Consider the following 114,126-nt stretch of genomic DNA (forward strand, 5'->3'; position numbering starts at 1 on the left):
TTCTTTTGCAGCCTATTACGACCAGGGGCCCGACGCGGCCCCGATCATTCGCATCGCCGCGCAAGTGGAACTAAGCCGATCCAAAGAATCGGAACCACTGGCAGTCACGCGCATCGTCCTTGATAGGTCAGCAAGTGCAAATAGCGTTTCGAGTATCGTCGAAGCCTTTGATCGCGCGAGCCTTGAAATGGCCGACGAAATCGCGAGTTGGACGGCTGCGGCGATCAACTAGCGTGAAGCCAATGGAAACTTAGTCGGGACAACGGCCCAGCCCAAGATGAAGCGGGAATGTTATGGGTGGCTCCCCTTCAGGGAGGGGCGGCAGCCGTACACAAATAGATCGGCAGCTTGCCTCATTCGGGCTGAAGAGGTTTCATTGTGACTGGTCACTCCCACTCCAAGAGCGGCCCGACGAAAAGGTGACAAAATGACGCTGGAGATAAACTGCTCCGCAGCAAAATTCGCGTCTGACACCCTGATTTCTCCCCTCTCCTCGGCTTTGCGCAAGACCTCTGCCACCAATCTCGTCGTGCGTCCTACCCCGAATTCGTAAAGGTTTCGCGCTAAAGCGGGAAAACGTGCAGCCTCAGCCATTACAACGCGTTCCAACGCGACATGAATGTCGGTAAGCATCCAGGACAGCAGTTCATCGGACAGCTCTTCAAGCTCGAGCCGAACGTCGCCATGTTCGGGAACGTGCTGTTCGAGGAAGGAGAGCCGATCCTCGATTTCCATGAGTATTGCCGCTTCGAAAAGCAGCTGTTTGTTCCCGTAACGGGCGTACAACGTGCGCTTGGAGATGCCTGCTTTTGCAGCAATCCGTTCAGCCGTTGAACGACCGAATCCGTCGGCAAAGAAGACATCGCGGGCGACACGGAGAATTTTCCTCGAAAGTGCTTGCGAGGCTTGTCGAGTGGGCCTCCCTGTCCGTCCGGAGCCTGGTTTTTTGGTTTTCTGGGTCGACGTCATGCCTCATCTTGGCCATACCTTGACCGCGCTGCAAGCGTAGAGCGCTTTGCCTTGGACAGCGCGACCCCGAGATTGCCCGGGCTTATGCAAGACCCACGAAGCCCGCTGAAATTATCCCGCCCGAAAGGATCGCTGCCATTCGCACGGAATGGACGCAGTGTGATCTCATCTAGGCGAGTTGGTTACGATACGCTTCGCGTAAGGCCTTTTTGTCGATCTTTCCCGTTGCAGTGAGCGGTACTGTCGCGAACAGGATGTCGTCCGGCAGCCACCAACGAACAACCTTCGTCTCCAGATGCGCGCGAATTGCGTCGGCTGTGACGGCTTGACCTTCATGCGTTTCGATCACGAGAAGGGGGCGCTCTTCCCATTTTGGATGATATACGCCAACGACCGCCGCGACCCGGACGCCGGGGTACCCAACCGCCGCATTCTCGATATCAATCGAGCTGATCCATTCGCCCCCGGACTTGATCACATCTTTCGCGCGGTCGGTCAGCCGGAGAAAGCCGAAGCGATCGATCGTACCGATGTCCCCGGTGTCGAACCAGCCATCGCTCCCGGCACCCTCAATATCGGGGAAATAGCGATCGACGACCCACGGTCCGCGGACCTGGAGCGCACCCGCCTGCTCACCGTCCCAGGGGAGCGGCGTGCCATCGCCGTCGATAATGCGCAGTTCGATGCCAAATTGCATGCGACCCTGCTTCGTCAGCAGGAGGTCGTTCGCGAAATCCTCGCCTTCGGCCATCAGGAGCGGGGAGGGCGTCGAAATCACGCCGAGCGGATTGGTTTCGGTCATGCCCCAGAGCTGCAGCACAGTGACACCATATTTGGCTCGGAATGTCTCGGCCATCGCCCGGGGGACGGCTGAGCCACCAATAACGAGGCGCTTGAGATTGCCGACCCCCGTCCCCGTGGTGTCGAGATGAGCGAGGTACATGGTCCAGATCGTGGGCACACCGCCCGAAAAGGTGACGCCCTCTTCGTTGATCAGATCGGCGAGACTGGCACCGTCCATCCTGTCGCAAGGAAGCACTAGCTTGCAGCCGTTAATCGCTGCCGTGAACGGAAGTCCCCATGCCGTCGCATGATACATGGACGAGCAGGGCATGATGACATCAAAAGCGCTGAACCCGAAGGCACTGCTCAGACCGGCCGCCATCCCGTGGAGAACGATTGATCGGTGGCTGTATAGGACGCCCTTGGGGTCGCCCGTCGTCCCCGAAGTGTAGCAAAGAAATGCGGCTGCCTTTTCATCGAAGCTCGGCCAGGTGAGGGCCCCGTCCTCGCGTGCCAGCAACGCTTCATAGTTCAACGCTTCAGCAACATCTGGCGCGGTCGCTCCGCGATCCGCGAGAAGGACATAACGCTCGATACCTGGAAGGAGAGGGCGCAGCCGTGCGACGAGCTCGGCTAGATTGGGCTCGAAGAAGAGAATGCGGCTGCCTGCATGAGCGATAGTAAAGGCGATTTGCTCGTCGCTGAGACGCGGGTTGGCAGTGTGCAATACAGCGCCCATGCCCGGCGCCGCATAGAAGAGTTCGAGGTGGCGGTGCGTGTTCCAGGCGAGCGACGAGACGCGGTCACCCGTTGCAATCCCGAGGACACCAAGAGCCTGCGCAGCCTGACGCGCACGCTGGTCGCAGCGGTGCCAGTCATACCGCCAAACCGGCTCATCGACAGCCTTCGAGACGATCTCCCTCTCGCCGTGCGCGCGCGCGGCATATTCCAATATTCCGCTGATCAGCAGCGGCGCGTCCTGCATCAATCCCCGTAACATGCTGCATCCTTCTTCGCCCCACTGCGGCGTCGCGTGCAAGATTCCGCCCCTCGGGTATGATTGCCGCGCGGGCTGTCAATGACCGTCATCATTTTGGTCCAGCGGCAAACTCCACGTGCCGCGTTTCCATTCGGCCAGCAATTCTCAATGATCATATTGCGGCGGCACGGCCTAGGTTCGATCGGCCCCGACATGTTTTCGGCCGCGTTTCAAATTATTCACTCGCTGGTTTCAGCAACAGCGACAGGAACCGCCAATCGGACCAATCACCTTTTTTCCCCGCCGCTAAGGCGGCAATGTCGAGTTTCGCCTGCCTCACGATCGTAAGCCGAAGCGACGGAATGATATAGAGGCGTTGATCGCCCGCGCCGGCGGCGACGACCATATCCGCCGGTAGTTCGGCGGCATGACTGGTGATATCGGTGGACCGAGTAACAATATCGACAGCCGGCGTGCTACGGGGTAGCCACCAAGTGAGACCGTAGGCAGGATTGACCTGGCTACCCTGGAACATCTCGCCGAATGTCGCTTCGTCGACAAGTGGCCTGCCTTCGAGCTTTCCGCCCCCGCGGACGAACTCGCCGATCTTCGCCCACTCGGATGCGGCCAGCACTAGGCCCTGCGGCATGAGCGGTGCGCCATCGGGGCCGCTGCGCCAATCGCCGACCGTTACGCCTAGCGGCATTAGAATGCGACGCTCGATATAATGGCGAGGGTTGCCGTCCTCGCCTTTGGCGACGAGCTTTCGGCGCATGATTTCGCCGACGACTTGCATCGGAGCAGGGCCATACTGGAATTTCCCGCCCGGTGCCGCCGCGAGCGGTGCCTTGACCGAGTCCAAATACCCTTGGGGTCTCCCGACGGTTGAGGCCTGACCACCTGTCATCGACAGCAGTTGGCGAAGCGTGATCTGTTCCTTTTCGGCGTCGCCCTTCCACTCAGCGAGCGTCTCTGATGCCCGCTCGTCGAGCGTCAAAAGCCCGTCCTGTACGGCCGCCGCCGCCATCAGCCCGACAAGACTCTTGGTGCCCGACCAGAGTTCCTGCGGTGTCGCAATATCTGCAGAACGGCATCGAACCTCGCCATCCTCAAGGATCAGCAGCGCCACGCCAGAGTTTGCCTCGGAATAGGCGATCGCCGCGGCACAGCCGGGAAGAGGAGCGGGTTCGCCTGCCGTGGCCGGCTGTGCCGCAACGGCTGCTGCGAAAAAGAGGATGGTGCGCTTCAAGTTCCGACTCCCATTTTCTGGTGCTTGTCATTCTCGATATTATCGATAATAATTTCATTCGCAATCATCGATTGCTCGCGTGCACTGTCCGATTAGGATGGTGCCGGTAGCAGGGAAAGCCGAACGGAGAGAAATGGGCGCGACGAAGACCGAAGACGACAGTGCACCGACTCAAGACCGCGTCATTGCGCGTCTCTTGACTGACGACATCGTCGAATGGCGCATCCAGCCGGGATCGTGGCTGCGCGAGCGCGAAATCGCCGCGCGCTTCGGGGTGAGCCATGCGCCCGTGCGCGAAGCATTCCGTCATCTTGCGCGGATCGGTCTCGTGAAGGTGGTCCCGTGGCGCGGAACCTATGTGATCGATATCGACGAGCATGCCGCGAACGAGGTCTATGAGCTGTGGAAATCCCTGTTCGGTGTAGTTTGCCGCCTGGCTGCGGTCGAGATGACGGATCGCGACGGGCGCGAACTGATGCACCGTCTGGTCGAATATAAGGATGTCACCCAGCGCACCGAAAATACGTTCGAGCATATCAAAGTCTCGAACCGCATCGGCCGCTTCATCGCCAAGCGGAGCAATGCGCCGCTCGCGCTGGAGCTCCTCGACCGGGTCGCGCTGCTCGCGCGCTGGCAGCACAATGTCTATACCGACAGCTATATCGAGACGCATGGCAATGACGCCGCGAAGCGATCGGCCATCCTCTACGACGCGCTTTGCCGCCATATCGTCACGCGCGATGGCGATGCCGCCGATGCGGTGGCGCGCGATCTGATCGGCGTTACTCAGAATAGTTTCGGGCGCGCACTCGAGGAATATAAGGCCCGGCACGCAAAGACTAAGCCCAGCCGCCGCCGCGCAAAAGTGACATGAGCCGCCTCCCGACCGACCGCCGCACGTTGCTTAAGGCGGGCCTCGCGGCGCCGATCGCATTGCAGGTTAACTCCGCTGCCGCTGTATCTCGGGATTTGACCATGTTCGGCTCCGAACGCCTCTTCACCGACGTCCAAAGCTATACCGAGGCCGGCAACAAGCAGTCGGGCGGCGAGGGCGATCGTTGGACCGCCGACTGGACAGCGAAGCGGCTGTCCAGTGCCGGATTCGAAGTCGAACGCCAGACGTTTGACGTGCCTTGGTTCGAGGCCTCGCGCTGCGACCTCAGGCTCGGCGACATCACGATACCGCTCGTCGCACAACCGCTCGCCATCGAAACCGGCGAGGCTGGACTCGCTGCGCCGCTGCGCCTCGCAGAAATTCCTGAACGCCTCGACGGCGCGATCGCCGTAGTGCGCCTGCCTTTCCGCCGCTGGTCGAGCCTCGTAGATCGTGCAGCGCGCGAGCCGCTCGCCGATGCGCTTGCGCGCGGTGCGAGCGGGGTCATTCTCATTACGACCGGGCCGACGGGCGAGGCCTTGCTCCTCAATGTCCCGGCCGGTCATCCCGTATCGGAAAAGCCACTTGCCTTGCTCGCGCCGCGACTCGCCGCCCCGGTGATTGAAGCCGCGCGCCACGGTGCCGCGGCGAAATTAGCGCTGCGCGGGCGCGGTGGGGCTCGGGCAGCTCAGAATATAATCGGGCGACTCGTTCGCTCCGGCCGCCCTTGGCTCGTCGTCTCGACGCCGCGTTCAGGCTGGACCGATTGCGCCGGCGAGCGGGGGCCGGGCATCGCGATGTGGCTCGCGCTCGCCGACTGGATGCCCCGAGCGTTTCCCCAGCACAGCCTGCTCTTTCTGTGCAACAGCGGGCATGAATATGAGAATCTCGGTGCGAGCCATATCGCCGACAAGTTTGGTCCAGCCCCCAGCGAGACGGCTTTCTGGTTGCATCTCGGCGCCAATGCCGCAGCACGTGACTATCAGGAAATGCCGGGGCGCTTGCTGCCGCTGCCGAGTGCCGATCCCTATCGTTTTCTCATGACATCGCCCGAATTCGTTGCGCGTGCGCGCGAGATATTCAAAGGCCAGCCAGGGTTGGAAATGGCCTATCCTTCGGCGGAAGGCACAGCGGGCGAACTCTCGGAAGTGATAAAGGCCGGCTACACACGTCATGCTGGCATCTTTGGCGCACACCGTCATCACCACGCTGTGACCGACGATTTATCTACCGTCACACCTGACCCGCTTGCCGCTACGGCGCGGGGCGTCCGCGACCTGCTGAGCGCCGTCGTCTCCTAAACCCGTGACCCACCTGCAATGACATTGCGCTTTCCGGCTTGACTCGCTCGCGTTTTCTGCACAAAATTATCGATAATAATTGCGATAACAAAATGGGGAGAGTGACCATGGGACGCAGGGCGAACCTTCTTTTCTGCACGGCCGCAATTTGGGTAGCCGTCGCTCCGCCTGCTTTCGCGCAAGACAGACCGCCCGAAGCTCTTCCGGACGCGGCGGAAGCGAACGATGACGGCGCGATCGTCGTGACGGCGCGGCGCCGCGAGGAGCGGCTCGCCGACGTTCCTACAGCCGCTTCTGTCATCGATATCACCTCACTCACCGATCGCGGCGGCGCAAGCGGCAGCGGCGAATTGCTAGCAGACCAGCCGAGCGTCAGGTTCAACAATCTCAGCTCATCGATCACTTCCGAGATTTCGATCCGCGCCTCGTCGACCGCGCGCGCGACCAATGGCGATCCCAGCGTCGGCCTGTATCGCAACGGTGCCTATATCGCCGGTGGTCCCGTGGGCGGGCGAAACTTCACCCGCCTCGATCTCCTCGATATCGGCCGGGTCGAGGTGCTGCGGGGGACACAGGGCGCACTCTATGGCCGCAACGCGGTCGGCGGCGCGATCAATATCATTTCGGCCGAGCCCGAATTCGATCTCTCAGGCTGGGCGAGTGCGCGCTACGGCTTCGAGAATAACAGCTTCCAGACGCAAGGCGCGATCAATGTTCCGCTTGCCGAAGGTCTTGCGATCCGTCTCAGCGGCGATCTCGTCGAGCAGGACAAGGGCTTCTTCTACAATCCGGACAACGACGTCTATTTCGACCAACAGAAGGGTCATGGTCTGCGCGGCCAGATCCGTCTCAAACGCGGACCCGTCGACGCGATCATCATGGCCGAGACCCAGCGGCTGATGACCCCGGCGGTTCATTATCAGATTTCCATCCCCGCCGGCACGCCAGGCTTCCCGGGGGGATATACCCAGGATCGCTTCCGCTATCCCTGGAACACGGCGCCCCGTGCCAGCCAGGATGTCGATGGACTGCAGGCGATTATCCGCGTGGACTTGGGCGGCGCCGACCTCACCTCGACAACATCCTTTCGCACGCGCCACTCGGAATATGACCTTGACAATGACGCGGTGAGCCCGGCCGAACTTGCGCGCGCGCGCGCTGCAGGTCAGATCGGGGCGCTAACCCCGCTCGACCCGAGCGGCGCCTCCTATGTCGTCGACACCACCGACAATTTCTCGCAGGACATCCATGTGACGGGCGCGAGCGACCGTCTGACCTGGCTCGTGGGCGCCGAGATGCTGCTGCTCGACAGCGATTTCTCCGTGACGACGACGCGCACGCCGACGCTTGCCAATCCTTCTCCGGGCAACATCGCCCCCGCCCGGCTCCATTTCGAAAGCTATGCGGCTTATGGTTCGCTCGGTTTCGATATCACCGACAGCCTCAACTTGACCGGCGAGCTCCGCTATACACGCGACAGCCGGAGCATCAGCGCGCGGCTCTATGATCTCGCGACAGGCCTGCCAACAGGCGGGTCATCGCGGATTATCGACGACAACATCAGCGCCGACAATCTCTCCTACAATGCGACGCTTTCGTACAAACTTACTCCAAATATTCTCGCCTATGGCAAGGTCGGCAGCAGCTACCGCGCCGGCGGTTTCAACACGCGCCTGTCCGATCCCCGCGCTCCGAGCCCGGTACAGGTACTGTTCGGCAACGAAAGCAGCACCTCCTATGAGGTCGGCATCAAGGGCAGCCCGGTGCGGCGCGGCTATTTCGCAATCGCGGGATATTATACCGAGCTCAAGGATCTGATCGCGCAGGTCGACGATGGATGCGCGCTGACAAACGCGGCCTGCCCGGTCGCCGCGGTCGCCTATCTCACTAATGCCGGTAATGCGAAGAGCTGGGGTATCGAGGCAGAATATAGCCACGGATTCGACCTTGGAGAAGGCGACGGCCGCCTCGCGCTCAGCGGCTCGCGGCAGGGCGGCAAGGTCAAGACGGGCCGATACGACGGTCTCGATCTCGCGCAGGTTCCCGACTGGCTCGCCTCGGCGAACCTCAATCTTCGCTATCCGGTCACCGGCGACGTTGCCTTGACGAGCAATGTGCTTGTCAGCGGACAATGGGGTGGCAAGCAGGAGCTGACCGCAACGTCGGTCGACCTCGACAATTATGTCCTCGTCAATCTTCGCATCGGCGTCGACTTCGGAAAGGTCAATGTGAGCGCCTTCGCGAACAACCTCTTCGACAAGCTCTACTATGTTGCCCAGGCGCCGACGATCAACCGTTACAGCCAACCCCGGGTGCTAGGCGTCGAGGGCCGCATTTCTTTCTAGGGGATATGCTTGCCCGCGGCCTGCGGCCGCCAGCCGAGACGAAAGGGACGGCGAAATGCGGCAATGGGTCATGGCAGCATGTGCTGGAGCCGCGACGCTGCTCGCTTCAGCATCCGCCGCGGCGGCGGTTGCCCCTCCGCAAGCGACGCTGGCGCAGGGGCGACTAACGGGCGCTGCAGAGGCAGGAGTCGAGCGTTTTTTCGATATTCCCTTCGCTGCGCCTCCCGTAGGCGCGCTCCGCTGGCGCGCGCCGCAGGCTCCGCCGCGCTGGGCGGGTATTCGCAATGCCGCGAAGTTCGGACCCGCTTGCCCGCAGATGGTGCGGCCTGCGCTCGTCGCCGGTGGAGTAGCGGATGATCAATCCGAAGACTGCCTACAGCTCAATATCTGGCGCCCGGCCGGCGCGCGGAAACTTCCCGTCATGGTCTGGATCCATGGCGGTGCGCATGTCATCGGGTCGGGTACGTTCCCGGCTTTCGACGGTACAGCCTTCGCAAGGCAAGGGGTCATTCTTGTCACGATCAACTACCGGCTCGGCGCACTCGGCTATTTTGCCCACCCGGCTCTGAGCGCAGCCAAGCCGCGTCGCGAGGCGCTCGCCAATTATGGCCTCATGGACCAGATGGCCGCCCTTCGCTGGGTCCAGAAAAATATCGCAGCCTTTGGTGGCGATCCGGGGAAGGTCACTTTGTTCGGCGAGTCCGCGGGGGCAATCGGCGTGACGACGATCCTCGCCCACTCCGAAGCCAAGGGCCTGTTCGCGCGCGCCATCGTACAGTCGGGCGTCGGCCTACTCGACCCGCGCCCGCTTATCGAGCAGGAAGCGCTAGGCACGGCATTGGCGGCTCGCGCCGGCGCGCCGCCTTCGGCGACGATCGACGCGCTCCGGGCGCTTTCGGCCGACGCGCTCGTCGCGGCCGGCGATGTCCGGACGCCGGGCGCGATGGTCGGCCCCATTCTCGACGGCGAGCTGGTGCGCGAAGCGCCATGGCGCGTTTTTGCGCGCAGTGAGCCGATCGACGTGCCGCTCCTCGTCGGCGCTAACAGCAACGAAGCCAGCGTAATCCTCGCCATGGGCGTGCCGCCGGCGGCCGCGCTCACCTATCTCGGGCCCGACCAGGCGGCGGGCCGCGCCGCCTATGGCACCGGGCTCGCCGATGACGAACTGGCCCGCCAAATACTGGGCGACGCCTGGTTCGTCGCACCGTCGCGATGGCTCGCGGCGCGGACGTCCGCCGGCGCGCCGTCCTACCTCTATCATTTCGACTATGTTGCAGCAGCGCGCCGCGATCGGGCGAAGGGCGCCGGGCATGGCTCCGAAATTCCCTATATTTTCGGGACGCTGGGCTATTTCGCTTCGCTCGCCGGCCCCGTCGACGACGAGGATCGCCGCTTCGGCGAAGGCGTGTCCGCCTGCTGGGTCGCTTTCGCGAAGAATGGCGTACCCGACTGCGCGCTGGTGCCTGACTGGCCCCGGTACCAGCCGACTGACGACCGTCTCGCACATCTCGCGCCCCGGTCAGCCGTCGTCGCCGGTTTTCGCAAGGCGCAACTCGACCACCTGCTGAAAATCCATTTCGCGGCAGGCCAACCCAGGCCTTAGCCCGCTTGGCCAAACAGGCCCACCGTTTCGAAACGTGCAACGAAGCTGGGAGAGATAAAATGTCTGGACGACGGAAATCGATATGGCTTGCCGCCGGCGCCGCATTGGTCGGCGTAGCGGTTTTTGCGGCGCAAAGTGGCTTCGGGAGCAGCGACGGCGGCGAAACGCGTCCGATGGTCCAACTGCCACCCGCGCCGTCCGCCGCCAAGGCGACGGCATCCGCTGCGTCGGCGCTCGCGACCGCAAGCCTCACAACGACCGTCGGCGGTTACACCTATGACTGGACAGCGCTGAAGGCCGCGATCGTCGCTGACACCGAAGTCGCTAGTGGCTATTTCATTGTCGGGAACGCGTCCGATCCCACTTATCTTTTCGAATTCGACAAGGGCAGTTTTGGCATCGACCGGGTGACACCGCTCGCCTCGGCTTCCAAATGGTTTGCTGGCGCGCTCGGCATGCGCATGGTGCAGGCGGGCATTGCCACGCTCGACGATCCGATGCGGCCACCACTCGCCTTCTGGACGACGAGCGGAACGAAGAAGGATGTCAAACTCAAGCATACGCTGTCGATGACATCGGGCTTTAATGCGAGCCCGCTCGTCGGCGGCTGCCAGCTTCTCCCGACTTTTGGTCTCTATAACTGCGCCAAGAGCATCCACGACCTGCGCTACGACATCCTGCGCCCGGGCAATGCGCCTGGTGCTCAATATAGCTACGGTCCTCACGGCATTCAGGTCGCAGGGGCGTATTTGGAGGCCAAGGATACAAGCATAGAACCAGGAACGTCGCCAGCACGCGAGCGGAACTTCCACGAACTGTTTGCGCAGCACGTCACCATCCCGCTCGGGATGTCAAGCACCACGTGGTACGATCCCCACCCCCCCGCGACCGTCCCAACCAATCCGTGGGTGGCCGGCGGCGCCTTCTCCACGCCGCGCGACTATGCGAAACTGCTGCGCGCGTTCCTCGGCGGCAGCTTCATCACCAACATGACGGCCTTCACGCAGCCGCGCACGATCGGACTGCCGCGTGTTTTCGTTCCGGCGAGCACAGTGAACTGGGAATATGCGCTCGGCTCCTTCGTCGAATGCGACACGCCCTCGGCGTGCGCGACGTCGAAGATCAACTCTTCGCCCGGCGCCTATGGCTGGACCGGCTGGATCGATCGCGAGACCGGCTATTATGCCCTGATCGCGACCGAAATATCGAGCGGAGGCGACCGCAAGGGCGTCGAGCTCGAGCAGGTCATGCAGGATCTGATCGAGGATGCGATTGCGAACCGCACTCCGGCGCCCTGACCTGATCGGCAAAACTTCGCCTATGGTGCCTGGGCCAGGCCGCGCCGTGAGGTAGCGGTCTGGCTCAACGGAGGGGGCTGGACACCGCGTGGTTGTGCTGACAGCCGGCTTTCGAAGGGCATGAAGGACCGCTTTCTCGATCATGGAGCGGTTCAATACGAACGCGAGTAGAGCAAGTAGAACCGAAGGCGGACCATCTCGCCCTGCGCATCTTGCTCGAGCGTTCGGCGCGACGCATGACAGCGCCAAACGCGGTGCCGCAACTATGCCCTAAGACTTAGTTCCGCTCGATAACTCGCCGCAGCCGATCAGCGATGATCAAAAGGTCGCCGAGGCAGGACCGCACCAGCACGATGGCTGCGAGAAGTGCCACGACTCTTGCGCGATGGTCAGGCGACGTAAGCACCTCTACCACTCGCTATCAAGGTTCCGTCTGCAGACACAATCCGCGTCCCGGCTATGCTTATCTGCCGACCCAGTTTGACCGGCCTGCCGATCGCCCGCATCAGCCCTGGCAAGGCCGGTCGGTGAAAATCGACGTGCAAGTTTGCCGTAGCCCGCGCAGACCCTCCCATGGCAATGACCGTGTAAAGGCCGGTAAGATCGATCAGCGCCGATAAAATGCCACCATGCGCTGCGCCGACCGTCGGATTTGAGATTATTTCGTCTCGCCAGGGCATTGAGATCACCAACTCGTCGGTGCCGACCTCGGCGATCCTGAGCCCGAGCCAGCGGTGGAAAGGCGCAAGCAACAGCAGCTCCCCCAGTTCCTCAAGCCCAGGGGCGACCCGTGGGGCGTTCATGACTTCATCTCCATTTCATGGGTGCTGAGCAAAAACTCCACAATTGACTTGCCAAACGCGTCATTCTCGTCGCCCACCACCATATGGGTCGCATTCGCGATGTCGCTATATGCCATATGCGGGACCAATCTTCGGAAATGCTTGACGGCTTCCAGCGAAACTAGGTCGCTCGACCCACCGCGGATCAGATGCACAGGCAAGGCTAAACTGGCAGCGGCGGCGCTCAGTTCGCTGCGGCCATTGTCGCTTGAGACACCGCCTTGCCGCGTAACTCCTTCGATGAAGGTCGGGTCCCAATGCCAATAGAAGCGCCCATCGTCCTTGCGGCGCAGATAGTGGGCGAGCCCAGGCGAGGCCTTCCGGCTAGGCCGATGGGGCAGATAGTCGGAAATGACCTCAGCGGCCTCCTCCACCGACGCAAACCCTTCGCGCGCATGGGCCGCCATGAAACCGACCACGCGGGCAACGCCGCTCGGTTCCATCTGCGGCGTGACGTCGACCAAGGTAAGCGATCCAAAACTCCCCGGTGCGCGGTTTCCCTCCGCAATGATCCCAGCCAGCCCCCCAAGCGATGCGCCGATCATCGCCGGCTTTCTTCGCATCGCCGCAGCGATCTCAACGAGATCGGCCGCGAAATCGGAAATGTCATAAGCCCCATCACTGGCCCAAGCGCTCTCGCCGTGCCCGCGCATATCGACGGCGATCGTCCGAAAACCGTGGCTCGCGAGTTGACGGGTCACCGACTTCCACGCCCGGCGGGTCTGGCCGCCGCCGTGCGCCAAAATCACCGGAAAGCCCAGTTCCGGTCCATCGATCGACGCCGCGATTGCATGGCCCGCTTTTCCCGCAAGCGTGATCGTCCGATCATACATTCAGGCATCATACTGTATCATATCTTACAGTAAAGCATGTTCATATGCCGATAGTGGCTTTACAGTTTCAGCCGATGGTCGACTTTCGCAGCACCAGCGATGCTTCTCTCGGGAAAAGTCTTCTGACGGACTCAGACGAGTTTGTCTTTGTCATCGAAGAAGTGCCACGCAAACTTCGCCGCTTGTTCGACGCCTCAATGGCGCGCTTCGGATTGACCCGAACCCAGTGGCGCGCGCTCGTCTATATTTATCGGACCCCGGGCATTACCCAGACCGATCTCGCCAAATGCTCGAACTGGAGCGTGCCAGCGTTGGCCATGTTGTCGACCAGCTGGAAAGAATGACGCTCGCGGAACGGCGCGCTGCCAAGGGCGACCGGCGCGTCTGGGAGCTTCATCTCTTACCCCGAGCGATCGAAATCCTGCCCCAGCTGCGCGCCGAAGCCGACATGATCTACGCGCGGCTGCTCCATATGATTTCACCGAGTGAAATACGCGCGGTCCGCGCATTGCTGACGAAAATGTCAGGCAATCTCGAAAGCGGATCGGAAGACATGCCTCCTCGATAGAAGCATTGAAAGATTTGAAATAGCCGACGCCATTCATCGTCAGCAAGCCGATTTCCCCAATTGGCGCCGCTCGCGTTTGCGGCGGCGCACCGCCGCCGTTCTGCCCCCTCTGCACCAAATCGCCAGCACTGACGACTAACGAATTGCGAATATGGCGGCAGGGACGTGGTTCATAACATACGGAATGTCGGCGCCAGTATCGCGAGCGGATCGTTTCTCTGTGACGGCATGATTGTCGCGCCCTGCTCCATGCGCACCCTTGCGGCGATCGCCAATGGGCTCTCCGACAATCTGATCACCCGAGCTGCCGACGTCATGCTCAAGGAGCGTCGTCCATTAACGCTCATGGTGCGAGAGACGCCCCTGAACCTTGCCCATCTTCGAAACATGGCAGCCTGTACCGAAATGGGGGCGATAATTTTCCCACCCGTCCCGGCGTTCTACGCTCGGCCATCGTCGATCGACGAAATCGGGTCCTCGACCAGTTCGGCATCCATCGGGCCGCCGATCGCCGATGGACCGGACTGAAGGGCGCAGAAGTGATGCCTCTGGCGCAGGCGGATAAATCGGAAAGGACAATTTGATGGCGGCAGTGCTGATGCGCCGGGAGCTATTGGGCGCCGGGGTTTTTTGCGCGGGTCTGGTTGGAGCCTCCCGCTTCCGGTCAGGAAGTGCGGCGGACGAAGAGGCCGTTCTCGTCGTCAGCCAGCCAAGGGTTGAGGAAAGCGAGCGTTTTGCCGCGTCCCTCATATCGTCTTCGAAAAAGTCTCTCGCGCTGGATGTCGGAAGCGGGCTGGATGAGTTGCTTGGCGACTGGCCCCGCGGCGCGCAGGTGATTGCAGGCCTGACCTCCGACCCCGCTGCAATGATTGCGGCCCAGTTGCTCATCGAGAGTGGAGCGGAGCCTTTGCTTCGATGGGAACATTCCTATGAGGCGGGCCGCTGGACACACCGCATCGGCGCCGCCCCCGGCTTGGGCGCGCTCCCGCAATATACTTGGCCCGCCGTCGTTGCGCAGAAAGTTCGCGATGAGCTGGACGGCCACAAATCATCACCGCGCCGGGCCGCGTGCATTTCGGGGGAATGTGCACTCGCCTCGAATAGCCCCGGCCTACTTGTGACCTGGGCCTTTCGGCTTGCCGGAGAAACGCGGTGAGGCCGCCGCTGCCCGAGGGAATTGCGGCGGCCGACTTTTCACGGGCCCTCGATGAACTCGCAGGCGTCGTCGGCAAAACCTGGGTTTTCGTCGACGAGCTTCCGCTGTCGACTTACCGCGACGCGTATTCGCCGCTTGCCGATGGCACTCTGCTTCCTTCTGCCGCCGTCGCTCCGGAAAGCGTCGAACAGGTGCAGCGGATCCTTGCCATCGCCAACAGCTTCCGATTGCCGATCTGGACCATCGGGACTGGACGGAACTTCGCATATGGCGGGCCGGCACCCCGCAAATCCGGATATCTTGTCCTCGATCTGAAACGGATGAACCGGATCATCGAAGTCAACGAAAAATATGGATATGCGCTGGTCGAGCCGGGCGTTTCCTACATGCAGCTTTATCGCCACCTGCAGCGGATCGGCAGCAAATTGTGGATCGATCCGGCAGCGCCCGCCTGGGGCGGCGTCATGGGGAACGCGCGCGAGCATGGCGCCGGCTACACGCCCTATGGCGATCACTTCATTATGCAATGCGGGATGGAAGTTGCCGGCCTCCATGAACTCCTTCGACCAGGTGTAATACAGGCTCTGGGCGATCCCTTCCTTGCGGCACAGCTCGGCAATGCTGTCCTCGCCGCGCAAGCCTTCCAGCACGATCCGGATCTTGTCTTCGGCCGAGAAGTGCCGACGTGTCGCACGCCGGATGTCCTTCACCACCCGCTCCGCGGGAGCCTTGGGCGGCGATTTTTTTAAGGAGGATTTGGGCTTCATCTTCGTTCCTTCGTCACTACGACGAAGCCCAAATCCTCCTTAAACCACAACCTCAAATCTGTGCCATTGGCCCTGACGGCGGACACCGATGTGTGATTCTGCCAGCCCGCGCGCGCGGGCAGGAGATTTGGAAGCGATCGCCTCAATGATTTCATCATGTTCACGTGCGGTATCGGCCATGAAATGATTGAAACCACCGGCTTGGTTGATGAAGAAATCAGACATGTCAAAATTGCTGTTCTGCCGCGCGTCGAGAAAGGGCGACTGAGCCATATCGTGGATGAGCTGATGGAAGGCACGGTTGAGTTCGCAATAAATTACCGCGCTGCGCGGCTCGTCAAAGTCGATCGTGAGAATACGTGCTTGCAGCGCGCGCAAATCGCGCGTTTGCGAATCGGTCCGACGCGCTGCCGCCAGTTCCGTCAGCAGTCCCTCGAGCCTTTCAAACATGATATAGAAATCTGCGATCTGGTCATAGCTTGGATTTATCACCTCGCAACCGACCTGCGGAATTATGCGAACAAATCCTTCCGAACTCAAACGGTTGAGCGCGGCCATGATCGGCTGGCGGCTCGCTCCGGTATCGCTCACAAGATCCTTGACCGACAGCCGCTGGCCAAAATTATATTGCGCGCCAACCATTCGGCTAACGAGAAGATCGTAAATTTCATCCTTCTTGTTCACTCGAATTGTCTCCAACTTTGGCGCTGCTACGCACGCCGCGAATATCCCCCTTGATTCAGCAAGAACGCAAGAGTCAGTCGTTGGCGAACGGATCCGGCTGCAAGAGCTGTTCGCAACGGAAATCGACAGATTCACTCTGCATATTTTGTTCGGCGCAATCGATCGTGGACAGCAAGTCTTTTTATAAGCGCTTACCATGCGCGATCACGCGCCATATTCGCCAAACGAATGATCGCCGCCAGATGATCGTTCCAACTCTTCATTGCTTCGCGCTTCTCGTCCTTCCAGTCGTGGCGCTGGTAGATACCGGCGACGCCCGCGCGGGAACCTCCGACGTGATTGAGCACAGCTTCGGTCACTTCAAATCGAACGCCTAGCCGTTGAAACCCGGTTGCAAGAGTTCGTCTCAAGTCATGCAGTCGCCAGTCCGGTAACGGTTCGCGGCCGTCTTGCGACATAAGCAGGTCGAGCTTGATCTTGCCTTTGCTATATCCGGTGAACCTTCCGCCCCTGGAGGTCGTGAACATCCTGCCGCTACGCGGCCAGATAGCCGACCCGGCAACCTCGTCGAGGATCGCAACTGCAAGTTCGTTGAGCGGAATTCGGTTGGGCTCGCCATTCTTTGCCCGTTCGCCGGGCAGGGTCCATAGGAGATCTTTACGGTTGAGTTCCTCCCAACGCAGCGACGAAACCTCCTCTCGTCGCTGACCGGTGACGATCAGAAGGCGGATGATGGGTCCGAAACAGGAATGCGTGTTTGGCGCCGCCATCCAGATGCGGCCAAGCTCCTCGTCTGAAAGCCAGCGATCGCGAGGTTTGACCGGGGGCGGGGTTTCCATGCCTTCCATCGGACTCCGATCGATATCTCCCCGGCTGACGGCCCAGCGCAAAAGGCGGCGCAAAACAGCGAAGACGTTACGGATATTTGCGATCTGCGCGCGCGGCATGCGGTCGAAGACGGCAACGATGTCGATTCGCGTAAGATTGGGAAGGGGCTTTGATCCCAAGACCGGCTTTACATGCAGCTCGAGGCTGCGCTTGACGAGGCGCCTCCAGCCTTCTCCAACGCAGGCCTCAGCGAAGCGATCAGAGTAATTATCGAAGGCTAGATCGACCGACTCTCGCCGTCGTTGCCGCTCTGCTTCGCCTGGATCGATTCCCTGGGCGATCAGAATAGCCAGTCGCTCCGCTTCGGCTCTGGCGGTGGCTGGCGTCCATGGCGAGCCATGGCTGCCTATCGTGTAGCGACGCGTCTTAGATTCGCGACCGCCCATTCGGAATTGCAACACGTAAGACACGGCGCCAGCTTTGGTTCGCTTTGCGCCAAAACCCTTTATGCTATCATCCCAAAGAATGTCATGTTGCCCGCTCGAAATGAGAGCATCGACCGACCGTTTTGTGATCTTTCCGCTTGCCATAAATTGGTCTCCCAATACGGCGTTTCCAGCAATCACCCGGCAATCACCGTGGCGGAAATTGCCGCGTAATTGGGGAAAAGATAGCATAGGGAGTGGCTATAAAAAACTAGCCTTTTCAACCCTATAGCACTCCTATATACGCCTCCAGCGAAAATACATAGCTCCGGTGATGGGCCCCTGCCTTCGCAGGGGCACAGCTGCCTACTTCCGGTCCAGCCCGATGCTCTCCAGCGTCGCGCCGCTGCACTTGTCGGCTTCCTTGCTCTGGCCGTCGCCCGACAGCGCGCCGATCGCGAGGAAGCCCGCGACCACCGCGACCAGGAACGCGCCGGTCACCCAGATCAGATATTTGTCGATGAACGCCTTGATCGGCGCGCCGAACAGCTGGAACAGGATTCCGACGAGCATGAAGGAAAAGGCCCGGCTGGCGAGGCTCGCCCACAGGAAGGTCCAGAAACTCATGTGGATGAAGCCGGCGGTGATCGTCAGCAGCTTGAACGGGATCGGCGTCGCGCCCTTGATCAGGATGATCTCGGCGCCGAATTCGCGCAGGTAACAGGCGGCCGGCGGGAAGGCGTCGGTCAGCCCGAGCACGCCGAGCAGCCACAGCCCGACGCTTTCATAAAGGAAGAAACCGATCCCATAGCCGAGCACCCCGCCCGCGACCGACGCAAGCGTGCAGATGATCGCATAGCGCACCGCCTTTTTGGGGTTCGCAAGGCACATCAGCCCAAGCAGCGGGTGCGGCGGGATCGGAAAGAAGCTCGCTTCGACGAAGGACACCAGCGCCAGCCAGAACTCGGCGTGCGGATGCGCGGATTTCTCCATGGTCCAGTTATAAAGGTTCTGGATCATGGACTTGTTACGCGGTTTGGCGGTCATGCTGGTCCTTCGGTGCGCGAGGTGCGCCGCGACTCTATGCCGTTCGGTTCGACCGAAGTCGAGCCGGTCAGTGGCGGAAGTGGCGCATCCCGGTGAACACCATCGCAAGCCCCGCTTTGTTCGCCGCCGCGATCACCTCGTCGTCGCGGATCGAGCCGCCCGGCTGGATCACGCAGGTCGCGCCCGCCTCGACCGCCGCGAGCAGCCCGTCGGCGAAGGGGAAGAAGGCGTCGCTGGCGACGGCGCTGCCGACGGTGCGCGGGCTGGCCCAGCCATGCGTTTCAGCGGCTTCGCGCGCCTTCACCGCGGCGATACGCGCGCTGTCGCGGCGGTTCATCTGCCCCGCACCGATGCCCGCGGTCGACCCGCCCTTGGCATAGACGATCGCGTTCGACTTCACATGCTTGGCGATCGTCCACGCGAACAGCGCGTCGGCCAGCTCGTCCTCGGTGGGCGCGCGGTCGGTGACGACCTTGAGGTCGGCGCGCGTGATCCGGCCATTGTCGCGGCTCTGCGCGAGCCAGCCGCCGGCAATCGTCTTCATCATCAGCCCGCCGCGCGCCGGATCGGGCAGCTCGCCCGTCAGCAGCAGGCGGAGATTCTTCTTCTTCGCAAACACCGCGCGCGCATCGGCGTCGGCGTCGGGCGCGCACACGACCTCGGTGAAGATGCCGCTGATCGCCTCGGCGGTCGGCCCGTCGAGCGGCCGGTTGACCGCGATGATGCCGCCGAACGCCGACACATCGTCGCATTTCAGCGCCGCGTCATAAGCTTCGGCGATCGTCGCGGCGGTTGCGACGCCGCACGGGTTGGCGTGCTTGACGATGACGCACGTCGGATCGGCCTCGCGGAATTCGGCGACGAGTTCGAGCGCGGCGTCGGCGTCGTTGATATTGTTATAGCTGAGCTCCTTGCCCTGCACCTGCTCGGCCTGCGCGATACCGCGCGCCGCGGGGCCTGCGGGCAGGTAAAGCGCCGCCTTCTGGTGCGGGTTCTCGCCATAACGCAGCTCGGTCGCGAGCTTCGCGGTCAGCGGCAGCGTGTCGGGGAAGAGCTTGCCCTGATCGGCAAAGGCGAACCAGCTCGCGATCATCCCGTCATAGGTCGCGGTGTGCGCAAACGCCGTCGCGGCAAGGCGCTTGCGCAAGGCGAGCGTCGTCGCGCCGCCGTTGGCATCCATCTCGGCAATGACCGCGGCATAATCTTCGGGCTCGGTGACGATGTTCACGAAGGCGTGGTTCTTCGCCGACGAGCGCACCATCGCGGGGCCGCCGATGTCGATATTCTCGATGATCTCGTCGCGCGCCGCGCCCTTCGCGACGGTTGCGGCGAAGGGGTAGAGGTTGACGACCACCAGATCGATCGCGCCGATGCCATGTTCCTCCATCGACGCGACATGCGCCGCATCGTCACGGACGGCGAGAATGCCGCCATGAACCGTCGGATGGAGCGTCTTGACGCGGCCGTCCATCATTTCGGGAAAGCCGGTGAGGTCGGAGACGTCGAGGACGGTATGCCCCGCCTCGCGCAGCGCCTTCGCGGTGCCGCCGGTCGAAACCAGCTCGACCCCGTGGCGGACGAGCGCGGCAGCAAGCTCGGCGAGCCCCGCCTTGTCGCTGACGGACAGGAGGGCGCGGCGGACGGGAATCAGGTCGGTCATGGGAAGGGCGGCCTTTGAGGATGGGAAAGACGCGGCCCCCCTAGGCGGGTGCGCCCGCTATCGCAAGCCGCGTTGGCGCAGAAAAGCACCGTATCCCCGCGAAGGCGGGGGCCCATCTCCCGTGGGTTCAAGGCAGCGCCTGCGGAAGATGGGCACCCGCCGTCGCGGGTGCACACGGCTTATCGGGTCACTCGGGGCTTACAATCCCAGCGCCGCGGCGATCCGGTCCCAGCGCACCAGTTTGAAGTTCTGCGCCTTGGGCGCGTTGTCGCCGTCCTGCGCAAGGAAGATGCCGTCCGGATAGTCGGGCCCGAAATTGCCCGCGACCGCTTCGATCCCGTCGGTCTCGCTCGTAGCGCCGAACGCGCCCGCCGCGACCGCAAAACGTCCGACATACTCCACGCCGGGCAGGCGGAAGACCGCATAGCTATTGTCGCCCTGGCTCGACGCGATCAGGTAGCGCTGTCCCTTGTGGTCGATCGTCGCAAGGCCTTCGACGTCGGCGACGAGGCGCTGGTTGTCGACCGGCGCGACGAGGCGCGCGGTCGCGGTGTTGCCGTTCGGGACGAGCTGCCAGATTCCCGCATCCTCCTCGCCGACATAGAGCGTGTCGCCGTCGAAGACGCAGCCTTCGGACTGCGTCGGAATCCTATATTCCCACTGGACGGCAAAGTTCGGCGTCGCGCCGTCGACCGTCAGCGCGCCGACACGCACCGTGCCGTCCTTGACGATCAGCGCCGCGGTGATCGGCGCGCCCGGCGCGGTCTTCTTGAGGCAAAGGCCATAGGCTTCGCCCGTGCCCGCCGCCGCGCGCCCGAGCGCGACGATCGCGGGCTTGTCGGCGTCGAGGCGGAATACTGCGAGATGCGCGTTCACTCCGTCGTTGCGATCGCTCGCGACGATGATGTTGCCCGCAACGTCGACATTGTTGACCAGGCCCGCCTTGGTGAAGGCGATATCCTTGCCGGCAAGGTCATAGACGTGCAGCCCCGCCTTCTTGTCGGTCGCGACGATCAGCGCGCGGTTCGGATTGGCGGGATCGACCCAGATCGCCGGATCGTCGGCAGCATCGGCGCGTCCGGTCCCGACGGGTTCGGTTTCGCCGCTCGCGGTCACCTGAACGGGCGGCAGGCCGAAGAATATGGGTTCCTTTGCCGCGCATCCCGCAAGCGTCGATGCAAAAACGAGCGAAGTCAGCAGCTTCCATTTTCCGTTTGCGGCCATGTCGATTTCCCCTGTTTTCGATTGCGTATCGCGCAGCTGGCGCGCCCCGTTCCAGCAAAGACGTCCGGCGTCAATCCCACAATATTTCCGTCACTTAACTGTCATCAAAGCGTCATGTCCGTCGCCGCAAACTGTCACACGTCCCCCCTAGAGGCCCGGCAACCAACAAGGGGGTACGACAAGATGATTCGACGTTTCAGCCTGCATAACGCCGCCGCGCTCGCCATCGCCACGGCGCTGGTCGCCGTCCCCGCCGCCGCGCAGGACGTCGCGCCGATCGTCGACGAAAGCGGCGACGGCACGATCACCTCGGCGCGCGACATCGTCGTCCTCGGCAGCGTGGGATATCGCAACCGTAGCGAAGACCAGGCCGAACCCGTCATCAGCTACGACAGCGAATATTTCCAGCGCTTCGAACCGCTGACCGCGGGCGACGCGCTGAAGCGCGTGCCGTCGGTCACCTTCCTGTCGGACGTCATCGAAAGCGACGGCGCGCGCCTCCGCGGCCTGCCTCCCGGCTATACCCAGATCCTGATCAACGGCGAGAAAGTCCCCGGATCGAACGCCGACCGCAGCTTCTTCCTCGACCGCATCCCCGCCGAGCTGATCGACCGCGTCGAGATCGTCCGCTCATCGTCGGCGCGCCGCACCGGCGACGCGGTCGCGGGCACGCTCAACATCAAGCTACGCGACGGTTATGAACTCGACGGCGGTTATCTGCGCGCGGGCGGCCTCTATTATGACGACAAGGAACTCGAACCCAGCATCGGCGGCGTGTTCGGCGGCGCGCTCGGCCCGGGCCGCTTCCTCATCGGCGGCAATTTCCAGGGCCGCCACAACCCCAAAAAGAAATATTCGCTGCGCTACAGCGATTCGCCCGAGAATAATCCGAACTTCGCGACCGACGACTTCGACAATCGCGAAGACCAGACCGATACGCGCGACGGCAAGGATTATTCGTTCAACGCGACCTACGACATCAAGGGCGACACGACCGATTTCTCGTTGAGCGGTTTTTACGTCCACACCGATCGCACCGAGACCGAGCGCAGCTTCGAATATAATCACCCGACGAACATCAACGGTCCGGTCCGCGCGACGCCGCCGGGCAATCTGACCGTCGACAACGCCAATGTCGCGAAGATCAATCAGGATAATTACAGCGTCAACGGCAAGCTCGCGCACCGCTGGTCGGCGGGCGAGACGAGCCTGAAGATCGGTTACGCCTGGTTCGACGAAGACCGGTTCGAAACCGAATATGAGGTCGAATTCGACCGCGCGCTGCCGCGCTTCACCGGCGACCAGACGCGCACCGGCATCACCGACAAGGAATTTTCGGTTCGGCTGGAACATGAGTTTGAGCTGGGCGAGAATACCAAGCTGCTCTTCGGTGGCCTGTGGCAGGACAAGGACCGCGACACCTCGATCACCGAAGCGCCGCGCGACCGCTACAACCTGACCGCCGCCAATCGTCAGGGTTACGACCAGTTTTCACGCAATCCGACCGAGTTCGTTCGTACCTTCGGCGCCTTCGTGCCCGCCGTCGGCGGGATCAACACGATCGAGGAAAAGCGCCTCGACGGCTTCGTGCTGATCGAGGGCGATATGCCCGGCGTGAAGTGGGAAGCGGGCGTGCGTTACGAAACGACCGACCTGACCATCGACGACCTGACCCCGCCCGGGACGCGCATCGACAATGACTATGAAAAGCTGCTCCCCTCGGCATCGGTGAAGATCGACGTCGGCGCGCGCGGCCGCGTCACCGCCTCGGTCGCCCGCACCAGCCGGCGCCCCGAATTCAATTTCCTCTCGCCCGCGACGCTCGAGGAAGAACTCGGCGACAACGACCTGCTCGGCAATCCGCTGCTCGATCCCGAAACCGCGTGGGGCTTCGACCTCGGGTATGAGCACCGCCTCGGCCGTTCGGGCATCGCGGGGATCAATGTCTTCTACCGCAAGGTCGAGGACCTGATCGAGCTGACCAACACCGGACCGATCGTCGGCCGTCCGGGCGCCTTCACCTACCAGCCGCAGAATATCGGCGACGGCAAGGTGTGGGGCGTCGAGTTCGACCTGTCGACCGACCTTGGTTTCATTGGCCTGCCCGACACCGGCGTGTTCGGCAATGTCTCGTGGCTCGACAGCAAGATCGTCGACGAATTCGGCGAGCGCCGCTTCAACGGCCAGAGCAAATATGTCTACAACTTCGGCGCGATCCAGGACATTCCGTCGATCGGCGCCGCGTTCGGCGCGACCTATCGCAAGCAGGGCGGTGCCTTCGACCGCACCGTCGGCGAGGAGGTTTTCACCAGCTATGGCGCCGATCTCGAAATCTTCGTCGAAAAGCGGTTCGGCAAGAGCTTCACGATCCGCGCGGTGGGCTCGAACCTGCTGAATGGCGCGAAGCGCGAGACGTTCAACAAATTCACGACGATCGCCGACCAGAAGGACCGCAGCTTCGACGAATATGAACTCGAAAGCGAAAAGGCCGGTCCGGTCTTCCAGCTGATGGCGCGCTACGCCTTTTAAGAGGGTTCCGACAGCCGACGCTCAGTCCCTTGGGCGTCGGCTGCTGGAAATATATGCGTTGCGTGTCGCCATTGGGGTGGTGAGCGGACGCTCTCTCGCCCTCATTCGTCATCCCGGACTTGATCCGGGATCCATAGCGGCGCTGAAGTCATGGACCCCGGGTCAAGTCCGGGGTGACGAAGAATGAGACGGCCGCAACCGGTCTAAAGCGGGCACCTATCCGATATGCTTGAAAATCCAGCCGATGCTCGCGCCGCCCGCGGGCGCGGTGCCGGTGACGACGATCTGTTCGGTCGGGTGCGGCCGGCCTTCGCCGTCGACCCACAGGCTCGGTTCGATGTCGAGCCCGCCTTCGGACGTGCGAAACTGCCACAGCGGGCCGCCGTTGATGCGGAGCAGCGCGCCGAGCTTGTCGGCGGTCAGGCTCGCCGAGATATGCGGGCCGAGGTGGAAGCGTAGCGTGAACCCCTTGTCGCCCTTGCGCCGCGTGCGCGGGGCGGGAAGCAGCATATCCTCGCCGCGCAGCTCGCGCCCGTTGGGCGAGAGGATCAGCAGGCGGCGGTGGATCAGGCCATGGCGCCGCGCATAGCCGTCGTGGCTCATCTCGACCCGGCTGCCCTGCGGCGTCTCGCGCCGGTCGAGTTCGACCTCGGTCACGCCCTTGCCGAGCGAGCCATTGGGCAGGATCGCGGTCGAATTGCTGTCGCCGAGCGTCAGCGTCGAATGCGCCGCGGTCGTGCGCAGCCCGCGTGCGAGGTCGGCGGGGATCGTCGCGCCGGTCAGCGCCGCGCCGCCGCAATTGACGACGATGCGCTCGTCGCCGTCGCTTAGTTCAAAGGCGAGGGTCGAGGCGCAGCCCGCCTCGGTCACGCGGGCGATGGGCGGCGGCGCCGCGTCGGCGAGCAGCACGACCTTGTTCGCGACGAGCCGCTGGTACCCCCAGTCGCGCGCCTGCTTGAGCGGGCGCGTGCGGATGCCGCTCGCCGCGACGATCGCCTGGATCGTGGCGGCCGACGTCGCGCCGCTACCCTGCCAGCTCCCCATCCCGCCGTCGCTGTGGGTCAGGCCGAGCAGCGCGGGCACCGTGCGCGCGAGCACTTCCTGCACGAACGGCGGCACCTCCATGCGGCGCATGTCGTATATTTTCGCGAGCATCGACAGCGCCATGATCGCGTCGAGCTGCGCCTGCGGCGAGCGCGAGATATTGCCGCCGTCGGCGTAGAAACTCGTCTCCAGCACCTTGCGCAGGCCCGCCTCGCCGAACACCTGCCGCGGTTCGCCGCCGGGCATCAGCAGCGACGCGGCGACGATCCCGACCCACGCGACCATCTGGCCGGTGCCCGGCCGCGTCTTGTCGGCGACGCGGTCGAGGTGGCGCGCCGCGCGCGCGAGATGGTTGAGCACCGCCGAACGATAGACAAGGTCGCTCGACGACAGGATGAGCGGCGCGTGGCACGCCCAGAACAATATGCGCCAGGCGGTATTGTCGGCCTTCCACGCGGGTTCGCTCACCGTCTCGCCATGCGTGCCGAGCCAGTGGCGCACGACCGCTTCGGCGATCGGGGCGCCGTCGGCGCGCGAACCGGTCGCGGCGAGGTCGCGCAGCCAGGCGAAGCTGTGCAGATAGTCGGCAAAGGCTGGCGCCACCGCGAGTGAGGCGAAGTCGAGCTCGCCGAGCGGCAGCTTCAATCCGCGGTGGAGGAAATGTCCGGCGCGGATCGCGGTGCCCGCGCGCGCGTCGCCCGGCACGGGATCGGTCGGCACGCCGAGCAGCTTGAGCGGGAAGCGTCCCTTCAGGCGGAAGGCGTGGAGCGGGGTGCGCCAGGTCAGCCGCGTGATCGCATTGGCGACGCGGTCGCCGAGCGAAAGCCCCTTGTCGGCGGGAAGGCGGATCAGCCTTTTGCCGGGCTCGATCGTGTCGTCGATCGGCGCGGCCTCGTCACCGGAGTCGAGCGGTGTGTCGGCGGGGGCAGATGTCAATGGCCTCCCCTTCATCGATCAGGCCCCGCGCAAACGCCGGATATTGTCGGCATAAGCGTCGGGTCCGCCCTTGAAGGTCGCGGTGCCCGCGACGAGCACGTCGGCCCCCGCATCGATCGCCAGCGGCGCCGTGCCCGCGTCGATGCCGCCGTCGACCTCCAGCCGGATGTCGCGGCCCGATTTCTCGATCATCTTCCGCACCGCCTCGATCTTGCGGAGCTGGCTCGAAATGAAGCTCTGCCCGCCGAAGCCGGGGTTCACACTCATGATCAGCACCAGGTCGATGTCGTCGATCAGATAGTCGAGCATCTTTGCCGGGGTCGCGGGATTGAGCGACACGCCCGCCTGCTTGCCGAGCGACTTGATGTGCTGGACGGTGCGGTGGATGTGCGGCCCGGCCTCGGGATGGACGGTGATGATATCGGCGCCCGCCTCAGCGAAGGCGTCGAGGAAATGATCGACGGGCGAGATCATCAGATGGACGTCGAAGGGCAAGGTCGAGTGCGGGCGCAGCGCCTTCACCACCATCGGGCCGATCGTGAGGTTCGGGACATAATGGCCGTCCATCACGTCGATATGGACCCAGTCGGCGCCAGCGGCCTCGATCGCGCGCACCTCTTCGCCAAGGCGCGCGAAATCGGCGCTGAGGATCGAGGGGGCAATACGGACGGGAGCGGTGGCGGCGGTCATAGAGACCGGCCTTAACCATCTAGTGAGTCGGGGGCAAGCGGAGCAGGGCCGCTATCGACAGCTATCCCCAAATAATGTCGCGCGGACCTATCGCCAGCGCCACCCGCCCTCGGTCTTGGCGCGATAGATCGGCATCGGGGCCAGCCCCGCCAGCACGACCGCGATCGTCATCGCCACCGGCCGGCCCTGCAGCACCGTCGCCAGCCCCGTGATCATCGCAATATGGAGCGCGAGGAAGAACCAGCCCTCCCAGACCATCGGCAGGCCGGTGCCATAGCCGCGGCGCTTGGCGCGAAACCAGGGCCCCTTGCGCATGAACAGGTGCAGCATGATCAGCTTTCCTCTTTCGGGGGCCGCCCGCGCTTGGGCGCTTCGGATTGCCCGACATTCACGCCCCGCCGCCCAAGCGCCTCGCGAAGCAATATCTCGATCTCGGCATTGGCGCTGCGCAGCTCGGCCGCCGCCAGCCGCTCGATCGCCGCGTAGAGCGCGGGATCGAGGCGGAGGGCAAAGGCCTTCTTGGACTGCACAGCCATCGTCCGGCCTCAGTAGAGCGAGCCGGTGTTGACGACGGGCTGCGTATCGCGTTCGCCGCACAGGACGACCATCAGGTTCGACACCATCGCCGCCTTGCGCTCGTCGTCGAGGTTGACGACATTCTTCTCGGACAGGTGCTGGAGCGCCATTTCGACCATCGTCACCGCGCCTTCGACCAGCTTCTTGCGCGCCGCGATCACCGCTTCGGCCTGCTGGCGGCGCAGCATCGCGCCCGCGATTTCCTGTGCATAGGCGAGGTGCGTCAGGCCGCATTCGTCGACGGTGATCCCCGCGACTTCGAGCCGTTCGATCAGCGCCTTGCGCAGTTCGACCCCGACCTCGTCATGATTGCCGCGCAGCGTGACTTCCTGATGCTCGATATCGTCATAAGGGTAGCGCGAGCCGATCGAGCGCACCGCGGCCTCGATCTGCGCCATCACGAATTCCTTGTAATCGTCGACGTCGAACAGCGCCTGCGCGGTGTCGGTGACGCGCCATACGACCTGCGCCGCCATCTCGATCGGATTGCCGCGCAGGTCGTTGACCTTGATCTTGTCCGAAATCACGTTGTTCGCGCGCACCGCGATCTTCTTGCGCGTCAGCCACGGCAGGACCCAGCGCAGCCCCTCTTCGCGGTCGGTGCCCTTATACGCGCCGAACAGCTGGATCGCCGCCGCCTCGTTCGGGTTGATCAGGTAGAAGCCGCAAAGGATCAGCAGGCCGACGATCGCCGAGGCGACGACGACGATCCATTTCCACGCGACCATATATTCGGCGTTGGCGTTGGTGATCCCCGCCCACGCCGCGAGCCCGAGCAGCAGCAACCAGATGAAGAGCATCAGATAACCGCTCTGCGTGGCGGCGCGCGTCTCGCGACTGCGGTTCAGCGCCGGTGTCCCTGTCTCGACCATGTTTCCCTCCGAATCACTCGATATAATGATGATATCATATTTATATCGAATTGAGCCGCGGTCAATCGGGATTTCGGCGAACCCGGCCGGTGACGGTTTTGGGGTGGTGAGCTGTCACACCCAATATTCGTCATCCCCGCGAAAGCGGGGACCCAGAGCGTGCGTAGGCTGACCCCACACTGGGTTCCCGCTTCCGCGGGAATGACGAAGTTATAAGAACCGAAACGGCCGCAACCGGTCGGTAGCCGCCGCTTGACGCCGCTCAGGACGGAGAAACAGGTCTTCACGGCACGCGGCACCGCCACATCGCGCCCGCCGACGCCCGTCATCCCCGCCCCGTCGGCGCTTCGTAGAACAGCTGTTGACATCGCCCCCGCGCTTGCAAAATTCCCCCATCGACCGGTTTTCCGGCTCAAATTTCGAAGGGGCATCTTCATGAAAGTCTTTCCGTTGCTGGGCGCCGCGACGCTCGCGCTCGCCGCCGCTGTCACCGCCGACGCCCAAACCCCCGCGAAACCCGCGGGCGCCGCCGCGCAGGTGCCGCCGATCGCGTACAAGGAACGCATCCTCGCCAACGGCCTGCGCGTCCTTTCGCTGCAGGATAATTCGACCCCCAATGTCATGGTGTCGGTCTGGTACGACGTCGGGTCGAAGCACGATCCCGAAAAGCGCTCGGGTTTCGCGCACCTGTTCGAACATATCCTCAGCCGCAAGACCGTGAACATGCCGTACAACATGATCAACCGGCTGACCGAGGATGTCGGCGGGGTGCGCAACGCCTCGACCAGCTTCGACCGCACCAACTATTACGAAACCGTCCCCGCGCAATATCTCGAAACGATGCTGTGGACGCACGCCGAGCGCATGGCACGCCCCGTCGTCGACAAGGAGGTGTTCGAGACCGAACGCAATGTCGTGAAAGAGGAACTGCGCCTGCGCGTCCTCGCGCCGCCCTACGGCCGCCTCTTCTTCTTTGCCCTCAGTGAAAACACCTTCGACGTGCTGCCGCACCGCCGCCCGGTGATCGGCACGATCGCCGACCTCGACGCCGCGACGCTCGATGACGCGCGCGCATTCCATGAGGCTTTCTACGGCCCCGACACCGCGACGCTGATCGTGGCGGGCAATTTCGACGAGGCGCGGCTCCAGTCGCTCGTCGACAATTATTTCGGCGCGATCCCCAAGCGCGCGAAGCCGATCCCGCTCGCGATTCCCGGCACCGAACCGCCGATGGCGCCGCGCCGCGTCAATGCGACCGGCCCCAATGTCCCGCTGCCCGCGGTCGGTGCGATCTACAAGGTGCCCGGCGCCGGCCACCCCGACACCGCCGCGCTCGAGGTGATGAACGCGATCCTGTCGAGCGGCGAGAATTCGCGGCTGCACAAGGCGCTCGTACGCACCGGCATGGCGAGCCAGATCGACGCGAGCGTCGATTTCACCGAGGAAGCGGGCGGCCTCACCCCCTTCGCGATTCTCAGCGACGGGCAGGATCCCGAGAAAGTCGCCGCCGCGCTCGATACGGTGCTGACGGGCATCGCATCGGCCGAAGTCTCCGACGCCGAACTCACCGAGGCGAAGACCGAGCTGCTCGCCTCGACGCTCGAGGAACGCGAGACCTTCTCGGGCCGCGCCTTCGAACTCGGCGAGGCGCTCGTCCTCACCGGCGATCCCGCCGCCGCGAACAAGCGCCTCGACGCGATCGCCGCCGTGACCAAGGCCGATGTCGCGCGCGTCGCGAAGCAATATCTCGACCCCAAGGCGCGCGTCGAATTGCGCTACGCCGCGGGCGACGGCGACCCCAAAAGCTGGGCGAACCCCAAGCCAATGCCCGTTTTCCCGAGCGTCCCCGCCGCAACCGGCACGCCCAACGAGCTTGCCGCCGAGGGTGCGCGGCAAGCGCCCCCCGCACCGGCCGCCGCGCCCGCGGTCACCCCGCCGAAAATCGCCGAAAGCCGCCTTTCCAACGGCATCCGCGTCGTCGCGGTCAAGACCGGCAGCGTCCCGCTCGCGACGCTCAGCGTCGTGATCGGCGGCGGCGCGTCGACCGATCCGAAGGGCCGCGCCGGCGTCGCCACCATGGCCGCCGACCTCGCCGCCAAGGGTACCGCCACCCGCTCGGCCGAAGACATCGCCGCCGCGCTCGAAAGCCTCGGCGCGTCGATCAACGCGGGCGCCAGCCCCGACGGCAGCATCTTTTCGGTCACCGCGCCCGCGGCGAACCTCGATGCAGTCGGCACTATCCTCGCCGACGTGATCCGCAACGCCAGCTACCCGCAGGCCGAATTCGACCTCGAACGCAAGCGCATGACCGACGGCCTCCGCGTCGCGCTCAACAATCCCGGCGCGATCGCCGCGATGGTCGCGCAGCCGTTGCTCTACGGCACCGCCCCCTATGGCGGGCAAGCCGGCGGCACGATGAAAAGCCTCGCCGCGATCACCCGCGACGACCTCGTCGCCTATCGCCGCGCCTGGTGGCATCCCGCGAACATGTCGGTCGTCGTCACCGGCGGGATCGAACCCGCCGCGGGCGCCGCGCTCGCAAAGCGCCTGTTCGGCGACTGGAAGCCCGAAGGCCGCGCCCCCGCCCTTCCCAAATCGCGCGCGGGCGCCGCGCTGCCGCCGCGCACGATCGTCGTCGACCTCCCCGGCGCGGGGCAGGCGGCGGTGCTCGCCGCGGTGCGCGGGGTCAGCCGCGCCGACGCCAACTACCCCTCGCTCCTCCTCGCCAATTCGGTGCTCGGCGTCGGCTCGAACGGGCGCCTCTTCAACGAGGTGCGCAGCAAGCGCGCGCTGAGCTACGGCGCGTACAGCTCGATGCCCGCGCGCGCCGACACCGCGCTTTTGAGCGCCAGCGCGCAGACGAAGAACGAAACCGCGACCGAGGTCGCCGAAATCTTCCTGAACGAGTTCAAGCGCCTCGGCGCCGAACCGATCACCGCCGACGCGCTCGCCAAGCGCCGCGCTTTCCTCGAGGGCGCCTATGGCCGCCAGCAGGAAACCGGCGGCGGATATGGCGCGATCGTCGCGGGGCTGATCCTCCAGGGGCTCCAACCCGCCGACGCGCTCGATTACGCCGCGCGGCTCGCCGCGGTGACGCCCGAGGCCGCGAACGCGATCGCGGCGAAGAATGTCACGCCCGAAAATGCATCGCTGATCGTCGTCGGCGACTCCGCCAAGTTCATCGACAAGCTCCGTGCGCTCCGCCCCGACCTCGTCGTCATCCCGGCCGACAAGCTCGATCTGGAGGCGCCGACCCTGGGGGCGACGCCCTAAAAACCGGCAGCGGCACCGGCCCGCTCCCCCGCCCGGCCTCCCCTAGGCTACTATCGTTGGGGAGGCCGGGCGGGGGAGCGGGCCGGTGCCGAATTTCAAACTTTAAGACGCGGTAGCCCGTCCATGATCGCGGTGAGCGCGAGGGCATTCTCGCGCTCCATCGCGCTGTGCCCGGCGTTGGTGACGACATAGGTCGCGGGCTCCGACCCCGCATCGCGCAGCGCCGCGACCAGCCGCGACGCCTGCGTCAGCGGACACACCTCGTCGAAACGCCCGTGCACGATATGGATCGGGATGCCGGCAAGCGTCGCAATATTATCGAAGAAATGTCCCGCGGGGATGAACAGCGCGTTCGCGAAATAATGCGCCTCGATCTGCGCAAAGCTCAACGCGAAATCGGCCTCGCCGAACTTGCCCGTATCGGCGGTCTCGGGAATCATGTTCGAGATCACGCCCTCCCACAACGACCAGGTCAGCGCGGCCTTGAGCTGGCGCTCCTTCTCGGCGTCGTTGGCAGGCACCATGTCGAAAATCGCCTTGTACGATTTCATCACGTCGCCGCGCTCGGCCGGCGTCAGCACCGACAACAGCTCGGCCCATTCATCGGGATATTTCATATAGGCGCCGGGTTCGGTCAGCCCGTACGGATCCTCACCCCATGTCGCGGCATTGCCCTGATAGAGGTAAAGCAGATCCTCGGGCGCGCCGAGGAAGATGCCGCGCAGGATCAGGCTTGCGGTATGTTCGGGGTGCGCGATGGCATAGGCCATCGCGAGCGTGCTCCCCCAACTCCCCCCGAACACGTGCATCGGCCCGCCGATTTCCAGCTCCTCGCGCAATTTCTCGATATCGCCGATCAGGTCGGCGGTCGTATTCTTGGCGAGCGCGACCGCAGGGCCCGCCGACGCCACCGTCGGCTCGCTCTTCCCGCACCCGCGCTGGTCGAACAGGATGACGCGATAGCGCTTCGGATCGAAAAAGCGTGCCATGACCGGCGCGCACGCCCCGCCCGGCCCACCGTGCAGGAACATCACCGGCTCACCGTCGGGATTGCCATATTCCTCCCAGTAAATGCGATGCGCCGGGTCGCGATCGACTTCAAGCCAGCCGAAGTTCAGGCACGGCGGCTGCGGATAGACCCAGTCGTCACCGATCTTGCTCGAAGCCTGCAACCGCGAAAAATCCATGTCCATGCACCCTTGTCGATGATTCCGTTGCCACGGGCCTAAACGGTCGCGGCGCTATGTCCACCGTCTCGCGGGCTGCGGGGAACTTATCGCGCGAGCCATCGTTCAAAAAACACCCCTGATCGCGGGACGGATGACGCGCCCCCAAAGCGGCGCATGGCTGAAATTCCGGGGTTGGGCACGCGCGCATGGAAAGCGATTTCCATGGGCATCAAAAAGGAGTGGTCTCATGCGTTTCCAACCCATTTTGCTCGGTGCGCTCGGCGCACTGGCGCTCTCCGCCTGTTCGCAAAAGGAAAATGTCGCGATGGCACCGCCCCCGCCGCCGGGTGCGGTGCCGGGAAGCGTTGCCGCCGACCGCGACGGCGACGGCATCATCGACGGCTATTATACCGCCGACGGCATCTATCATCCGAACTATGTGCCGCCGCCGCCCCCGCCGCCGCCCGCCCCGTCGCGGTTGGGAGAACGCGGCTGATTACGTTGTTTCGGGGGACGCAGCGCCGCTGCGCCCCCCTTTTCCTGATCGGACTGGCGCTCGGCACGCCCCTCGCCCCGCCCGTCCTCGCGGCGCCCGCAGCACAGGGGGCGGCGATCCCGCTCGCCGGCGCAATCCGCGAAGAAGCCGGCGGCGACGTCAAACGCTTCTACGCCGCACGCAATTTCAAGCCGCTCTGGCTCCGCGCGGGCAAGCTCGGGCCCGAGGCGGTAACGCTGCTCGGCTATCTTTCGACTGCGTCGCGCGACGGTCTCAAATCTTCATCCTACGACCTTGAAAAGCTCGAAGCGCTGATCGCCCGCGCCCGCGGCGGCGCCCCGCAGGACCTTGCGCGCGCCGAAGTCGCGCTCTCGACCGCCTTCGCGCGCTATGTCCGCGACATGCGCAGCCCCGGAGCCGCGAAGATGGACTATGCCGACAAGTCGCTTCGCCCCAGGAAGGCCGACCCCGAAACGGTGCTTCGCGCCGCCGCCTTCCCCAAGGATTTCGGCGCCTATATGAAAAACATGGGTTGGATGAGCGAACATTATGTCCGCCTCCGCACCCTGATGGGCCGCGCTTTGGCGCAGGGGACCTCGAAGGACGCGATGGCGCGCCTTCGCCTCAACCTCGACCGCGCGCGCCTCCTGCCCGGCCCCTATACGCACCATATCGTCGTCGACGCCTCGTCGGGGCAGCTCTACTATTATGACGCAGGCAAGCGCGCGGGGTCGATGAAGGTCGTCGTCGGCGCCCCCGAAACGCAGACCCCGATGCTCGCGGGCAAGCTCCAATGGGCGATCCTCAACCCCTATTGGAACGTCCCCGACTATCTCGCCCAAAAAAGCATCGCCCCCAAGGTTCTCGCCGGGCGCAGCCTCGCCTCGCTGCGCATGGAGGCGCTCTCCGACTGGGGTCCCAACCCGCGCAAGCTCGACGCCTCCGAAATCGACTGGCCCGCGGTCGCCGCGGGCGACGAGGTGCTGCGCCTCCGCGAACTGCCCGGCGGCGCCAATTCGATGGGCCGCGTCAAATTCCTCTTCCCCAATGACGAGGGCATCTACCTTCACGACACCCCCGAACGCGCACTGCTCAAAAAAACCGACCGCCATTTTTCGAACGGCTGCATCCGCCTCGAGAATGCGGCCGTGCTTGGCCAGTGGCTGCTCCACCGCTCGATCGTGACCAAATCGAAAGCCCCCGAACAGGCGGTCGCGCTGCCCGTCGAGGTCCCCGTCTACCTCACCTATATCACCGCGATCACGACCGATCGCGGCCTCGCCTTCCGCGACGATGTCTACGGCCGCGACAGCTGAGGGGCTGCCGGGCGGTTGACCCGCTCCGGCGAAACGTACAGACCTGCCTCCTCACTGAAAAAGGGGCGAATCTTCATGCGCAAACTGGCCATCCTCGGTGCGAGCCTGCTCGCGCTCTCCGCGCAACCGGGTTTCGCGCAGGAAGACCCGGCGGCTACCGCACCCGCCGCGGAAACCGCCGCGCCCGTGTCCGCCGCCGCCGTCGGCAGCGCGCGCAAGGGCCCCGAGCGCCGCCTCACCGGCGCCGACCTCTTCGACATCTCGATCGCCTCCGATCCGCAGATCAGCCCCGACGGCCGCCACATCGCCTATGTCCGCCGCTCGAACGACATCATGACGGACCGCGCGGTCAGCTCGATCTGGCTGATCGACACCGCGACGGGCGAGGAAACCCCCGTCGCAGGCCGCAGCGGCGGCGCCTTTTCGCCGCGCTGGTCGCCCGACGGAAAGCGCCTCGCCTTCGCCTCGACCGAAGGCGGCAGCGCGCAGCTCTGGGTTCGCTGGATGAACGGCGGCGAAGCGGTGCGCCTCACCGGCCTGCCCACCAGCCCGTCGAGCCTGGCCTGGTCCCCCGACGGCCGCTCGATCGCCTATACGATGCTCGTCAAGGACGACGGCCCCAGCTTCGGCTCGGCACCGAAAAACAAGCCCGAGGGCGCGAAATGGGCCGACCCGCTCGAGGTCCACGACCTCCTCGCCTATCGCGCCGACGGCGAAGGCTATCTCGAATCCGGCTTCGAAAAGATTTTCGTCGTCCCCGCGACGGGCGGCTCGCCGCGGCAGCTCACCTTCGGCCCCTATCATGACGGCGGTCCCTTGAGCTGGTCGCGCGACGGCCGCACCCTCTATTTCAGCGCGAACCGCAAACCCGATTGGGAGAAGGACCCGGTCGAGAGCGAAATCCATGCACTCGACGTGGCGAGCGGCGCGGTCACCGCGCTGACCGACCGCAACGGCCCCGACACCAACCCGCTCGTCTCGCCCGACGGCGGCAAGATCGCCTATCTCGGCTTCGACGACAAATTGCGCGCCTATGAGAATACCCAGCTCTACGTCATGAACCGCGACGGATCGGGCAAGCGCGGCCTGACGGCCAATTGGGATTATGGCATCGACGCGATCCAGTGGGCCGCCGACGGCAAGTCACTCTATGCGCAGTACGACGATCATGGCGAAACCAAGGTCGCGCGCATCGGGCTCGACGGCGCGGTGCGCACCGCCGCGACCGGCCTTTCGGGCGGCGGGCTCGACCGGCCTTATACGGGCGGCAGCTTCACCGTGTCCGACGGCGGCGCGATCGCTTTCACCGGCGGCACCGCGACCCGCCCGGCCGAGGTCCAGCTCAATCGCGGCGGCACCGCGCGCATCCTCACCGACCTCAACCGCAGCTTGCGCGAAGTGAAGTCGCTCGGCGAGGTCCGCAAGATCACCGTGGCATCGAGCCACGACGGCAAGACGATCGAGGGCTGGCTGACCCTCCCGCCCGGCTACCGCGACGGCCAGCGCGTGCCGCTGATCCTCGAAATCCATGGCGGCCCCTTCGCGGCCTATGGCGGCCATTTCTCGACCGACAACCAGCTCTACGCCGCGGGCGGCTATGCCGTGCTCTCGGCGAACCCGCGCGGCTCGACCAGCTATGGCGCCGCCTTCGCGAACGAGATCGACAAGCAATATCCCGGCAATGATTATTTCGACCTCATCAGCATCGTCGACCGCGCGATCGAGCTTGGTGTCGCCGATCCCGACGCGCTCTTCGTCACCGGCGGCTCGGGCGGCGGCGTGCTCACCAGCTGGATCGTCGGCAAGACGAACCGCTTCAAGGCGGCGGTCACGCAAAAACCGGTGATCAACTGGACAACGCAGGCGCTCACCGCCGACGGCCCCGGCTTCTTCGGCCCCTATTGGCTCGGCGCCGAGCCGTGGGAAAAGCCCGAACTTTTCTGGTCGCGCTCGCCGCTTTCGCTCGTCGGCAATGTCGAAACCCCGACGCTCGTCATCGTCGGTGCCGAGGATTATCGCACGCCGGTCAGCGAATCCGAACAATATTACACCGCGCTCCGCCTCCGCGGCGTGCCCAGCGCGCTGATCAAGGTGCCCGGCGCCAGCCACGGCAGCATCGCCGCGCGCCCCTCGCAATCGGCCGCGAAGGCCTCGGCGATCCTTGCCTGGTTCGAAAAATACAAGAAAGGCTGGACCCGCCCGGCGGGGGATATGGCGGCAAAATAGGCGAGCCGCCCGCCGCGTCGCCTTAGGGGCGGGAAGCGGGCGTTTTATATATCATCCCGGCGAAGGCCGGCAAAATTTGCACCCAGCCGCCAACCACCCTACATTGGCGGCGCAATCGATCGCATCGGAGTATCTCGTCATGGACAACAACCTGCCCGCAACGCCCCACTGCCTTGCCGCCAGGAAAGTCCATATCCATGCCTTCGATCACCATCTCCAACCTCGGCTGGTCCACGCCTGACGGCCGCGCCGTCCTCTCGGGCCTCGACCTCAACTTCCAGTCCGAACGTGCCGGCATCGTCGGCCGCAACGGCGTCGGCAAGTCGACGCTGCTGCGCCTGCTGACCGGCGAGCTCACGCCCGCGACGGGCAGCATCGCGATCGACGGCAGCATCGCGATGCTGCGCCAGACCGTACAGGTCGCGGCGCACGAAAGCATCGCCGACCTGTTCGGCGCGCGCGCCGGCCTCGCGTTGCTGCGCAAGGCCGAGGCGGGCGCAGCGACGATCGAGGAAATCGGCGACGCCGACTGGACGCTCGAGGCGCGGATCGACGAGGCGCTCGCGGGCGTTGGCCTGCCGCTTCCCGCCGACACCCCGCTTGCCCAGCTCTCGGGCGGCCAGCGTACGCGCGCCGCGCTCGCCGGCGCGATGTTCGCCGCGCCCGATTTCCTGTTGCTCGACGAACCCACCAACAATCTCGACCGCGAAGGGCGCGAAGCCGTGCGCGACCTGCTCGCGGACTGGCGCGGCGGCGCGATCGTGGTCAGCCACGACCGCGAATTGCTCGACGAAATGGACGCGATCGTCGAGCTCACCAGCCTCGGCGGCGCGCGCTATGGCGGCGGCTGGAGCGCCTATCAGGCGCGCAAGGAAATCGAGCACGCGGCGCGCGAAGCCGAACTCGCGGGCGCCGAAAAGGAGCTCGGGCGCGTGCGGCGCCAGGCGCAGGTCACCGCCGAGCGGCAGGCGCGCCGCGACGCAGGCGGGCGGCGCAAGGCCGCGCGCGGCGACGAGCCCGCCATCCTGCTCGGGACGCTGAAGGGGCGTGCCGAGGAAAGCGGCGGCGCGAACCGGCGCCTCGCCGAACGCCAGCGCGCCGAAGCCGAGCAGGCGCGCGAGGCCGCGCGCAGCCGGATCGAGGTCGTCGACCCGCTCGCGATTGCGCTGCCGTCGACCGGCCTGCCTGCATCGCGCACGGTCCTTCAGCTCGACCGGGTGAGCGCCGGCTATGCCCCCGATCAGCCGATCATCGAACATCTGTCGCTCACCCTCACCGGCCCCGAACGCGTGGCGATCACCGGCCCTAACGGCTCGGGCAAGTCGACGCTGCTGGCGCTGATTGCCGGGACGCTCGCGCCCTGGTCGGGCACGGTCCGCGTCGGCGTTCCCTTCGCGCTGTTCGACCAGCGTGTCAGCCTGCTCGATCCGGCGCTGTCGATCGCGGGCAATTTCCTCGCCCTCAATCCGGGGACGACGAACAACCAGTGCCGCGCCGCGCTCGCGCGCTTCCGCTTCCGCGCCGACGCCGCCGACCGCACCGTCGGAACCTTGAGCGGCGGCCAGATGCTCCGCGCCGGCCTCGCCTGCGTCCTCGGCGCACCGCAGCCGCCGCAGCTTTTGATCCTCGACGAGCCCGGCAACCATCTCGATATCGAGTCTTTGACCGCGGTCGAAACCGGCCTCGCCGCCTATGATGGCGCGCTGCTCGTCGTCAGCCACGACACGGCGTTTCTGGGCGCGATCGGGATCAGTCGTCAGATCGGATTGGGCAGCGCCACAAAGGACGAGGCCTAGGATATTCGTGCGGACGCGCCATCTTTCGGCGCACCGGCTAACCTTCTTTTAACCAGCTGATCCCAACAATCGCACATGCCAATTTTCGGACATTTTCTATCCTCCGCACCCGACACCGACAAACGTCACACCGTGCGTCGAAAGCTCAGTCTTCTTACTTCGGGCATTGGGCATGACGGCACCGGTATCGATGTCCAGATCCACAATATCTCGGGAACAGGCCTGCTACTCGAAAGCGACGTCAAGCTGGCGGCCGGTGACAAGATCGAAATCGAGCTTCCGCATGCCGGCGACATAACGGCCCTCGTCATCTGGGCCAGCGGACGGCTTTTCGGTTGCCAGTTCGAAGGCCCTGTATCGCCGGCAACGTTGAGCGCGGTCGAACTCAAGAGCGCCGTCGACTCCGCGCCCGATGTCGACGAGGGATACACGCCCTCGGCGATCGACGAGGCCTTCGGAGCCCGTCTGCAGCAGCTCCGCACCGGCGCGGGACTCAATCAGGCCGAGATCGCCGAGCGGATGGATGTCAGCGCGGCGTCGGTCTCGAGCTGGGAAAAGGGCCGGGCGCGCCCCAAGCATGATCGCATCGAGAAGCTCGCCGCCATTCTCGGCGTCGAGACCTCCGACCTGCTCCAAGACGATCCGCCGGACGGGCCGCCGGACGGGTTGCGGGAACTGGTCGAGCGCAGCCGCGAGCAGATCGCGCGTGCCATGGGCATCGGCGTCGACCAGGTGCGGATCGTCGTCGAGCTCTAGCGAAGAGTCTTCGCCGCCATCACGCGCGCGATCAGCCGCTCTTCCTTCGCGATCCACGGCGCCATGCTCGGCCGCGACAGGATCGCGTCGCTCCATGCCGCAATCTTCGGATGCACCGCCGCGTCGATGCACGCGCCGCAATGGCGGAAATTCATCAATGGTGAGGCGACCGCGAGGTCGGCGAGCGTCAGCCGGTCGCCGACGAGGAAGCCCGACGCCGGGATCGCGCTTTCGAGATAGGCAAGCAGCTTCGGCAGTTCCTCGCCCTCCGCCTGCGCCGCCGCCGCAAGGTCGCCTTCCCGGCCGAGGAATTTCGGTGCGACGATGCGGTTGAAGAACATCTTGCCGCTGCACGCCGCGAACACCGTATCGCCGAATTCTTCCCACCAGATCACCCGCCCGCGCTCCTGCGGGTCGGCGGGGATCAGCGCGGGTTCGGGATATTTCGCCTCCAGATACTGGATGATCGCGCTCGAATCGGCGAGCAGGAAGCCATCATCGTCCATCGCCGGCATCTTGCCGAGGGGCGACGCCGCCTGAAACCCCGGGTCGGGGTCGCCGATCCCGACGCCCTTCAGTTCGAAATCGATTCCCTTTTCACCCAGATATCCCAGCAATTTCCGAACGAACGGCGACACCAGCGAGCCATAGATAATCATCGCGCATCCTCCCTTTGACCGGTGCAGCATAAGCGAAAGGTTGCGCATCGCAACCCGTCCAGCACCGCCGCGCCACCATGTGCGAAATGGGCTTGCCATCGACCGCGCACCATGGAACATCCGGCGCTGGAGGGGGGCGCTGCTACGGCAGCCATCAGGCAGGATAAATAATGCGCCCTTCGTCATGGGCTGATCGGCTGTTGTCGCTGCTGGTCCGTTTCGTCGGGCTGGTAATCCTGCTTGCAACGATTGCGGCCGCCGCCGCCAGCTTCCTTTACAACCAGTCCGACGAGGAGGACCAGGCCGCGCAAGTCGCGGCGCAGGTCAACATGCGGCTACGCGATCATGTCGCGGTGCTCGAAGGCGTGCGCGCCCTCTACCAGTCGGACAGCGCCGCGAGCGGCCCCGGCATCCGCGCCTATCTGGGCGCGCTCCAGCCGCAGGTCCGTGCGCCGGGGATGGAAGGGGTCGGCATCGCCGCGGCAATGCGCGCCGCCACCCCCGCCGCGCTCGAAGCCAAGCTCCGCGAGAATTATGGCGAGGACATCAAGGTCTGGCCGACGACCGACCAGCCGATCGGCTTCGCGGTCGTCCTCGTCGAACCCTATACACCGCGCCGCCACGTCGCGCTGGGGTTCGATATGTACAGCGAACCGGTGCGCCGCGAGGCGATGCGCCGCGCCTGGCAAACCGGCCAGCCGGCGGCCAGCGGGATCGTCCAGCTCGCACAGGAACGCGCGGCGAAGGTCAAGCAGCCGGGCTTCCTGATCTACCTCCCCGTCTATGCGCGGGCTCCCGCCGGAGCTGGCCCCGGCGACGTCGTCACGGCCGACGGTGTGCGCCCGATCGAAGCCTTTGTTTATGCGCCGTTCCGCACCCGCGACATGATGAACGCCGTCCTCGGGTCGCAGCTAAAGGGGGTCGACGGGCTCGAAATCTATGCCGGCGAAGGGCCGTCGGCGCCGCTCGTCTTTCGCAAGGGCAAGGTCGGCTGGGACGCGCACGAGCAGAAATTGCGCGTCGCCGACCGCATCTGGACGATGCGTATTTCCTACGGCCGGTTCCTCGAACGCCTCGGCCGTCCCCTCGGCATCTTCATCTTCGGCGTCGCGCTCGCCCTGCTCGCGACGCAGCTCCACCGCGTCCAGCGGCGGCGCCTCACTGCCTTCCAGGCACTCGCCGCCCAGAAGGCGCGCCATGCCGAGGATCGCGAGCTGATGATCGGCGAGATGGCGCACCGGATGAAAAATGCCTTCGCGCGCATCGGTGCGCTCGCGCGCATCACGCTGCGCGAATCTCAAAGTCTCGAAGAGTTCGAGACAAAATTCGACGGCCGGATGCGCGCGCTGTCTGACGCCAAGCAGATGCTCGTCACCGGCGCCGTCGACAGCGTCGAACTCGGCCGGATCGTCCACCGCGAGCTTGAACTCGCGGGACGGTCGCCCGACCAGCTCGCCGCGGTCTCCGGTCCCGAGGTCCGCCTCGACGACGAGGGCGCGCAGGCGCTCTCGCTCGCGGTGCACGAATTTGTCACCAACAGCATCAAATATGGCGCGCTCGCCGGCGAGGGCGATCTCGCGGTCAGCTGGCGCCGCATCGGCGACGACATCGAGCTCAGCTGGGTCGAAAGCAATCTTCGCGAAACGCCGCACATCGACGCCGAAAGCTTCGGGACCCAGTTCATCCGTACGTTGATCGAGCGCCAATTGAAGGGCAGCTGGCAGCGCACAGCGATTGACAACAGCCTCGCCATCGTCATTCGCTGGCCGGACAATGGCACCCCCGACTGATCATCGCTGGCAGATCTGGATCGACCGCGGCGGCACCTTCACCGATGTCGTCGCGCGAAGCCCTGACGGTACCGTCGTCACGACCAAATATCTCAGCGAAGATCCTGCGCGCCCCGGCGATGCGGCGGTCAATGCGATCCGCGATCTCACCGGCGCAGGGGACGGCGCATTACCCCCGCTCGCGATCCGCATGGGTTCGACCGTCGCGACCAACGCGCTGCTCGAACGCAAGGGTGAACCGACCCTGCTCGCGATCACCCAGGGTTTCGGCGACGCGCTCACCATCGGCTACCAGGACCGCCCCGAGCTGTTCGCGCGTAAACTGGACCGCATCCCGCCGCCGCACGCCGCGGTCGCCGAAATCGTCGAGCGCATCGGCCCCGATGGCGATATCCTGACACCGCTCGATGAGAACGCCGCGCGCGCATCGCTGCAAGCCGCCCGCGACCGCGGCATCACCGCCATCGCGATCGTCCTGATGCACGGCTATCGCTACCCGGCGCACGAGCTGCGCCTCGCCGACATCGCGCGCGAAACGGGCTTCACCCAAATCTCGACCAGCCATGACGTCAGCGCGCTGATCAAGCTGGTCGGCCGCGGCGATACGACGCTCGCCGACGCTTACCTGTCGCCGGTGCTGCGCCACTATGTCGACCAGTTCGTCGGACAACTCGGTGAGGGCATCGACCCCCAGTTCATGAAAAGCTCGGGCGGCCTCGCGTCCGCCGCTGCCTTCCACGGCCGCGACGCCATCCTTTCGGGCCCCGCGGGCGGCATCGTCGGCATGGTGGGCAGCGCCGCGCCCTTGGGCAAGTCCCGCCTGATCGGCTTCGACATGGGCGGCACCTCGACCGACGTCAGCCACTACGCCGGCCGCCTCGAACGCGATAACGAGACGGTCGTCGCGGGCACGCGCATCCGCGCCCCGATGCTGCGCATCCACACGGTCGCGGCAGGGGGCGGGTCGATCTGCCGCTGGGACGGCGCGCGCCTCACCGTCGGCCCCGAAAGCGCGGGCGCCAACCCCGGCCCCGCCGCCTATGGCCGCGGCGGCCCGCTCACCGTCACCGATTGCAACGTCCTGCTCGGCAAGATCCAGCCCGATCATTTCCCCCGGCTCTTCGGCCCCGCAGGCGACCAGCCGCTCGACCGCGATGTCGTCGTGCAGAAGTTCGCCGCGATGGCGGCCGAGATAGGGACCATCACGCCCGAAGCGCTCGCCGAAGGCCTGCTCAGAATCGCGGTCCAGCAGATGGCGAATGCTATCAAACGTATCACCATCGCGCGCGGCCACGATGTATCGCAGGGCTACAGCCTCACCGGCTTCGGCGGCGCCGCGGGCCAGCATGTCTGTCTCGTGGCCGACGCGCTCGGCATCGACGAAATCCTGCTCCACCCGCTTGCGGGCGTACTCTCGGCCTATGGCATGGGCCTCGCGCGCCCCTCGGCGATCCGCGAGCGCACGCTGGGCGCAAAGCTCGACGAGGATTGCGCGGCGATGCTCGCGGACGCCGAAACCGAACTGTCGGAACAGGCCCGCGCCGACCTTGCGACCGGCGCCGAAACCGCCCGCGAAACGCTGCTCTTCGTCCGCCTCACCGACAGCGACAATGCGATTGAGCTCCCGCTCGCCCCGCCCGCCGAAATCGCAGAGGCCTTCGCCGCCGCATTCCGCCAGCGCTTCGGCTATGCCCCGCATAGCAACCTCGTCGTCGATCGCATCCGTGTCGAGCTCACCGAAACGGGCGGCGCGCCCGCAACGCTGCCCGCGCCAGTGGCGACGGCGGAAACCGCCCCCGAGACCGTGACCGCCTGGCTCGCCGGCGCGGCGCACGACGTTCCGCTCCACCAGCGCGGCGCCCTCGCCCCCGGCCGCACCCTTGCCGGCCCCGCGATCATCATCGACGCGCTTTCGACGACCATCGTCGAACCCGGCTGGAACGCCGCGGTCCAGAGCGAGGGCAGCTTGCTCCTCACCCGCACCCGCGCCGCCGAAACGCCCGCCGCCGAGACGGAAGACCTCGCCGCCCCCGACCCGATCCGCCTCGAAATCTTCAACAGCCTGTTCATGGCGATCGCCGAGGAAATGGGCGGCGCGCTCCAGCACAGCGCCTCGTCGATCAACATCCGCGAGCGGCTCGATTTCTCGTGCGCGATCTTCGACGGCGAGGGCCGCCTCGTCGCGAACGCGCCGCACATGCCCGTCCACCTCGGCTCGATGGGCGAGAGCGTGCGCACGATCCTCCGCCAACGGTCCGGGGCGGACGGCCGACCTGCCGACGGCCGCGGCATCCGGCGCGGCGACGCCTACGCCCTCAACGCCCCCTATGACGGCGGCACCCACCTGCCCGACATCACCGTTATCATGCCGGTGTTTGTCGCCAAAGAAGAGGGGGACGGCGACGCCCCCAGCTTCTTCGTCGCCGCGCGCGGCCACCACGCCGACCTCGGCGGCATCGCGCCCGGATCGATGCCCCCCGACAGCAAGAGCATCGCCGACGAAGGCATTCTCTTCGACAATGTCCTGATCGTCGACGACGGCCATTTCCGCGACGCCGCCGTCGCCGCGCACCTCGTCGACAGCCCATGGCCCGCGCGCAACCCCGCGCTCAACATCGCCGACCTCAAGGCGCAGGTCGCCGCCTGCCAGCGCGGCGCCAGCGCGCTCGCCGACCTTTCCGCCGCACACGGCGCAAAAACCGTCGCCGCCTATATGAAGCACGGACAGGCCCAGGCCGAAGCCGCGGTGCGACAGCTCATCGCGCGCCTCGACGACGGCGCCTTCCGCTATGCGATGGACAATGGCGCCGAGGTTGCCGTCGCCGTGAGAGTCGACCGGACGGCGCGCCATGTCACGATCGACTTCACCGGATCGTCGGCGACGCTCCCCGACAATTTCAACGCGCCGATGCCCGTCGTCCGCGCCGCGGCCCTCTATGTTCTGCGCACGATGCTCGACGACCCGATCCCGATGAACGAGGGCTGCCTCGCGCCCGTCACGCTGATCGTCCCCGACGATTCGATGCTCAGCCCGCGCTATCCCGCCGCGGTCGTCGCGGGCAATGTCGAGACGAGCCAGGTCATCACCGACGCGCTGTTCGCCGCCTTCGGCGCGATGGCCCCCGCGCAGGGAACGATGAACAATTTCACCTTCGGCAATGACGCTTACCAATATTATGAGACGATCGCGGGCGGCTCGGGCGCGGGTCCGGGCTTCAACGGCACCAGCGTCATCCAGACGCATATGACCAACAGCCGGATGACCGACCCCGAAGTCATGGAAACACGCTTCCCCGTGATCGTCGAGGAATTTTCGGTCCGCAAAGGCTCGGGCGGCGCGGGCCGCTGGCACGGCGGCGACGGCGCCACCCGCCGCATCCGCTTTCGCGAGCCGATGGCGGCGAACATCCTCGCGAACCGCCGCCGGATCGCGCCAAAGGGTCTCGCGGGCGGCGAAGACGCCGCACCGGGTCACAACCGGGTCGAACGCACCGACGGCCGCGTCGAGATACTGGCCGCCACCGGGAGCGCCGACCTCGCGGCGGGCGACGCCTTCGTGATCGAAACGCCCGGCGGCGGCGGATACGGGAAACCAGGGGAGAGGTAATTTGGCGACAGCGCGGTCTACCCCACGCGGGGATGACGGGACGAACGGATACCCATCATGCTCGTGCTGATCGGTATCCTCATCATCATCGCGGGCTTCCTGCTCCGCTTTAATCCGCTGCTCGTCATCATGGCTTCGGCGCTCGCGACCGGGCTCGCCGCGGGGCTCGACATCGCCGCGATCATCGCCGCCTTTGGCAAGGCATTCAACGACACGCGCTACGTCTCGATCATCTGGATCGTCCTCCCCGTCATCGGTCTGCTCGAAGCCTATGGGCTGCAGCAACATGCGCGCAGCCTCATCGGCCGGATGAAGGGCGCAACGCTCGGCCGCCTGCTCACCGGCTACCTCCTGCTCCGCCAGGCAATGGCTGCCGTCGGGCTGACCTCGGTTGCGGGCCATGCCCAGACCGTCCGCCCGCTCGTCGCGCCGATGACCGAAGCGGCGGCCGAGGCACAGAATGAGGCGCTCACGGACGACCAGCGCGAGGAAGTGAAAGCCTTCTCCGCCGCGACCGACAATGTCGGCCTCTTCTTCGGCGAAGATATCTTTCTCGCGATCGGCTCGATCCTGCTGATGAAGGGCCTGCTCGAAGGCTATGGCTACGTAATCGAACCGCTGCACTTCTCGCTCTGGGCGATCCCGACCGCGATCGCGGCCTTCCTCATCCACGGTTTCCGTCTCCGCCGCCTCGAGAAACGCATGGCGCAAAAGACCTTGGCGCAGGAGGCGGGCGCATGATCACGCTCGGCTTCGTCTATGTTCTCACGGGCCTCACTTTCGCACTCTTCGCCGCGCTCGGCGTCGCCGACCGCAGCAACCCGAAACGTTTTGGCAACGCCGCCTTCTGGGCGCTGCTCGCGCTCTCGATGCTCGGCGGCGACTGGCTCGGCGACTTCGGCAATGGCCTGCTCGTCCTCGCGCTCGTCGCAATCGCGGGCACCGGCCAGATCGGCCGCGCGCCGGGCGGCGATATTCCCGCCGATATTCAAGCCGAACGCGCCGCGCGCCACGGCCCCTTCCTCCTCCTCGTCGCGCTGATCATCCCCGCGGTTGCGCTCGCGGGCACCTTCCTCTTCAAATGGATCCCCGGCCTCGCCGATCCGAAGCAGGCGACGCTCATCTCGCTCGCGCTCGGCGTGCTCATCGCGCTCGGCGTCGGCATGGCGCGCCTCAAGCCCCCCCTCGTGCTCCCCGCGCAGCAGGGCCGCCGCCTGCTCGATGCCGTCGGCTGGGCCGCAATCCTGCCGCAGATGCTCGCGAGCCTCGGCGCGGTCTTTGCACTCGCCGGCGTCGGCGAAGTCGTCGGCGACCTGATCGGCACCGCGATCCCGCACGGCAGCCTGTTCGGCGCAGTGCTCGCCTACGGGCTCGGCATGGCCTTTTTCACCATGGTGATGGGCAATGCCTTCGCCGCCTTCCCGGTCATGCTCGCGGCGGTCGGCATGCCATTGCTCATCATGCAATATGAAGGCGACCCCGCGGTCGTCGCGGCGATCGGTATGCTCGCAGGCTTCTGCGGCACGCTGATGACCCCGATGGCGGCGAACTTCAATCTCGTCCCCGCCGCCCTGCTCGAACTCAAAAATCCCTATGGGGTGATCAAGGCGCAGATCGGCACCGCGTTGCCCTTGCTCGCGGTGAACATCGTCTTCATCTGGCTTTTCGCCTTCTGAATATCCTCCCTGCGGCGAAGCCGTGGGGAGGGGGGACCGCTCGCGAAGCGAGTGGTGGCGGGGCCACAACAGGCGCACCAAAGCCCCTCCGTCAGCGCTCCGCGCTGCCACCTCCCCATCGCTACGCGACAGGGAGGATCATCTTGGTTAGGACGATAATCATGAATCTCACCCCCGACCATGCCACCCGCTTCGCGACCGCCACCCTCTCGCATCTCGGCCGCGAATATCCGTACAAGATGGACCTCGTCCTCAACGGCCCCGAGGACGCCAGGCCCCCGCGCGAACATCACCCGATCTTCCACGGCAGCTTCGACTGGCACAGCTGCGTCCATGGCTGGTGGCAGATCCTCCGCCTCGCGCGCCGCTTTCCCGATCTCCCCATCGCCGTCGACATCCGCGCTCGCGCCGATGCCATGCTCGTCCCCGAAAAGGTCGCGGGCGAACTCGCCTTCCTCGACCGGCCCTACGCAGCGGCCTTCGAGCGTCCCTATGGCTGGGCGTGGCTCCTCGCGCTCCACGCCGAGGCGGCGCGCCACGACGCACCATGGGCGGCCGCCCTCGAACCGCTCGCCGCCGCTTTCGCCGAGCGCTTCCACGCCTTCTTGCCCAAGCTCACCTACCCCTTGCGCGTCGGCACCCATTTCAACATAGCTTTCGCCCTCCTCCTCGCGCGCCACTGGGCCGAAAGCCGCGACCCCGCACTCGTCACGTTGATCGATGTCCGCGCGCGCGACTGGTTCGCGAACGACCGCGACTGTCAGGCATGGGAGCCCGGCGGCGACGAATTCCTGTCCTCGGCACTTACCGAAGCCCATCTGATGGCCGTCGTCCTCGGCGGCGATTTCGCCGGCTGGTTCGACGCCTTCCTGCCGCGCACCGCGCACGAACAGCCCGCGACGCTCTTCACCCCCGCCACGGTTTCCGACCGCAGCGACGGCAAGATCGCGCATCTCGACGGCCTCAATCTCAGCCGCGCGTGGAGCTGGCGCAGGGTCGCCGCCGCGCTCGGCCCGGCCCACCGCGTCGCCCCGGTTGCAGAAGCCGCCGCGCAGCGCCATCTCGCCGCCGCGCTCCCGCACGTCACCGGCGACTATATGGGCGAGCACTGGCTCGCGAGCTTCGCCTTGCTGGCTTTAGATGATCTCTGATGACACCATCCTCCTTCGTCACCCCGGACTTGATCCGGGGTCCATAGCTCCGGCGCTGCAATGGATGCCGGATCAAGTCCGGCATGACGAAGAAAGGAAATGCTGGCCGCACGCCGATTGACAAGCCCCGCCCTCGCGGCGAGAGACGGCGCAAGGGGGGAGAGAGGCCAAGGTGAACGGAAAGATGCTGCGTCCCACATCGTTCGACGTTGCCGAGCGCGCCGGCGTGTCGCAATCGACCGTGTCGCGTGCGCTCAGGAACAGCCCCGGCGTCAACGCCGAAACGCGCGCGCGTGTCTCTGCCGCGGCGCGCGAACTGGGCTATGTCGTCGATCGCCACGCCTCGTCGCTTCGTCTCAAGAGCAGCGAGACGATCGCGCTCGTCACCATCTGCCGCCCCGGCGAGGATCGCAGCGCGATCAACCCCTTCTATTTCGCGTTGCTCGGCAGCATCGCCGCAGCGACCTCGGCGCGCGGTTTCAACCTGCTCGTCTCGTTCCAGGAAAATCCCGACAATTTCCGCGCCGATTTCGTCGCATCGGGGCTCGCCGACGCGATGATCGTCATCGGCACGACCAGCAACCGCGAAGCGTGGAAATATTTCGCCGATGCGCAGGCGTCGGGCCTCGATTTCGTTTGCTGGGGCAGCCCCGGCAGCCCCTTCCACTGGATGCGCAGCGAAAATGACATCGGCGGGCAGCTCGCCGCCGAACATTTCGTGAAGAGCGGCCGCCGCCACATCGCCTTTGTCGGGCCGCAGCAATCGCCGCAGCGCCAGTTCGACGAGCGCCGCGACGGCTTCACCGCCGCCCTCGCCGCGCACGGGCTCACCCCCGTCGTCGCCGAGCCGCCCGCCGCCGCCGACCGCCACGCGCAGGGCGTCGCCGCAGTGCAGGCGCTGCTCGCTGCGCACCCCGAAACCGACGCGATCTTCGCCGCCTCCGACATGCTCGCCTTGGGCGTGCTTCAGGGCCTCAAGGACGCGGGGCGTCGCGTTCCGCAGGACGTCGCGCTGATCGGCTTCGACGGCATCCGCGCCGGCACGCTTGCCGATCCCGCGCTCACCACGCTCGAACCCGACCTCGACGCCGCGGGCGAGGCGCTCGTCGCGATGGCGCTCGAGGATGACGAGCGCACGCGCAGCGGCACGCGAATTCCCGTCCACCTCGTGGTACGCGGCACGGCCTGAAGCCCGGTTTTCGACGCGTTACCGTGACTTAACTCCCCGAAAAGTAACAAGTCGTTATCTATGCACTGCTACCCGTGCGGGTGGGGGCAGAAAGCGGTAGTGTGAACGGTCAATTTTTCATTTCGCTGCTCAACCCGGGCATCGGCCTGCTCTTCGCCATCGCCTTTTTCCTGCTGTGGCTGAACCGCCGCGAACGCTATGTCGCCTATGCGGCGGGCGCCTACACCGCCTCGGCGCTCGCTTTCCTGATCCAGGACGTCGGCCCCGTGCTGCCGATGGAATTGCAGCGGCTGCCCGCCAATCTCGGCTTCCTCGCGACCGGGGTGCTGTTCGCTGCGGCGATCATCAAACGCTACGCCCTGCCCGTGCCTTGGCGCACGATGGGCGTAACGGTCGCGGTGTCGATCACCGTCTTCCTCTGGTTCCTGCTCGGCCAGCCGGACATCGCCGCGCGCATCCTGTCGATCAGCATCGGCGCAGGCATCATCGCGGCGATGGTCGTCCGCGCGCTGTGGCCGATCGACAAACCCTATCTCATCGATCGCGTGCTCTTCTGGGTCGCCGCGCTCTCGGCGCTGAACCTCATCATCCGTCCCATCGTGCTGCTCTCGCTTGTCGGCGGCTTCGATAATTATGTCGGTTTCCAGCAGTCGGTCTACTGGACCACGGTCCAGTTCAGCCAGGCGATGGTCTCGATCGTCGCGGCGATCAGCCTGATGGTCGCGGTCGCGATCGACCAGATCAGCGAGCTGCGCCGGCAGGTCGACGACGACAATCTGTCGGGCCTGCTCAACCGCCGCGGGTTCGAGGCGCAGGCCGGCGCCGCGCTCCGCCGCTGCATCGACGAGGATCGCCCCGTCGCGCTGATGATCGCCGACCTCGACCATTTCAAGTCGATCAACGACAATCACGGCCACGCGGTCGGCGACGCGATCATTGCCGCCTTCGGCGCGCACGTCCGCCTGATCGGCCCCCCGGGAATGATCGCGGGGCGCATCGGCGGCGAGGAATTCGCGCTGCTCGTCCCCGGCGCGGGGATCGAGGCCGCACGCCAGCTCGCCGAAGCGGTTCGCAAGGGACTCGCCGCGGCCTGTGCCGACCGCATCCCGGCGAGGCTCTGCCCGACGACGAGCATCGGGATCGCGATCGGCGCCCCCGGCACCAGCCTCTCGGCGCTGATGGCCGACGCCGATCAGGCGCTCTACGAGGCAAAGCGAACGGGGCGCAACCGCGTACGCGCCTTCACCCCCAAGGCGATCCGCCTCGCCGCAAACGGCCGCTGATCTTTTAAAGTCAAATATAACAATGGACTGACAGAAAAAAGTATCGACCATATCTGAATAAGATAATCTTTACTCGTTCCCGATAGGAAGCAATACGGGGACCGGGGGGATTATTATGTTCACTGTCCTCGAATGCGTTGCCTATCAGCATGACCTCCGGCTGGTCCTGGTCGCCGCGCTTGTCTGCATCCTCGGCAACGCCTGCCTGTTCGTCATCCTCAACCGGTCGACCTTCTGCATCGACACGCGCCGCCGGCACTGGATCGTCGTCGCGGCGATTGCGCAGGGCGTCGGGGTCTGGGCGACGCACTTCGTCGCGATGCTCGCCTATCGCGGGTCGATGCCGATCCGCTTCGATGCCAGCCTGACCCTGCTGTCGGTCACGATCGCGATCGCATTCTTCTGGGCCGCCTTCCGCTGGCTCGGCGCGGCGCCAACGGCGCGCGATTGCGCGATTGCCGGCGCCGGCGCAGCGGTCGGGGTCGCCGCGATGCACTTCACCGGCATGGCCTCGATCATCGCCCCCGCGCGCGTCACCTACGATGTCGCCCCGATCCTCGTGTCGGCCGCGCTGTCATGGGCGTGTTTCTCCGCCGCGCTCCTCGTCTTTTCGCGCGCGTCGGGGTGGCGCAAGATCGCCCTGCCCGCCGCCTTGTCGGTGCTCGCGATCGTCGCGCTGCATTTCACCGCGATGTCGGCGACGACGCTTGTCCCCGACCCGACGCGCGGCGCCGATCTCGCCGGTTATGCCAGCCGCGACTGGCTGGTGCCCGCGATCGTGTTCGCCAATGCCGCGCTCATCGCGCTCGCGCTCACCGGCTCGCTCGTCGACCGCTGGCTCACCGACGCACACGGCCTCGCCGAAGCGACGCTCGAAGCGCTGGCGATCACGCACGACGGCCGGATCGTAGAGGTCAACGGTCAGCTTTGCGAACTCGCCGGGGTGAGCAGCGGGGCCTTGCTCGGCAGCGCGCCGGGCGACTGGTTCGTCGCGATCGACGGCGGCCCCTTCGACGCACCCGCCGGCTATTCGGCCGAGGCGCGGCTGCGGAACAGCGCCGACGAGGACCAGATCCTCGAAATCGCGACGCGCACGATCGAATATCGCGGCCGCAGCTGCCAGGTCATCGCGATCCGCGACCTGTCCGACCGCAAGCGCGCGCAACGCGCGATCGAGCATCTGGCGTCGCACGACGCGCTGACCGACCTCTCCAACCGCGCGCATTTCATCCACGCGCTCGACGCGGCGATCGATGCGAAGGAACCCTTCGGGCTGCTCGCGCTCGACCTCGACCGGTTCAAGGCGGTGAATGATATCTTCGGCCACGGCGCCGGCGACGAGATTTTGTGCCGCATCGCCGACATCCTCCGCGCCTCGGTGCGCGGCGACGACCTGGTCGCGCGCATCGGCGGCGACGAATTCCTGATCATCCAGAAAGCGGTGTCGAGCCCCGACGACACGCGCAAGCTCGCGGGGCGCATCCTCGAAAATGTCGCGATCGACATGGACGTCGCGCACGATCCGATGGCGGTAGGGGTCAGCATCGGCGTCTCGCTGTTCCCGCAGGACGGCGACAATGCCGAAACGCTCCAGCGCAACGCCGACACCGCGCTCTACCGCGCCAAGAACAACGGCCGCGGCCACGCCGCCTTCTTCGACCAGGAAATGGACGAGATCGCGCGCGAACGCCGCGCGCTCGAACATGACCTGCGCCACGCCATCGCGCGCGGCGAGCTCTACCTCGTCTTCCAGCCGCTCGTCGCCACCGCCTTCGGATCGGTCGTCGGCTATGAGGCGCTGCTGCGCTGGGAGCATCCCGAACGCGGCGATATCCCGCCCGACGATTTCATCCCCGTCGCCGAGGAGATCGGCGCGATCCTCCCGATCGGCGAATGGGTGCTGCGCGAGGCATGCGCGGTCGCCGCGGGCTGGCCCGACAATGTCTCGGTCGCGGTCAATGTGTCGACGATCCAGTTCCAGGTCCCCAACCTGCCCGCGATCGTCCGCGACGCGCTGGCGCAGTCGGGGCTCGACGCCCGCCGGCTCGAGCTCGAGATCACCGAAACCGCCTTCATCCGCAACCGGCAGGCGGCGCTCAAGATCCTGCACGAGATCCGCGCGATGGGCGTGCGCATCGCGATGGACGATTTCGGCACCGGCTATTCGTCGCTGAGCAACCTCAAGGCGTTTCCGTTCGACAAGATCAAGATCGACAAGAGCTTCGTCAGCTCGATCGACGACGACGAGGCGGCGCGCTCGATCGTACGCGCGATCGTCGGGCTGGGGCGCAGCTTCAACATGCCGATCGTCGCCGAGGGTGTCGAGACCGAGGAACAGCGCCAGATGCTGCTCGACGAGGGCTGCCCGCAGGCGCAGGGCTATTTCTTCGGCTATCCCGCGGGCGATCCCTACGCCGCGGAAATCCCGCGCGAAGCGCGCTCGGACGGATGAACCCAATGACAAGCAAACCACGCCTCCTCCGCGACACGCGCGGCGCCACCGCGATCGAATATGGGCTGATCGCCGCGCTGATCGCGCTCGCGTCGATCATCGCCTTCCAGATGCTCGGGCTGAACCTCGCGGCGATCTTCACGACGATCGCCGACGCGCTGCCCTGACCACCGGCGGCGTGGCGCGCGGCGGCAGGGGCGCGCTGCGCGTGTTCCCGCTAATCGGCCTCTTCGCCGCACTTGCTGCAAAGCGGGGTGTTCCACCCGCGCTGTTTGCGCAGGATGGCGAGCCGCGCGATGATCGCCGCGTCGGTCTCTTCGGACGTCGGCCCCTGCACCTTGCCCGCGTCCCAATCGCGGCGCGACTTGTCGAAAACGATGCCGTCGAAATATTCCTCGCGCGACAGGAAACGGTGCCGCACCGCCTCGGGCAGCTCATAGGCTCGCGCCTCCTCCGGCGTCAGCTGAATGTCGCGTCCATTCTTCAGGTCGCCACGTTTCAGCAGCAGCCCCAGCAGCCCGTCCGACGGCACGATCCGCCGCTCGACCTCCTTGCCCCCGCGCAGGATCACCATCTCGCGCCCCTCGACCGCACGCTCGTATGCAACCGCCTCCAGCCCGCGCAGCGCCCGCGCGATCGCCTCGCCGCACGCCGTGTCGAACGGCGCGAACAGCGCGCGCGAGCGATTGACCGAGGTCGTGCTGACCCCCGCGATCCGCGCCGCATCGGTGATGCACCCCGTGCGCCCCAGCGTCGCAAGGAACACCCGCGTCCGCGCCGCCGTCCACCCGTCCGAGCGCACCCGCAGCCCGGGCATGAAGGGATTGGAGTGCTTAGGCCCCTGCCGCCCCTCTTTGATCCCCTCCCGCTTGCGGGAGGGGCAGCGAGACTTGCGGGCTTGCCCGCTAGTCGCAGCGGGGAGGGCATGACCACCCACGCTGCCCGTCTCGCCCGATTTCCCCCGCGAACCCCGCGCCACCTTACGTCCCATAGCTCCATCTCCCGAATCACTGGCAATTATATACTTTACTTAGCAGCGTGAGTGGCGTATCAGGGCTTCAACAGGGAAGAGGCCATGAACATCAATATCACCAACCCCATGTTTCACGACGAAGCCAAGGCGCTGGCGCATCTTGAAGCCTCGCGCTGGCCCGATGGCGCACATTGCCCGCACTGTGGATCGGTTCGCGTTCGTAAGATGGAAGGCAAGACGCAGGCTGGCATGTGGCTCTGCAATGATTGCCGCGACAAGTTCACGGTTCGCACCGGCAGCGTCATGGAGCGTTCGCACGTTCCCCTGCACAAATGGCTCCTTGCTACGCACATCATGGCCGCGTCTAAGAAGGGTATGAGCGCCGCGCAGATGGCCCGCATGATCGGCGTCACCTACAAGACCGCTTGGTTTCTCTGCCATCGCATCCGTGAAGCTATGGACGGTGCCGACAACGGCGGCCCGCTCGGCGGCAACACTCCCACGCGCATTGTCGAAGCCGATGAAACCTATGTCGGTGGCAAAGCCAAGAACCGCGCTTGGGGCAAAATCCCCGAAAAGAAGATCGTCCTGTCACTGGTCGAACGCGAGGGCCACGTTCGCAGCTTCCATATCGCCAACCTCAACGCGAAGAACGTGCGCGCGCTGATCGTCACCAACGTGGACCGCAAGGCCCACCTGATGACCGACGAAAGCAGCATGTATAAGATGGTCGGCCTAGAAATGCGCGCCCACACGTCGGTCAATCACGGCAAGAAGCAGTATGTCCGCCACCAAGGCCTTTCACACAGCAACACCGCCGAAAACTTCTTCTCAATCTTCAAGCGCGGCGTGATCGGCACCTATCACCACATGAGCGAGGCGCACCTTGGCCGCTACTGCCGCGAATTCGATCTTCGCTACAACACTCGCGACATGACGGACGCCGAGCGCGCAGACGTCATCGTAAAGGGCATGATCGGCCGTCGCCTTACCTATCGGCGGATTGACAAACTCGCCGCCTAAATGGGCGGCGATCCCGCGCCTGATCGGCGCGCGTCGCAAGCGCTACTTTGATTGACTCGACTCTTTACGCCGCTTCCCGCTAGCCTTGTGAGGCTTGTGGGGGGTGGCAAACATGCGCTGTAGCGCCGCCTCTCTGCGCGATTGCGTCTCTTCGTCCGAGAAGGTTTCCAATGCTTCTTTGCCAGTTTCCATGGTCAGATACTTCCAAATAGCTGCTCGCAAGGTCGAGTTAGCATGGTTGCGCTACAAACAGCGAGCGATGAAACGCAAAATTGACGCGTTAAGGAGCGAGCGACTTGAAGCGCTGACAGGCCAGATCGGCTTGATGACGATAACGTGGGCCAAGCTTGAGATGATTTTGGACATCACAATAGCGATGGTGCACGCCCACGGTGGCAGCACAGAGATACAGCCCGATCTGCCGGCGTCGCTGAAATCAAAACTAGCCTACTTTCGCAAGGTTCCACGGAAAATTTCCGCGTTGGCTCATACAGATGGAGAAGTTCAGGACTTCATCGACTCGATACAGAGCATAAAAGACATCAGGCATGACAGCGCGCATGGCCTAATCGAAATCCTAGACGAAGGATTTGACGTCCAGATTACACGCTTCTCCTACGCCGGAGCCTCCTTGGCGCGGAACTCTAGGGTTGTCGGGCAAAAGGAGCTGTCCGAAGCCGCAAAAACAATCCTGGACCTATGCCAGCGGAGCGCTCCCTTGGCAGCGTCCTTTGCAAATGCCCTTGGCGAGAGCGAGCTGGAGGATGCTTTCCGCGACCTCGCGATAAAGGCCTCCCTCTCGGTCGAACTCAGCAACGATCCGCGAGCAGTCATCAATCAAAGAAGCTGGTAGCTCGCCACCCGCCGTTAGCTGCCATTCACAAGATTCACACATCACCTCTGCTCACTCAAGTATATAATTGCCGAATCACTTGGAATGAATCGGAACAACTTTGAACCTATTTGGATAATGTAGGAAAGGCCAAATCTCCCGGCACCAGCCACTGTAGTTGCGCCAAATTGCGAGAGGCTTCATGAGGCTTTTATCGCCGCTAAGACAAACCATATCGCGGCTTGAGTGCTTCCCATTCGGCATGGATCGTTGCGTAACGACTCTTGAAAAGCTGCTCTTCATCCCCTCGAAATTGAATACGTCGACCAGAAATCGACTTGCCGCGCATAACATCGACAATTTCCATCTCTTCCAACTCGACAGCTGGAAAAGCTTCTTTCATCAACCATAGGCCGACACGACCCCATCGCTCAGAAAGCTCATACTCCTTACAAAAATAGGGGTAAACTAAACGGACCCGCTCGCTTCCCGCGTGCATCGCCATCACATTATCGACCTTAAGCGTTAGATGCAGTTCGGGAAAATCATGATGCGCGTGGACGGTTCGCTCAGAGGGTACCAGTTGCCTATTGGTATCGCGCCGGGCGAGTTCAAGCCATTCTAGAAAGCCGTCCCTTAGCCGAGGATACAGTGCGGCCCGTTGGCCGAGTTCCTGAATGCGCACCTTCGTTGCGACATGGAGATCTTGCCCACTTGCAACGTAAGCCTTTGCGTCAGCCCAAAAGGGAACGTAGAAATCGCCGCCCGGTCCCTTGGAACCTTCGAGCTTCTTACGCTCTTGATATAAATCCTCGCGTATCAATCGACGACGCAGTCGATCATCTGCACCAAATATCTTCAGTAATTTCGATAATCCGATTTTCTCAATGGACATATGCTTTTCCCTCCAGACATGACCCCCTCTCCCATTATTCGTCATTTAAGCTGGGAATCCCAGTTAGCACTCGATTCCCAAGAGTGCTAAATATTCGCTTTTTGTTCCCATGACAAGCGCGCACGATCAAGCGGGCTTTGGAGTGAAAGCTGCCTCCGAAACGATAAGTTTTTCAGTCATATAAGGGTAAAGAGATGGGGCAGCTTGAGCGTTTCCGCACCACGGCTTATGTGGTAGCGCCGATTAGGCTGGCACCCTAATGTCCTGAAATCGAAACTGCGCCCCACTTAAGAAAGAGCGATGCATGCCGGAACCGATGGACTCTCTCCAAGCAATCTTAGAAAAGCATCCTGCCGCACCATTTCTGTTCGTCGGCTCAGGATTTTCAAGACGATATCTAGGTATTGAAGATTGGCCCGGCCTCTTAACCCGGTTTTGCAATCCAATCCGCGATTTCGGCTACTATCGTGCAAAAGCAGATGGCGACCTAACTCTTGCGGCCTCATTCATGGCAAACGATTATCACGAGTGGTGGTGGACATCTCCGGAAGCCGAACCAAGCCGCATAACATCAGCGGAAATCGTTAAAAGCAAATCCGACGCCCTAAAAGTCGACATTGCAAGCCACATGCGGAATTTCTCCTTAGAGAACGCAAGAAAATCTGAGTTTGGCAATGAAATTTCTTCATTTTCTGATATTTCAGTCGACGGAATCATCACAACGAATTGGGATTTTCTTTTAGAAGAACTATTTCCTGACTACAAAGTTTTCGTTGGTCAGCAAGAATTACTTTTCTCAAACCCTCAAGCTATTGGAGAAATATATAAGATACATGGATCAGCCTCCGATCCTAAATCGCTTGTTTTAACCGCGGAAGACTATGCTGAATTTTCTGCAAAAAACCCCTATCTCGCTGCAAAGCTAGTTACGATATTTGTTGAACACCCTATTATTTTCCTAGGCTACTCAATTGCCGACCCGCATATCCGGGCTATCATCACGTCGATTGCGCAGTGCCTCACGCAAGACAAGATCGCAGCTTTCCAGGAAAATCTCATTTTTGTTCAACGCACACGCGATGGCGAAACGCCCGCTATCGAGAAGACAACGATACAATCGGATTCGTTCAGTGTTACGATGATGATCGCCAAGGTTACCGACTATGCGCAAATTTACGATGCGCTCTCAGGTAACAAGAGGAAGATACCTGCTCGCGTCCTCCGTTTTTTTAAGGAACAGCTGTACGAATTAGTTCATGCGCCAGAAGATATTGAAAAGAAGCTTGCGGTCGTGGACTTCGATGAAATCGGTTCTGCAGATGAAGTTGAATTCGTCGTCGGCGTGGGCGTAGCAAAGCGCCAGCAAGAATTCGGTGAGAAGGTTCAAAACGCATTAGCCGCAAAGGGCTACGCTGGCGTATCGGCAGACGAGCTATTTGACGATTGCCTCGCAGATGATTCGAAGTTTGACGCTCAAGACCTTCTTGGATCAGCCTTTCCGGCGTTCGCTCGGTCTAACCGTACATTTACACCGATATTTAGATATCTCCGCGCTGCAGGGATTACGTCGGACGCCGATCTTGCAGCGTCGAAATTCGAGGGGGCAAAAAAGGTCGTTCAAAAAATTAGAGCTGCAGAATTTACCTTTCCGTCCTATCTCGGACGGTATGAGCGATCATTTGCAGGACTTTCTACCTCTGACATTATAGAAAAATCTTCCTCGCCGACAGAAGCAATCCTTATGCTTAGCTTCCAACCGGACGGCGACGTCGATACAAATTTGCTCCGTCATTTTCTCCAATCAAACGCCGGCAAAGTTACGGCTGAACCTTACCGGTCTTCGTACCGGAAATTGGTATGTCGCTTTGATCGTTTAGTTTATGGCTTCTAATCAATGCTCTCCCCGGATAGCCGACAGGACGTGCACGCTCGTCTATCCCGCGCCACCCCACCCCCTTGCATTTCCCGGCCCCCGGCGTAAGGCGGCGCCAACATAAACCCGCGCGTGCGACTCCCGCTGGCCCCGCTCTCCCGCTTCGCCACCGGACAGTCATTCCCCGCCGCGCCAACATGGGGACTGCAATCCTATGACGACCACGGGCAACGACACGCTGGGCACCCGCTCGACGCTGAGCGTCGGCGGCAAGAATTACGCCTATTATTCCTTCGACAAGGCTGCGGCCAAGCTCGGCGACGTTTCGCGCCTGCCCTTCTCGATGAAGGTGCTGCTCGAAAACCTGCTGCGGTTCGAGGATGGCGGCTTCACCGTGTCGACCGACGATGTCCAGGCGATCGTCGACTGGCAGAAGGACCCGCATTCGAACCGCGAGATCCAGTATCGCCCCGCGCGCGTGCTGCTCCAGGATTTCACCGGCGTGCCCTGCGTCGTCGACCTCGCCGCGATGCGCGATGCGATCGCGACGCTCGGCGGCGACACGACGAAGATCAACCCGCTCGTCCCCGTCCACCTCGTCATCGACCACAGCGTCATGGTCGACGAATTCGGCCACCCCAAGGCGTTCGAACAGAATGTCGAAATCGAATATTATCGCAACGGCGAACGCTATGACTTCCTGAAATGGGGTTCGAAGTCGCTGTCGAACTTCAAGGCGGTGCCCCCGGGCACCGGCATCTGCCACCAGGTCAATCTCGAACATATCGCGCAGGCGGTGTGGTCGAGCGAGGATGCGTCGGGTGAAACCGTCGCCTATCCCGACACCTGCGTCGGCACCGACAGCCACACGACGATGATCAACGGCCTCGGCGTGCTCGGCTGGGGCGTCGGCGGGATCGAGGCCGAGGCCGCGATGCTCGGCCAGCCCGTGTCGATGCTCATCCCCGAAGTCGTCGGCTTCAAATTCACCGGCGCGCTGAAGGAAGGCGTCACCGCGACCGACCTTGTGCTCACCGCGACGCAGATGCTGCGCGCCAAGGGCGTCGTCGGCCGCTTCGTCGAATATTTCGGCCCCGGCCTCGCCTCGCTCAGCCTCGCCGACCGCGCGACGCTCGCCAATATGGCGCCCGAATATGGCGCGACCTGCGGCTTCTTCGGCGTCGACGACAAGACGCTCGATTACATGCGCCTGACCGGCCGCTCGGAAGAGAATATCGCGCTGGTCGAAGCCTATGCCAAGGCGCAGGGCCTCTGGATCGTCGAGGGTGCCGCGGACCCCGTGTTCACCGACACGCTCGAACTCGACCTGTCGACCGTCGTGCCGAGCCTTGCGGGGCCGAAGCGTCCGCAGGACCGCGTCTCGCTTCCCGAAGTCGACGATGTGTTCAACGCCGACATGGCGAACACCTATAAAAAGGCGCAGACGCGCGTGCCGGTCGAGGGCAAGGATTTCGACATCGGCGACGGCGACGTCACCATCGCCGCGATCACCAGCTGCACCAACACCTCGAACCCCGGCGTGCTCGTCGCCGCGGGCCTCGTCGCGAAGAAAGCCGACGCGCTGGGCCTCAAGCCCAAGCCGTGGGTCAAGACCTCGCTCGCGCCCGGGTCGCAGGTCGTCACCGACTATCTGGAAAAGGCCGGGCTGCAGAAGCATCTCGACAATATCGGCTTCAACCTTGTCGGCTATGGCTGCACGACGTGCATCGGCAATTCGGGTCCGCTGGCCGAGCCGATTTCGAAGGCGATCAACGAAAACGGCCTCGTCGCCGCGGCCGTGATCTCGGGCAACCGCAACTTCGAAGGCCGCGTGTCGCCCGACGTGCGCGCGAACTTCCTCGCCTCGCCGCCGCTCGTCGTCGCCTATGCGCTGAAGGGCACGGTGATCGAGGATTTTACCACCACGCCGATCGGGCAGGACCAGTCGGGCAACGACGTGTTCCTGAAAGACATCTGGCCGACCAACCAGGAAGTCGCCGAGACGGTGGCGGGCGCGGTCGACCGCGACATGTTCGAGGCGCGCTACGCCCATGTCTACAAGGGCGACGAGCATTGGCAGAAGATTTCGGTCGAGGGCAGCGACACCTACCAGTGGCGCGCGGGCTCGACCTATGTCGCGAACCCGCCCTATTTCGAGGGCATGACGATGACCCCGGCGCCGGTCAGCGATATCGTGAACGCAAAGCCGCTCGCGATCCTCGGCGACAGCATCACAACCGACCACATCAGCCCCGCCGGTTCGATCAAGGCGGACTCGCCGGCCGGAAAATGGCTTATGGAACATCAGGTTAGCAAGGCCGACTTCAACAGCTACGGCGCCCGCCGCGGCCACCACGACGTCATGATGCGCGGCACCTTCGCCAACATCCGCATCAAAAACGAAATGGTTCCCGGCATCGAAGGCGGCATGTCGCGCTACGGCGCCGAAGTCATGCCGATCTACGACGCCGCGATGCGCCACAAGGCCGACGGCACCCCGCTGGTCGTCATCGCCGGCAAGGAATATGGCACGGGCTCGTCGCGCGACTGGGCGGCGAAGGGCACCAACCTGCTCGGCGTCCGCGCGGTGATCGTCGAGAGCTTCGAGCGCATCCACCGCTCGAACCTCGTCGGCATGGGCGTGCTGCCGCTCCAGTTCCTCGAAGGCCAGAGCCGCGAGACGCTGGGCCTGACCGGCGACGACCAGTTCACCATCACCGGCGTCGCCGACCTCAAGCCGCGCCAGACGGTGACGGTGAACGTCACCCGCGCCGACGGCTCGACCTTCAGCTTCGACACGCTTTGCCGCATCGATACGGCCAACGAGGTCGAATATTATATGAACGGCGGCATCCTGCACTATGTGCTGCGCAAGCTTGCCGCCTGACGCGGCAGACAGCTGATGCTAAAAGCGCCCGCCCCCTCACCGGGGCGGGCGTTTTTGTTTGGAGAGGATGCGCATGAGCGCCGAAGTGATCGTGATCGAAGCCATCGGCTGGGCGGCCGCCGTCATCATCCTCGCCGCCTACATCCTGCTGTCGCTCGGCAAGCTCGAAGGGCGCAGCTATCTTTATCAATGGATGAACGTGGTCGGCGCGGGCGGCTTCATCATCAATTCGGGCTATAATGGCGCGTTACCCTCGGCGGTGCTTAATGTCATCTGGGCCGCGATGGGTTTGTTCACCCTGTGGGGTGTCTGGCGCGCACGGCAGGTCGCGCGCGCAGCCCTGCCCTAGGGCCTGGCGGCCTCGGCATTCCAGGTCACAACCTTCGCGCGCGTGTCGGCGAGCATCTTGTCGAGTGCCACACGATCGAGCACCTCGCCGCGCATCACGACCGTATCGATCGCGCGGGTCGCGGCGATGTCGTCGAGGGGATTTTTCGACAGCAACACCAGATCCGCCGCCATGCCCGGCTTCACCGCACCATAGCGATCGAGCCAGCCGAACCATGCCGGCCCCGCGCGTGTTGCCGAAGCGAGCGCCCGCGCGGGTGTCAGGCCCTTCTCGACGAACAGGCCGATCTCGTCGTGCAGCCCGAAACCCGGATAGTTGAAGCTGTTGAGGAAGCCCGCATCGGTTCCCGCGATGATCGGCACGCCCGCCTCGGCTAGCATCGGCAGGATCGTCGCGACATCCTCGATCTGCTTGTGCCGTGCCTCGATCCCCGCCGCGTCGGCCTTCGCCGCACGCTCGATGCGCCAGTCATAGGTATTGCGCAGCTTCGGTCCGATATAGGCGAGGCCCGCATCCTTCGAATGATCGTCGCGGTCGAGATAGGCGATGATCCGGCTGCCGTTGAGCGTCGGGGTGACGAACACGCCCTTTGCGGCAAAGCGGCGATAGGCCGCCATCGCGGTGTCGCGGTCGAACCCCGCATCGAGCCGCCGATTCGCCTCGGCGCGGTCGATGCGCTTTGCCGCGAAATCGGCGGCGATCGCGGCTTCGTCCTTCGCCCCGGCATTATAGGCATAATCAAGATGCTCGATCGAGCTGATCCCCGCGTCGACCGCCTGCTCGGTCGTCAGCGCCATCGGGATATGTCCCGACGTCCTCAGACCGAGCGCCTTCGCCTGCCGCAGTGCATAGAGGAACAGCTCGGGTTTCAACGTGCTGTCGGTGATCTTGACGAAATCGACCTTGTCCCGATTCTTGAGCCGGTCGAGCGCGGCATCGACATCGGACTCGGTCCCGACCTCGATCGTGCCCTTCCACACCGGCGCAATGCCCTCGATCTTCGCCCCCGAACTCAGCAGGCGCGGACCGAACAGCGTACCCGCGGCAATCTCGCCGCGCCATGCGAGCACCTGTTCGGGCAAATCGCCCGACGCGTCGCGGATCGTCGTGATGCCGTTCGCGACATAGAGCGGTAACAGCGCCTTATTCTCTTCGATCAATTCCGGGCCGCCGCCGAAATGGACGTGCATGTCCCAGAGGCCGGGGATCAGATAGCGCCCCTTGCCATCGACAGTCCGCCCGGCGCGCCAGTCCTTGGCAATCGCGGCATCGGCGCCGACCGCGACGATATCGGCGCCTTTCAGCACCACCGCCTGCGCCGCGACCGTCTTCGCCGCCTCGACATCGACCACCGTCACATGGCGAATGATGACGTCGCCCTGTTTCGGCGCCGCGAACGCCGGGGTTGCAAAGGCGAACAGCGACGTTGCGAGGACTAGGAACAGAGATTTCATGGAGCGACCTTTCCGACTGGAAAGGGCCTTAGCGCCGCCGTGCCCCAAACAACAAGGAGAAGAAATGGTGGGCGCTGACGGGCTCGAACCGCCGACCCTCTCGGTGTAAACGAGATGCTCTACCAACTGAGCTAAGCGCCCCTCCAGATGTCGCCATCAGCGGGAGGTGCGCCCTGCCACAAGCCGCCACCGCTGGCAAGCAAGACGCGCGGGTCAGAGCCAGCCAATATGCTTGAAGCGCCAGAAGACCAGCCCCGATCCGCCAAATATCAGGGCGAGCGCGAACGGATAGCCAAAGGCCCAGTCGAGTTCGGGCATGAATTCGAAGTTCATGCCGTATATCCCCGCAATCGCCGTCGGCACGGCGAGAATTGCGGCCCAGGCGGCGAGCTGGCGTGTGATCACGCCCTGACGTTGCTGTTCGAGCATGCCGTTGGTTTCGATCACCGACGCTGCGATGTCGCGCAGCCCGACGAGGCGATATTCGGCACGCTGCACATGATCCCAGATATCACGGAAAAAAGGGCGCACCGCGGGGTCGATATTAGGCAGGTCGTCTTCGGTCGCAAGGCGTCCGGCAACCTCCTTCATCATGCCGACGAGGCGCTGGAAACGGATGATTTCGTGCCGCTGCGCATAAAGATGGCGAATCTCTGCGGCATCGAGCGGCGTGTCCATCACGCTTTCCTCGACAAGCAGCATCCGGTCCTCGATCGCATCTACAACAGGGAAATAGCCGTCGACGATAAAGTCGAGCACCGCGTAGAGGACATAGTCGGGGCCATGCGCGAGCTTGGCGGGCAAGGTCTCGAGCCGCGCGCGGATATCGGTGTGCGTGCGCGCCGACCCGTGACGGACGCTCACGAAAAAATGCGGACCAAGAAAAAAGGCGGTCTCGCCCGGATGGATCGTGTCGGCATCGAGGTTCGCGGTGCGGGTGATGACAAAAAGTTGGTCGCCATAGGCCTCGACCTTCGGCAACTGGTTCGCTTTCAGCGCGTCCTCGACCGCGAGCGGGTGGAGCCCGAAGCGTTTGGCGATACCCTCCAGCTCGCCCGGCGTGGGTTCATAAAGACCGAGCCAGAAGAAGTCGCCGTCGGCGCAATCTTCAGGAAGTTCCTCGTCCGGACCGATATCGCGAACGAGCTTGCCGTCGTGATAGAGGCGGGCGGCCATGATCGGCATGCGGCGGAAACTCCCTTGATCTGCGGCGCCTACATAATGTGCCCGGCGCCGAAGGGAAATGCGTTCAATCGTCGCGATTGGCGATATTGGTGAAGGCCGCCCATGCGGCCGGATGCGACCAGTCGGGCTTCCAGCCCGCGATCGCGGTGCCGTCGGCGCGCTTTCCGCTGCGCACTGCCTTCATCCCCGATTGCAGCGCTTGCGCGCGCGACATGTCGGGATGCGCGCGGCGCGCCATCAGCGTTTCGACGGTCAGGACCGCGGTCGCTTCGTCCGAAACGCGCCAGTGGCTCGCGAGCAGCGCATCGGCGCCAGCATAGAGGAATCCGCGCGCAAGCGCCGAGAGGCTGTCGCCGCCGCCCGAATTTTCCGCCGACGCGGTGTTGCACGCCGACAGGATCACCCAATCGGCCGACAGCGTGAGTCGGGCCGCCTCGGTCGCGGTCAGCAATCCGTCGTCGAGGTCGCTAGGCGCGGCGGGCGGGGTCAGCACCAGTCCCGGTTCGCCGAGCCCGAGACCCGGATCGGGGAGCAAGCCATGTGTCGCGATCGCAACGATGTTGCTCGTCGATAGCGCGGCGTCTTGCCGGAGCGTCGCTTCGGTCGCCTTGGCGTCGAGCGTCAAGCTGGCGGTCGACGCGCCGAACAGGTCGGCCATCGCCGAAAGTTCGACCTTGGTGCCGGGAAGCGGAGCGAGCCGGCGAAGCGCATCCGGGTCGGCGAGCGGCGAACCCGCAGCGGAAACCCCGTCGAACACACCGACTCCGGCGGCCGCCCGCGACCCCGTGTCGCCGCCGAGCAGCACCGGCGCGCCATAGCCGCGAAAGCTGCTGTCGCGCCCTGCCGCGCGTGCTTCGCGGGACAAGGTCAGCGCCGCAACCGAGGGGAGGCTGGTAAAGGCGAAGCGATCCGCCAGCCAGCCTGCGCGGGCGAGCGTGTCGGGATCGGCGAGGTCGCCCCCTTCGGGCAGCGGTGTCGCCGACAGCATCGCGAGCGGCAGGTCGCCGAGCTTCCCCGAACTCGCAACATAAAGGCGCTTCGTGTCCTTCAGCAGCGGTTCGATCGGCTCGATCAGTTCCTTGTAGAGCGCGTGCGCGGTGTCGATATCGAAGCGGCGATGCCCTTCAAGCTCCTTCACCGTCGCCGGCAGCGCATCGAGTTCGGCCTTGCGCGCCGCCGAGCAGGTCGCGAAATCGACGTCGCAGCGCAAATCCGAAATCTGTTTGAGGATGACGTCGATTTCCTTCGCCGGGCGACTCCAGCCGACCGCGTTCGGGGTGACGACGAAAAGGTGGAAGGTGTTCGCCGCCTCGGTCATCAGCAGCAAGGCTTCGCCCGGTCGCAACGCCTTTTGCGTATCGGCCAGCGCGATCGGGCGCGGCGACACGAGTTGGCGGTACGACGGATATTTCCTGTCGATCAGCGCGCTGACGTCGGCCAGCTCGGCCTGAACGCTATCGAACTCGCCGCGCAGCCGGGCGGCTTCGACCGATTTCCGGTCGGCGAGCGCGCGCAGAAGATTCTTGTCGATGAGGTTGGCGCGCGCCGCGAGATCCTGCTCCTGGCGCACCGCTTCGGCCATTTGCGGCGTTTTCGCGGCGCCGCGCGCGGCGGTCTGAAGCACCGCGCGGCCCGCAGCGGAGCTGACCGCGTCCTGCGCGGCACGGAACGCCCGGTCCTGGATTTGCGATTGCTCTGCCGCGCCCGGCGTATCACTCATCAATCCGAACGCCGCGTTCATATAGGTCGTGAATACGCCGCGATTCGGATTGGCCTGTTGCCGGTCGAGCCCCGACAGCGCGACCGCATTGCGGCCCGCCACGCCCTGATCGTTCTGGCGCCGTACGATCGCAACCGCCTTGCTCGCCGCCTGTTCGGCCTCGGCCGCCTTGCCCTGCCGCAGCAGGTTCGACGCGAGATTGTCGTAGGCGTAGGCGGTGTCGATATGCGCCTCGCCGACATTGTGCTGCAGGATCGCGAGCGATTGACGATAATAGGGCTCGGCCGCCTTGTCGCCGTTCGCGCCGCCACCGCGGACCAGCGCCGCCGCCACGCTGTTATAGGCAACGGCGGTGAGCGGATGATTTTCGCCGAGCAGGCGGCGACGGATTTCGAGCGCCTTGATCGTCATCTCGGCCTCTTCGGCGTTCCGGCCCATTCCGCCGAGGGTCGACCCCAGGCTGAGATAAGCCCAGGTGGTTTCGGGATTGTCGTCGCCGAACTTGCCCTGAAAAATCCCGAGCGCCTGCCGCATCAACGGCTCGGCGGCTTCCGAACGCCCGTCGTCGCGCAAATTATAGGCAAGGTTGATCAGCGTGGTGGCATAGGATGGGTGATTGACTCCACCGACGCGCTCCTGAATTTCGAGCGCACGCCGGTACATCGGCTCCGCCTCGGCATAGCGGCCCTGCTCGTTCAGGTTGTGCGCAACATTCGCGTACATTGTCGCGGTGCGCTCGCTGCCTTCGCCGAGCGACTGGCGCGTGATGTCGAGCGCCTTGCGCACCAGCGGCTCGATCGCGCTCGGCGGCAGGCCCTGCTTTTCCATGTTCAGCCCCAGATTATTATAGGCCTCGCCGGTCAGCGGGTGGTTTTCTCCGAGCATTTTGGAACGGATCGCAAGCGCCTTGCGATAGGCGGTGTCAGCCTCGCCGAACCGCCCCGCAAGCGTCAGGCCGTACGCAACCGCCGTATATCCGAGCGCAGCCTCGGTGCTGTCGTCGCCCTTCGCGGCGCGTGCCAGGTCGAGCGCCTTGTTCGCAGCCGCCAATGCCTCGGCATAGCGCCCCATGTCACCGAAATTCACCGCGCTGTTGTAATAGCGCAACGAAAGATCGGCGCCGGTCGTCCCCGGCAGGCTTTCGTCGATCACGCGCGCCTTTTCGAGCAGCGGCTCCGCCTCATCATACCGCGCCAGGCCGCGCAGCACGACGGCCAGATTGGCATATCCCGACGCGGTTTCGCGGTGCTGTTCTCCGTGGACGGCAAGGCTGGTCTCGAGCGCCTTGCGATAAAGCGCCTCCGCCCCCTTCATGTCGCCGAGTTCGGCCATCACCGATGCCAGGTTGCTCGTCGCGACAATCGTCTTCGGATCGCGTTCGCCCTTGGCCGCGGTGCGCGCGGCGAGAATCGCGCGGCGCAGCGGCAGCGCCTCAGCGGGGCGGCCCTGCTTCATATAATTGGACGAAAGAAAACCATATGCCGCCAGCGTTTCGTCGTCACTTTCGCCCAGAACCGTGCGGTTGATGTCGAGCAGGCGCTTCCAATATCCCTCGGCTTCCTTCGGCTGGTTTTGGTCCTCGAGATTCCCGGCGAGCAGGCGGTAACCCAGGCTGGTGATAAGGCCGTCGGCGCCGTAACGCTTCGTTGCCTCGCCAATCCAGCGCCGGTAGATCGCACCCGCCTCGCGCGTCTTGCCCGCACGGTCGAGCTCCATCCCGCTGTTGATCAGCTCGAGCATTTTCTGCTGGTCGCCGTCGAGTTCGGCCGGCGGCGCCTCCTGACCGAGGGCGAGTGGAGCGGCGGTCCAGAGCGGCGCGGCGAGAAGGAGCGCGAGGAGGCGGAGTCGACGGCTGGCCATAAAGCAGAATTCCCTGTTTTGACCCAACATACAGAATAGATTGGGATATTGTCACTTGTCGCGGGCTTAGGCCAGAGCATGTCGCCGCGATGTGACGGGTATCACTGGGAGGGCGTGGGGTCAGATATCGCGGCTGTCATAAGCCCATTGCAGCAGCGCCTGCCGCTGCTTCGGCCGGCAAAAGGGGTCGCCCGGCTCGCAATGTTTGCGGACCTGCGCGGCGTGGCGCCGGAAGGCGCGCCATCGCGCGATCTGCCGATCATCCTCTCCGGCCATTCGCCGTCCCGAATGATAGCGGCAATACCATTGGAACCAGCCGCGCGGATCGTCGGGATGGATCCACCCCTTTTCGATCCAGGTGCGCAAGGGTACGCTCGCCCGGATACCGAAATAATTGAGCGAGCAATCGGCACGCCCCGACGCGAATTTGGCATGTTCGAACCAGTCCGCCGGGAATTCGGCGGTGCAGTCGGTCATATATTTGCCGCAGAACACGCCCAGCGCCAGCATCTCGGCGGGGGTTAGTTCGGGCTCGAAACCGGGATCGAACGCCCGCCCCATCGGCGCGGTGCGCGTATAGCGATAGCCCTGCTGCATGCGGTCGTTCACGACCACCTCGACATCCTTCATGGAGCCAAGCCTAATCGCTCCGCCCCTGCCGGACCACGCCTATTCGTCGAGCGCCTCGAAATAGCGCGCGAGCGCATCGCACGCTCCTTCCGCCAGCGCGATAAAGATCCGGCGCCCGTCGTGCGGATCGGCTTCGCGCAGGAACAGCCCGGCGTCGGTCATCGTCTTGATCCAGCGCAGCGCGGTCGTCGCGGGGACCGCGGCAGCGATGCACAGGCTCGACACCGACACCGGCTGGCGTTCGAGCCGCGCGGCATAGAGGTCGAGCAGCATGTCCCACGCCGGATCGGCGAAAAGGTCCGCAGGGAAATATTGCTCGCGCATCCGGCGCTGGCGCAGCATGCGCCTCACCTGTTTGGCGCGTTGCCGGTCGAGCGTGCGCTCTTCGGGAACAAAGCTGCGCGGCATCGCGGCAAAATCACGCGACGGCGCGCGGACTTGCTCCGCATAGTCGGCCGAATCCACATCCCAGGGCGTCACGCCGGTCGGCGTGCCCGGGAGCCCGCCGCGCTGCCCCGCCAAGTCACCGAGAAGGCGCGAGATACGCGCGACCTCTTCCTGCAACCGGTCGATCCGCTCAATCGCATCGTCGCGCGCAATGTCATGGACCACGCCGTGCCGTGTACGCCGCGCGGCCGCGAGTGCGACGAGCCTGTCGGTCGGATCAGCATCGACGAGCAATTGGACCCCAAGCGACGCCGGGATCGCAGCGACCACCGCATCGAGCCCCGATAGCGAGGTTTCGCAAATCAGGTTGCACCCCTGTTCGCCTGTCGCCGTCAAAATATCGGCGAGCATTTCCTCACCCACCATGTCCGCCGCCGCCAGCCAGACGATGTCGAGCGTATCGGTCTGCCGGATATGAGCCGCCGCCCGCTCCGCCGGGAGCGTTCCTGCCACGCGTATGCCGCGAAGGATCGACTTGTCGGGCAAGTCGGCCTGCGTCCCGATGAACAGCAGCGGGGATGCGGCTCCTGCACCGATCCGATCGCTGGTTTCGGGCGCGACCCAAAGCTCGCCCGGGTGAAAACCGCGCGCCGGAAGCGCCGACGTGTCGAAATCGATTTGCGTCCTTTGGTCCATCATGCCGCCATCCCCGTTTCCATCGCTCCACCCTGGCGTAACTATGTCGTCATTTCGGCCATATTCACCTTTTGTTCGTTCCTGTTTGCCGCCAATCCGGACCCAAACCCCTGTCGCGGCATGAGCCGGCGCATGATGGCCGGGTCGGAATAGTCCATTTTGGACATGGTTTGTTCTTCTCGTCAACATCTTATTCACGCTTGCCAAGCCGCCGCATCCGGGTCAGTCGGCGAGTGATGCCCCCTCGCCCGCCCTCCCTTGCCCGCATCCGCTGGCGACGGCGCGCCCGATCGCTGGCCGGACTGCTCCTGCTCGCCGCGCTGGCGTTTGCCGCATGGGTGTGGCTGCCCGCGCCGGTTGCCACCGTTCCGCTGGCCCATGTTATCGACGGCGACAGCCTGACCGTGCGGCGGGACGATGCGCCGCTGACGATCCGCCTGGCAGGAATCGACGCGGTCGAGTATCGGCAGGATTGCACGCGCACCGGTGCGCCATGGCCGTGCGGGCGGGAGGCGCGGTCGGCGCTGGAAAAGCTTGCCGGCCGCGGCGCGCTCCATTGCGAGCTGGCGGCGAAGGATCATTATGGACGCACCCTCGCTACATGCCGTACCGCGGCCTTTCCGGGCGGCATCGATCTCGGCGCCGAGATGGTACGGCAGGGCTGGGCCGTGGCGACGAGCGACGCCTATATGGTCGAGGAAGCCGAAGCGCAGGCCCGGCAGCACGGAATCTGGCAGGGCAACTTCGTCCGCCCCGCCGACTGGCGCGCCGTCCATGAGCGCCCGGCGACGGCGCTGACACCACCCGACGCATAAGCTCGCGACACATCCGCTATGCCTCGTCGCCGTTTCCGGCTAGGGCGAGCGTCATGAATAGCTTGTTTCCCGTCATGATCGGCGGCGCGATTGGTGCCGGCGCCCGCCATCTGGTCGGGCAGGCGATGCTCGCGCGGCTCGGCCCCGGCTTTCCCTGGTGGACGCTGTCGATCAATATCGCCGGCAGCCTGTTGATGGGGCTGCTCATCGGCCTGCTCTCGCGCAGCAGCGACGTGGGCGAAACCGCACGCTTGTTCGTTGGCGTCGGGATTCTCGGCGGCTTCACCACCTTTTCCTCTTTCAGCATGGAATTCTGGATGCTTTTCGAACGCGGTCAAAATGCACAGGCGACCGCCTATGTCCTCGCGTCGGTGATCGGCGCGGTCGCCGCCTGCGGGCTTGGCCTGTTCCTCGTACGGCAGGTGCCGGCATGAGTGAGGGCAAAGCAAAGCTCGACGGCGCAACGATCGCAGAGGAAGACGACGGCATCCGCCTCGACCGCTGGTTCAAGCGTCACCGCGAGGGGACGCCGCACGCACTGCTCGCGCGCTGGGCGCGTTCGGGGCAGCTCACGCTCGACGGCAAGAAGGCCGATGTGTCGGACCGCATCGCGACGGGCCAGAAACTCGTCATGCCGACGCCGCCGGTCGAAACCGAGGCCCGCCCGGCACGCAAGGGCCGCCCGCTGACCGACGCCGACATTGAGCTGGCGACCGGGATGGTGATCCACCGCGACGCGAGCGCGATCGTGCTCAACAAGCTTCCCGGTCTCGCGACGCAAGGGGGAACCAAGACCGAGCAACATGTCGACGGCCTGCTCGACGCGCTGAAATATGACGGCCCGACGCGCCCCAAGCTTGTCCACCGGCTCGACAAGGATACGTCGGGCGCGCTGCTGATCGCGCGAACCCCGCGCGCCGCGGCCTATTTCGCCAAGAGCTTTTCGAACCGGAGCGCAAGGAAGACCTATTGGGCGATCATCGTCGGCGTGCCCGACATCCAGCAGGGCGAGATCGACCTGCCGCTTGCCAAACAGCCGGGATCGGGCGGCGAAAAGATGCACGTCCACGACAGCGGCCTCGCGTCGAAGACGCGCTATCGCGTGATCGAGCGCGCCGGGAACAGCGCGGCGTGGGTCGAACTGCAACCGCTCACCGGGCGCACGCACCAGCTTCGCGTCCATATGGCGGCGATCGGCCATCCGATCGTCGGTGACGGCAAATATGGCGGCAAGGGTGCCTTCCTGACCGGCACGATCAGCCGCAAGATGCACCTTCACAGCCGCCGGCTGCGCATCGACCATCCCGATGGCGGCGCAATCGACGTGCATGCCGAAGTGCCCGAACATTTCGCCGCGAGCCTCGACGCGCTCGGTTTCGACCTGCTGCTCGGCGAGGTGGGGATCGACGATGTAGTCAAGGGGCCGCCGCCCAAAGCGGCGCTGAAGGCGCAGGCAAAGGCGCACAGCAAGCAGATCCGCAAGGCACGGCGCGGCGAGCGGCGTGGCCGCACCGCCGACAGCAAGCCCACCGACTTCGTCGGCAAGCCAAAGCCCAAGGCAAAAGCGGGGCCCAAGGCAGGCAAGCCCGCGCCAAAGAAACCGGCGGGCAAACGGCCGACCGCGAAGAAACATCCGGCGCGCCCGCCCAAAGCGAGCTGATGCATCCCAACAGCGCCTTCCGTCTGCGACAGGACGATCTTGCCGAATTGCTGGTGCGCGAGATCGGCTTCGCCGCGATCTTTGCGGCCACTCCCGACGGCCCGCGCGTCGCGCATGCGCCGGTAGTGCTGAGCGACGACCGCGCCACGCTGCAATTCCACCTCGCGCGCGGCAATGCGCTCACGCGTCACCTCGACGGCGCGAGCGCGCTTGCCGTCGTGCAGGGCCCCGACGCCTATGTCAGCGCGAGCTGGTATGCCGACGCCGACCAGGTGCCGACGTGGAATTATATCGCGATCGAAATGGAAGGCACAGCGAGGAAGCTGGGCGATACCGAGCTGGTCGCGCAGCTCGATACGCTGTCGGCGAACCATGAAGCGCGCGTCGGCGCGAACCCGCCGTGGACACGCGACAAGATGCAACCTGCATTATTCAGCAGGATGACCGGCGCGATCACCGGGTTCGAGATGCGCGTCGCCGCGTGGCGCCCGACGATCAAGCTGTCACAAAACAAGTCGTCCGACGAGCGCGCACGCGTGATCGAGGGCATCGAGGCGACCGGCCATGGCGCGCTCGCGCAGTTGATGCGCCACCTCGGCGGCGATAGGGAGGGCGCATGACGCAAGCCGACGACAGCCTCGCCAAAAAACGCTTCTTTGCCATCACCGCGATGCGCCTGATGGGTGCGTTCTTTGTGCTGGTCGGTTTCGTGCTGATCCGCGGCGGATGGGAACTCGCGGGGCAGCCGACCGATCGCTGGATCGGGGTTGCAGTCGTCCTGATCGGCGCATTCGATTTTGCGGTGATGCCGCTGCTGCTCGCGCGCCGCTGGCGCTCGCCCAAAAGCTCGTGAAGCGTTTCTGGAAGGAGGCTGCCGTCGTCGACGAAGACGGCGGCTGGGGCATCGCACTCGACGGCCGGCCGGTGCGCACGCCGCAGCGCGCGCCGCTGGCGGTCGCGAGCGCAGCGCTCGCCGAAGCGATTGCCGCAGAATGGCGCGACGTGGACGAGACGATCGATCCGGCCGCCATGCCGATGACGGGCCTGAGCAACGCCGCGATCGATCTGGCGACACCCGACCTCGTGGCCTTCGCCGCACCGGTCGCTGCTTATGCCGAGAGCGACCTTTTCTGCTATCGCGACGCGCGCGACGCATCGCTGCAGGCCGAACAGGCCGCAGCGTGGAACCCGCTGCTCACCTGGGCCGAAGCACGATATGGAATCGAATTCATACTGACGCAGGGCGTGCTGCCGGTCGACCAGCCTCAGGCGACGATTGCGACGCTGCAAGATGCAGTGCTGGCGCAGGACGCATGGCGGATCACCGCGCTGACGCCGCTGGTGACGATAGGCGGATCGCTGGTCGCAGGCCTCGCCCTGCTCGAAAACGCGTTCGATGCCGACGCCCTGTGGGAAGCTGTCAGCCTTGACGATCTCTATCAGGAACGCCGCTGGGGCGCTGACAGCGAAGCGCAGCAGGCGCGCGCCACCCACAAACGCGACTGGGACAATGCGGCGCGGTTCCTGACCCTGCTCTAATCGGTAAAATTCGGCTTTCGCTTCTGCATCCCCGCCATCACGGCTTCCATCTGGTTCGGGGTGCGGATGACCTTCACCTGTTCATCGCTTTCGGCCTGCAATATCTCGGCATCGCTCGCGTCGGCGAGCATGTTGCAGAGCCGCTTGGCCCCGCGGATCGCGTGCGGATTCTTATCGGCAATCACCGCCGCCAGTTCCATCGCCTTCGCTAGCGGATCCTCGGACACATGCGTCGCAAAACCCAGCAGTTTCGCTTCCGACCCGTTGAATTCGCGATTGGTATAGATCAGCTCGCGCAGCACATCGTCGGCGACTTGCGTGCGCCACAGCGCCATCCCCGCGACGTCGGGGACGAGGCCCCAGCGCATTTCCATGATCGCGATGCGTGTGTCGGGATGCACGATGCGGATGTCTGCCGCCGCCATGATCTGGCTCCCGGCACCGAATGCGACGCCGTGCACCGCGGCGATTACCGGAACCGGGATTTCGCGCCAGCCCCATGCGGCATATTGCGCGTTGTTGGCGACGCCCTTCGTGCGGTCGGCGAGCGACCCGCCCGCGCTGCTCGCGCCCGGATCGCGATCATTGCTAAGGCTCGACAGGTCGAGCCCGGCGCAGAAAGCGCGCCCCTCGCCCGACAGCACGACGACGCGAAGGCCCGCGGTCGCCTTGAGCTGGTCGACCGCTTCGGCGAGCGCCTCCCACATCGCGGGGTCGAGCGCGTTCATCTTGTCGGCGCGGATCAGCCGGACGTCGGCGATGCCCCCTTCAAGCATGGTGATCGAGATACGGTCCTTCATGGGAGAGTCCTTGCAAGCGCTGCCTCAACGAGCGGCAGTTGGTCGTTTCCAAAATACATATCGTCGCCGTCGACGAAAATCGTTGGCGAACCATAGCCGCCGCGCGCGATGACTTCATCGGTATTCGCACGCAACCGGGCCTTGACGGCATCGGTACCCGCCGCGATCGCCAGCGCGGCACCATCCAGCCCTACGACATCGGCAACCGACGCGAGCACGGCGGGGTCGTCGAGATTTTCCTGCCGGTCGAAATAGCTCGCAAAGGCGCCGCGCGCGAAGCGCACGAGCGCCGCCTGATCATTCTCGATCGCGCAGCAGAAACGCATCGCGGCGATGCTCTTTGCTGGGTGCCATTGCGACGGGAAATTCATCGGCACGCCCGCGAGCCGCGCCCAGTCCTTCAGGACCTTCCAGCTATGCGTCAGCCGCCGGTTGTCGGCCTGCTCGCGCGCCGCATAGACGGCGGGGTTCACCGCGTTGAACACCCCGCCGACCAGAATCGGCCGGTAGACCGCGGTCGCGCCCGTGCGCTCCAGCACCCGCGGCAGGTTATGGAACGCAAGGCAGGTCCAGGGCGACGAGAGGTCGAAGAAGAATTCGACGCGCGCGGTCACCGGGTCAGGCCTCAGCCTTCGCCTTATCCCAATATTGGTCGCGGAGCAGGCGCTTGTAGAGTTTGCCGGTGTCATGACGCGGCAAGGCTTCCATGAAGTCGATGCGGCGCGGAATCTTTACCCCCGACAATTTTTCGCGCGCATAGGCGATCAGTTCGTCGCGCAATGCCTCGGTCGCGTCGGCCATGTCGGCGGGCTGGATCACCGCGATCACCTCCTCGCCCATCTCGTCGTGCGGGCCGCCGACGACCGCGACATCGGCGACCTTCGGATGGGTCACGAGGTGGTTTTCGATCTCCTGTGGATAGACGTTCACCCCGCCGGTGATGATCATGAAGCTTTTGCGGTCTGTCAGGTAGAGGAAGCCATCTTCATCAACTTTGCCCACATCGCCAAGTGTGGACCAGCCCTTGGAGTTGCGGCTCGACGCCGTTTTTTCATTATCCCCATGATATTCGAAGACATTTTCGCTTTCAAAGAATACGGTGCCTTCTTCATTCGCGCCAAGCTCGGTCTCGTTGTCCTCACCCATGATGTGCACGGTGCCGAGGATCGGGCGGCCGACGCTGCCCTTGTGGGTCAGCCAGTCGGGGCTGGAGATGAAGGTCATGCCATTGCCTTCCGACCCCGCATAATATTCGAACAAGACCGGTCCCCACCAGTCGATCATCGCCTGCTTGACCGGGACGGGGCACGGCGCCGCGGCATGGATCGCAACCTTCAATGACGAGGTGTCGTAACGGGTGCGCACCTCCTCGGGCAGCTTGAGCATCCGTACGAAATGCGTCGGCACCCACTGGCTGGCGTTCACGCGATATGTCTCGATGTGCGCCAGCGCCGCCTCGGGATCGAATTTCTTCATCAGGACGACGGTGCCGCCAAGCCGGTGGATCGTCATCGACCAGCGCAGCGGCGCGGCGTGATAGAGCGGTGCGGGCGACAGATAAATGCTGTCGGCATTGATCTGGAACACCGCCGAGGCGAGCATGACAAGGCTGTTGACCGCGTCGATCGCGGGATCTTCGGGCAGCGGCACGCGCACACCCTTCGGCCGCCCGGTCGTGCCCGACGAATAGAGCATGTCGACCCCGGCGCGCTCGTCGGCGACGGGCGCAGCGGGCATCGCGGCGACCGCATCCTCCCAGCTTTCGTAGCCGGGGATATCGCCGCCCATCGCGAAGCGCTTGATCCCGGTGGTCAGTTGCTGCGCCGCGCCCGCGAGGCTCGCCGACACGACGAGGATCTGCGCGCCCGAATTTTCGAGGATATAGTCGGTTTCGTCCTGTGTCAGCCGCGACGAGATGCAGACATAGCGGAGACCCGCGCGCTGCGCCCCCCATGTGAGCCCGTAATAATGCGGGGTATTGTCCAGCATGAAAGCAACGACATCCTCATGCCCCAGCCCGTGAGAACGAAAGAGCTGCGCGGCGCGGTTCGACGCGGCGTCGAGATCGCCATAGCTGATCGCCTCCCCGGTCTCGGCGACGATGATCGCAGGCTTGTCGGGGTTGGCGCGGGCATGAACTGAGGGGTGCATCGGGCATCATCTCCGGGAATCGTTGCTTTCTTTATGTCGAAGATCAGTAGCAACCTGAAACTTTCGGTCAAGCAAGCTGGGGCTCGTGACAGGGGCCCGATCAAGAAGCGGCAAATTGCGGCGCAAGATCGGGCGACACCAACGCTAGTCCGGGCGCGACCGCAACGTGTACCCCATGCCCTTGACCGTATGCAGCATCGGCCAGTCGAATCCGCGATCGACCTTGGCGCGCAGCCGCGACATGTGTACCTCGACGCGATTCGTCCCCGGATCGAAATCCAGCCGCCACACCGCACGCAAAAGCGCGGCACGCGATAACGGCCGGTCCGGCACGCGCGCGAGATTGGCGAGCAGGTCGAACTCGCGCAGCGGCAAGCGGATGAGGCGCCCCGCGCGTTCGACGCGCCGGTCGATCAGGTCGATGCGGAGTTCGCCCTCGCCCAGCTGACCAGCGGCGATACGGCTGCGGCGGAGCAGGCTGGCGATACGCGCCAGCACTTCGGTAAGATTGTCGGTCCAGCCGACCGCATCGTCGGCGCCGGCATCCAGCGCCACCATGCGGTCCTCAAGCGAATCGCGGTCCGATATGACAATCAGCGGACGCCGCCCCGCGATCGATGCCGCCAACCGGACAAACTCGAAGGGCTCCTGCCAATCCAGGAAAGGGTTGATGAGCAACAGCTATCGGTCCAGGGCCGGAGGCCGTTCACATGTGGCGGCAGCAGCACGACCTCACACCCCGCCGTCTCGATCGCGTTGCGCAGGCTCTCCACCCGCTTCACCAACGGATGATAGATGGCGACCAGCAACTTCCTGTCGCCCATCCCGGCAATATCCGATGATGCCATCCGCATCCCCCGTCGTCGACGCAACATCTTGTCGCCCCGCCGCCCCACCGGCATTGCACCGCCTTTCGGCTGTGCTAGTCCATAGGCATGACCAGTATCGAAATGCTTGACGGCGACTTCGCCACCCTGCCCGACCTTGTCCGCGCCCATGCTGCGGAACGTCCCGATGCCGTAGCGGCTGCCGATCCCGCGCGGCGGCTGAGCTGGTCCGAACTGGATCAATTGACCGACCGAATCGCCGCGCGGCTCCAACAGGACGGATTCGTAAAGGGCGACCGCACCGCGATTGCCGGGCTCAACAGCGTCGAGCAAATGGCGGTGATCCTCGGCACGCTGCGCGCCGGCGGGGTCGCGGGGCTGGTGACCAACAGCGCGACGGGCGAGCAGATGGCGGCGATGATCGCCGACACTGGCGCGCGCCACCTGTTCCTCGACAGCGCGGCGAAGACGAGCCTCGAAGGCCATGTCATCGCCGCGAGCGACCTGATCGCGATGGACGGCAGCGACGCCGGCACGCCGCTCGACGCCTGGCTGCCGCCGGTGGGCGCGAAGCCGGCGCCGGTCGAAATCCTGCCAGGCGACGGGTTCAACATCATCTATTCGTCGGGCACTACAGGGACGCCGAAGGGCATCGTCCACAGCCATGCGATGCGCTGGCAGCATATCATCCGCGGCGCGCCCGCTTATGGCCCCAATGCGGTGACGATACTGTCGACCCCACTCTATTCGAACACGACGATGGCAAGCTTCATGCCCACCGTCGGGTCGGGCGGGCAGGTCGTGCTGATGAAGAAATTCGACGCGCACGGCTTCCTCGAGCTTGCGGCGCGCGAGCGTGCGACGAACACGATGCTGGTCCCGGTGCAGTACCGGCGGATCATGGCGCTCGACGATTTCGAAAGCTTCGACCTGTCGAGCTTCGTCGTCAAATATTGCACGTCGGCGCCCTTCCCCGCCGCGCTGAAGGCCGATGTCCTGCGGCGCTGGCCCGGCGGGCTCGTCGAAATTTACGGCATGACCGAGGGGGGCGCGGCGTTCATCCTCGAAGCGCACCAATTCCCCGACAAGCTCCACACCGTCGGCAAACCCGCACCCGGGCATATTGCGAAGGTCATCGACGAAGAGGGCAACGAGTTGCCGCAAGGATCGGTCGGCGAAGTCGTTGGCCGGTCGCCGGCGATGATGACGGGGTACAATAACCGCCCAGACGCGACGAAGGCGATGCACTGGTACGACGCCGAAGGGAATCTCTTCTACCGCCACGGCGATATCGGCCGCATCGACGAGGACGGGTTCCTGACCTTGATGGACCGCGCGAAAGACATGATCATTTCGGGCGGGTTCAATATTTTCCCGAGCGACCTCGAAGCGATCCTGATCGCCGACGACCGCGTTATCGAGGCGGCGGTGGTCGGGATGCCGAGCGAGGAGTGGGGCGAAACGCCTGTCGCCTTCGTCGTGCTGAAACCCGCCGCCGATGCCGAAAGCGTGCGCGCCGATTGCAACGCCAAGGTCGGCAAGACGCAGCGGTTGAGCGCGATTACGGTGGTCGACGAACTGCCGCGCAGCCCGATTGGCAAGGTGCTGAAGCGCGAACTGCGGGATGCGCACACCAAGTAGCGTCGATCGGCCGCTAGCGACCGAAAGCGACCGTTCTTCTCCCCTCCCGCTTGCGGGAGGGGTCGGGGGTGGGTGGCGACGTTGCGATCAGCCCACCCCGCTGCGGCTAACGAACAAGTTCGCAAGCCTCGCTGCCCCTCCCGCTTGCGGGAGGGGAGAAGAACGGTCGCCACCCCAAAGCCGACACTTTCCCCATCCACAAATTCGGTCAGGGCAACTCCGCCGCGATCGCGGCTAGCGCGCTCTGGAGCCGCGCATCGCCTTCGCCCCCAACCCACGCCCATTTGAGTTTGCGCCGGTCGAGTTCGCCGATCGCGACCGCCATGAACTGCATCCGTGCGAGTTCGCTACCGAACAGACGGGTGCCGTCCTCCTGCCAGGGCAGGTCCATCGCGGGGACGAGATACAGGTCGGCGACCTCGTGCCACTGATCGATCTCGGGCAGGCGGCGGCCGAGCAGCATGATCGCCCACGCCTGTGTCATCAGCGGGTCGGTGTCCGAAACCAGCCAGTCGGGCCGTTGTGCGAGCGCGGTCCGCGTTGCTGCGCGGTGGCCGTCGAAGATCGCGAGCAGGTCGACCTCGTCGAGGTCGGTGCCGTTCGCTTCGGCATAGGTGCGACCATATTCGGGTACGACAAGCCCGCCGAGCCGGAGCGCGATCCGCGGCGCTAGCGTCGACTTGCCGGTGCTTTCGGCGCCGTGGAGACAGATATGCCGCGTCATAGCGCCACCCTGCCCGTCGCGGCGGCGCGGCGCCACTGGATCAGTCCGTCGATCGAGAGGCCCAGCAGAACGACATAGACCGCGCTGGTCGCATAAAGGCCGCGCGACGCGAACAGCGGGATCGCGATCAGGTCGACGAGGATCCACAGCAACCAGCTTTCGACCCGGCGGCGCGCGAGCAGCCATTGCGCGGTGACGCTGAGCATCGCGATCGCACCGTCGATCCACGGCGCCGCGGCGTCGGTATAACGGTCCATTGCAAAGCTCCAGCACGCCCAGGCGGCGATCGTCGCCGACGCCCAGCCGCGGCGCGCGCGGTCGGTCATCCAGCGCACCGGAACCCCGCTATCGTCGCGCGCGCGCATCCATGCGGCCCAGCCATAGAGGTTGAGCGCGAAGAAAAAGCCCTGGAGCAGCATGTCGCTGTAGAGCTTCGCTTCGAAGAAGACGAAGGCGTAAAGCGTCACCGCGACGAGCGCGAAGGGATAGTTCCACACGCTGCGCAGCGCGACGAGCGCGACGTTGGTGAGCACGAACGCCGCGGCGATCCACTCGATATAGCTCATGCGCTGGCCCGCCCGCGCGGACGCGTCCAGAGGCCCTCGCGGCTGATCCGCCGTTGCGGCGGGCGGCGGAGCACCGACCAGCCCGCACGCGCGACCCAGCCAAGCTTGGCGCCCAGGGAACTCGACGCCCTGTGGTCCCACGCATGGTCGCCCCGCGCGCGCACCTCGCGCGCGATATCGCCGTAGATGCCCGCGGCGGCGAGCACCGCCCAGCGGCTGCGCGGGGGCAGCTTGCGCGCGCCCCAGCGCGCCGACGCTTCATATTCCTCCGCCATTTCGGCGAGCCATTTCGCCATCACGGCGAGGCGCGGACGGAAGGCGGGGTGCATATGCTGCCCTGGCGGGATATCAAGTTCGACCATCCATTCGACGGGCAGGTAGCAACGGTCGGCGGCGGCGTCCTCGGCAACGTCGCGTGCGATATTCGCGAGCTGGAAAGCGATGCCGAGATCGGAGGCGCGGTCGAGTGTCGTTTCGTCGGCGGGATCGATGCCCATCACGAGCGCCATCGCCACCCCGACCGCGCCCGCGACATGATAGGAATAGCGCAGCAGATCGTCCTCGCTGCGCGGGCGCCAGTCCTTCGCGTCGAGTTCGAAACCCGCGATGATGTCGTCGATCACCGCGCGCGGGATCGCGACCTCGGTGAGCAGGAAACCCAGCGCGTCGAACGCCGGCTCGCCGGTTGGTTCGCCGGCAAAGGCCCGGCCGGTCTGCGCCCGGATATGCGCGACCGCCGCGACCGGATCATGACCCGGCGTCATCGCGCCGCCATGATCCTGCCCGTCGGTCAGGTCGTCGGCGGCGCGGCACCAGGCGTAGAGCAACCAGACGCGTTCGCGCGTTTCGCGATCGAAAAGCTGGCTCGCCAGCGCGAAGCTTTTCGATCCGCGCGCGATGCTGTCGTGCGCGAAACCGTGGAGGGCATGTGCGTCATAGGCCCCCGCCGCGATCATTACAGATTTTCGGCCTTCATCGCGAAGATCGTCTTGTGCGGCTCGTATGAGGCCATCTTGTCGAGCAGGTCGTCGAGCCCCGCATCGACGATCATGATCCCGGCGTGCGCGGGCCGGATGAAGCCGACCTCGACCATATGGCGGTTGAACGCGATCAGGTCGTTATAGAAGCCCGCGGCGTTGAGCAGCCCGACCGGCTTGGCATGATAGCCGAGCTGCGCCCAGCTGATCGCTTCCCACAACTCGTCCATCGTACCGACGCCGCCAGGGATGGTCAGGAAGCCATCGGAGAGGTCGGTGAACATCTTCTTGCGCTCGTGCATCCCCGAAACGACGTGCAGCTCGGTGCAGCCGCGGTGCGCGACTTCGGCGCCGACGAGCGCGTCGGGGATGATGCCGATCACCTCGCCGCCGGCTTCCAATGCGCTGTCGGCGACCGCGCCCATCAGGCCGAGGCGGCCGCCGCCATAGACGACGCCGATGCCGCGCGCGGCCAAGGTGCGGCCGACGTGGCGCGCGGTTTCGACATAGATCGGATCTTCGGGGGTCGCGGACCCGCAATAGACGGCAAGGCGTTTCATCATTTTTCCAACATCAGACTGGCGGTCGCCTTGGCACTGCCGACGACCCCCGGGATACCCGCGCCCGGATGCGTCCCCGCGCCGACGAAGTAAAGGTTGGAAATCACATCGTCGCGGTTGTGCGCGCGGAACCAGGCGCTTTGCCAGAGGACCGGCTCGAGGCTGAACGCGCTGCCGAGATGCGCCGACAGGTCGCGGCCGAAATCGGCGGGCGTATAGTGAAAGCGGGTCACGAGATTGGCGCGGAGCCCCGGCGCCACGCGGCGTTCGACTTCCTCGATGATCGCATCGGCGAACTGCTGCCCGAACGCGCCGTCCCAGTCCGCCTGCGCCTTGCCGAGATGCGCGACAGGGGCGAGCGCATAGAAGGTCGAATGGCCCGGCGGCGCGATGCCGGGATCGGTGACGCTGGGGTGGTGGAGGTAGAGCGAGAAATCGCCCGGCACGACGCCGTTCCTGTAGATATCGTCGAGCAGCCCCTTGTAACGCGGGCCGAACAGGATGCTGTGGTGCGCGACATCGGGATAGGTGCCCTTGACCCCGAAATGGACGACGAACAAAGAGGGCGACCAGCGTTTGCGCGACAGGCTCTGCGCGGCCTTCGCCCCCCTCGGATGCCCCGCCAGCAAATCGCGGTAGCTGTGCATCAGGTCGCTGTTGCACGCGACCATTTCGGCATCTCCGCACCAGCCGCTGCGCGTCGTCACCCCCGTCGCCCGGTCGGCGGTGGTTTCGATGCGCGTCACGGGATCGTCGAGCCGCAGCGTGCCTCCCAGCCGCTCGAACAACCGCACCATGCCCGACACCAGCGCATTGGTGCCGCCGCGCGCGAACCAGACACCGCCCTGTTTTTCGATCGTGTGAATCAACGCGTAGATCGCGCTCGTCGTCATCGGATTGCCGCCGACGAGCAGGGTGTGGAACGACAAGGCTTGCCGCAGTCGTTCGTCCTCCACATAGGACGACACGATCGAATAGACGCTGCGCCACGCCTGATATTTCATCAGCGCCGGCGCCGCCCTGATCATCGACGCGAAGTCGAGGAAGGCGACCGCACCAAGCTTCACATAGCCCTGTTCATGGACGCCCTTCGAATACGCGAGGAAACGGTCGTAGCCCTCCACATCCGCCGGGTGGAGCTTCGCGATTTCGGCGCGGAGCGCGGCTTCGTCGTTCGAATAATCGAAGCTGGTGCCGTCGGGCCAGTTAAGACGATAGAAGGGCATGACCGGCGCCAGATCGACGTCCGCGGCCATGTCCTGCCCGGTCAACGCCCACAATTCCTGCAGGCACGGGGGATCGGTGATGACGGTCGGCCCCGCGTCGAAGGTGAAACCGTCCTTCACCCAATGATAGGCGCGCCCGCCCGGCCCGTCGCGTGCTTCGACGATCGTCGTGGCGACCCCCGCCGACTGCAGCCGGATCGCGAGCGCAAGCCCGCCGAACCCCGCGCCGACGACGATCGCGCGGCGCGTCATCGCCAGTCGCGTTTCGCCAGCGCGGCGATCGCCCGGCCGATCGGCACCGGCGGCTTGCCCGAAAGGATGCGCAGCTTGTCGGCGGTGGTCAAGCGGCCGGCATAGAAGCGCGCGATCAGGCGCGGCGACAGGCGGTAGAAGCGCTCGAAGATCCGATATCGCGCATCGGGTTCGGCGGCGCGGAACAGCATCGCGCCGAGCATCCGGTAGAAGCGCTGGCGCCGCCAGGAGACCCGGGCGAGGTCGCGCAGCACCTCGGCGAAATCGCTGCGGTCGACGAGCGACGGCAGCGCCGCGGCGGTTCGCACCGCGTCGGGCAGCGAGTAGCCGGTGGTGGCGTGAAACATCCCGGCGCGCGCGCCGATCCGCGCTGTCCGGTCGGATGCCGGCCACAGCCGGTCGAAATCGCCCGCGATCACCACCGGCAGCACGCCGCTTTCCTCACGCGTCGTCGCGGCGATGTCCCAGCCCTGCGCGGCAGCATAGGCCGCGATGCGCTCGCGGATAAGGGAGACTTCGAGGTCGGGATCGTCGCTATAATAGGTATCCTCGACGAACAGCGTCTCGGCATCGAAAGGCAGCAGATAAACGAAGCGATAGCCGTCCTTCTGCTCGACCGTCGCGTCCATCACGACCGGATGGTCGACGCCGTGCCCGCCGGTCACGGTCAGCGCCTGCCCGACGAACTTCTGCCAGCCGCAGTCGAGCGTCGGGAATTTGCCCGCGCCGCGCGCATCGATGACGCGCTTCGCCGAAAGCCGCCCGCCGCGCGAGAGCAGCAGATGGTCGGGCGCGACATGCTTCGCCTTGTCGGCGATGACATGGCCTTCGGGCAGCGCCGCCGCGACCGCCTCAGCCAGCGCCTCGCCGGTGATGCTCTTGTAGCCCATCCGCATGGTGCGCCGGTGCGCGGGGAAGGTCACGTCGTAGCGCGGCCAGTGATAGCGCACGAGCGGCGCGACGAGCCAGCGATCCTTCTTCGCGATGTCGCTGTCGAAGAAGGACCAGACATGGTTGCCGCCGACCGGCCCCGGTTCGACCAGCCGGACGTCGAGGTCGGGCCGCTGCCGCGCCAGCGCGAGCGCCGCCAGCCCGCCGGCAAGCCCGCCGCCGACGATCGCGATATCGCATTTATCGATGCTTTGCCCCGCCATCCCCCTGCCCTAGCCCGCCTGCCGCCCCGGCGAAAGCCATTGCAACACCGCGCCGAGCGACTAGCCTTGCGCGATGACCGGCTGGGCGATCCTGTTCTCCGCGCTTGCGATGACCGCGATCGTCGGGGTGCGCTACCTGATCACCAGCGGCGCCTTCGCCTTTGCAACGCGGCTGAAGCATCCCGGCCTCTATCGCGGGCTCGAACGCCAGATGAAGCGCGAGATCGGCTGGAGCCTTGCGAGCGCCGCGATCTACGGCATCCCCGCCGGCATCGTCGCATGGGGATGGCAGGCGCACGGCTGGACGCGTATCTACACCGACTGGGACGCCTTTCCGCTCTGGTATTTGCCGGTCAGCCTTTTCGCTTACCTTCTCCTCCACGACACATGGTTCTACTGGACGCACCGCTGGATGCACCGTCCGCGCCTGTTCCGCGTCGCGCACAGCGTCCATCACGAGAGCCGGCCGCCGACAGCATGGGCGGCGATGAGTTTCCATCCGCTGGAAGCGGTCACCGGCGCGGTCGTCATCCCGGCGCTCGTCTTCTTCATTCCGATCCATGTCGCCATGCTCGGTCTCGTGCTCGCGATCATGACCCTCATGGGCGTCGGCAATCATATGGGGTGGGAGATGTTTCCGCGCGCGCTGGTGCATGGACCCGCGGGGCGATGGCTGATAACCGCGACGCATCACGAGCAGCATCACGCCGCTTACCGGGGGAATTATGGGCTCTATTTCCGCTTCTGGGACATGGCGTGCGGCACGGATATCGGGCTCGGCGATTTTGTTGCTGCTCACCGCCGCCGCGAGCGCACCGCCACCGACGGTTGACGTCAGCATCACCGGGCTGCGCAACACGAAGGGGCAGCTGCTGGTGTGCCTGACGACCAACCCCAAGGCCTTCCCCGATTGCAGCAAGGACACGGGATCGGTTCGCATGGCGGTGAAGGCGGCCGATGCCGGAGATTTCGCCGTCCGCGCCCCCGCAACGGGCACCTATGCGATCGCGGTCGTCCACGACGAGAATAGCAACAACAAGATGGATACGGCGATCTTCCTGCCCAAGGAAGGCTTCGGCTTTTCGCGCAACCCGACGATCACCGTCGGCCCGCCGAGCTTCAAATCGGCGAGCTTTGTGGTCACGGGCGACATGCGCCAGTCGATCAGGATGAAATATATGCTCTGATCGCGGCCTAGCCGCCCGCCATCGCGAAACAGGCCGCGCGCCGCGGCTCGGTAATCGCTTTGGGCAGTGCGTCGAAGGCTTCGGGATCGAACCGCACGACTTCGTCGTTCAGTTCCATATCGGCCGTTTCACCCGTACCGCGATCGGCATAGTGACGCTTTTCGAGGCGCGCGCGGATCGCCTCGATCCGGCGTTGCTCCGGGCTGGCGAGTTCGGCGCGGTCGGCGAGGACATTGACGATCGCATAGCATTGCGCGGCGTTCGGCCCGGCGACCGGGGTCAGTGCCCGCGCTGCGCCACCCGAAAGATCGATGCTGTCGAACAGCGCGCGGCAGCGGCCGAGGTCCTGCGCCATCGCGGCCGAGCGCTGCGCCTCGCTGCGCTCCTGATTTTGCCAGGACATGGCTTCGAAATCGGCGTTGTAGATCGCGGTCACCCCCGCTTCGCTATAGCCATTCTCGACCATGATCGCCTCGGTCAGCCGCGCCGCCAGCATATCGGCTTTCGCGGTGGTCAGGCCCAGGCTGTCCTTGCGAAGGCCGCCACCAACATCTTCCAGCACCTGGTCCGCGAGCGTCACACAGCGCACCTCGCGGCGACGCGCCTCGGGCAAGGCGTCGAGCCAGCCCGGCGCCTGCATCGCATAGCCTGCGGTTTCGAAATCCTCGCCGGCCACCGCCGCCTCGGCGGCGTCGGCCGCCGGATCCTTCACCATATCCGAATAGCTGCCCGCGAGCAGCATCGCTATCGCCCACCACATACGCGTCTCCCGCCCATGTCCTGCCCTGCGCGACCGGCGCGGAAGTTGGCCAATGGTGCAGGATTTGGCAAGCGCCATTGTCGCCATCGCGGCGCGCGGCTAAAGCAGCGCGCGTGACCGCGACCTCTTCCCGCATCGCCGCTTTCGCCGACCGCTGGCCAAAGCTTCTATCCCTGTTGCTCGGCGCCGTTTCGGCGACGGGTTTTGCGCCGCTTCACCTCTGGCCGCTGACCCTCATCGCCTTTGGCGGGTGGATGACGCTCGTGGCACGGAGCCCGCGCGGCTGGCGCGCCTTCGGGCTCGGCTGGTCGTTCGGCGTCGGCCATTTTGTCGTCGGGCTGGGCTGGATCGCGACCGCTTTCACCTACCAGGCCGCAATGCCCGCGTGGCTCGGGTGGATCGCGGTCGTCTTGCTGTCGCTCTATCTCGCGGTCTATCCCGCGCTCGCGGCGTGGGGTGCCTGGCTGGTCGGCCGGACCGCACGGCCCACCGCGCCCGCAACGACATTGTCCTTCCTGCTCGCTTTCGCCGCGCTGTGGACGCTCACCGAATGGCTGCGGAGCTGGGTGTTCACCGGCTTTGCATGGAATCCGCTGGGGGTGATCGCGGTGCCCCATGTTGCGGCGCCCGCGCGATGGATCGGCACCTATGGCATGAGCGGCCTGATCGTCCTGCTTGCCGCCACTCTCCTGCTCGCGTGGCTCCGCCGCCCCAAGGCCGCGGCCGGGCTGTTCGCCTCGGTGCTGTTGCTGTGGGGTGCGGCAACGCTGGCACAGATGGCGAGCAGCGCCGACGCCGCGGTCCGCTCGAAGGGCGCGCGCGGGGTCCCGATCACCGTCGTCCAGCCCAATGTCGGCCAGCAGGACAAGTGGGAGGGCAGCAAGGCCGACGCCAATTTCGCCAAGCTCGCGCGGCTGACCGCGCCGAAGGACGCCACCCCGCGCCTGATCCTGTGGCCCGAGGCGGCGGTGCCCGACTATCTCGAAGCCGGTTATCCGACACCCTATTACGACCGCACACCCGCCGAAGCGCGCGCGCGGCTGGTCCGGCTGATGAACCCGAACGACCTGATGCTGCTCGGCGCGCTCAAGCTCGAACTCGACAAGGCCGGCGACGTCGTCGGCGCGCGCAACGCGGTGATGACGGTGCACGCCGACGGAACGCTCGGCCCGCGCTACGACAAGGCGCATCTCGTCCCCTATGGCGAATATCTGCCGATGCGGCCGATCCTGTCGGCGATCGGCCTGTCGCGCCTCGCCCCCGGCGACATCGATTTCTGGCCCGGTCCGGGCCCGCATACGCTCGACCTTGGCGCCTTCGGGCGGGCGGGACTGCAGATCTGTTACGAAATCATCTTTTCGGGACAGGTCGTCGACCGCGCCCACCGCCCCGATTTCATCTTCAACCCGTCGAACGACGCCTGGTTCGGCGCATGGGGGCCGCCGCAGCATCTGGCGCAGGCGCGGCTGCGCGCGATCGAGGAAGGCCTGCCCGTCGTGCGCGCGACCCCGACGGGGATCAGTGCGGTGATCGGCGCCGATGGCCGGCTGCTCGAATCGCTGCCCATGCACGCTGCGGGACGCATCGACACGCGGCTACCCCCCGCCCATGCCCCCACCCTCTTCGCCCGGTTTGGCAATATGCTGCCCGTCGGGTTTGCGTTGCTCCTGTTCGCGCTGGCCATTGCCTTTCGTCGGCGCGGGCGTTAACAGCACACCGACATAAAGCTTCCTTTATATCCGTTCACAGAAGGCTCTCCATGCGCAACAGCTTCCTCTTCACCTCCGAAAGCGTGTCCGAAGGACATCCCGACAAGGTGGCCGACCAGATCAGCGATTCGATCGTCGACCTGTTCCTGTCGAAGGACCCCGAAGCCCGCGTCGCATGCGAAACGCTCACCACGACCCAGCTCGTCGTCCTTGCCGGCGAAATCCGCTGCAAGGGCGTGTTCGAAAATGATGAATGGGCACCGGGCGCACTCGAAGAGATCGAAGCCACCGTGCGCAAGACGGTGCGCGAAATCGGTTACGAGCAGGACGGCTTCCACTGGGAAAGCTTCCGCTTCGAAAATAACCTCCACGCCCAGTCGGCGCATATCGCGCAGGGTGTCGACGAAAGCGGCGACAAGGACGAAGGCGCCGGCGACCAGGGGATCATGTTCGGCTATGCGTCGGACGAGACCCCCGACCTGATGCCCGCGACGCTCGATTACAGCCACAAGATCCTCGAGCGCATGGCCGCCGACCGCAAGGCGGGCACCGCGCCCTTCCTTGAGCCCGACACCAAGAGCCAGGTCACGCTGCGCTATGCCAACGAGCGCCCGGTCGAGGCGACCGCGATCGTCGTGTCGACCCAGCATGCGCCGGGCTATTATTTCCACAACGGCGAAGGCGACGAAGCGAAATATACCGAGCTGCGCAAATATGTGCTCGGCGTGATCGCCGACGTGCTGCCGGCCGAGCTGCTCACCGCGAACACCGTCTATCACATCAACCCGACCGGTCGTTTCGAGATCGGCGGCCCCGATGGCGACGCCGGCCTTACCGGCCGCAAGATCATCGTCGACACCTATGGCGGCGCCAGCCCGCACGGCGGCGGCGCGTTCAGCGGCAAGGACCCGACGAAGGTTGATCGCTCGGCTGCCTATATCACGCGCTATCTGGCGAAGAATATCGTCGCGGCGGGCCTCGCGCGCCGTTGCACGATCCAGCTGAGCTATGCGATCGGCGTCGCCGAACCGCTGTCGATCTATGTCGACCTGCACGGCACGGCAGCCGAGGGTGTCACCGAGGCGGCGATCGAACAGGCGATCCCGCAGCTCGTGCGCCTGACCCCCAAGGGCATCCGCACCCACCTCGGCCTCAACAAGCCGATCTACAAGCAGACCGCGGCCTATGGCCATTTCGGCCGCACCGCGACGGGCGAAGCCTTCCCGTGGGAACGCACCGACCTCGTCGACAAGCTGAAGGCCGCGATCGCCGCCTGAGGCACCAACCGGCGCTTGCCAACACCGCCCCGATCTGACAGCCTCGGCTGCGGATCGGGGGATATCGCACATGGCAAGTCATTGGTTGAAGGCCCTTTTGGGGGCCATGGCAGCGGTAATGGTTGCCGGCACGCCGGCAGCGGCGCAACAGCCGCTCCCGCTCAAAGCGGGCAAGGCCTGGAAACACAAGCATAGCGGTATCAGCATCCCCGCGACGCTCGGTGGCGCGCCGCGCGACCGCGGCATGGCTTATGCCGCCGACGACCTCGACGTCGGCCTCTCCTATACCGTCGGCAACGCCGCCGAATCGCTCACCTTCTACATCTTTCGCAACACGAACGGCGCGGTTCCGGTGTGGTTTGCGCAGGCGCAATGGGGGATCGAGAACCGCAATACATTTGGCCGTCCGGCAATTGCCGTGGGGCCGCAGGCTTTCGTCCCGCCGGGGCAATCGAGCGCGTCGGGGCTGAAGGCCGTCTATGAACCGAAAAGCGGCCCCTATCGCAGTTCGGGGGTGATGATGCTTCCGGTCGGGGGCTGGTATGTGAAGCTGCGCGCCTCGTCGCAGACCCGCTCTCCCGCCGAACTGTCGCAGTGGATGGACGCCGCGCTGGCCGAGGTCCAATGGCCGCGAAAAATCCCGGCAGCGCCCGACGCGGCGCCGGTGACCGATTGCCCCGCCCCGCTCGCTTTTCCGGTAGCCGCAAAGGATGCGCCGAAAAACGGCGGCGCCGACCTGATGTCGGGCCTGCTCGGCATGGCGACGGCACAAAGCAAGACCAAGGCCAAACCCACGCCCGAATCGGCAAAAGCGCTCGCCGCGGTGCGCTGGTGCCGCGATCCCGATATCGGCGGCAACGCGGCCCTCTATCGTCAGAACGCCGACACCGAAAATTACCTGCTTGCGATGGGGGACAATGGCAACGGCATCTGGGTCGGTCCCGATCCGGGTGCCAAGGTCATAGCGATGGCCGACAAGGAGGCTCCGGCGACGCCGCGCTATTCGATCACCCTCATCACCGCGGCGCAGAACGTCGGCTTCGTCGCGCAGGACCAACTGCCCTCTCCGCAGCGGGTCATCGAGATCGTCAAGGCCAACCGCCGTGTCACCACGGTTCCGACCTGGGGCAACAGCAAGTCGATCAGCGTCAACAGCGACGCGCTTTGACCACGCGCCTCCTTTGCCACGTGCCGCCTTGCGGCCGAGCTTGACGACGCGCCGCCTTGCGGCGGCCGGGCCGCGGCGCTAACGCGCGCGGCATGACAGCGCACAAGCCCGGCGATCCCACGACGATCAACCGCCTCTATGGCCGCTCGAAGGGCAAGCCCCTGCGCGCGGGCCAGCAGGATCTCGTCGATACGTTGCTGCCGCAGATCGCGGTACCGCTCGACGGCGAGGTCACCGCGACGCGCCTCTTCGGCTACGACCGCCCGCTGCATTTCGAAATCGGTTTTGGCGGCGGCGAGCATATGGCGGGGCGCGCCGACATGTTGCCCGATCATGGCTTCATCGGCGCCGAACCCTTCATCAACGGCGTCGCGCAGGCGCTCGTCCATGTCGCGGGCGATCATGGCGCGAGCCTTCCGCTCGGCAATGTCCGCATCCACCATGGCGACGCGCTGGAAGTGCTGCGGCGCATTCCCGACGGCGCGCTCTCCTTCGCCTACCTGCTCCATCCCGACCCCTGGCCCAAGGCGCGCCATGCGAAGCGGCGGATGATGAACGACGGCCCGCTCGACCTGATCGCGGCAAAGCTGAAACCCGGCGGCGAGTTCCGCTTCGGCACCGACCACCCCATCTATCTGGCCCACGCCCTGATGGTGATGCGCCGCCACCGCCATCAGTTTGAATGGCTGGCGAAGGATGCGCAGGATTTCCTCGTCCGTCCCGCCGGCTGGCCCGAAACGCGCTACGAAGCCAAGGCGCGCGCGCAGGGGCACGAGGTCTGGTATTTCCGTTACCGGCGGCGCTAATCCGTTTCGGCCTCGCGTTTCGCGGCGCGCTCTTTCCGCAGCCGGTTTTCGCGCATCGCCAGCTCTTCGTACCGGCAAAGCGGCGCCGCGGCCTTCGCGGCCGGGCGATCGGAAGGCGTTTCGCGGCGGGGCGGTTTGCCGGACATGTCGCGGATCATCCTAACCCACACCCGGCGCACAAACAAATGGGGCGGCCTCTTTGCGAGTGCCGCCCCAGTTTGGTGGATCCGTCGGGGAGAGGGAGAGGACGGTCCGGAGATTGGTGTCAGTCTGTCTTAGCGCGACGCCATCTGGCTGTCGGTTTCGACTTCGGCGACGCCGGCGATCTTCAGCGCGGCGCGGAACTGCTTGGCAGCGGCGCGTTCGTTGCCCGCTTCGCACAGCTTCTTGCCGGTCGAAACAAAGCGCTTGGCGCTCGACTGCTTGCCGGCTTCGGCGCCGTTCGCGGCGACATGCGCCTGCTCGGCGAGACCCGCGCAGCGATAGTCGCTACCCGACTGGGCATAAGCGGGGCTCGCGGTCGCCATCAGGCCGGTGAAGGCGAGCGCCGAGGCGGCGACGATGGCAAAAGCGGCAGGAAAACGGCGATAAGAGGAGAGCTGATAGGCCATGGGAGAGAGTTCCTTTCGTTTCTTTGTGCAACCTTTTTAGTCGCGGTTGCGCAGATAGATAATCCTCTATAATCTGCAAGTGCTTTGAAGCAGGATTTAACAATCCCTCATGGGGCGCTCGACGGGATCGAAGCCTTCCTGCGTGTCGCGGAAAGGCGGAGCTTTTCCGCCGCCGCCGCCGACCTCGGCGTCTCACCCTCGGCGATCAGCCAGACCGTCAAAGCCCTCGAAGCGCGCGTCGGCGCGCCGCTGTTCATGCGCACGACGCGCAGTGTCGGCCTGACGCAGGCGGGCGAAATGTTCCTCGAACGCGCGGCGCCCGCCTATACTGGGCTGGCCGATGCCTATGAAGCGGCGCGCAACCTCGGCAACCGCCCCGCCGGCCGCCTTCGCATCAACCTGATGCGCGGCGCGGTCCAGCCGCTGTTCGAACCGATCATCGCGGGCTTCTGCGAAACCTATCCCGACATCGAGCTCGAGATTTACGCCGACGACGCGCTCGCCGACCTCAGCGCCGGCGGGTTCGACGCCGGGGTACGGATGGGCGAATCGCTCGACGCCGATGTCATCGCGGTGCGTCTGACCGGCCCCTTCCGCTTCGTCGTCGCTGCCGCGCCTTCCTATCTCGACAAACATGGCCGCCCCGAAACCCCCGAAGATTTGCGCGACCACCGCTGCATCCGCTTTCGCCTTGCGACCGGCGCGCTGATGCCGTGGACGTTCGAGCGGGGGAACCGCGAGTTCGACGTCGGCGTCACCGGACCGGTGATCGTCAACGACTGGATCGCCGCGCTCGTCGCGATGCGGACCGGGGTTGCGCTGAGCATGATGGCCGAACCGATGGCCAAGGCAATGGTGGAGACAGGCGAGCTCGAGCTGGTGCTCACCGACTATGCCGCCGCGACGTCGGGCCTCTTCCTCTATTACCCCGGCCGCAAGCAGGTGATGCCGAAGCTGCGCGCGTTCATCGATTATGTGCGCGAATATCTGCCCGACGAAATTACCGGTTGATGGGGGTTCGAAGCGGTTCGATCAGGCGCAGAAACAAATCCCTTTGCCGCACGCAGAAAAATTGGGCTGGCGCCGTGCTGTGAATCCCGGCAGCAGGTTGTCAATCAAAAGGGTTGGGATGAATTATGATCGATTTTGCGGCTATCGACTTTGCGTCCCTGCTGCCCTTCATCGTCATCGGTTTCGCCGCGCAGCTGGTCGACGGCGCGCTCGGAATGGCGTTCGGCGTCATCTGTAACACGCTGCTTGTCGCGGTGCTCGGCGTTCCGCCGGCGACCGCATCGGCGCGCATCCACGTCGTCGAAGTCTTCACCACCGCGGCATCGGGGCTCAGCCACCTGTTCCACGGCAACATCGACTGGCCGCTCTTCTTCCGGCTGCTCATCCCCGGCGTGATAGGCGGCGTCCTTGGCGCCACCGTCCTCGCGTCGCTTCACGCCGAAGCCGTAAAACCCTTCGTCCTCGGCTATCTGGTGCTGATTGGCGTCTGGCTGCTCGTGCGCGGGCTCCTTTACCCGCCGAAGATCCGCAAGCCGACCGTCATCGCACCGCTCGGGCTGGTCGGCGGCTTCCTCGACGCCGCGGGCGGCGGCGGCTGGGGCCCGGTCGTCACCTCGAACCTGCTCGTCCAGGGCGGCGAACCGCGCAAGGTCGTCGGCACCGTCAACAGCGTCGAATTTTTCCTGGCGGTCGCGGTTTCGGCAACCTTCATCTGGCATCTCGGCCTCGACGATGTGCTCGGCCCGACGCTCGGCCTGATCATCGGCGGCGTCGCAGCGGCCCCGCTCGGCGCGATGATGGCGAAGCGCTTCTCACCGAAGCTGATGCTCGTCATGGTCGGGATCGTGCTGATCGCCACCAGCGCCTTCGGCCTCTACCGCGCGCTGACCTGAATCGTTTCCGGCTGGTGCCGGAAGCGCTCAATTCGCCGGCCGGGTCTCGTCGATCTTGTCGACCCATTCGGGATAAAAGCTCGGCTCGCGCGCCGACCAGCCCGGCGCGGTCGCAGCGGCTTCGCTGATCGACTGGAGCAGCACGCGGCGCTTGTCGGGATGCAGGTGCGGGAGCGACGCCGCAGCGCAGAAAGCGCCGGGCAGCCAAGGCCGCGCATGGGCTCCAAGCAGCCGTTCGTAAAGGAAGCGATAGGGTGCGAAGGCGTGCAACCGGTCCTGCCCGAGGTCGAAGGCCGACACCGCGATCAGCGGCGCCATGAAATGTTCGAGCGCGTCAAGGCCGCTGTCGTCGGGGATATGTGCGCGCACGTCGATGAGCCGCTGGTAGACGCGCGCCTGGACGCGGATCGCGGTTTCCTCGACCATGTCGCGCGACCAGCGCGCAATCGCATCGTCGCGCTCGAGCCCGATGTCGAGCGAGCGGCGGATATAGCGCTGCGTCGCCGCAGGGAAGCTCGCGAATTCCTTGATTTCCGATATCGACAGGTCGCCTGCTGCCGGTCCCGAACGCGTCGCCATGGTCATGCTCCCGCACGGCGCCCGGGGAGCCATCCCCCCGGAGGCCTGCATCAAACAGTCTGCCACCAAAATGGTTAGTGGCGGGTTAACCATATTGTCGGTGATCGTTCAGCCAGCGCGAGGGCGTTGCGCGATGCCGCGGCGAGGCCTAATCAGCGTGTCTTGAATCGATAAGACACATGAGAGCCTTATGTCGCACACACCGCAGCCGGTCATTTCCGCAACCGGCCTCTTCACCCCCGTCGAACGCATCTCCAACGAAGAACTTGTCGCCAGTTTTAATGAATATGTTGCGCTGCACAATATGGAAAATGCCGCGGCGATCGCGGCAGGCGAAATAGCCGAACTGACTGAATCGAGTGTCGAATTCATCGAAAAGGCAAGCGGGATCGGATCGCGCTTTGTTGTCGACAAGGCAGGCATCCTCGACCCGCGCCACATGGCGCCGCGGATCGCCGAACGCGGGAACGACGAACTGTCGATCCTCGCCGAAATCGGTGTCGCAGCGGCGAAGGATGCGCTCGCGCGCGCCGGCCGCGATGCGGCGGATGTCGATGCCGTGCTCTGCGCCGCGTCGAACATGCAGCGCCCCTACCCGGCGATGGCGGTCGAGATCCAGGACGCGCTCGGTATCGACGGCTTCGGTTTCGACATGAACGTCGCCTGCTCGTCGGCGACCTTCGGCATCCAGACCGCCGCCGACTATATCCGGGCGGGCCATGCGAAAAGCGTGCTCGTCGTGAACCCGGAAATCTGTTCGGGCCACCTTAACTGGCGCGACCGCGACAGCCATTTCATCTTCGGCGACGTCGCGACCGCGATCCTCGTCGAGGACAAGGCCATCGCGCCCGCAGGCCATTGGGATATTCTCGGCACCAAGCTCAAGACGCAGTTCAGCAACAACATCCGGAACAACTTTGGTTTCCTCAACCGCGGCCACGGCGGGATCGACCAGTCGGGACCGAAGAGCGACAAGCTCTTCGTCCAGGAGGGCCGCAAGGTGTTCAAGGAAGTCGTGCCGTGGGTGGCGAACCTGATCGTCGAGCAGATGGAGTTGCTGGGGCTCGAAGGCGGCGACATGCGCCGGCTGTGGCTGCACCAGGCGAACACCAACATGAACCGCCTGATCGCACAGCGCGTGCTCGGCCATGAAGCGAGCGAGGACGAAAGCCCGACGGTGCTCGACACCTATGGCAATACGTCGAGCGCGGGGTCGATCATCGCCTTTCACCTCAACCATGAGGATATGACGGCGGGCGACACCGGCCTCATCTGCTCGTTCGGCGCGGGCTATTCGGCGGGGACGGTGTTCGTTCGCAAGACGTGAGATTTTAGTCGTCGCCCCCGCGGAAGCAGGGACGCCGGAAGCCTTGCGCCATACCGGCTGCGGCCCCTGCTTTCGCAGGGGCGACGCTCAGGGCACAAACGTCGTGAACAGGTAGATCGCGAACAGCATCAGGTGGATCACCCCCTGCAGCACCGTCGTGCGCCCGTTCGCGAGCGTCTGCACCGACACGATCAGCGACAGGAAGAGCAGCACGGTCGACTTGGCGTCGAGCCCGAGGCTGATCGGCAGGTCGGTCATGATCGACAGGATCGCGACCGCCGGAATGGTGAGGCCGATGGTGGCGAGCGCCGACCCGAGCGCGAGGTTGAGGCTGGTCTGGAGCCGGTCGGCCTTCGCCGCGCGCACGGCTGCCAGCCCTTCGGGCGCGAGGATCAGCGCCGCGATCAGCACGCCGAGAACGGCGGGCGGCGCGCCCCAGTCGGCGAGCAGCGCGCCCATGATCGGCGACAGGCTTTTCGCCAGCAGGACGACCGCGACGAGGCTTGCAAGCAGCAGCGCGCCCGAAATCGCCGTGCGCTGGGCGCTCGGCGGTGCCGCGTGCGCGTCAGGTTCGTCCTGCGCGTCGCCTTCGGGAAGGAAATAGTCGCGGTGCCGCACCGTCTGCACCAACGCAAAGGTCGCGTAGAGGATCAGCGACACGACCGCGACAAAACCGAGCTGCGTCGCCGAATAGAAGGGCCCCGGGATGCTCGACGTGAAATTGGGAAGGACCAGCGTCACGACCGTGAGCACGGTCAGCGTCGCGAGCGCGGCGCCGATCCCGGTACGCTGGAATCGTTGCTCATGGTGCCGGATCGCCCCGCTGAGCAAGCATAACCCCATCAAGAGGTTCAGGATCACCATCACCGCCGCGAACACCGTGTCGCGCGCGAGCGACTGCGCCTTTTCGGGTTCGGCCTGCATCAGCGTGAGGATCAGCCCGACCTCGATCACCGTCACCGCGAGCGCGAGGATCAGCGTGCCGAACGGTTCGCCGACGCGGTGCGCGATGACTTCGGCATGGTGGACCGCCGCGACGACCGCGCCGGCGAGGATGAACGCCACCAGCCAGGCATTGAGCGGCATCGCAAGGCTCGCCATCGCGGCGAGAAAGCCGAGGATCGGAAAGAGGTCGTTGGTGCGGTCGGCGAGGCGAAGTTTTGAGGTCATGAGCTTCTATTGCAGCCCGCTTTCCGCATGACTACCCCTTCATCGTCCGCAGGACGGATCGCGATAAAAATCGACTGCCCGGGCATCGGGGTTACCGAGCATCGTGAAGCCATTGGCCTTTTCTATATCGATGACGGTATAGCGTGCCTCCGGCGCAAAGCGGCGAAGGGTGAGATTGGGAATCCAGCGCGAGTCCTTGAGAGTCGTGATCTGAAAAACAGGAACCTCGACGTCGGCCTCGACGGTTATCGTCATCTCCGGAACAATGGTGAGGCCGACCTTTTCGCGCGTTACGGCGAAAGCGATCGACCTTTCCCCGCCCGGCAGCAGCCGGAGCCGGTCGCCGTCGATTACGACGCCCAGTCCCAATTGCGACGTGTAGCAACCATCGAGAGAGGCGGTGTTCAAACGCTCGGGCTTCTTTTGTCCGCTATTCATAACGGCCCAGCCGAACAGCAAGAGGGCCGCGATAGGAATCAGAACTCCACGGCCGAGCTTTTCGCGTCGAACCATTCTGTCGAGTTCGGCATTCGACATTAACTAGACAGTCGAACGGGCAATCCCGCTGCAGCGAGCCGCGCATGGGCTTCAGCGATCGTCGCCTCGCCGAAATGGAAGATGCTTGCCGCCAGCACCGCGCTCGCGCCGCCTTCGATCACCCCGGCGACGAGGTGGTCGAGATTGCCGACGCCGCCCGATGCGATGACCGGAACGCTGACCGCGTCGGCAATCGCGCGCGTAAGGGTCAGGTCATAACCGTCCTTCGTACCGTCGCGGTCCATGCTGGTGACGAGCAATTCGCCCGCACCGAGTTCGGCGAGGCGGACCGCATGGTCGAGCGCATCGATCCCGGTCGGCTTGCGGCCGCCATGCGTGAAGATTTCCCAGCGGTCGTCCGTCACGCGGCGCGCGTCGATGCTGCCGACCGCGCACTGACTGCCGAAACGATCGGCGATGTCGGCGACGAGTTCAGGGCGCGCGACCGCGGCACTGTTCACCGCGACCTTGTCGGCGCCCGCGAGCAGCAACGCGCGCGCATCGTCGGCGCTGCGCACCCCGCCGCCGACGGTGAGCGGCATGAAGCAGACTTCGGCGGTGCGGGCGACCATGTCGAGCAGGGTGCCGCGCCCCTGGTGGCTTGCCGAAATATCGAGAAAGCAAAGCTCGTCGGCGCCTGCGGCGTCATAGGCGCGCGCCGCCTCGACCGGATCGCCAGCGTCGCGCAGGTCAACAAAATTGACCCCCTTCACGACGCGGCCGTCGGCGACGTCGAGGCAGGGGATGACGCGGACGCGGACGGTCACGCCGCCCCCGCCGCTATGGCTTCGGCCAGATCGAGCCTGCCGTCGTAAAGAGCGCGGCCGGTGATCACACCCTCGATGCCGTTCGCGACATGCGGCCGGAGCGCATGGATGTCGCCGATATCCGCAACGCCGCCGCTGGCGATCACCGGAATGGCGACCGACCGCGCGAGCGCGACCGTCGCTTCGACATTGCAGCCCTTGAGCAGCCCGTCGCGACCGACATCGGTGAACAGCAGCGCCGCGACCCCGGCATCCTCGAAGCGGCGCGCGAGATCCTCGACGCGCACGTCGGAAACGTCTGCCCAGCCCTCGGTCGCAACCATGCCGTCGCGCGCGTCGACGCCGACGACAATCCGTCCGGGCAGGTCGCGCGCCGCCGATTTGACGAATTCAGGGTCCTTCAGCGCCGCGGTGCCGATGATCACCCGGTCGACGCCGAGTGCCAGCCAGCGATCGACGCCCGCGCGGTCGCGGATACCGCCGCCGACCTGAACCTTGCCCGGGAAAGCCGCGACAATGCTCTCGACCGCCGCGCCATTGACGCTTTCGCCCGCAAAGGCGCCGTCGAGGTCGACGACGTGCAGGTGCGAGTCGCCCGCGTCGGCGAAGAGACGCGCCTGCGCCGCCGGGTCATCGCCATAAACGGTCGCACGCGCCATATCGCCCTCGGCGAGCCGCACCACCTGTCCGCCCTTGAGGTCGATCGCGGGGAAGATGGTCAGGGGCGCCAATGGAGAAACCTTTCGAGCGTCGCGAGGCCATAGGCCTGGCTTTTTTCGGGGTGATATTGGACGCCGACGATATTGTCCTTCGCCACCGCAGCGGTGAAGGTCGCGCCATGGCTGCTGGTCGCGGCGACATCGACCGCGTCGGCGAAATGATAGCCGTGGAGATAATAAGCCTCGCCCGCGGCGATCACCGGATGCGCGAAGGCGGGCACGACATCGTTCCAGCCCATATGCGGGATGCGCAGGCCGGGCGCCGGGTCGAACGCGCGCACCGTGCCCGAAATCCAGCCGAGCCCTTCGTGCCGCCCATGCTCCTCGCCCGCGTCGGCGAGCAATTGCATGCCGACGCAGATGCCGAGGAAGGGCGCACCTTCGCCGCGCACGCGCTGCTCCATCGCCTCGACCAGCCCGTCGATGGCCGACAGGCCATTCATGCACGCGGCAAACGCCCCGACGCCAGGAAGCACGATACGGTCGGCTTGTCCCACGACATCGGGATCGGCGGTAACGGCGACATTGTCCGCGCCCGCCGCGACGAGCGCATTATGCACCGAGCGAAGATTGCCCGCGCCATAGTCGATCAGGGCAATAACGCTCATGACTGGCCTCTAGAGAACGCCCTTGGTCGAGGGGATGGCGTCGCCCTTGCGCGGGTCGATCTCGACCGCCTGCCGCAGCGCGCGCGCAAGCGCCTTATACATGCTCTCGGCGATGTGGTGGTTGTTCTCGCCGTACAGCATCTCGATGTGCAGCGTGATGCCGGCGGTCTGCGCGAAGCTGTGGAACCAGTGCGGGAACATCTCGGTGTCCATCTCGCCGAGCCGGGGCTGCGAGAAGGAAGATTTATAGACGCAGTGCGGGCGTCCCGAAATGTCGAGCACGCAGCGCGTCAGCGTTTCGTCCATCGGCGCATGCGCCTCGCCGTACCGCGCGATGCCGCGCTTGTCGCCGAGCGCCTTCGCCACCGCTTCGCCGAGCGCGAGCGCGCTGTCCTCGACCGTGTGGTGCTGGTCGATATGAAGGTCGCCCTTCACCTGCATCGAAATGTCGATCAGCGAGTGGCGCGACAATTGTTCGACCATATGGTCGAGGAAACCGATGCCGGTGGAGACCGAATAATCGCCCGTTCCGTCGAGATTGACGGCGATCGCGATATCCGTTTCCTTGGTCGTGCGCTGGACAGTGGCGGTTCGCATGGCGCACGCCTTAGAGCCTGATTTTCACGTTGCAAGGCGATTCTCCCCCCTTGACCGGCGTGCGGCACGCGTTCATCCCGTCGCGCATGAGTGACGATGTCCGCGACAGCCTGATTCCCTATGACGAAATCGTGCAGGACGCCCTGCGCGCCGTGGTCGGCCGCGTGCTGAGCCAGATCGAAGGCTATGACAGCCTGCCCGGCGAACATCATTTCTATATCACCTTCAAGACGCAGGCTCCCGGAGTCGATATCCCCGCGCATCTGATCGCCAAATTCCCCGACGAAATGACGATCGTGCTGCAGAACCGCTTCTGGGACCTCAGCGTCGCCGACGATCATTTCAGCGTCGGCCTGTCGTTCAACCAGACGCCGTCGATGCTGACGATTCCCTATGCCGCGATCACCGCCTTCGTCGACCCGTCGGTCGATTTCGGCCTGCAGTTCCAGGTCAGCGACGATGACGCGGCACAGCCCGAACCGCATGACGAGGCCGACAACGACCGCCCCGACGTGACCAGCGAGGACGGATCGAACGTCGTCACGGTGGACTTCGGCAAGAAGCGCTGACGCCATGGGCGGCCCCATCTGGCCCCCCAGCCGTTTCTGGCAATATTGGGCCCTCGCGGGCATGCTCGTGCTCACCGCCGCCTTCTGGTGGGGGGTCGAAGGCTATGCCCTCGCGCAAAGCGCCACTCCGCGCGGACAGATTGCCGACGGGCTGTTGCGCTTCAGCGTGCTGATCCTGACCCCGGCGCTCGTTATCGTGTGGCTCGCCGCGGCATGGCTGCGCCGCCGCGTCGGAGAAGGCGGGTTTTGGCAGCTGCTCGGCCTCGTCGCGATGATCTGGGCCGGGTCGGTGCTGGTGACAAGGATGCTGGTGGTATGAGTATGCGGGTCGAAAGCGACAGTATCGGCGAGATCGAGGTCGCCGCCGACGCCTATTGGGGCGCGCAGACCGAACGCAGCCGCCACAATTTCGCTTTCCCGGCGCATGAGCGGATGCCGATCCCGATCGTCCATGCACTTGCGCGGATCAAGGGTGCGGCGGCGCGCGTCAACCGCGCGCATGGCCTCGACGGCCGCCTCGCCGATGCGATTGCCGGCGCCGCAGAAGCGGTCGTCGCCGGCCGCCACGACGACCAGTTCCCGCTCGCGATCTGGCAGACGGGAAGCGGCACCCAGTCGAACATGAACGCCAACGAGGTGATCGCGGGGCTCGCCAACGAGGCGCTCGCGGGAACACGCGGCGGCAAGTCGCCGGTGCACCCCAACGACCATGTCAACATGGGCCAGTCGTCGAACGACAGCTTCCCGACCGCGCTGCACGTCGCGGTTGCGGTCGAGACGACCGCGCGGCTGCTGCCGTCGCTCACGACCCTCACTGACGCGCTCGCCGCCAAGGCCGCAGCGTGGGACGATATTGTCAAGATCGGACGCACCCATTTGCAGGATGCGACCCCGCTGACGCTCGGACAGGAATTTTCGGGCTATGTCCAGCAACTCGCCGCGTGCCGTGCGCGGATCGAGGGCGCGCTGGCGGACGATATCTGCAAGCTCGCGCAGGGCGGCACCGCTGTCGGTACCGGGCTCAACGCCCCCGCGGGTTTCGACGCCGCGATCGCGGCCGAGCTGTCGAAGAGCACAGGCATCGCCTTCGAACCCGCGCCGAACAAATTCGAGGCGCTCGCCTCGAACGACGGCCTCGTCTTCTTTTCGGGCGCGCTCAATACGCTTGCCGTAGCGCTGACCAAGATCGCGAACGATATCCGCCTGCTCGGCTCGGGCCCGCGCGCGGGACTCGGCGAGCTCGACCTGCCCGCGAACGAGCCGGGCAGCTCGATCATGCCGGGCAAGGTCAATCCGACACAGTGCGAGATGCTGACGATGGTCGCCGCGCAGGTGATCGGCAATCATCAGGCAGTGACCGTCGGGGGCCTTCAGGGTCACCTCGAACTCAACGTCTTCAAGCCGCTGATCGGATCGAACGTGCTGCGCTCGATCGAGTTGCTTGCCATCGGCATGGCGGGTTTCACCGAGCATTGCGTCGTCGGCATCGAGCCCAATCTCGACCGCATCGACGAGCTGATGAAACGTTCGCTGATGCTGGTGACTGCTCTCGCGCCCGAAATCGGGTACGACAAGGCGGCGAAGATCGCGAAGCATGCGCACGAAACCGGCAGCACGCTGAAGGAAGCCGCGCTCGATCTCGGCTATGTCGATGCCGCGACCTTCGACCGGGTGGTCGACCCGCGCACGATGCTGGGGCCCGAGAGCTGAACGGAACCCGCGGGGCCTTCCGGGGATTGATAGAGGGAAGGAGAGAGAAGATGATCGGTCGGATCGTAGGCGGCGTTCTCGGCAGCGCCATCGGGCGCACGAAGGGCAATCATCCGGTTGCGGGCGCCGTCATCGGCGCCGGCACGCTCTTTGCAGCGCGGCGGCTGTTCCCGCAACGCTACGCGGTGCTCGCGGCGACGGTCGCGGCGGGCTACCTCACCAAGAAATGGGCCGAACGCGCCGAGGCCCGCAAGGCCGCCGCGGAGGCACATGCGCTCGATCCCGCGCTGGTGAATGCCGGCGTCGTCGACAGCTATGCCGGAACCGCCGGCGTGCCGCCCGACGGGCAGACGATGGGCGACGCCCTGCCGCCCGCAATCCCGCTCGACGCGAACGGACGAAGCGGCGCGCTGCACTGATGTCGCTTTCGCCGGATTAACCCGATTCTCACCCTGACCCGCTATCACCGGGTCATGACCTTCAACCCGCCCGGCTTTCGCACCGTCATGCTGCTCGCGTTCGGCTTCGGGCTGAAGTCGTTGAGCAATGTCCTCGAACGCGCGGGCGACCTCGCTGGCGATCCGGGCGTCCGCCTCTTCAACCATCTGGCGGCGCTCGTCGTGCTCATCGCGGCGGCGGCTTGCTTCATCTGGGCGCTGAAGCTGATGTTCTTCGACAAGCCGGGCGGACCAGGCAAAACGAAGGCGGCGCCCGACCCGCCGCCCGGATATGTCGACATCTATCCCGACGAGACGGATTTCGATCCCGACGCCGCGCTCGCCCGCTATATGACCAATCGTACGGGCGCCGACACGGGCGATCTGCCCGCCGCGAAACCCGGGAGCTTCGGGCGCAAGGGCCTGTAGGCGTTTCTCAACTGCCCGCTTGCCACTCCTTGATCGCCTCGACCGGCGATACCAGCATCAGCACATTGAGCGTCAGATTGTCGCGGATCGTCCACAAGGTGAACAGCTCGAACGCGATCGCGATCGCGACGGTTACCCACCAGCGCATTCTGCTCGCGGCGAGAAAGCCGAGCGTCATGAACAGCGCGTCGCTCACCGAATTGAGGATCGAATCGCCCGAATAGCCATAAGCCATCGTCACCTCGCGATAACGGTCGATGATGACGGGCGAATTTTCGAGTATCTCCCACGCGGCCTCGACGCCGATCGCCAACGCGAGCGCGATCCACAGCGGCTGGCGCGGAAGCAGCCAGCGCGACAGGCCGAAGAAAATGAAGCCGTGGATGATATGGCTGAAGCTGTACCAGTCGGAAACCTGCTGGCTGTTCTGGTTCGACTGCACCACGCCGTGCCACAGGCTGACGGTACCGCAGGGGCAGATCGGCGGGCGCCCCATCGCGAAGAGAACAGCAGCGAAGACCGCGAGCAATCCCGCGGCGACCAGCCAGCCCGTACGTGAAATTCCCGTCATCCGAGCCCCCTTGACCGCCGCCTCTCGTCAGGCGAATAGCGCCCATGGCTGAAAGCGTCCACCTGAACCGCCGCGGCGTGTTGTTCGTCCTCTCCTCGCCCTCGGGCGCGGGCAAGACCACCATCTCGAGGATGATGCTCGAGGCCGACAAGGATATCGCACTCTCGATCTCCGCAACGACGCGCCCGCCGCGTCCCGGCGAAATCGACGGGGTCCATTATCATTTCGTCGACACCGAAACCTTCAAGAAGATGGCGGCCGACGGCGAGTTCCTCGAATGGGCGCATGTCTTCGGGCACCGCTATGGCACGCCGCGCGCGCCGGTCGAGGAACTGCTCGCCGCAGGCAAGGATGTGCTCTTCGACATCGACTGGCAGGGCGCGCAGCAACTCTATCAGGAAGCGGGGCCCGACGTCGTGCGCGTCTTCGTGTTGCCGCCAACGATGGAGGAACTCGAACGGCGCCTGCGCAGCCGTAACACCGACAGCGACGAGGTGATCGCCGCGCGGATGGAGCGCGCCGCGAACGAGATCAGCCACTGGGACGGCTATGATTATGTGCTGATCAACGACCATGTCGAAGGCTGTTTCGACGAAGTTCGCGCGATCCTGCGCGCCGAGCGGCTCAAGCGCCGCCGCCAGATCGGCCTGATCGGCTTCGCGCGCGACCTGATCCGCTCGGTCCCCGACGCCGACAAGAATCTCTAGGCTGGCTTTACCAAATTAGCTTCGAGCTCCGCGACCATCTCGGCGCGGAGCGGTTTCGCCTGTCCGTCGGTGCGGCACACGACCACCGTATCGCAGGTGGCGATCGCGCGACCATTCTGGAACATCGCCTGCACGATCGTCCAGCTCGAGGTGCCGAGCCGGCCGATGCCGGTCGCAATCTGCACGGGGTCGGGAAAATTACCCTCGGCGAGATAGTTGATCTCGACCGCGGCGACCATCGTGCGCTCGTTCGACGGACGCTCGTCGAGCGGACGAACCTGCCGGTTCAGCAGCACGCGGCCGCTCTCGAACAAGGCGGCAAAGGCCACATTGTTGAGGTGGCCGTTGATGTCCATGTCCTGAAAACGCGTCTGCAATTCGATGCAGACAGGGTAGCTGGCGGCATCGAGCCGCCAGCTTTCCGGTTTCGGCATGTCAGCGCGGCGCCATGCGGATGCCGCCGTCGAGGCGGACGTCCTCGCCGTTGAAATAGCCATTCTCGATCATGCACATCGCGAGATTGGCATATTCGACGGGGTTGCCGAGGCGCTTCGGGTTGAGCACCGAGGCGCCGAGCGCATCGCGGACATTCTGCGGCGCGCCCGCGAGCAGCGGGGTGTCGAAAATGCCCGGCAGGATCGTGTTGACGCGGATATTCTCGTTACCGAGATCGCGCGCGATGGGGAGCGTCATGCCGACGACGCCGCCCTTCGACGCCGAATAAGCCGCCTGGCCGATCTGGCCGTCCTCGGCCGCAACGCTCGCGGTGTTGACGATCGCACCGCGCTCGCCGTCTTCCATCGGGTCAAGCGTCATCATGCCTGCCGCCGACTTCGCAATGCAGCGGAAGGTGCCGACGAGATTGATCTGGATGATCCAATTGAACGCATCGAGCGGGAAATGCTTGATGCTGCCGTCTTCCTTCGAGCGGCTCGCGGTCTTGATCGCGTTTCCGGTGCCCGCGCAATTGACGAGAATACGTTCCTGACCGATGGCCGCGCGCGATTTTTCAAAGGCCGCATCGACCGAGGCGTCGTCGGTGACGTTGCACTCGCAGAAAACGCCGCCGAGTTCGGCCGCAAGCGCGGTGCCCTTTTCTTCCTGCAGGTCGAAGATCGCGACCTTGACGCCCTTCGCAGCGAGCGCGCGCGCAGTGGCGGCACCGAGGCCGGAGGCGCCGCCGGTGACGACGGCGGATACGGTGGAATCGAGTTTCATTTATTGTCCTCTCTAATGTTCGTCATCCCAGCGAAAACCGGGATCGCAGGCGACGAAGCGCCCAGTTGGATAGCGGCCCCAGCTTTCGCCGGGGCGATGCCGGATTGACTACAGCCGCTCGATGATCGTGACGTTGGCCTGACCGCCGCCTTCGCACATCGTCTGCAGGCCGTATTTGCCGCCGGTCGCGTCGAGCACACCGAGCAGCGTCGCCATCAGCTTGGTGCCCGAAGCGCCGAGCGGGTGACCAAGCGCGATCGCGCCGCCATGCTGGTTGATCCGCGCGGGATCGGCGCCGAGATATTTGAGCCAGGCGAGCGGCACGGGCGCAAAGGCTTCATTGACTTCATAAGCATCGATGTCGCCGATCTTCATGCCCGCCTTTTTAAGCGCGCGTTCGGTCGCGAACAGCGGTTCTTCGAGCATGATCACCGGGTCGCCCGCGGTCACCGAAATATGGTGGATGCGCGCACGCGGGGTCAGATTATGATCCTTCAGCGCCTGTTCCGAAACAACAAGTGCTGCGGACGCGCCGTCGCAGATCTGGCTCGCCGACGCTGCGGTGATCGCGCCGCCTTCCTGGAGCAACTTCACGCCGGCAATGCCTTCGAGCGTCGCGTCGAAGCGGATGCCCTCGTCAACGAGGTGGATCTGCTTGCCTTCGGGCGTGTCGATTTCAACGCCGACGACTTCGCGCTTGAAGTGGCCGGCTTCGGTGGCGGCGGCCCCGCGGCGATGGCTTTCGAGCGCATAGGCGTCGAGGTCATCCTTGGTGAAGCCATGCTTCTTGACGATCATCTCGGCGCCCATGAACTGGCTGAACATGATGCCGGGATATTTTTCCTCGAGCCGCTCGGACTTATAATGGCCGAGCCCTTCTTTCATGAAGAGCGTCGCGACGGCGCCCATCGGCACGCGCGTCATGCTTTCGATCCCGCTGGCGAGCACGATGTCCTGCGTCCCCGACATCACCGCCTGCGCGGCGAACTGGATCGCCTGCTGCGACGAGCCGCATTGGCGGTCGATCGTCACCGCGGGGATCGAGTCGGGCAGGTTCGACGCAAGCACGGCGTTGCGGCCGAGGTCCATAGTCTGCTGCCCGCCCTGCGACACACAGCCGGTGATGACGTCGTCGATCGCCTTGGTATCGAAATCATTGCGGTCGGCAATCGCGTCGAACACCGCTGCGCCAAGGTCGACGGGGTGGACGCCCGCGAGCCGACCGCCGCGCTTGCCGCCCGCGGTGCGGACGGCGTCGACGATATAAGCAGTAGCCATGGGAATATTCCTTTCCTGCTGGTTCAAGCGATCAGAGCTTGCGCCCGATCAGTTCCTTCATGATCTCGTTCGTGCCGCCGAAGATGCGCGTCACGCGCGCGGCGCGCCAGGCACGGGCGATCGGATATTCGTTCATATAGCCCGAGCCGCCGAACAGCTGGAGGCACTTGTCCATGACTTCCCACTGGAGGTCGGTGTGCCACAGCTTGGCCGCGGCGCCCTCTTCGGGGGTCAGTTCCTTCTTCATGTGGCGCGCGAGCGCCCAGTCGAGATGCGCCCAGCCCACCTGCAACTTCGCCTTCAGATCGGCGAGCACGAAGCGGCTGTTCTGGAAATCGAGGATCGGCTTGCCGAACGCCTTGCGCTCGCGCGTATATTCGACCGTGTCGTCGAAGGCGCGCTGCGCCGATGCCTGTGCCGACACCGCGATCGACAGGCGCTCCTGCGGTAGCTCGCTCATCAGATAGATGAAACCTTGCCCCTCTTCGCCGAGGCAGTTGGTGATCGGGACGCGGACGTCGTTAAAGAAGAGCTCCGAGGTATCGGCTTCGTCCTGCCCGATCTTGTCGAGGTTGCGGCCACGCTCGAAACCTTCGCGGTCGGCTTCCACGAGGACGATCGACACGCCCTTCCACGCGGGCTCGACCTCGGTATCGGTCTTGACGCAGACGAGAATCAGGTCGGCGTTCTGACCGTTGGTGATGAAGGTCTTCGACCCGTTGATGACATAATGATTGCCATCCTTCTTCGCGGTCGTGCGCATCCCCTGCAGGTCGGAGCCGGTACCCGGTTCGGTCATCGCGATCGCGGTGATCGTCTCACCCGACACCATCCGGGGCAGCCAGTGCTTCTTCTGCTCTTCGCTGCCATATTTGACGATGTAGCTGGTGACGATGTCGGACTGGAGCGAGAAACCGGTGGTCGCGCGGCCGTAATAGGCGCTTTCCTCGTCGACGATCGCATTGTAGCCGAAGTCGAGGCCCAGCCCGCCATATTCCTCGGGCACCGTCGGACACAGCATGCCGAGTTCGCCAGCTTTGGGCCAGATCGACTTGGGGACGATCTTGTCCTCGGCCCATTGCGCGGCGTTCGGCGCGACTTCCTTTTCGAGGAACTGGCGCACGGTAGCACGGAACGCCTCATGATCGTCGGTGTAGGCGGAACGCGAGAGACTATCGAGCGACATGATGCTTCCTTTTTCCCAGGGGACGTCCGGCCGGTCTGTCGGAGCCGATACGCCATTGCCCCGCATCGAGGGATGCGGGCTTCGGCCCCAAATGACCTTACGTTTACGTCCACGTCAAGTAGAAATGCCGCTACGGCAGCAAAGAGGGTCGAAACGCGCGCCGGGCGGCGGCGCAACGAATAGGTTTGCAGCCGCTGGGCAGCTTCGGCGGCGCGCGCTAAGGTTTGGTGCATGGTCCAACTGCTTCTCGATGCCGGCGCCCTGCTCGGCGAATCGCCCTTCTGGCACGCCGCCGAAGCCCGTCTCTATTGGGTCGATATCGAGGGCCGCAAAATCCATCGCACCGATCCCGCGACGGGTACCGACGAGACGATGGACCTCGCCGAGCAGGTCGGCTGCATTGCGCCACGCGCGGGCGGCGGTCTCGTCGCGGCGCTCGAAAATGGCTGCGCGCTGATCGACGGCTGGGGCGCCGCGCCGCGCCCCTTCGGCCCGGCGGTGCTCGCCGACAAGCCCGAACAGCGCTTCAACGACGGCCGCGTCGATGCCGCGGGCCGCCTGTGGGTCGGCAGCCTGACGAGCGACAAGGCGAACCCCGCCGCGACGCTCTACCGCCTCGACCCCGACGGGTCGCTGACCGAGATTTTCGGGCAGCTGACGACGAGCAACGGCGCCGCGTTCAGCCCCGACGGCCGCACCTTTTACCACGCCGACACGCCGACCCACGCAATCCGCGCCTATGACGTCGACCCGGCCGCGGGCACGCTCAGCAATGGCCGCATCTTCCACCAGTTCGAATTCGGCAACGGCCGCCCCGACGGCGCCGCAGTCGATGCCGAAGGCTGTTACTGGTCGGCGCTGTGGGACGGCTGGCGCATCGTGCGCTTCTCGCCTGCGGGTGAATTGCTCCAGACCGTGGAGCTCCCCGTCCAGCGGCCGACGATGCTGGCGTTCGGCGGGGCCGACCTTCGGACCGCCTTCGTTACCAGCGCGGGCAAGAACCTCACCGACGAAGAGCGCAAGGCACAACCGCACGCGGGCGGCGTCTTCAGCTTCCGCGTCGATGTCCCCGGCCTGATCCAGCGGGATTTTGGCGCGTAGGCACCTTGCACCCCGCTGTCACATAAGGTTAAGACGGCTCCCGACATGGTTTCGTCCGAAACCTTATCCTCCGGGGAGATTAATCGATGTCGCGCGCCGCGCAGCCTTTTGCCCGTCATTTGTCGATCATGCTTGCATCCACGGCGATGATGGTGGGTTATAGCCAGATGACCACCGCAACCGCCGCCGAACCGACCGCCGCCGCCAAGCCCGCGGCCACCGCCCCCACGGTCGAAAACCCGATGACCGCGCCGTGGACCGGCCCCTATGAAGGGGTGCCGCCGTGGGACAAGATGGACCCCGAACTCTTCCCCGACGCCTTCACCAAGGGCATGGCCGAAGTGAAGGCGCAGGTGCAGGCGGTGATCGACAATCCCGCGGCGCCGACGTTCGAGAATACGCATGTCCCGATGCAACTCGCCGGCGACATGATGGACCGCGTCTATGCGCTGTGGGGCGTGCAGACCTCGAACAAGTCGAACGACCGCGTCGAGGACATCGACGCCGAGTGGAGCCCCAAGCTCACCACCTTCTACACCGAGCTGTTCCTCGAGCCGAAGCTCTTCGCGCGCTACAAGGCGGTGTACGACAAGCGCCATTCGAGCGGCCTCAACGCCCAGCAGATCCGCATCGTCGAGCGCAGCTATGACGAAATGGTCCGCGACGGCGCGAACCTGTCGCCCGCCGACAAGGCAAAGCTCGTCGCGATGAACTCGAAGCTCGAAGGCCTGTTCTCCGCCTTCTCGTCGAAACTGCTCGGCGACGAAAAGCTCTACACCTTCGTCACGGACAAGGCCGAGCTTGCAGGTCTCGAACCCGGCTTCATCGCCTCGCTCGCCGCCGCCGCCGAAGCCAATGGCAAGCCCGGCCAGTGGGCGATCAAGAACACCCGCTCGTCGGCGCAGCCGGTGATGCAGGGCGCGACCAACCGCGCGCTTCGCGAACGTGTCTACAAGGCGTTCGTCAGCCGCGGCGACAATGGCGACGCGAACGACACCAACGCGACGATCGTCGAGATATTGAAGCTGCGCCAGCAGCGCGCCGAACTGCTCGGCTTCGCGACGCACGCCAATTACCGCATGGCCGACACGATGGCGAAGACGCCAGAGGCAGCGATGGGCCTGATGATGAAGGTCTGGCCCGCCGCGGTCGCGCGCGTGAAGGAAGAGGTCGCCGACATGCAGGCGATCGCCGATACCGAAGCGAAGGCTGGCAAGGGTCCGAAGATCACCATCGAGCCTTGGGACTATCGCTTCTATGCCGAGAAGGTCCGCAAGGCGAAATATGATCTCGATGAAAGCGAGGTGAAGCCTTACCTCCAGCTCGACAAGCTGGTCGACGGCATGTTCTGGTCGGCGGGGCAGCTCTACGACCTCGGTTTCCGCGAGAATACCGGCACGATCCCCGTCTTCGACCCCAAGGTCCGGACCTTCGAGGTCTATAATCTCAAGACGAACGAGAATGTCGGGGTCTTCTATCTCGACAATTTCGCGCGCGACGGGAAGCGTTCGGGCGCATGGATGACGACCTATCGCAGCCAGCAGACACTCGGCGGCGAACGCAACGTCCTCGCGTCGAACAACAATAATTTCACCGAAGCCGCGAAGGGCGAGCCGACGCTGATCAGCCTCGACGACGCGACGACTTTGTTCCACGAATTCGGCCACGGCATCCATTACCTGCTGCAGCATATCTATTACCCGGCGCTCGCCGGGGTGCCGCGCGACTTCGTCGAATATCCGAGCCAGGTGAACGAGAATTGGCTGATGACCCCCGAAGTGCTGTCGAAATATGCGACGCACTACAAGACGGGGCAGCCGATGCCGCAGGCGCTCGTCGACAAGATCCTCGCCTCGGACAAGTTCAATCAGGGCTTTTCGACGGTCGAATATCTTTCGAGCGCCATCGTCGACATGAAGCTGCACGATCGCAAAACGCCGCCCGCCGACGTCGACAAGTTCGAGCGCGAAACGCTCGCCGCTATCGGCATGCCGAAGGAAATCGTCATGCGGCACCGCCTGCCGCAGTTCGGTCACCTGTTCAGCTCCGACGCCTATTCGGCGGGCTATTATAGCTACCTCTGGTCGGAAACGATGGACGCCGACACCTGGGCGGCCTTCACCGAAGCGGGCGGCCCGTGGGACCGCACCGTCGCCGACAAGTTCCGCACCATCCTGCTGATGACGGGTAACGAGACCGACCGCGCCGAAGCCTATCGCGCCTTCCGTGGCCGCGATCCCGACGTGAAGGCGCTGCTGAAAAAGCGCGGTTTTCCGACCGAATAGGCGAACGATACCGGGGAGGCAAAGGGGGCGTTTTCGCCCCCTTTGTTTTGGGAAACCGACGCCGGACTCGGCCGATAGCCGTTGCTTGGCGTTTGGCGGGAGCTCGCCTAGACAGGTATTTGTTCATACGAAAATCGGTTCGCGGGAGGGGATATACTGATGTTCGCTCTTGCTTTTGTCGCCGCAGCCTCAGCACTTCCACCACCGGATTTCGCGTCGGACAGCTTGCTTCGGGTCCAGGTGCTTGCGGAGAACGGGCTTCCCGGCGAACGCCCCGTCAAACCCGGCCGCCCCTTCTATGCACAGCAAATCACATTCGACGGATTGCTCGAATTTGCCGATCGCGAGCAGGAGAAGGAAGCGCGCCGCAAATATGACATGGATATGAGTGACAATTTCTCTTTGACCGAATGGATCGGCGTGTCGGCCAAGGATGGCAGTTTTCACCATAGAGGATGGCTGTACTGCGTGAGACGCTCGCGCTTTGGCGCCGAAAAATGCTTTCGGGATTTCGATGGGAACGGGACGTTCGATCAACTCACGGCACTGGACCCCGATCGGCCCGATCGCTTCCTCAAGTTCGATACGATCCCTGCCATTGCATATCGCTACATCCCCCGCGAACGAAAGCCGGCGAAAAGTGGCACCTACAGACTGCCCGAGGTCTATCTTTCCTACGATCTGGTCGGCGGAAAACTCGAGTTTCGCGTTCTCGCATACACGGGGCTTGCCTCCACGGTCGATTTTGGCCCGGTGGAGACCGTCGATCCCGGGAGCCTCCCGCGGACGATCAGTTTGGCCGGCGCACGCGTCAGGATAGCCAGCTGGGACGGAAAGCGCGCCACTCTCGCCGTTGAAACGCCGATGAGCACTTCGGCCGTCCGGTTTATCGCTCCCGACGAGGGCTTTGTCTTCGGAGGGAATCGAAAAGGGTGGCGCCTGAACTTTGTCGAGGCTCCCCTTCCGGCCCGATAGCCGGGCGCCTCGCCTGCTGTAGCTTCAGGACACAGCAAAAAGCCCGCCGTCCTATAGGGAAAGCGGGCTTTTTGATGGTTGCGGGAGTAGGATTTGAACCTACGACCTTCAGGTTATGAGCCTGACGAGCTACCGGGCTGCTCCATCCCGCGCCAACCAACGGCGATCGCCATAGGGACCGCCGAAACAGCAAAAGGCCGGCATCGCTGCCGGCCTCTAACTTTGTGAATGGGTTTCCGTTTCGACCTTACGTCGGCTGCAATGCCTGGCGACGTCCTACTCTTCCAACGCTTAAGCGGTAGTACCATCGGCGCTGTCAGGTTTCACGGCCGAGTTCGAGATGGGATCGGGTGGGTCACTGACGCCATGGTCACCAAGCAATGAAGCCGGCGTAGGGTCAAAAAGGGTTTCAATCGATGTCCGTGCAATATTTGTCTGATCAATCATCCACTATCGTGGACAAACCGGTCAGGCTTGTCGTTGATGGCGGGACTCTTAAGTGCGAATAGAGCAATTAGTATCGGTTAGCTCCACGCGTTACCGCGCTTCTACATCCGATCTATCAACGTGGTGGTCTTCCACGGCTCTAAGAAATCTTATCTTGAGGGAGGCTTCCCGCTTAGATGCTTTCAGCGGTTATCCCGTCCATACATAGCTACCCTGCTGCGCGGCTGGCGCCACGACAGGTACACCAGAGGTATGTTCAACCCGGTCCTCTCGTACTAGGGTCAACTCCTCTCAAATTTCGACGCCCACGGCAGATAGGGACCAAACTGTCTCACGACGTTCTGAACCCAGCTCACGTACCACTTTAATTGGCGAACAGCCAAACCCTTGGGACCTGCTCCAGCCCCAGGATGTGATGAGCCGACATCGAGGTGCCAAACGATTCCGTCGATATGAGCTCTTGGGAATCATCAGCCTGTTATCCCCGGCGTACCTTTTATCCGTTGAGCGATGGCCCTTCCACTCGGGACCACCGGATCACTATGACCGACTTTCGTCTCTGCTCGACTCGTCAGTCTCGCAGTCAGGCAGGCTTATGCCATTGCACTCTAACAGACGGTTTCCAACCGTCCTGAGCCTACCATCGCGCGCCTCCGTTACTCTTTAGGAGGCGACCGCCCCAGTCAAACTACCCGCCACAGAGGGTCCCTGATCCAGTTTCATGGATCGAGGTTAGACATCAGAAAACAACAGGGTGGTATTTCACCTATGGCTCCACACCGGCTGGCGCCAGTGCTTCAAAGCCTCCCACCTATGCTACACAGTTCTTTCCTAATGCCACTCTGAAGCTGCAGTAAAGGTGCACGGGGTCTTTCCGTCTAACCGCGGGTACTCCGCATCTTCACGGAGA

Annotated in this window: 105 protein-coding genes, 2 tRNA genes, 2 rRNA genes and 2 pseudogenes (1 of these 111 only partly in view); 57 read left to right on the plus strand and 54 right to left on the minus strand. The window is 64.7% G+C overall.

What is annotated here, in order from left to right; all coding sequences use genetic code 11:
- A partial coding sequence (locus VGN62_RS05460; protein WP_327451682.1) for a hypothetical protein occupies positions 1–232 on the plus strand: 232 nt, incomplete at its 5' end.
- Between the two features lie 59 nt (positions 233–291).
- Here the strand turns inward: VGN62_RS05460 and VGN62_RS05465 are convergent.
- The 3 genes from VGN62_RS05465 to VGN62_RS05475 form a co-directional block, all read right to left on the minus strand.
- Positions 292–969: a TetR/AcrR family transcriptional regulator gene (locus VGN62_RS05465; RefSeq protein ID WP_327451683.1), complete on the minus strand. Its 678-nt coding sequence runs from the start codon at positions 967–969 to the stop codon at positions 292–294.
- Between the two features lie 169 nt (positions 970–1,138).
- Positions 1,139–2,752, minus strand: a complete 1,614-nt coding sequence (locus tag VGN62_RS05470) for a long-chain fatty acid--CoA ligase (RefSeq protein ID WP_293646746.1) — start codon at positions 2,750–2,752, stop codon at positions 1,139–1,141.
- A gap of 214 nt (positions 2,753–2,966) precedes the next feature.
- Positions 2,967–3,980 (minus strand): serine hydrolase domain-containing protein, encoded by a 1,014-nt coding sequence (locus VGN62_RS05475; protein ID WP_037557614.1) that lies wholly within the window; start codon positions 3,978–3,980, stop codon positions 2,967–2,969.
- A gap of 196 nt (positions 3,981–4,176) precedes the next feature.
- Between VGN62_RS05475 and VGN62_RS05480 the strand changes: the two genes are divergently transcribed.
- From VGN62_RS05480 to VGN62_RS05500, 5 genes are all read left to right on the plus strand, one after another.
- Positions 4,177–4,854, plus strand: coding sequence for a GntR family transcriptional regulator (locus tag VGN62_RS05480; protein WP_197411506.1), 678 nt, complete (start codon positions 4,177–4,179; stop codon positions 4,852–4,854).
- A 101-nt stretch (positions 4,855–4,955) separates the two neighbouring features.
- Entirely contained in the window at positions 4,956–6,155 is a 1,200-nt protein-coding gene (locus tag VGN62_RS05485) for a hypothetical protein (RefSeq protein WP_052182487.1), read from the plus strand.
- Positions 6,156–6,397: 242 nt separating this feature from the next.
- Complete coding sequence (locus VGN62_RS05490; protein ID WP_327451684.1) at positions 6,398–8,500, plus strand: TonB-dependent receptor; 2,103 nt, start codon at positions 6,398–6,400, stop codon at positions 8,498–8,500.
- A gap of 70 nt (positions 8,501–8,570) precedes the next feature.
- The gene (locus VGN62_RS05495) at positions 8,571–10,103 is read left to right on the plus strand and encodes a carboxylesterase/lipase family protein (RefSeq protein WP_161786580.1); all 1,533 of its coding nucleotides are present in this window, start codon (positions 8,571–8,573) and stop codon (positions 10,101–10,103) included.
- 59 nt (positions 10,104–10,162) lie between these two features.
- Positions 10,163–11,401 (plus strand): serine hydrolase domain-containing protein, encoded by a 1,239-nt coding sequence (locus VGN62_RS05500; RefSeq protein WP_058539115.1) that lies wholly within the window; start codon positions 10,163–10,165, stop codon positions 11,399–11,401.
- A gap of 389 nt (positions 11,402–11,790) precedes the next feature.
- Here the strand turns inward: VGN62_RS05500 and VGN62_RS05505 are convergent, their stop codons facing one another.
- Positions 11,791–12,204, minus strand: a complete 414-nt coding sequence (locus tag VGN62_RS05505) for a hotdog fold thioesterase (RefSeq protein WP_037557619.1) — start codon at positions 12,202–12,204, stop codon at positions 11,791–11,793.
- Entirely contained in the window at positions 12,201–13,076 is an 876-nt protein-coding gene (locus VGN62_RS05510; RefSeq protein ID WP_037557620.1) for an alpha/beta fold hydrolase, read from the minus strand. The genes VGN62_RS05505 and VGN62_RS05510 overlap by 4 nt, the downstream gene beginning before the upstream one ends.
- Before the next feature lie 44 nt (positions 13,077–13,120).
- On the opposite strand from VGN62_RS05510, the gene VGN62_RS05515 reads away from it, so the two are divergent.
- The 5 genes and pseudogenes from VGN62_RS05515 to VGN62_RS05535 form a co-directional block, all read left to right on the plus strand.
- On the plus strand, positions 13,121–13,420 hold the full coding sequence (locus VGN62_RS05515) for a MarR family winged helix-turn-helix transcriptional regulator (protein ID WP_037557621.1): 300 nt from the start codon (positions 13,121–13,123) through the stop codon (positions 13,418–13,420).
- Entirely contained in the window at positions 13,417–13,644 is a 228-nt protein-coding gene (locus VGN62_RS05520; protein WP_293646752.1) for a hypothetical protein, read from the plus strand. Before VGN62_RS05515 ends, VGN62_RS05520 begins: the two co-directional genes overlap by 4 nt.
- Positions 13,645–13,809: 165 nt before the next feature.
- Entirely contained in the window at positions 13,810–14,172 is a 363-nt protein-coding gene (locus tag VGN62_RS05525) for a UbiX family flavin prenyltransferase (protein WP_327451685.1), read from the plus strand.
- A 55-nt stretch (positions 14,173–14,227) separates the two neighbouring features.
- A complete protein-coding gene (locus VGN62_RS05530; protein WP_052182497.1) occupies positions 14,228–14,800 on the plus strand; it encodes a hypothetical protein in 573 nt (190 codons plus the stop codon).
- Between the two features lie 191 nt (positions 14,801–14,991).
- Positions 14,992–15,282, plus strand: a pseudogene (locus VGN62_RS05535) (FAD-binding oxidoreductase); the annotation flags it as partial.
- A 60-nt stretch (positions 15,283–15,342) separates the two neighbouring features.
- Here VGN62_RS05535 and VGN62_RS05540 read toward each other — a convergent pair.
- The 6 genes and pseudogenes from VGN62_RS05540 to VGN62_RS05565 all read right to left on the minus strand — a co-directional run.
- Positions 15,343–15,567: pseudogene (locus VGN62_RS05540) on the minus strand (transposase); the annotation flags it as partial.
- Between the two features lie 39 nt (positions 15,568–15,606).
- Positions 15,607–16,251: a GntR family transcriptional regulator gene (locus tag VGN62_RS05545; RefSeq protein ID WP_293646756.1), complete on the minus strand. Its 645-nt coding sequence runs from the start codon at positions 16,249–16,251 to the stop codon at positions 15,607–15,609.
- 191 nt (positions 16,252–16,442) lie between these two features.
- Positions 16,443–17,756 carry a tyrosine-type recombinase/integrase gene (locus VGN62_RS05550; protein ID WP_231729164.1) on the minus strand — a complete coding sequence of 438 codons (1,314 nt, stop codon included), beginning with the start codon at positions 17,754–17,756 and terminating at the stop codon, positions 16,443–16,445.
- A 114-nt stretch (positions 17,757–17,870) separates the two neighbouring features.
- Positions 17,871–18,524, minus strand: coding sequence for a YqaA family protein (locus tag VGN62_RS05555; RefSeq protein ID WP_327452287.1), 654 nt, complete (start codon positions 18,522–18,524; stop codon positions 17,871–17,873).
- 94 nt (positions 18,525–18,618) lie between these two features.
- Entirely contained in the window at positions 18,619–20,211 is a 1,593-nt protein-coding gene (gene purH / locus VGN62_RS05560; RefSeq protein ID WP_327451686.1) for a bifunctional phosphoribosylaminoimidazolecarboxamide formyltransferase/IMP cyclohydrolase, read from the minus strand.
- A gap of 198 nt (positions 20,212–20,409) precedes the next feature.
- A complete protein-coding gene (locus VGN62_RS05565) occupies positions 20,410–21,435 on the minus strand; it encodes a phytase (RefSeq protein WP_327451687.1) in 1,026 nt (341 codons plus the stop codon).
- A 183-nt stretch (positions 21,436–21,618) separates the two neighbouring features.
- Here VGN62_RS05565 and VGN62_RS05570 point away from each other — a divergent pair, with 183 nt between their 5' ends.
- Positions 21,619–23,964, plus strand: coding sequence for a TonB-dependent receptor plug domain-containing protein (locus VGN62_RS05570; RefSeq protein WP_327451688.1), 2,346 nt, complete (start codon positions 21,619–21,621; stop codon positions 23,962–23,964).
- Between the two features lie 216 nt (positions 23,965–24,180).
- Here the strand turns inward: VGN62_RS05570 and VGN62_RS05575 are convergent, their stop codons facing one another.
- The 5 genes from VGN62_RS05575 to VGN62_RS05595 all read right to left on the minus strand — a co-directional run bounded on the left by VGN62_RS05575 (position 24,181) and on the right by VGN62_RS05595 (position 28,082).
- Positions 24,181–25,959, minus strand: coding sequence for a heparinase II/III family protein (locus VGN62_RS05575; RefSeq protein WP_327451689.1), 1,779 nt, complete (start codon positions 25,957–25,959; stop codon positions 24,181–24,183).
- A 3-nt stretch (positions 25,960–25,962) separates the two neighbouring features.
- Entirely contained in the window at positions 25,963–26,634 is a 672-nt protein-coding gene (gene rpe, locus VGN62_RS05580; RefSeq protein WP_327451690.1) for a ribulose-phosphate 3-epimerase, read from the minus strand.
- Positions 26,635–26,721: 87 nt separating this feature from the next.
- A complete protein-coding gene (locus VGN62_RS05585; protein WP_327451691.1) occupies positions 26,722–26,964 on the minus strand; it encodes a hypothetical protein in 243 nt (80 codons plus the stop codon).
- Positions 26,965–26,966: 2 nt separating this feature from the next.
- Positions 26,967–27,170 (minus strand): toxin-antitoxin system HicB family antitoxin, encoded by a 204-nt coding sequence (locus tag VGN62_RS05590; protein ID WP_327451692.1) that lies wholly within the window; start codon positions 27,168–27,170, stop codon positions 26,967–26,969.
- A 9-nt stretch (positions 27,171–27,179) separates the two neighbouring features.
- On the minus strand, positions 27,180–28,082 hold the full coding sequence (locus VGN62_RS05595; RefSeq protein WP_327451694.1) for an SPFH domain-containing protein: 903 nt from the start codon (positions 28,080–28,082) through the stop codon (positions 27,180–27,182).
- A gap of 435 nt (positions 28,083–28,517) precedes the next feature.
- Here VGN62_RS05595 and VGN62_RS05600 point away from each other — a divergent pair, with 435 nt between their 5' ends.
- Positions 28,518–31,355, plus strand: coding sequence for a pitrilysin family protein (locus VGN62_RS05600; RefSeq protein ID WP_327451695.1), 2,838 nt, complete (start codon positions 28,518–28,520; stop codon positions 31,353–31,355).
- A 95-nt stretch (positions 31,356–31,450) separates the two neighbouring features.
- Here VGN62_RS05600 and pip read toward each other — a convergent pair whose 3' ends face one another.
- Entirely contained in the window at positions 31,451–32,542 is a 1,092-nt protein-coding gene (gene pip, locus VGN62_RS05605) for a prolyl aminopeptidase (protein WP_327451696.1), read from the minus strand.
- A gap of 229 nt (positions 32,543–32,771) precedes the next feature.
- Between pip and VGN62_RS05610 the strand changes: the two genes are divergently transcribed.
- The 5 genes from VGN62_RS05610 to VGN62_RS05630 all read left to right on the plus strand — a co-directional run bounded on the left by VGN62_RS05610 (position 32,772) and on the right by VGN62_RS05630 (position 39,114).
- Complete coding sequence (locus tag VGN62_RS05610; protein WP_327451697.1) at positions 32,772–33,020, plus strand: hypothetical protein; 249 nt, start codon at positions 32,772–32,774, stop codon at positions 33,018–33,020.
- Between the two features lie 5 nt (positions 33,021–33,025).
- Entirely contained in the window at positions 33,026–34,336 is a 1,311-nt protein-coding gene (locus tag VGN62_RS05615) for a L,D-transpeptidase family protein (protein ID WP_327451698.1), read from the plus strand.
- Between the two features lie 75 nt (positions 34,337–34,411).
- Positions 34,412–36,562: a S9 family peptidase gene (locus VGN62_RS05620; RefSeq protein ID WP_327451699.1), complete on the plus strand. Its 2,151-nt coding sequence runs from the start codon at positions 34,412–34,414 to the stop codon at positions 36,560–36,562.
- 197 nt (positions 36,563–36,759) lie between these two features.
- Positions 36,760–38,358: an ABC-F family ATP-binding cassette domain-containing protein gene (locus tag VGN62_RS05625; RefSeq protein WP_327451700.1), complete on the plus strand. Its 1,599-nt coding sequence runs from the start codon at positions 36,760–36,762 to the stop codon at positions 38,356–38,358.
- 132 nt (positions 38,359–38,490) lie between these two features.
- Positions 38,491–39,114 (plus strand): helix-turn-helix domain-containing protein, encoded by a 624-nt coding sequence (locus VGN62_RS05630; protein ID WP_327451701.1) that lies wholly within the window; start codon positions 38,491–38,493, stop codon positions 39,112–39,114.
- On the opposite strand, the gene VGN62_RS05635 is transcribed toward VGN62_RS05630, so the two are convergent.
- On the minus strand, positions 39,111–39,773 hold the full coding sequence (locus VGN62_RS05635) for a glutathione S-transferase family protein (protein WP_327451702.1): 663 nt from the start codon (positions 39,771–39,773) through the stop codon (positions 39,111–39,113). The genes VGN62_RS05630 and VGN62_RS05635 overlap by 4 nt on opposite strands.
- Before the next feature lie 170 nt (positions 39,774–39,943).
- Between VGN62_RS05635 and VGN62_RS05640 the strand changes: the two genes are divergently transcribed.
- The 9 genes from VGN62_RS05640 (at position 39,944) to VGN62_RS05680 (ending at position 53,088) form a co-directional block, all read left to right on the plus strand.
- Entirely contained in the window at positions 39,944–41,563 is a 1,620-nt protein-coding gene (locus tag VGN62_RS05640; protein ID WP_327451703.1) for a CHASE domain-containing protein, read from the plus strand.
- Entirely contained in the window at positions 41,547–45,170 is a 3,624-nt protein-coding gene (locus VGN62_RS05645) for a hydantoinase B/oxoprolinase family protein (RefSeq protein WP_327451704.1), read from the plus strand. The genes VGN62_RS05640 and VGN62_RS05645 overlap by 17 nt, the downstream gene beginning before the upstream one ends.
- 57 nt (positions 45,171–45,227) lie before the next feature.
- Positions 45,228–45,911, plus strand: a complete 684-nt coding sequence (locus VGN62_RS05650) for a DUF969 domain-containing protein (RefSeq protein WP_327451705.1) — start codon at positions 45,228–45,230, stop codon at positions 45,909–45,911.
- Complete coding sequence (locus tag VGN62_RS05655; protein ID WP_327451706.1) at positions 45,908–46,846, plus strand: DUF979 domain-containing protein; 939 nt, start codon at positions 45,908–45,910, stop codon at positions 46,844–46,846. The genes VGN62_RS05650 and VGN62_RS05655 overlap by 4 nt, the downstream gene beginning before the upstream one ends.
- Before the next feature lie 158 nt (positions 46,847–47,004).
- Positions 47,005–47,997 carry a DUF2891 domain-containing protein gene (locus VGN62_RS05660; protein ID WP_327452289.1) on the plus strand — a complete coding sequence of 331 codons (993 nt, stop codon included), beginning with the start codon at positions 47,005–47,007 and terminating at the stop codon, positions 47,995–47,997.
- Between the two features lie 184 nt (positions 47,998–48,181).
- On the plus strand, positions 48,182–49,186 hold the full coding sequence (locus VGN62_RS05665) for a LacI family DNA-binding transcriptional regulator (RefSeq protein WP_327451707.1): 1,005 nt from the start codon (positions 48,182–48,184) through the stop codon (positions 49,184–49,186).
- Positions 49,187–49,287: 101 nt separating this feature from the next.
- Entirely contained in the window at positions 49,288–50,469 is a 1,182-nt protein-coding gene (locus tag VGN62_RS05670) for a GGDEF domain-containing protein (protein WP_327451708.1), read from the plus strand.
- Positions 50,470–50,584: 115 nt separating this feature from the next.
- Positions 50,585–52,921 (plus strand): EAL domain-containing protein, encoded by a 2,337-nt coding sequence (locus VGN62_RS05675; protein ID WP_327451709.1) that lies wholly within the window; start codon positions 50,585–50,587, stop codon positions 52,919–52,921.
- A 5-nt stretch (positions 52,922–52,926) separates the two neighbouring features.
- Entirely contained in the window at positions 52,927–53,088 is a 162-nt protein-coding gene (locus VGN62_RS05680) for a Flp family type IVb pilin (protein ID WP_327451710.1), read from the plus strand.
- 50 nt (positions 53,089–53,138) lie between these two features.
- On the opposite strand, the gene VGN62_RS05685 is transcribed toward VGN62_RS05680, so the two are convergent.
- Complete coding sequence (locus tag VGN62_RS05685) at positions 53,139–53,738, minus strand: hypothetical protein (protein WP_327451711.1); 600 nt, start codon at positions 53,736–53,738, stop codon at positions 53,139–53,141.
- A 258-nt stretch (positions 53,739–53,996) separates the two neighbouring features.
- Between VGN62_RS05685 and VGN62_RS05690 the strand changes: the two genes are divergently transcribed.
- Both VGN62_RS05690 and VGN62_RS05695 read left to right on the plus strand, forming a co-directional pair.
- On the plus strand, positions 53,997–54,917 hold the full coding sequence (locus VGN62_RS05690; protein WP_327451712.1) for an IS1595 family transposase: 921 nt from the start codon (positions 53,997–53,999) through the stop codon (positions 54,915–54,917).
- A 259-nt stretch (positions 54,918–55,176) separates the two neighbouring features.
- Positions 55,177–55,770 (plus strand): hypothetical protein, encoded by a 594-nt coding sequence (locus VGN62_RS05695; RefSeq protein WP_327451713.1) that lies wholly within the window; start codon positions 55,177–55,179, stop codon positions 55,768–55,770.
- A 199-nt stretch (positions 55,771–55,969) separates the two neighbouring features.
- Here VGN62_RS05695 and VGN62_RS05700 read toward each other — a convergent pair whose 3' ends face one another.
- On the minus strand, positions 55,970–56,644 hold the full coding sequence (locus VGN62_RS05700) for a hypothetical protein (protein WP_327451714.1): 675 nt from the start codon (positions 56,642–56,644) through the stop codon (positions 55,970–55,972).
- Between the two features lie 304 nt (positions 56,645–56,948).
- On the opposite strand from VGN62_RS05700, the gene VGN62_RS05705 reads away from it, so the two are divergent.
- The 3 genes from VGN62_RS05705 to VGN62_RS05715 all read left to right on the plus strand — a co-directional run bounded on the left by VGN62_RS05705 (position 56,949) and on the right by VGN62_RS05715 (position 61,753).
- Entirely contained in the window at positions 56,949–58,535 is a 1,587-nt protein-coding gene (locus VGN62_RS05705) for an SIR2 family protein (RefSeq protein WP_327451715.1), read from the plus strand.
- A 196-nt stretch (positions 58,536–58,731) separates the two neighbouring features.
- The gene (gene acnA, locus VGN62_RS05710; RefSeq protein WP_327451716.1) at positions 58,732–61,404 is read left to right on the plus strand and encodes an aconitate hydratase AcnA; all 2,673 of its coding nucleotides are present in this window, start codon (positions 58,732–58,734) and stop codon (positions 61,402–61,404) included.
- A gap of 73 nt (positions 61,405–61,477) precedes the next feature.
- Complete coding sequence (locus VGN62_RS05715; RefSeq protein ID WP_327451718.1) at positions 61,478–61,753, plus strand: CBU_0592 family membrane protein; 276 nt, start codon at positions 61,478–61,480, stop codon at positions 61,751–61,753.
- Here the strand turns inward: VGN62_RS05715 and VGN62_RS05720 are convergent.
- The 6 genes from VGN62_RS05720 to VGN62_RS05745 form a co-directional block, all read right to left on the minus strand.
- On the minus strand, positions 61,750–63,207 hold the full coding sequence (locus VGN62_RS05720) for an amidohydrolase family protein (RefSeq protein ID WP_327451720.1): 1,458 nt from the start codon (positions 63,205–63,207) through the stop codon (positions 61,750–61,752). The two genes, VGN62_RS05715 and VGN62_RS05720, sit on opposite strands and share 4 nt — an antisense overlap.
- Before the next feature lie 65 nt (positions 63,208–63,272).
- Positions 63,273–63,348, minus strand: a tRNA-Val gene (locus tag VGN62_RS05725).
- Between the two features lie 72 nt (positions 63,349–63,420).
- A complete protein-coding gene (locus VGN62_RS05730) occupies positions 63,421–64,392 on the minus strand; it encodes a magnesium and cobalt transport protein CorA (protein WP_327451723.1) in 972 nt (323 codons plus the stop codon).
- Between the two features lie 64 nt (positions 64,393–64,456).
- A complete protein-coding gene (locus VGN62_RS05735; RefSeq protein WP_327451725.1) occupies positions 64,457–67,972 on the minus strand; it encodes a CHAT domain-containing tetratricopeptide repeat protein in 3,516 nt (1,171 codons plus the stop codon).
- Positions 67,973–68,092: 120 nt separating this feature from the next.
- Complete coding sequence (locus tag VGN62_RS05740) at positions 68,093–68,602, minus strand: hypothetical protein (protein WP_327451727.1); 510 nt, start codon at positions 68,600–68,602, stop codon at positions 68,093–68,095.
- 39 nt (positions 68,603–68,641) lie between these two features.
- Positions 68,642–69,688, minus strand: a complete 1,047-nt coding sequence (locus tag VGN62_RS05745; protein WP_327451729.1) for a MarR family winged helix-turn-helix transcriptional regulator — start codon at positions 69,686–69,688, stop codon at positions 68,642–68,644.
- Positions 69,689–69,921: 233 nt separating this feature from the next.
- Between VGN62_RS05745 and VGN62_RS05750 the strand changes: the two genes are divergently transcribed.
- From VGN62_RS05750 to VGN62_RS05775, 6 genes are read left to right on the plus strand one after another with little or no spacing between them, the layout of a single operon-like run.
- Positions 69,922–70,500, plus strand: a complete 579-nt coding sequence (locus VGN62_RS05750; protein WP_327451731.1) for a thermonuclease family protein — start codon at positions 69,922–69,924, stop codon at positions 70,498–70,500.
- Between the two features lie 53 nt (positions 70,501–70,553).
- Positions 70,554–70,934, plus strand: a complete 381-nt coding sequence (crcB, locus tag VGN62_RS05755) for a fluoride efflux transporter CrcB (RefSeq protein ID WP_327451733.1) — start codon at positions 70,554–70,556, stop codon at positions 70,932–70,934.
- Positions 70,931–72,160, plus strand: coding sequence for an RluA family pseudouridine synthase (locus tag VGN62_RS05760; RefSeq protein ID WP_327451735.1), 1,230 nt, complete (start codon positions 70,931–70,933; stop codon positions 72,158–72,160). Before crcB ends, VGN62_RS05760 begins: the two co-directional genes overlap by 4 nt.
- Complete coding sequence (locus tag VGN62_RS05765; protein WP_327451737.1) at positions 72,160–72,780, plus strand: FMN-binding negative transcriptional regulator; 621 nt, start codon at positions 72,160–72,162, stop codon at positions 72,778–72,780. The genes VGN62_RS05760 and VGN62_RS05765 overlap by 1 nt, the downstream gene beginning before the upstream one ends.
- Entirely contained in the window at positions 72,777–73,013 is a 237-nt protein-coding gene (locus VGN62_RS05770; protein WP_327451739.1) for a hypothetical protein, read from the plus strand. Before VGN62_RS05765 ends, VGN62_RS05770 begins: the two co-directional genes overlap by 4 nt.
- Positions 73,010–73,699, plus strand: coding sequence for an ATP12 family chaperone protein (locus tag VGN62_RS05775; RefSeq protein ID WP_327451741.1), 690 nt, complete (start codon positions 73,010–73,012; stop codon positions 73,697–73,699). The genes VGN62_RS05770 and VGN62_RS05775 overlap by 4 nt, the downstream gene beginning before the upstream one ends.
- Here VGN62_RS05775 and VGN62_RS05780 read toward each other — a convergent pair.
- From VGN62_RS05780 to VGN62_RS05795, 4 genes are all read right to left on the minus strand, one after another.
- Positions 73,696–74,499 (minus strand): crotonase/enoyl-CoA hydratase family protein, encoded by an 804-nt coding sequence (locus VGN62_RS05780; protein WP_327451743.1) that lies wholly within the window; start codon positions 74,497–74,499, stop codon positions 73,696–73,698. The genes VGN62_RS05775 and VGN62_RS05780 overlap by 4 nt on opposite strands.
- A complete protein-coding gene (locus VGN62_RS05785; protein ID WP_327451745.1) occupies positions 74,496–75,113 on the minus strand; it encodes a 2-hydroxychromene-2-carboxylate isomerase in 618 nt (205 codons plus the stop codon). Before VGN62_RS05785 ends, VGN62_RS05780 begins: the two co-directional genes overlap by 4 nt.
- Positions 75,114–75,117: 4 nt before the next feature.
- Complete coding sequence (locus VGN62_RS05790) at positions 75,118–76,650, minus strand: acyl-CoA synthetase (protein ID WP_327451747.1); 1,533 nt, start codon at positions 76,648–76,650, stop codon at positions 75,118–75,120.
- Positions 76,651–76,794: 144 nt separating this feature from the next.
- Positions 76,795–77,205, minus strand: a complete 411-nt coding sequence (locus VGN62_RS05795; RefSeq protein WP_327451749.1) for a response regulator transcription factor — start codon at positions 77,203–77,205, stop codon at positions 76,795–76,797.
- 380 nt (positions 77,206–77,585) lie between these two features.
- On the opposite strand from VGN62_RS05795, the gene VGN62_RS05800 reads away from it, so the two are divergent.
- Positions 77,586–79,118 carry a class I adenylate-forming enzyme family protein gene (locus VGN62_RS05800; protein WP_327451751.1) on the plus strand — a complete coding sequence of 511 codons (1,533 nt, stop codon included), beginning with the start codon at positions 77,586–77,588 and terminating at the stop codon, positions 79,116–79,118.
- Positions 79,119–79,326: 208 nt separating this feature from the next.
- Here the strand turns inward: VGN62_RS05800 and VGN62_RS05805 are convergent, their stop codons facing one another.
- From VGN62_RS05805 to crtY, 6 genes are read right to left on the minus strand one after another with little or no spacing between them, the layout of a single operon-like run.
- Positions 79,327–79,842, minus strand: a complete 516-nt coding sequence (locus tag VGN62_RS05805; protein ID WP_327451753.1) for an AAA family ATPase — start codon at positions 79,840–79,842, stop codon at positions 79,327–79,329.
- Complete coding sequence (gene pnuC / locus VGN62_RS05810) at positions 79,839–80,408, minus strand: nicotinamide riboside transporter PnuC (RefSeq protein ID WP_327451755.1); 570 nt, start codon at positions 80,406–80,408, stop codon at positions 79,839–79,841. The genes VGN62_RS05805 and pnuC overlap by 4 nt, the downstream gene beginning before the upstream one ends.
- Positions 80,405–81,364, minus strand: coding sequence for a phytoene/squalene synthase family protein (locus VGN62_RS05815; protein WP_327451757.1), 960 nt, complete (start codon positions 81,362–81,364; stop codon positions 80,405–80,407). Before VGN62_RS05815 ends, pnuC begins: the two co-directional genes overlap by 4 nt.
- Positions 81,364–81,945 carry a TIGR00730 family Rossman fold protein gene (locus VGN62_RS05820; RefSeq protein WP_327451759.1) on the minus strand — a complete coding sequence of 194 codons (582 nt, stop codon included), beginning with the start codon at positions 81,943–81,945 and terminating at the stop codon, positions 81,364–81,366. Before VGN62_RS05820 ends, VGN62_RS05815 begins: the two co-directional genes overlap by 1 nt.
- Entirely contained in the window at positions 81,945–83,423 is a 1,479-nt protein-coding gene (locus tag VGN62_RS05825; protein ID WP_327451761.1) for a phytoene desaturase, read from the minus strand. The genes VGN62_RS05820 and VGN62_RS05825 overlap by 1 nt, the downstream gene beginning before the upstream one ends.
- On the minus strand, positions 83,420–84,577 hold the full coding sequence (gene crtY, locus VGN62_RS05830) for a lycopene beta-cyclase CrtY (protein ID WP_327451763.1): 1,158 nt from the start codon (positions 84,575–84,577) through the stop codon (positions 83,420–83,422). The genes VGN62_RS05825 and crtY overlap by 4 nt, the downstream gene beginning before the upstream one ends.
- Before the next feature lie 73 nt (positions 84,578–84,650).
- Here crtY and VGN62_RS05835 point away from each other — a divergent pair, with 73 nt between their 5' ends.
- Entirely contained in the window at positions 84,651–85,409 is a 759-nt protein-coding gene (locus tag VGN62_RS05835; protein ID WP_327451765.1) for a sterol desaturase family protein, read from the plus strand.
- Positions 85,366–85,764: a DUF2141 domain-containing protein gene (locus tag VGN62_RS05840; RefSeq protein WP_327451767.1), complete on the plus strand. Its 399-nt coding sequence runs from the start codon at positions 85,366–85,368 to the stop codon at positions 85,762–85,764. Before VGN62_RS05835 ends, VGN62_RS05840 begins: the two co-directional genes overlap by 44 nt.
- Before the next feature lie 7 nt (positions 85,765–85,771).
- Here VGN62_RS05840 and VGN62_RS05845 read toward each other — a convergent pair whose 3' ends face one another.
- Positions 85,772–86,524 (minus strand): hypothetical protein, encoded by a 753-nt coding sequence (locus VGN62_RS05845; protein WP_327451769.1) that lies wholly within the window; start codon positions 86,522–86,524, stop codon positions 85,772–85,774.
- A gap of 113 nt (positions 86,525–86,637) precedes the next feature.
- On the opposite strand from VGN62_RS05845, the gene lnt reads away from it, so the two are divergent.
- From lnt to trmB, 4 genes are all read left to right on the plus strand, one after another.
- Complete coding sequence (gene lnt / locus VGN62_RS05850) at positions 86,638–88,233, plus strand: apolipoprotein N-acyltransferase (RefSeq protein WP_327451771.1); 1,596 nt, start codon at positions 86,638–86,640, stop codon at positions 88,231–88,233.
- 50 nt (positions 88,234–88,283) lie between these two features.
- Complete coding sequence (gene metK / locus VGN62_RS05855) at positions 88,284–89,510, plus strand: methionine adenosyltransferase (RefSeq protein WP_327451773.1); 1,227 nt, start codon at positions 88,284–88,286, stop codon at positions 89,508–89,510.
- A 106-nt stretch (positions 89,511–89,616) separates the two neighbouring features.
- Positions 89,617–90,678 (plus strand): hypothetical protein, encoded by a 1,062-nt coding sequence (locus tag VGN62_RS05860; RefSeq protein WP_327451775.1) that lies wholly within the window; start codon positions 89,617–89,619, stop codon positions 90,676–90,678.
- Between the two features lie 92 nt (positions 90,679–90,770).
- Positions 90,771–91,484, plus strand: a complete 714-nt coding sequence (gene trmB, locus VGN62_RS05865) for a tRNA (guanine(46)-N(7))-methyltransferase TrmB (RefSeq protein WP_327451777.1) — start codon at positions 90,771–90,773, stop codon at positions 91,482–91,484.
- Here the strand turns inward: trmB and VGN62_RS05870 are convergent.
- Both VGN62_RS05870 and VGN62_RS05875 read right to left on the minus strand, forming a co-directional pair.
- Positions 91,481–91,642, minus strand: coding sequence for a hypothetical protein (locus tag VGN62_RS05870; RefSeq protein ID WP_327451779.1), 162 nt, complete (start codon positions 91,640–91,642; stop codon positions 91,481–91,483). The genes trmB and VGN62_RS05870 overlap by 4 nt on opposite strands.
- Before the next feature lie 117 nt (positions 91,643–91,759).
- The gene (locus VGN62_RS05875) at positions 91,760–92,095 is read right to left on the minus strand and encodes a hypothetical protein (RefSeq protein ID WP_327451781.1); all 336 of its coding nucleotides are present in this window, start codon (positions 92,093–92,095) and stop codon (positions 91,760–91,762) included.
- An 84-nt stretch (positions 92,096–92,179) separates the two neighbouring features.
- Between VGN62_RS05875 and VGN62_RS05880 the strand changes: the two genes are divergently transcribed.
- Together VGN62_RS05880 and VGN62_RS05885 are read left to right on the plus strand one after the other, a co-directional pair.
- Entirely contained in the window at positions 92,180–93,106 is a 927-nt protein-coding gene (locus tag VGN62_RS05880; protein WP_327451783.1) for a LysR family transcriptional regulator, read from the plus strand.
- Positions 93,107–93,231: 125 nt separating this feature from the next.
- Positions 93,232–93,999 (plus strand): sulfite exporter TauE/SafE family protein, encoded by a 768-nt coding sequence (locus VGN62_RS05885; RefSeq protein ID WP_327451785.1) that lies wholly within the window; start codon positions 93,232–93,234, stop codon positions 93,997–93,999.
- A 27-nt stretch (positions 94,000–94,026) separates the two neighbouring features.
- Here VGN62_RS05885 and VGN62_RS05890 read toward each other — a convergent pair whose 3' ends face one another.
- Positions 94,027–94,578 (minus strand): hypothetical protein, encoded by a 552-nt coding sequence (locus VGN62_RS05890; RefSeq protein ID WP_327451787.1) that lies wholly within the window; start codon positions 94,576–94,578, stop codon positions 94,027–94,029.
- 190 nt (positions 94,579–94,768) lie between these two features.
- Here VGN62_RS05890 and VGN62_RS05895 point away from each other — a divergent pair, with 190 nt between their 5' ends.
- Positions 94,769–95,905 carry a beta-ketoacyl-ACP synthase III gene (locus VGN62_RS05895; protein ID WP_327451789.1) on the plus strand — a complete coding sequence of 379 codons (1,137 nt, stop codon included), beginning with the start codon at positions 94,769–94,771 and terminating at the stop codon, positions 95,903–95,905.
- An 87-nt stretch (positions 95,906–95,992) separates the two neighbouring features.
- On the opposite strand, the gene VGN62_RS05900 is transcribed toward VGN62_RS05895, so the two are convergent.
- Genes VGN62_RS05900 through hisB form a run of 6 tightly spaced genes read right to left on the minus strand, consistent with a single transcriptional unit; the run spans position 95,993 to position 100,303 of the window.
- Entirely contained in the window at positions 95,993–97,075 is a 1,083-nt protein-coding gene (locus tag VGN62_RS05900) for an ionic transporter y4hA (protein ID WP_327451791.1), read from the minus strand.
- A gap of 39 nt (positions 97,076–97,114) precedes the next feature.
- On the minus strand, positions 97,115–97,612 hold the full coding sequence (locus tag VGN62_RS05905) for a hypothetical protein (RefSeq protein WP_327451793.1): 498 nt from the start codon (positions 97,610–97,612) through the stop codon (positions 97,115–97,117).
- The gene (gene hisF / locus VGN62_RS05910; RefSeq protein WP_327451795.1) at positions 97,612–98,379 is read right to left on the minus strand and encodes an imidazole glycerol phosphate synthase subunit HisF; all 768 of its coding nucleotides are present in this window, start codon (positions 98,377–98,379) and stop codon (positions 97,612–97,614) included. The genes VGN62_RS05905 and hisF overlap by 1 nt, the downstream gene beginning before the upstream one ends.
- On the minus strand, positions 98,376–99,110 hold the full coding sequence (hisA, locus tag VGN62_RS05915) for a 1-(5-phosphoribosyl)-5-[(5-phosphoribosylamino)methylideneamino]imidazole-4-carboxamide isomerase (protein ID WP_327451797.1): 735 nt from the start codon (positions 99,108–99,110) through the stop codon (positions 98,376–98,378). Before hisA ends, hisF begins: the two co-directional genes overlap by 4 nt.
- Positions 99,098–99,706, minus strand: a complete 609-nt coding sequence (gene hisH, locus VGN62_RS05920) for an imidazole glycerol phosphate synthase subunit HisH (RefSeq protein WP_327451799.1) — start codon at positions 99,704–99,706, stop codon at positions 99,098–99,100. Before hisH ends, hisA begins: the two co-directional genes overlap by 13 nt.
- A gap of 9 nt (positions 99,707–99,715) precedes the next feature.
- Positions 99,716–100,303, minus strand: coding sequence for an imidazoleglycerol-phosphate dehydratase HisB (hisB, locus tag VGN62_RS05925; RefSeq protein WP_093510333.1), 588 nt, complete (start codon positions 100,301–100,303; stop codon positions 99,716–99,718).
- 86 nt (positions 100,304–100,389) lie between these two features.
- Here hisB and VGN62_RS05930 point away from each other — a divergent pair, with 86 nt between their 5' ends.
- From VGN62_RS05930 to VGN62_RS05950, 5 genes are read left to right on the plus strand one after another with little or no spacing between them, the layout of a single operon-like run.
- Positions 100,390–100,872, plus strand: a complete 483-nt coding sequence (locus VGN62_RS05930) for an SspB family protein (RefSeq protein ID WP_327452291.1) — start codon at positions 100,390–100,392, stop codon at positions 100,870–100,872.
- A 4-nt stretch (positions 100,873–100,876) separates the two neighbouring features.
- Positions 100,877–101,191 (plus strand): hypothetical protein, encoded by a 315-nt coding sequence (locus tag VGN62_RS05935; RefSeq protein WP_327451804.1) that lies wholly within the window; start codon positions 100,877–100,879, stop codon positions 101,189–101,191.
- Positions 101,188–102,582 (plus strand): class II fumarate hydratase, encoded by a 1,395-nt coding sequence (gene fumC, locus VGN62_RS05940; protein ID WP_327451806.1) that lies wholly within the window; start codon positions 101,188–101,190, stop codon positions 102,580–102,582. The genes VGN62_RS05935 and fumC overlap by 4 nt, the downstream gene beginning before the upstream one ends.
- Positions 102,583–102,632: 50 nt before the next feature.
- Complete coding sequence (locus tag VGN62_RS05945; protein ID WP_327451808.1) at positions 102,633–103,001, plus strand: hypothetical protein; 369 nt, start codon at positions 102,633–102,635, stop codon at positions 102,999–103,001.
- 54 nt (positions 103,002–103,055) lie between these two features.
- Complete coding sequence (locus tag VGN62_RS05950; protein WP_327451810.1) at positions 103,056–103,448, plus strand: hypothetical protein; 393 nt, start codon at positions 103,056–103,058, stop codon at positions 103,446–103,448.
- A gap of 7 nt (positions 103,449–103,455) precedes the next feature.
- Here the strand turns inward: VGN62_RS05950 and VGN62_RS05955 are convergent, their stop codons facing one another.
- Entirely contained in the window at positions 103,456–104,019 is a 564-nt protein-coding gene (locus VGN62_RS05955) for a DUF2585 domain-containing protein (protein ID WP_327451812.1), read from the minus strand.
- 44 nt (positions 104,020–104,063) lie between these two features.
- Between VGN62_RS05955 and gmk the strand changes: the two genes are divergently transcribed.
- A complete protein-coding gene (gmk, locus tag VGN62_RS05960) occupies positions 104,064–104,726 on the plus strand; it encodes a guanylate kinase (protein WP_327451814.1) in 663 nt (220 codons plus the stop codon).
- Here gmk and VGN62_RS05965 read toward each other — a convergent pair.
- The 4 genes from VGN62_RS05965 to VGN62_RS05980 form a co-directional block, all read right to left on the minus strand.
- Positions 104,723–105,160: an acyl-CoA thioesterase gene (locus tag VGN62_RS05965; RefSeq protein ID WP_327451816.1), complete on the minus strand. Its 438-nt coding sequence runs from the start codon at positions 105,158–105,160 to the stop codon at positions 104,723–104,725. The genes gmk and VGN62_RS05965 overlap by 4 nt on opposite strands.
- A 1-nt stretch (position 105,161) precedes the next feature.
- On the minus strand, positions 105,162–105,944 hold the full coding sequence (locus VGN62_RS05970) for an SDR family NAD(P)-dependent oxidoreductase (RefSeq protein WP_327451818.1): 783 nt from the start codon (positions 105,942–105,944) through the stop codon (positions 105,162–105,164).
- Between the two features lie 108 nt (positions 105,945–106,052).
- Positions 106,053–107,222 (minus strand): acetyl-CoA C-acetyltransferase, encoded by a 1,170-nt coding sequence (locus tag VGN62_RS05975; RefSeq protein ID WP_327451819.1) that lies wholly within the window; start codon positions 107,220–107,222, stop codon positions 106,053–106,055.
- Positions 107,223–107,253: 31 nt separating this feature from the next.
- The gene (locus tag VGN62_RS05980; RefSeq protein WP_327451820.1) at positions 107,254–108,408 is read right to left on the minus strand and encodes an acyl-CoA dehydrogenase family protein; all 1,155 of its coding nucleotides are present in this window, start codon (positions 108,406–108,408) and stop codon (positions 107,254–107,256) included.
- Between the two features lie 231 nt (positions 108,409–108,639).
- On the opposite strand from VGN62_RS05980, the gene VGN62_RS05985 reads away from it, so the two are divergent.
- The 3 genes from VGN62_RS05985 (at position 108,640) to VGN62_RS05995 (ending at position 112,769) form a co-directional block, all read left to right on the plus strand.
- The gene (locus VGN62_RS05985) at positions 108,640–109,509 is read left to right on the plus strand and encodes an SMP-30/gluconolactonase/LRE family protein (protein WP_327451821.1); all 870 of its coding nucleotides are present in this window, start codon (positions 108,640–108,642) and stop codon (positions 109,507–109,509) included.
- 86 nt (positions 109,510–109,595) lie between these two features.
- Complete coding sequence (locus VGN62_RS05990) at positions 109,596–111,794, plus strand: M3 family metallopeptidase (RefSeq protein WP_327451822.1); 2,199 nt, start codon at positions 109,596–109,598, stop codon at positions 111,792–111,794.
- A gap of 159 nt (positions 111,795–111,953) precedes the next feature.
- Positions 111,954–112,769: a hypothetical protein gene (locus VGN62_RS05995; RefSeq protein ID WP_327451823.1), complete on the plus strand. Its 816-nt coding sequence runs from the start codon at positions 111,954–111,956 to the stop codon at positions 112,767–112,769.
- A gap of 75 nt (positions 112,770–112,844) precedes the next feature.
- On the opposite strand, the gene VGN62_RS06000 is transcribed toward VGN62_RS05995, so the two are convergent.
- From VGN62_RS06000 to VGN62_RS06010, 3 genes are all read right to left on the minus strand, one after another.
- Positions 112,845–112,921 (minus strand) — tRNA-Met (locus VGN62_RS06000).
- 111 nt (positions 112,922–113,032) lie between these two features.
- Positions 113,033–113,147 (minus strand): 5S ribosomal RNA (gene rrf, locus VGN62_RS06005).
- 117 nt (positions 113,148–113,264) lie between these two features.
- A 23S ribosomal RNA gene (locus VGN62_RS06010) occupies positions 113,265–114,126 on the minus strand (it continues 1,931 nt past the right edge of the window).

This window comes from Sphingopyxis sp. (assembly GCF_035998905.1).
In the GTDB taxonomy this organism is placed as follows: Bacteria; Pseudomonadota; Alphaproteobacteria; order Sphingomonadales; family Sphingomonadaceae; genus Sphingopyxis.

Excerpts from the sequence above, each read along its gene's own strand:
- VGN62_RS05465 (WP_327451683.1), bottom strand. The coding sequence starts at position 969 with ATGACGTCGACCCAGAAAACCAAAAAACCAGGCTCCGGACGGACAGGG.
- VGN62_RS05470 (WP_293646746.1), bottom strand. The coding sequence starts at position 2,752 with ATGTTACGGGGATTGATGCAGGACGCGCCGCTGCTGATCAGCGGAATA.
- VGN62_RS05485 (WP_052182487.1), top strand. The coding sequence starts at position 4,956 with ATGTTCGGCTCCGAACGCCTCTTCACCGACGTCCAAAGCTATACCGAG.
- VGN62_RS05495 (WP_161786580.1), top strand. The coding sequence starts at position 8,571 with ATGGCAGCATGTGCTGGAGCCGCGACGCTGCTCGCTTCAGCATCCGCC.
- VGN62_RS05500 (WP_058539115.1), top strand. The coding sequence starts at position 10,163 with ATGTCTGGACGACGGAAATCGATATGGCTTGCCGCCGGCGCCGCATTG.
- VGN62_RS05505 (WP_037557619.1), bottom strand. The coding sequence starts at position 12,204 with ATGAACGCCCCACGGGTCGCCCCTGGGCTTGAGGAACTGGGGGAGCTG.
- VGN62_RS05510 (WP_037557620.1), bottom strand. The coding sequence starts at position 13,076 with ATGTATGATCGGACGATCACGCTTGCGGGAAAAGCGGGCCATGCAATC.
- VGN62_RS05515 (WP_037557621.1), top strand. The coding sequence starts at position 13,121 with ATGCCGATAGTGGCTTTACAGTTTCAGCCGATGGTCGACTTTCGCAGC.
- VGN62_RS05520 (WP_293646752.1), top strand. The coding sequence starts at position 13,417 with ATGACGCTCGCGGAACGGCGCGCTGCCAAGGGCGACCGGCGCGTCTGG.
- VGN62_RS05530 (WP_052182497.1), top strand. The coding sequence starts at position 14,228 with ATGGCGGCAGTGCTGATGCGCCGGGAGCTATTGGGCGCCGGGGTTTTT.
- VGN62_RS05550 (WP_231729164.1), bottom strand. The coding sequence starts at position 17,756 with ATGCTATCTTTTCCCCAATTACGCGGCAATTTCCGCCACGGTGATTGC.
- VGN62_RS05555 (WP_327452287.1), bottom strand. The coding sequence starts at position 18,524 with ATGATCCAGAACCTTTATAACTGGACCATGGAGAAATCCGCGCATCCG.
- purH (WP_327451686.1), bottom strand. The coding sequence starts at position 20,211 with ATGACCGACCTGATTCCCGTCCGCCGCGCCCTCCTGTCCGTCAGCGAC.
- VGN62_RS05565 (WP_327451687.1), bottom strand. The coding sequence starts at position 21,435 with ATGGCCGCAAACGGAAAATGGAAGCTGCTGACTTCGCTCGTTTTTGCA.
- VGN62_RS05570 (WP_327451688.1), top strand. The coding sequence starts at position 21,619 with ATGATTCGACGTTTCAGCCTGCATAACGCCGCCGCGCTCGCCATCGCC.
- VGN62_RS05575 (WP_327451689.1), bottom strand. The coding sequence starts at position 25,959 with ATGAAGGGGAGGCCATTGACATCTGCCCCCGCCGACACACCGCTCGAC.
- rpe (WP_327451690.1), bottom strand. The coding sequence starts at position 26,634 with ATGACCGCCGCCACCGCTCCCGTCCGTATTGCCCCCTCGATCCTCAGC.
- VGN62_RS05585 (WP_327451691.1), bottom strand. The coding sequence starts at position 26,964 with ATGCTGCACCTGTTCATGCGCAAGGGGCCCTGGTTTCGCGCCAAGCGC.
- VGN62_RS05590 (WP_327451692.1), bottom strand. The coding sequence starts at position 27,170 with ATGGCTGTGCAGTCCAAGAAGGCCTTTGCCCTCCGCCTCGATCCCGCG.
- VGN62_RS05595 (WP_327451694.1), bottom strand. The coding sequence starts at position 28,082 with ATGGTCGAGACAGGGACACCGGCGCTGAACCGCAGTCGCGAGACGCGC.
- VGN62_RS05600 (WP_327451695.1), top strand. The coding sequence starts at position 28,518 with ATGAAAGTCTTTCCGTTGCTGGGCGCCGCGACGCTCGCGCTCGCCGCC.
- pip (WP_327451696.1), bottom strand. The coding sequence starts at position 32,542 with ATGGATTTTTCGCGGTTGCAGGCTTCGAGCAAGATCGGTGACGACTGG.
- VGN62_RS05610 (WP_327451697.1), top strand. The coding sequence starts at position 32,772 with ATGCGTTTCCAACCCATTTTGCTCGGTGCGCTCGGCGCACTGGCGCTC.
- VGN62_RS05620 (WP_327451699.1), top strand. The coding sequence starts at position 34,412 with ATGCGCAAACTGGCCATCCTCGGTGCGAGCCTGCTCGCGCTCTCCGCG.
- VGN62_RS05625 (WP_327451700.1), top strand. The coding sequence starts at position 36,760 with ATGCCTTCGATCACCATCTCCAACCTCGGCTGGTCCACGCCTGACGGC.
- VGN62_RS05635 (WP_327451702.1), bottom strand. The coding sequence starts at position 39,773 with ATGATTATCTATGGCTCGCTGGTGTCGCCGTTCGTTCGGAAATTGCTG.
- VGN62_RS05640 (WP_327451703.1), top strand. The coding sequence starts at position 39,944 with ATGCGCCCTTCGTCATGGGCTGATCGGCTGTTGTCGCTGCTGGTCCGT.
- VGN62_RS05645 (WP_327451704.1), top strand. The coding sequence starts at position 41,547 with ATGGCACCCCCGACTGATCATCGCTGGCAGATCTGGATCGACCGCGGC.
- VGN62_RS05650 (WP_327451705.1), top strand. The coding sequence starts at position 45,228 with ATGCTCGTGCTGATCGGTATCCTCATCATCATCGCGGGCTTCCTGCTC.
- VGN62_RS05655 (WP_327451706.1), top strand. The coding sequence starts at position 45,908 with ATGATCACGCTCGGCTTCGTCTATGTTCTCACGGGCCTCACTTTCGCA.
- VGN62_RS05665 (WP_327451707.1), top strand. The coding sequence starts at position 48,182 with ATGCTGCGTCCCACATCGTTCGACGTTGCCGAGCGCGCCGGCGTGTCG.
- VGN62_RS05675 (WP_327451709.1), top strand. The coding sequence starts at position 50,585 with ATGTTCACTGTCCTCGAATGCGTTGCCTATCAGCATGACCTCCGGCTG.
- VGN62_RS05680 (WP_327451710.1), top strand. The coding sequence starts at position 52,927 with ATGACAAGCAAACCACGCCTCCTCCGCGACACGCGCGGCGCCACCGCG.
- VGN62_RS05685 (WP_327451711.1), bottom strand. The coding sequence starts at position 53,738 with ATGCCCGGGCTGCGGGTGCGCTCGGACGGGTGGACGGCGGCGCGGACG.
- VGN62_RS05690 (WP_327451712.1), top strand. The coding sequence starts at position 53,997 with ATGAACATCAATATCACCAACCCCATGTTTCACGACGAAGCCAAGGCG.
- VGN62_RS05695 (WP_327451713.1), top strand. The coding sequence starts at position 55,177 with ATGAAACGCAAAATTGACGCGTTAAGGAGCGAGCGACTTGAAGCGCTG.
- VGN62_RS05700 (WP_327451714.1), bottom strand. The coding sequence starts at position 56,644 with ATGTCCATTGAGAAAATCGGATTATCGAAATTACTGAAGATATTTGGT.
- VGN62_RS05705 (WP_327451715.1), top strand. The coding sequence starts at position 56,949 with ATGCCGGAACCGATGGACTCTCTCCAAGCAATCTTAGAAAAGCATCCT.
- acnA (WP_327451716.1), top strand. The coding sequence starts at position 58,732 with ATGACGACCACGGGCAACGACACGCTGGGCACCCGCTCGACGCTGAGC.
- VGN62_RS05715 (WP_327451718.1), top strand. The coding sequence starts at position 61,478 with ATGAGCGCCGAAGTGATCGTGATCGAAGCCATCGGCTGGGCGGCCGCC.
- VGN62_RS05720 (WP_327451720.1), bottom strand. The coding sequence starts at position 63,207 with ATGAAATCTCTGTTCCTAGTCCTCGCAACGTCGCTGTTCGCCTTTGCA.
- VGN62_RS05730 (WP_327451723.1), bottom strand. The coding sequence starts at position 64,392 with ATGCCGATCATGGCCGCCCGCCTCTATCACGACGGCAAGCTCGTTCGC.
- VGN62_RS05735 (WP_327451725.1), bottom strand. The coding sequence starts at position 67,972 with ATGGCCAGCCGTCGACTCCGCCTCCTCGCGCTCCTTCTCGCCGCGCCG.
- VGN62_RS05740 (WP_327451727.1), bottom strand. The coding sequence starts at position 68,602 with ATGAAGGATGTCGAGGTGGTCGTGAACGACCGCATGCAGCAGGGCTAT.
- VGN62_RS05745 (WP_327451729.1), bottom strand. The coding sequence starts at position 69,688 with ATGATGGACCAAAGGACGCAAATCGATTTCGACACGTCGGCGCTTCCG.
- VGN62_RS05750 (WP_327451731.1), top strand. The coding sequence starts at position 69,922 with ATGCCCCCTCGCCCGCCCTCCCTTGCCCGCATCCGCTGGCGACGGCGC.
- crcB (WP_327451733.1), top strand. The coding sequence starts at position 70,554 with ATGAATAGCTTGTTTCCCGTCATGATCGGCGGCGCGATTGGTGCCGGC.
- VGN62_RS05760 (WP_327451735.1), top strand. The coding sequence starts at position 70,931 with ATGAGTGAGGGCAAAGCAAAGCTCGACGGCGCAACGATCGCAGAGGAA.
- VGN62_RS05765 (WP_327451737.1), top strand. The coding sequence starts at position 72,160 with ATGCATCCCAACAGCGCCTTCCGTCTGCGACAGGACGATCTTGCCGAA.
- VGN62_RS05770 (WP_327451739.1), top strand. The coding sequence starts at position 72,777 with ATGACGCAAGCCGACGACAGCCTCGCCAAAAAACGCTTCTTTGCCATC.
- VGN62_RS05780 (WP_327451743.1), bottom strand. The coding sequence starts at position 74,499 with ATGAAGGACCGTATCTCGATCACCATGCTTGAAGGGGGCATCGCCGAC.
- VGN62_RS05790 (WP_327451747.1), bottom strand. The coding sequence starts at position 76,650 with ATGCACCCCTCAGTTCATGCCCGCGCCAACCCCGACAAGCCTGCGATC.
- VGN62_RS05800 (WP_327451751.1), top strand. The coding sequence starts at position 77,586 with ATGACCAGTATCGAAATGCTTGACGGCGACTTCGCCACCCTGCCCGAC.
- VGN62_RS05805 (WP_327451753.1), bottom strand. The coding sequence starts at position 79,842 with ATGACGCGGCATATCTGTCTCCACGGCGCCGAAAGCACCGGCAAGTCG.
- pnuC (WP_327451755.1), bottom strand. The coding sequence starts at position 80,408 with ATGAGCTATATCGAGTGGATCGCCGCGGCGTTCGTGCTCACCAACGTC.
- VGN62_RS05815 (WP_327451757.1), bottom strand. The coding sequence starts at position 81,364 with ATGATCGCGGCGGGGGCCTATGACGCACATGCCCTCCACGGTTTCGCG.
- VGN62_RS05820 (WP_327451759.1), bottom strand. The coding sequence starts at position 81,945 with ATGAAACGCCTTGCCGTCTATTGCGGGTCCGCGACCCCCGAAGATCCG.
- VGN62_RS05825 (WP_327451761.1), bottom strand. The coding sequence starts at position 83,423 with ATGACGCGCCGCGCGATCGTCGTCGGCGCGGGGTTCGGCGGGCTTGCG.
- crtY (WP_327451763.1), bottom strand. The coding sequence starts at position 84,577 with ATGGCGGGGCAAAGCATCGATAAATGCGATATCGCGATCGTCGGCGGC.
- VGN62_RS05835 (WP_327451765.1), top strand. The coding sequence starts at position 84,651 with ATGACCGGCTGGGCGATCCTGTTCTCCGCGCTTGCGATGACCGCGATC.
- VGN62_RS05845 (WP_327451769.1), bottom strand. The coding sequence starts at position 86,524 with ATGTGGTGGGCGATAGCGATGCTGCTCGCGGGCAGCTATTCGGATATG.
- metK (WP_327451773.1), top strand. The coding sequence starts at position 88,284 with ATGCGCAACAGCTTCCTCTTCACCTCCGAAAGCGTGTCCGAAGGACAT.
- VGN62_RS05860 (WP_327451775.1), top strand. The coding sequence starts at position 89,617 with ATGGCAGCGGTAATGGTTGCCGGCACGCCGGCAGCGGCGCAACAGCCG.
- trmB (WP_327451777.1), top strand. The coding sequence starts at position 90,771 with ATGACAGCGCACAAGCCCGGCGATCCCACGACGATCAACCGCCTCTAT.
- VGN62_RS05870 (WP_327451779.1), bottom strand. The coding sequence starts at position 91,642 with ATGATCCGCGACATGTCCGGCAAACCGCCCCGCCGCGAAACGCCTTCC.
- VGN62_RS05875 (WP_327451781.1), bottom strand. The coding sequence starts at position 92,095 with ATGGCCTATCAGCTCTCCTCTTATCGCCGTTTTCCTGCCGCTTTTGCC.
- VGN62_RS05885 (WP_327451785.1), top strand. The coding sequence starts at position 93,232 with ATGATCGATTTTGCGGCTATCGACTTTGCGTCCCTGCTGCCCTTCATC.
- VGN62_RS05890 (WP_327451787.1), bottom strand. The coding sequence starts at position 94,578 with ATGGCGACGCGTTCGGGACCGGCAGCAGGCGACCTGTCGATATCGGAA.
- VGN62_RS05895 (WP_327451789.1), top strand. The coding sequence starts at position 94,769 with ATGTCGCACACACCGCAGCCGGTCATTTCCGCAACCGGCCTCTTCACC.
- VGN62_RS05900 (WP_327451791.1), bottom strand. The coding sequence starts at position 97,075 with ATGACCTCAAAACTTCGCCTCGCCGACCGCACCAACGACCTCTTTCCG.
- VGN62_RS05905 (WP_327451793.1), bottom strand. The coding sequence starts at position 97,612 with ATGTCGAATGCCGAACTCGACAGAATGGTTCGACGCGAAAAGCTCGGC.
- hisH (WP_327451799.1), bottom strand. The coding sequence starts at position 99,706 with ATGAGCGTTATTGCCCTGATCGACTATGGCGCGGGCAATCTTCGCTCG.
- hisB (WP_093510333.1), bottom strand. The coding sequence starts at position 100,303 with ATGCGAACCGCCACTGTCCAGCGCACGACCAAGGAAACGGATATCGCG.
- VGN62_RS05930 (WP_327452291.1), top strand. The coding sequence starts at position 100,390 with ATGAGTGACGATGTCCGCGACAGCCTGATTCCCTATGACGAAATCGTG.
- VGN62_RS05935 (WP_327451804.1), top strand. The coding sequence starts at position 100,877 with ATGGGCGGCCCCATCTGGCCCCCCAGCCGTTTCTGGCAATATTGGGCC.
- fumC (WP_327451806.1), top strand. The coding sequence starts at position 101,188 with ATGAGTATGCGGGTCGAAAGCGACAGTATCGGCGAGATCGAGGTCGCC.
- VGN62_RS05945 (WP_327451808.1), top strand. The coding sequence starts at position 102,633 with ATGATCGGTCGGATCGTAGGCGGCGTTCTCGGCAGCGCCATCGGGCGC.
- VGN62_RS05950 (WP_327451810.1), top strand. The coding sequence starts at position 103,056 with ATGACCTTCAACCCGCCCGGCTTTCGCACCGTCATGCTGCTCGCGTTC.
- VGN62_RS05955 (WP_327451812.1), bottom strand. The coding sequence starts at position 104,019 with ATGACGGGAATTTCACGTACGGGCTGGCTGGTCGCCGCGGGATTGCTC.
- gmk (WP_327451814.1), top strand. The coding sequence starts at position 104,064 with ATGGCTGAAAGCGTCCACCTGAACCGCCGCGGCGTGTTGTTCGTCCTC.
- VGN62_RS05965 (WP_327451816.1), bottom strand. The coding sequence starts at position 105,160 with ATGCCGAAACCGGAAAGCTGGCGGCTCGATGCCGCCAGCTACCCTGTC.
- VGN62_RS05970 (WP_327451818.1), bottom strand. The coding sequence starts at position 105,944 with ATGAAACTCGATTCCACCGTATCCGCCGTCGTCACCGGCGGCGCCTCC.
- VGN62_RS05975 (WP_327451819.1), bottom strand. The coding sequence starts at position 107,222 with ATGGCTACTGCTTATATCGTCGACGCCGTCCGCACCGCGGGCGGCAAG.
- VGN62_RS05980 (WP_327451820.1), bottom strand. The coding sequence starts at position 108,408 with ATGTCGCTCGATAGTCTCTCGCGTTCCGCCTACACCGACGATCATGAG.
- VGN62_RS05985 (WP_327451821.1), top strand. The coding sequence starts at position 108,640 with ATGGTCCAACTGCTTCTCGATGCCGGCGCCCTGCTCGGCGAATCGCCC.
- VGN62_RS05990 (WP_327451822.1), top strand. The coding sequence starts at position 109,596 with ATGTCGCGCGCCGCGCAGCCTTTTGCCCGTCATTTGTCGATCATGCTT.
- VGN62_RS05995 (WP_327451823.1), top strand. The coding sequence starts at position 111,954 with ATGTTCGCTCTTGCTTTTGTCGCCGCAGCCTCAGCACTTCCACCACCG.